The sequence below is a fragment of the Euzebya sp. genome (assembly GCF_964222135.1).
Classification (GTDB): Bacteria; Actinomycetota; Nitriliruptoria; order Euzebyales; family Euzebyaceae; genus Euzebya.
The window spans coordinates 1-110,812 of record NZ_CAXQBR010000038.1 but is presented as its reverse complement, the minus strand read 5'-3'; the positions used below and the strand labels follow the sequence as shown (position 1 = coordinate 110,812).

Genomic DNA, 110,812 nt, shown 5'->3' with positions numbered 1-110,812 from the left:
CGTCTCGGGGATGGAGGGGACGTCGCACGGGGTTCCATCCGCGATGGCGATCACCAGGTCGCAGGCGTCGTCGGTTTCGATCTCCTCGAGGACGATGTCGTTCTTGGCCAAGAACACCCCAGGTGGCGAGCCGTGTGTCACCGGTCAGGGTAGGCGTCCTGGCGAACAGGGACGCGCGCGGCGGTCGGTTGATCGCGGCGTCCAGCAGTCCGAGATCCCGCACCTCGATGGGCCCGCCGACGGCGATCCGTGCGATCTGGAGCGCCTGCTCGGTGGTGAGGTGGCGGACCGTTTCACTCATCCACTCGGGCGAGCAGGTCGGCGAAGCGCGCCGCGCCGTCCTCAGCCAGCCGGAGGGTCAACTCGTCGTCAGCCCGCCGCACCAGGTACTCCTCGACCGCGGCGGTGACGATCTGGTGCGAGGTCGCCCGCCGGCTGGTCCCGCTCTTGCAGCTGCATTGGTGGGTTGTACGCGCGAGCTCGACGAGGCCCAGGTCGGGGCCTGGAATGTCGCTGAGGAGTTCCACGTCGCCGAGCAGCTGGCCGAGCGTGCGATGCGGCTGCGCCTCCAGCGGATCCGCGGCAACATCACCCGCCACCGCGGCTGGTCATCAGACCGGCACTGAGTGGTCGCCGGTCCCAGGCACGTAGAGTGCGTCGCCACGACGCGAGGCGGAGGGCGGGAGTGACTGAGGTCTATGTGCAGGAGCTGCGGGCCGACGATCTTGTGGTTCGTGGCGGCGTCAACACGCTGGACCCTGACGAGCTGTACGTGCAGTGCCTAGATGCCCACGACCGCTATGGCGTGTATGGCTTCTCCGTCTTCGTCGGGCCAGATCTCGACGAGCTTGGCGCGTGCGTCTACAACAAGAAGCTCAGCGTGGCTCGGGTTGGTGACCTGTCGGACATCTACTGCTCGTTCTTTCAGACCGGCGATCCGCCGCACCATACGCTGGTCGTGTCGGACGACCTGCCGTCGGTCGAGCGCTTGACCGAGGTGGCTGCGGTCTTCAAGGTGGCCGTAGACAACCCAAACCCGAAGGAGAGGAGGTGGCGGCCGTGACGCGAGTCAAGGTGGACTTCAACGCGATCGAGAACGACGTCTACCTCTCCATGCTCCTGACGCTGGCTCGCAAGCCCCTCCGGGAGGACCAGCGCGTCACGTTGTTCGACGCTGACGGCCTGCAGTGCCAGGCGGTGGTCGACATGGTCAAGGGTGGTCGGGTCCGGTTCCGTCTGGACCCGTCGACGTTCGTAGATGACCCGTCGGCTCTGGTCAACTCCTAGCTCAGCCCCTCGGCCAGCGTCTCGCGGCCGGCTGCGACGGTGGTGTCGTAGGGCCGGGAGTAGTGGACAGCCAGGACCGCCCGGGATGTGGCGAACCGCAGCCATCATCGCGGGTCTGACTCGTAGGCCTGCCCTCGGTGGCGGATCGCCACCACGCGCACGGTGTGGTCGTCGCGCAGTTGGCAACAGCACCCCGTGGGGGCATGCGCTATTCAGATCGGCGCGACGCCACCGACGACCCGACCTCGTCGAGGGGCACCACGTCGTCGTCGGCGAGGTCGGCGAGACCGTGTTGGATGGCGCGGAGGGTCGCGTCGTCGGAGAGGACGTCCGCGCGTCGAGCAGGTCGGCGAGTCGGCTGCGGAACTCACGGACGGCCACCACCTTGGGTATGGCCGTAGTGTCGCAGCACGGTGCACGCCGGGCTCACTGAGGACCCGTCGAGGCCAGACGCCGGTGGCATGGTGTCGTGGAACTCAGTGGTCAGGTACCGCAGGATCAGCCACGCTGTTCCCGCAGCCAGTCGACAGAGTCCGGCCCGCGGAAGGTGCCGGCCATGCGGGCGACAGAGACCCGCCGGCGCGTTCCCAAGGGCTCGACCTTGGCGCTGGACATGCGCACAGGGCGGCCTTGGTGGTCACGGCGAAGTCGTCCGGTGACCAGGACCTCCTCGCCGATCATCCCGCCTGCCCTGGGGAGGGCGCTGGGCTGGACGTCGCAGCGAACAGTACGGACGAAGACGCCCTCGCGGACGCTGACGTGGGCGCCCTTGGTCAACGTGGCTGTGACGAGCACACCTTCGATGGAGCCGATGGCCTCAGTCTGTTCGTGGAGGATGCGGTCGAGGGTCCGGAAGGTCTGGCGTGTGATCCGTCGGCGGTGGTCGTGCCGCCCCAAGACAAGGCCGTCGATGCTGGAGTCTCCGAAGACCTTGGAGGCCTCGTAGAGATGCCGCGCAGTCGTCTCGGACATCCACTCGGGCAAGTCGCCGTCCTGCTCCAGCTGGTCAACTCCGTCCTCGATCCGCTTCGCGATGTGCTCGAACTCGCGGTCGATGTCGATCGTGGCATCGACGGGCTGCGGGGCCCAGACGATGGTCGGCTCAGAGGCGTGGAGCTCGCCGACGGTGAAGGCGACACCCGTGTCCTTGGAGGCGTCGCGCATCATCCGCACGGCGACGTCGACCATGGTGCTGAACTGCTCGGCCGTCACCAGCCGGGACTCACCTTGGACGATGAACCTGATCACCACAGCACCTCCCTTCCACGCTCGACGATTGCGCCATGGCCAGTGTGCACCATGGGGCCGACATGCGGTGATCCGTCAGGCACGGCTGACGCCCACCCGGATGCGGCAGCTCCACTCGCTGCGTCGGCCCTTCTGACGACTGCCTCCGGACCCCGGCCAACTGGCTCTGAGGAGGCTCAGTCCAGCGGTTGTGCAACCCTGGAGGGGTGGGAGGCGTCGGACGGGGCATGGCCGTGACCCATCTCGTCGGACTTCGTGGTGGTCTGCTGCTGCGCGTGGCGGTGGTGGCGGTGGCGTGTGGGGAGCCCGACGTGGTCCGGACGCCGACGTCATCTCCGCCTCCCGTGGTCGAGGACGCGGGTCCCGGATCGGGGGCCCCCGCAGCGGACGGCGTCGGTGAGCTGAGGATCGGACAGCGGCGGGGCTGTTGCTACATCGAAGGGGCGATCTCCACGATCCAGGTGGGCGGACGCGGAGGGGGAGGTGGTGATCGACCGGACGTTCTGGGCTGGTGGTGAGGGGCTCGTCGTGTCCGAGCAGATGCCGGCCGGCACCTACACGATCACGTCCTGGACCGATCCGTGCTCGGCGTCGTGTGGGACGAGCTTCGACGACGGGTGGTCGGGCGATGGCCGGACCGACGCGTGCACGGATGACGTCGCGGTCACCGAGGGGGAGACGACCAACGTCCTCATCGATGGCCCGGTGGGCGAGGCGTGTGCGATGGACGTGGTCCCGCACACCATCGTGGGGCCGGACCCGACCGCCTTCGCGCTCAGGGAGCCGCTGCCGTTCTGCGGCTACATCCTGACCGCCGACGCGCATCCGGGTGCGGAGGATCCGGCCGTCGCCTGCATGGCGGACCAGATCGCCGCGGCGGCGCGACGGAGGCCGCGCAGCTGGGCGGCGGGTCAGACGTCTGGTTCCGAGCCCTCGGCGAGGCCGGCGGGGCCGAGGTGTTCACCGCGGAGGGGACCGTCGGCGGCGAGGGGGTGGTCTGGACCCTCGAGTCCTGCGACGCGACTCCGGTCGACGGGCTGGTGGTCGTCCCGGCGGGCAGCCAGACGCTCGGCATCGACGCGACGACCGGTGAGGTCCGGTGGACCGCCGCGACTGCCATCGACGAGAACGGATCAGCGGCGGTGTCCGGTGACCAGCTCGTCACCGCCACACCCGAAGGCGGCCTCCTCGGCATGGCCATCGCCGACGGATCGGTCCGATGGCGCCTCGACCCACCAGGCGGCGACCACGTCAGTGGCTACCGCGTACCGACCATGACCGAGTCAGGTCTGTGGACCAGCGTCTTCAGCTCGTAGGCGCGCTGCGGTTACGCGTTCGGTTCATGGCAATGCTTGCCATCCCCCGGTGTACGGTGCAGGTGTGGCCACGATGAACATCTCGCTACCCGAGCCGCTCAAGGCGTTCGTCGACGAGCAGGTCGCCCGTGGCGTGTACGGGTCGACGAGTGAGTACGTGCGCGAGCTCATCCGCCGCGACCACGATCGATCCCGCCTCCGCGACCTGCTGCTCGCCGGGGCAGAGTCGCCCGCCGACGTGGATGTCGATGACTCCTTCATCTCGGCGTTGAGGGACCGCGCCCGCCAGCCGGCGGATGGGTGATCGCCACCGGGTCATCCTGCGTCAGCGTGCACGCGGCGACGTCGAGGCGGCCGTCGACTGGTATCGAGACGACGCCCGTGAGACCACCGCCCTGAGGTTCGTGGACGCTGTCGAGGCGGCGTTGGCGCACGTCGGGCAGTACCCGGGCTCCGGCTCGCCGCGCTACTCCGTGGAGCTCCAGATCCCGGGGTTGCGGTGTTGGCCGCTCGCGAGCTCCCCGTACCTGATCTTCTACGTCGAACGCGACGACCACGTGGATGTGTGGCGCCTGCTGCACGCCCACCGCGACGTCCCTGCATGGATGCGGGACCCCGACGAAGCGACAGCGCAGAGCTGAACTGCTCCGTGCAGGAACGACGTCCGTGGGGCGCGCTCCCACCGGCTGGGAGAGACCAGCCCGCGAAAGCAGTCAGGGCCCCGATCTCTCGGGGCCCTGACGATGTGAGTCTGCGTGGGCGGTACAGGGCTCGAAGCGCCTTCCCCTTGTTCTGACTGGGTTGTGGACCGCTCTGGACCCCCGTTGGACCCCTTTGTGGCGAACGGTAGTCGTCATCGTGGACGCGTGCCCTCGGTGGCGGATCGCCACCACGTGGACGGTGTGGTCGGCGGGTAATCTGGTGGAGGCTGGGCCACTCCGCGTTCCCCAGCCTCTTCCACAGCGTCAGCGCCCGCCCACACCCCGCGCGGCGATTCGGGCAGCTCCAAGCGCAGTGGCCTGTGGTTCGGCGATGAACTCCAGACGCCGCGAGCTGGCCTCTTGCCGCAGCCGCCGCCATGCGGCGGACTTGACAGGTGCGCCGGCGACAAGGATCTGCGTCACGGGATGGCCCGTAGCGGCAGCGAGAAGGTCGGTGACGTCTTCGGCCTGTTCCGCAAGACCTCGCATCAGTGCCGTCATCAGGTCCTCTCTGGTGACATCGACGGGCACGCGGCTCAGGTCGAGGGTCCCGGTGTGCCGGTCGAGGGATGCGGTCATGCTCGCAGGTGCCGTGTCCTGCAGTGCTGCGAGCACGGCATCGTCGTCTGTATCGGCCCTCCACAGGAGGTCGCGCCAGGTCTGGTACAGCCGTCCTGCCGGTGTCGGCAGATGAGCGTAGTAGAGGCCGTCGGTGACGTAGCAGCCGACCTCGACCCCGGTGGATGTGTCTGGCAAGTCGGGTGAGACCACGAGTTGCGCCTCGCTGGTCCCTGCTGAGAGGTATGCGGTCCCTCCCGCCGTCAGGCCGACCCCGTACGCACCGCAGAAGTGGTCGTGCCCACCCGCGACGACAGGGACGCCGGCTGGCAGCCGACCGATCGGTCGTGCCGTGACGTCGATGACGGTGCCGGACTCCTGGAGCAGTGGAATCGGGCATTCGATCCCGAGTGCCCGCAGGGGTCGCAGGTCCCATGTGCGCCTCTGCAGGTCGAGCAGACCGGTCCGCGAGGCGTGTGACGTGTCGACGACCGCGCCGTCCGCGCCACGCCCGACCAACGTCGCTGCGACGAAGCCGGACAGGTCTGTCCATGTCGCGGCAGCACCGAGAGCGTCTGGCCGGTGCCGGGAGTACCAGGCCAGCTTGAACAGCGAGAAGGTCGGGTCGACGTCGGACATGGCCGGCTGTCCGCGCCCGACACCGCGTCGCTGGGCCTCTTCGGGCCCGTGCGGGCCGTACCAGACGGGCACGTCGCTGAGCGGTGCCCCGTGCTCGTCGAGGAGGACGACTTCCTCCCCCACCGATGCCGTGGCGACGGCGATGACCTGAGTCGGGCCCGCGGCTTCGAGGGCCTCATCCATGACGGCGGACACCGCAGCGGCGACGGCTGTGGCGTCACGTAGGGGGCCGCCGGCAACGTCGCTGACTGGAGTCGAGGTGCTCGCCATCGCCACGATCATGTCCACATCGATGTCGAGCACCACAGCCTTGGTGTTGGTGGTGCCGACGTCGAGTCCGATGCAGACCCGCTTCATGGCTTGGCGCCCACGGCGTGGACCGGTCTGGCTGTCACCTCGTCTGTCAGGGCGACGACCCGTGCCGAGTCGATGTCGGGCGCCACCTGCTCGGCATTCGCGGCCCCGGCCGCCACGCCTCTGCGCAGCGCATCCCACGGCGTGAGGCCGGCAGCGAGGGCGTGCACGAACCCGGCGAGGAGCATGTCGCCGGAGCCGGTGGCGTTCCGGACCTGCACGCGTGGGCTGGTGAGATGGACGGCTCCCTCATCGTCGAGGTGGAGCACCCCGGCAGCTCCGAGTGTGACGGCGATCGCGGGCACCCCTCGGCGGCGCAGGGTGGCCATCGCCTCCACCACGCCACCGAGGTCGTCAGCTGACAGCTCGGCGTCGAGCAGACCGCACAGTTCGGCAAGGTTCGGCTTCACCATCCATGGGCTGGCCTCGACGGCTGCGGCGAGGGCGGGCCCATGCGTGTCGACGATCGCCAGTGCACCGCGGTCGCCTGCCAACGCGGCCGCGCGACCGTGGAGGTCGTGTCCCGCGCCGGGGGGGAGGCTGCCGGTGCACACCACGACGTCACCGGGGCCGACCTCGTCGGCGAGGCCGGCCAGGAGCGCCCCCACGTCGTCGTCGCTGACGGTTGGCCCGCGTTCGTTGATGACGGTCGAGGCCCCGCTGGAGGACTCGATCACCACTGCGGTGATCCGCGTATCGCCGCGGATCTCCACGTGCCGGTCGATGGCGCCGATCTCCTCGCAGCCGCGTCGGATCATCTCACCGATGGCACCGCCGGCGAAGCCGTGGATGGTTGCCTGGCCGCCGAGGCGCCGGACGCCGCGGGCGACGATGATTCCCTTGCCACCGGCGAGCGACGTGACGTCGTGCGCACGGTTCACCGCGCCGGTGACCAGGGACTCCACGACCTGGAGTCGGTCGAGTGCGGGGTTCGGGCAGACGATGTGAATCCGCCCGCTCCGGGGCGGACCCGTCGGACGGTCCACGTGCGTCAGTCCTCGACCTGGTACAGGGTGCGGAGCTCGTCGTCGCTCGCGCCGAGCACCTCGTCCTCGCGATCGAAGAAGGTGCTGGCCGTCTGCTTGACCAGGTGCTCGACGTTCTCCGGGTCCGGTGGGAGGTTCATCGCGACGTACGGGTTGCCACCTGCGCCGAGGGGCTCAGGGGTGCACCAGCGGCCCTGGCGCTGGTATCCGATCGCGTACAGCGCCATGATGAGCACGTCGAGGTCGAGCAGCCCATCGCCGATCGCCCGACGGTTGGTGTCCGCCATGTGGAGGTTGACCATGCGCTCGCCGTGGGCGAGGACGACGGCCCCGAGGTGGTCCTCCCCGGACAGCATGTGGTACGTGTCGCCGTTGATGTGGCTGATGGCGGGGTGGTCGACCAGGTCGAGGAGCTCGAGTGCCTGGGCGAAGGTGTGGACGATGCTGGTCTCCTCGGGCCGGATCGGCTCCACCGCACCGATGATGCCGAGCCGGTCGAAGTCATCCGCGACGATCCTCATCGTCTCGGCTGCCCGGTAGACCTCATAGGAGTCGTAGGCGTCCGGACGGCCGACGCACGCTGCGCCGAACAGCAGATACGTGCCGCCGACCTCGGCGCAGAACTCGGCTTGGCGCCGGAAGTAGTCGATGGCGCGCTGCCGGACGTGAGGGTACTTGCTGGCGAACTCCTGCTCGGGTGTCACCATGCCGCAGATCCCCGAGACCTCGAGGCCGTGGTCTCCGAGCACCGTCTTGACGTGGTCAGGGTCGTAGCCGAGGTCGGGGCCGTAGAGGTTCCCGTGCAGCTCGATCCACCGGATGCCGTGGCGTTCGAGGCGCGCGGCGGACTCCTCTAGCGGTTCGGTCCCGAACCCCCAGTTGGACCACCCGAGGCGGAGTCGGGGCTCGTCGTCGCCGAAGTCGTTGCGGGCGTCGATGAAGCGTCGGACGACGTCGGCGTCCTTCACGCGGAACGGTTGGGGCTTCATTGTCTTGGGCTCCTCTTGGTCACTGAGCGCTCGATGTGGCGTGCGTGTGGGTGGTGTCGTCGACGGGGTCCCGGCCGACGGGCGGTGAGTCGTCAGGGCCGGTCCTCCGTCGCCGCAGGAAGCTGCCGAGGTTGCCCTGGCGGAACTGGTCGAGAAGTGCGGCGAGGACGATGACCAGGCCGATCGAGAACTCCTGGAGGAAGGGGGACAGCGCGAGGAGGACGAAGGCGTTGCGCAGGACGCCGAGCAGGCACGCGCCCAGGAACGCTCCGACGATCGAGCCACGACCGCCGGAGAGGCTGGCGCCGCCGATGACCACAGCAGCGATGACGTCCAGCTCGTACCCGCGGCCCGCCTGAGCCTCAGCCACGCCGACCTGCGTGGCGAAGACGACGCCGGCCAGGCCAGCGAGCATGCCGACTAGCACGAAGACGAGGACGCGCGTCCGGTTCACGGGGATGCCGCCGAGACGGGCCGCCTCGGCGTTGTCACCGACGGCGACGACGCGCTGACCGAAGACGGTCCGGGAGAGGACGAGTTGGCCGATGATCGCCAGGGCGACGAACACGACCACGCTGATCGGAGGGCCACCGAGGATGCGTCCTTGGCCGAGCCACTGGATCGACTCGGGCATGGAGATGGGGAGCCCGCCGGTGACCAGCTGGGTGAGGCCTCGGGCGATGGACAGCATGCCGAGCGTCACGATGAAGGAGTTGACCTTCCCAAAGACCACCACGACACCGATGACGAGCCCGCTGGTCGCGCCCACCAGGATTCCCCCGGGGATCGCGGCCCATGCCGGCAGCCCGGCGGTCTGCACGAGCCAGCCCGCGCAGACGGCGGAGAGTGCGAGCACCGAGCCCACCGACAGGTCGATCTCCTTGGAGATCAGCACGAAGGCCTGGCCGACCGCGATGATGCCGATGACGGTGACCGCCTGGACCAGGTTGAACAGGTTCGTGGTCGTGATGAAGCGATCGTTCACCATGTTGAAGGCAATCCCGAGCAGGATGATCACGGCGAGCAGCCCGACCTCCTGTCGCCTCATGATGTGGAGCAGGCGCTCGGTCGTGGTCTGGCGGCCCGTGGCATCACCGGTGGTGGTGCTCATGTGGTGGTCCTCTCTGGATCCGTCGACATCTCGGTGGCTCCCATGGCTGCGCTGACGATCTCCTCGGCGTCTCCGCGGTTGGTGTGGTCGTCCACGAGCCGCCCGTGGCGCATCACGAGGACGCGGTCGGCGAGTTCGAGCACCTCTTCCATCTCGCTGGATATGAACCAGATGGCGAGGTCGCGTTCGTGCGCGAGGTCGCGGAGCATCGCGTATATCTCTGCCTTGGTGCCGACGTCCACGCCGCGTGTGGGCTCATCGAGGATCAGCACATCCGGGTTGCTCGCCAAAGCACGCGCGAGCAGGACCTTCTGCTGGTTCCCGCCTGAGAGGGACGTGATCGGTGCCTCGACGGACGCGGCTTTGACCCCGAACTCGCGAGACAGATCGCGGCTGCGGCGGTGCCTCCGCCGACCAGACAGCAGTCCCATGGGACCGAGGTCCTCGAGGATGCGCGCGGTGAGGTTGTAGCCGACGTCCTGTCCGTGGAACACCTCGGTCCGCCGTTCCTCCGCGACGTAGGAGACGCCTGCCCTCAGCGCGCGTCGAGGGCTGCGGATCCGGACCTCGCGTCCGCCGACCAGTACCTGGCCGCGCCGCATCGGGTCTGCGCCGATGACCGCGCGCGCGACTTCTGTGCGACCGGCCCCCACCAGCCCGGCCATGCCCACGATCTCGCCGGGTTGGATCGCGAAGCTCACGTCGTGGAACCGGTCCCCTCCGCAGCCGCGCAGCTCGAGAGCAGGGGGGGCCTCGCGGCGTCCGCCGACGCGCCGGTCCTCGGCCAGGTCTTCCCCGACGGCGGTCTTCCGGTCACCGGCCATGAGTCGGACGGCCCGTTCCACGCCGATGTCGGCCACATCGCCCTCGGCGACGAGTTGGCCGTCGCGCAGGACGACGATGCGTTCGGCGATCTCGTAGACCTCCGCCAGGCGGTGGCTCACGAACGCGACCGCGACGCCCTCGTCGCGGAGGCGACGGACGACCGCGAAGAGGCGCTCGGTCTCGCTACGGGTGAGGCTCGAGTTCGGCTCGTCCAGAAACAGGACCTTGGGTTGGCGTGAGAGGGCCCGGGCGATGTCGACGAGTTGACGTTCGGCGGCTGACAGGTCGCGGCAGTGCCGATCGGGTGCTGGCAGCTGGTCGGCCATGCCGATGCGGTCCAGCAGGGTCCTGGCACGGGAGACCTGGCTGCTGCGCTGTGCCCGGGCGGCCATCGGCCGTTCCCCGAGCTCGTGGAGGAAGAGGTTCGCAGCTATGGAGAGCTCATCGACGAGTTGCGGCTCTTGGTGGACGACTTGGACTCCGGCGTGGACCGCGTCGAGCGGGCTGGCGAACCGGACGGGGCTGCCGCCCAGGGACAACTGCCCACTGTCGGGCTGATCCTCGCCGGAGCAGATGCGGATCAGCGTGGACTTGCCTGCGCCGTTCTCGCCGAGCAGTGCGGTCACCACGCCGGGGCGGAGGCGGAGCGTGACGTCGCGGAGCGCGCGGACCGCGCCGAAGCGACGGCTCACGCCGACGGCCTCAAGGGCCGCCGGCGTGGCCTGCTCCTCGGTGGAGCGGGGGAGCGACACGGGGATCAGCTGGTCCCGAGCGTTCCGACCGGGTTCTGCTCCGGGTCGTACTGGTCCAGGTTGTCGCGGGTGACGACCGGGCTGAACGCGTCCTGGATGACCTCGTCAGGGCCTTCACCCGTGACGGCGGCGTTGTAGAGCTCGATCGCCACGTTGTAGCCCTGCCCGAACGCGTCCTGCCCGATCAGGGCGTCCATGGAACCGTCACGCAGGACCTCGAGGTTCTCCGGGGTGATGTCGAAGCCGATGACCGTGATGTCCTCCGACAGGCCGGCCTCCTCCACCGCTTGGGCCGCACCGAAGGGCCCGCCGGCGGTGGCGTAGATGCCGACGAGATCGTCGTTGGACTGGATGAAGTTCTGTGCGGCTGAGAAGGTGTCGCTGGCGGAGTCGCGTGCTTCGACGCCCTCATTGACTGGGGTGAGCCCACTCCCCTCGAGGCCGTCGATGAAGCCCGTGCGGCGCTGTTCGGCGCCGGGCGCGGTGAACTGGCTGGTGATGATCCCCACCGTGCCCTCGCCGCCGGTCATCGCGATCATCTCCTCGGCTGCGCGCTGGCCGGCCTCGTACTGGGCCTGGGCGTAGTTGATGATGCCGCCGGCTTCCTCGACGCACTCCAGCTGCGTGTTGTAGGCCCCGAGCACGAGCCCTTCGGCGGTCAGGTCCTCGATGGCCTGGCAGTTGCCCTCACCTGCGATGAAGAACCCGATGCCGTCGTAGCCCTGGGCAGCGGCCGCGCGGATGGCGGAGTCGACTGTGGCCACATCGATGTTGGCGCCGGCGACGATCCACTCGACGGAGCCGTTGCGCTCGGCGAGAACCTCGTTGGCCGCCTCGACGCCGGACTGCACGACGACCCAGTAGGGGTTGTTGGAGAACCCGATCATCGCGATCTGGACCTCCTCTTCGGGGGTCTCGTCGGTCGGGACCGGTCGATCGGCGATGAACTCTCCACCTGCGGCGTCTGCGCTCTCGGTGCCCTCGCCGTCGTCGGTCGGCTCCTCGGTTGCCGGCGCCTCGGTGGCGCCGGTGTCGCTGTCCGCGTCCGGGGTCGCGGTGTCCGCCGCAGTGTCGGCTGTTTCAGTCACCTCGGGGGAGTCGTCCTCAGCGGCGTCGTCGCCGCCACCTCCACAGGCGGCCAGCAGCAGCGCCAGCATGAGAGCTGCGGCGAGTGTCCGCGCGGTGCGGCGGGGGGGGTGTGGTCGGTACATCGGTTCCTCCATGTCGGGAGCGCCCTGGTTGGGACGCGGTCGTTGGTGCGGCGGTGCCGCGGTGGTCAGGCGAGCAGGACCTCGAGGCCCCGATCGCGGATCGACGACAGCGCTCTGGCGTCGATCCCCTCGTCGGTGACGAGGACGTCGATGGCGTCCAGCTCCGCGTACCTGCAGGCGTGGCTGACGCCGACCTTGGAGTGGTCCGCAAGCAGGACGTTCTGTGTGGCCGCGGCGAGCATGGCCCGCTTCACGGCACCTTCAGAAGGGTCGGGCGTGGACAGTCCCCAGCTGGGGTCGATGCCGTTCGTGCCCACGAACGAGGTGTCGACGCGCAAGGAGGCGAGCCTCTCGAGCGCCCACCCGTCGACCTCCGCGTAGGTCGTACCTCTCACCCTCCCGCCGACGGTCTGGACCGTGTGATCTGTGTGGTCTGACAGGTGCATGGCGATCGGCAGGGCGTTGGTGAAGATCGTGAGGTGCCCGGTCGTGGGCAGACCTTCGGCGAAGAGCGCGGTCGTCGACCCGGCGTCGATGAAGATGGCGTCCCCATCGCGGACGAGGCCGACGGCGACGGTGGCGATGCGCTCCTTCTCCGCCCGCATCAGCGTCCCGCGGTTCGCCACGGCGACCTCTCGCATCAGCCGGTCGGTCGCGACGGCTCCTCCGTACACGCGGTGGATGAGACCGCGGTCCTGTAGGACCTGGAGGTCGCGTCGCACGGTCTCCGGGTTGACGTCGTAGCGGACCGAGAGGTCGCCGGAATCAACGCGTCCGTGTTCGCGGACGAGGTCGGCGATGGCGTTCCGGCGTTCTTCGGCGAACACGCGTCGACCTCCCTCGGAGATGCGGCTTCCGTCGTGGGCAAGATGTGGATAGGCCACGCAATCCCACAGGATTCCGCGGTCGATCTGTAGTCACGTTACACGACTGTCGCTTCTCGTCAAATGCCCGTCACCCGATGGACATCCATCCAGGCCATTCCGGGCGACTTGTTGTAGTGTTCCTACAAGATCTGTACCAGACCACCTGTCGCCCGCACGAAGGCACACCCGCAATGCACCACCCGTCTGCAGTTCCACTCGTCACCCGCGTCGACGCGAGCACCGGCGCCCTCGTCGGTCGCACTGGCCGCTACGAGAAGCGACTTCGCGACCTCGGAGGGGTGTACGCCGATCAGGACGCCTTCTCAGCACGCTTGGCCGTCGACCCCGATGAGCTCATCTACGTCGTCGAGGAGCACCGGCCGTCGGAGCAGCCAGGAGACCTCATCCACGGCACCAGCACCCTCTACCCGGGCACGATCGGCGACGAGTACCACATGACCCGTGGCCATCTCCACGCGATCGCGGACCGCGCCGAGACGTACCACTGCCTGTCAGGACACGGCCTGCTCCTCTGTGAGGAGCTGGACGGCACCACCTCGATCGCCGAGTTGCACCCTGGTGAGATCGCCTACGTGGGTCCCCACCGCATCCACCGCAGCGTCAACGTCGGCGACGAACCCTTCACGACGCTGTTCACGTACGCCGCCGACGCGGGCCAAGACTACGAGATCATCGCGACGGCCGGCGGGATGGCCAAGCTCATCGCCCGGGCCGATGACGCTGCCAGCCGCTGGGTCTCCGTGGACAACGAGGCGTACCGTGGACGCTGAGGTCCCGCGCGGCCGCGTCTCCGGGCCGGATGCGGTTGATCGTCCCAGGGGGCGAGTGCTCGCCGGCATGGTCGACATCTCCGCGGTGCAGGCGCCGCACACCGACCAGGACGTCCGCCGCCTCGCGGCCGCCGCCCACGCCGGGAAATTCCTCGCCGCGCACGTCCTGCCCACGTGGGCGCCTCTCCTCGTGGACCTCCTGTCCGACAGCGCCGTCCGCGTCGGTGCCCCGGTCGGCTTCCCGTCGGGCGGCGGCCCGACCCCAGCACGGGCACTCGAAGCGGCCTGGTTGTGCGATGCCGGCGTCGATGAGGTGGACGTGGTCATCCCGATCGGGCGGCTTCGCGCCGGCGATGATGACGCTGTCCTCACGGATCTGGCGGCGATCGTCGCGGCCGTCGCTGGGCGTGTTCCCATCAAGGCGATCCTCGAGACCGCGCACCTCAACCCGCCGCAGATCCGGCGTGGCACCGAGCTCGCACTCGAGGCGGGGGTCGACGCCTTGAAGACTGGCACGGGATGGGCGGGGCACGCCACGTCTGCGCATGAGGTCACAGCCATCCGCGACGCAGGCGGCCCGGGGGTCGAGATCAAGGCGTCGGGCGGCATCCGCTCCTTGGCCGACGTCGACGCCCTGCGGGCAGCAGGTGCGACCCGGTTCGGCATGAACACCGCGGTTGCGCTGCGGCTGACCGCCGAGGACGCAGACCGATGACGGCCAGGGCCATGCAGTTCGTGGGCGTGTCGACCGCCGGCTCGTCCATCCACCCCGTCTTCACCGCCTGGGCGCCAGTCCTCGGGTTGCCTGACGGAGCCCGGCTCGTCGGTGTCGACCTGCCCCTCGATGCCACGCCTGGTGCGTACCGCGAGGTCGTCGCCGCGATGGCCGACGACCCTGAGGTGGCGGGTGCACTGGTGACCACCCACAAGATCGGGCTCTTCAGCGCCTGCGTGGACCTGTTCGAGCACGTCAGCGATGATGCGGCCGCCCTCGGTGAGGTCTCCTGCCTCGTCGTGCGGGGCGGCACGGTGTCGGCGCACGCCCTCGACGTAACGACGTCCAGCCTGGCGCTGGCCGCGATCGAACCAGACATGGCCGGGCGGCAGGTGCTGATCATGGGGGCGGGGGGTGCTGGGAAGGCGTTGATGCGCCACCTGGTGACCCGGCCCGACCCTCCTGCTGGACTGACCATCACCGACACGGACGGCGTTCGCCTCGCCGCAGCCGTCGACGTGGCCGCTGTCGCCGGCGCCACCGGGCTCGTCCGAACCGTGCAGGTGCACGGCCCCCAGGATGACCTCGTCGCAGCTTGCGGACCCGGAGGCCTGATCGTCAACGCGACGGGGATGGGCAAGGACCGCGGTGGGTCACCGATCAGCGACGCGGTCATCTTCCCGGAGAGGGCGATCGCATGGGACTTCAACTACCGGGGGGCGCTGTCGTTCCTGGACCAGGCGCGCGCACAGCGGGAGAGCCGGTCCCTCACGGTGGAAGACGGCTGGACCTATTTCGTCCACGGCTGGACCCGTGCCATCGCCCGCGTGTACGACCTTGACATCCCCACCGATGGGCCGGCCTTCGAGAACCTCTCCGTTGTCGCCCGGGACGCGCGAGGCATCCAGTGATCGCCGTCCGCCCCGCGATCGACTCCGGCGTGCCGGATGCGGCGCCAGTCGCGGCGCGACTGCGAACCACTCCACCGTCGGGTGTGGTGGCGACATGGCTCGGTCAGGCCGGTTTCGCACTACGGTCACCGGGGTCGGCGCCGGTCCTCATCGACCCCTACCTGTCGGACAGCCTGGCTGCCAAGTACGCCGGCGCCCGCTGGCCCCACATCCGGCTGCGTCCGGCCCCCGTGACCCCTGAGGCCCTGCCCGAGGTGGCCGCGGTGCTGTGCACCCACGCGCACACCGACCACATGGATCCCGGCACGCTCACCCCGCTCCTCGCCGCCCAGCCGGCCGTGCCGGTCGTGGTGCCACGGGCAGTGCGTGACCAGGCGATCGAGCGCGGTGTCCCACCCGAGCGCGTCATCGGCCTCGGAGCTGCAGACTCGGCGACGCCGGCCGACGAGCTGCGGGTCGATGCCGTGCCGGCCGCCCACGAGACCCTGGTGGTGGACGAGGCCGGTGACCACCTACACCTCGGCTACGTCATCCAGCTGGCCGGGGTCCGCCTGTACCACTCAGGGGATTGCTGCCCATACCCGGGGCAGGCCGAGTTGCTCGCCGACCTCGACATCGATGTGGCGCTGCTGCCCGTGAACGGACGCGACGCCGAGCGGCTGGAGAGCGGGGTGCCCGGCAACTTCCACTTCGAGGAGGCCGTCGACCTGTGTCGTGATGCGGGCATCCCATGGCTGGTGCCCCATCACTTCGGCATGTTCGACTTCAACACCGCCGATCCGGCGACATTCGACCTCGACGCGGCGGGACGGTCTGGTGTCCAGGTGGTCCTGCCGACCCACGGTGAGGACCTCGAGTTGGTGGAGGTTCGATGAGCAGTGCAACCGACGGGGTGCTGGCGAGGATCGCCGACCGGCTCGATGACCTCCGCCGCTCCGAGCAGAAGGTCGCCCGCACGGTGCTCGACGACCCCGGTGTCGCGATGCGCTCCACGGTCAGCGGACTCGCTGCACTCGCGGGCGTCTCGGAACCGACGATCATCCGGTTCACGAACGCCGTCGGCTGCGACGGCTTCGCCGACCTCAAGCTGCAGCTCGCACAGGAGCTCGCTCTCGGGGTCCCGGCGACGCAGTCGGCCCTCCAGGCGGACGACGACGTCGCATCCATCACTTCCAAGATCTTCGACTTCTCTGTCACCAGCCTCGCCCACACCCGCCGCAACCTTGACGGTCGGCGGATCGAGCAGGCCGTCGATGCCCTCGCCTGCGCCCGCGACATCACGTTCATCGGCCTGGGTGCGTCCGGCATCGTCGCCCAGGACGCCCAACAGAAGTTCCCGCTCTTCGGGGTGCCCTGCGCGGCGCCGGTCGATCACCACCAGCAGTACCTGTCGGCAGCCGTGGCCGACCCCCGCAGCGTCGTGGTCGCCTTCTCGAACGTCGGCCGAACCGGGACGGTCCTCCACGCCGTGCGCACCGCTCGGTCGCGCGGCGCGACCACCATCGGTGTGTCGGGTGGTCCGACACCACTCCTCGACATCTGCGACATCCCGATCGTCGTGGAGGCGCTCGACAACACCGACGTCTACACGCCCACGATCTCACGACTCGCCCAGCTCGTCGTGGTCGATGTGCTGGCCACCGCGGTGTTCCTCCGCCGGGACGAACAGGCGCTCACCGACATCCGCGCCGCCAAGGCAGGGCTCGCGCACCTCCGCCGCACGCCCGTTCCGGAGCTGGTGCACGCGCCACACGACGCCGATGACCCCGACGACCTGGGATGGGCCGATGCCTGAGGCGATCACACTCGGCCTGGATCTGGGCACGGGCGGTTGCAAGGCCGTCGCCGTCGATGCCGACGGGGCGGCACTCGCCAGCGCGTTCGCGGGATACGAGACGACCTTCCCCGCCAACGGTTGGCACGAGCAGCGACCGGACGACTGGTGGGACGCCGTCCGCACGTGCTGTACGGAGCTGTCCACCCGACTGGACGACGGGCTCGCAGCCGTCCGCGCAGTCGGACTCTCGGGCCAGAGCCTCGCGCCTGTGCTCGTCGACGCACAGGGTCAACTCGCTCGTCAGACGGTCCCCATCTGGTCCGACGCTCGCGCCACCGCACAGGCGCGGCGCACTATGGGCGAACTGGAAGAGGATGCCTGGTACCTCCGCACCGGCAACGGCTTCCCCACGGAGCTCTACACGGCCTTCGAGATCGCGTGGCTGGCCGAGCACGAACCAGACGTCCTGGATGCAACCACCGTCGTCCTCGGCAGCAAGGACTGGGTCAACCTGCGGATGACCGGTCGCGTCGCCACCGATCGCTCCTATGCGTCCGGGTCTGGCGTGTACGACCTGGCCGCCCGGCGGTACGACCACGAGCTAGTGGCAGCGATCGGCGTCCCCGAACGTCTGCTCCCCGAGATCGTCGACCCGACGCACGTGCTGGGTGCGGTGACCGCAGACGCGGCCTCGGAGCTGGGACTTCCCCGGGAGGCCGTGGTGGTCGCCGGGGGTGTCGACAACGCCTGCATGGCACTGGGCGCCGGACTCCTGGCAGATGGGGACGCCTACATCGCTCTGGGGTCCTCCAACTGGATCACACTGGCCACCAGGGAACCGGTGCTCGACCCCACGACCCGTCCGTTCGTCTTCGACCACGTGGTCCCGGGTCTGTACATCTCAGCGCTCTCCACCTTCGGTGGGGGATCCAGCCTCGCCTGGCTGGCGGACGTGCTCCATCAGGACGTCGCCGAGCTGCTGCGGGCCGCGGAGGACGTCCCCCCAGGGTCTGCTGGGTTGCTCTGTCTGCCGACGCTGGCCGGCGGTACCGTCCTGGAGGGAGGATCCCACGTGAGGGGCGCCTTCGTCGGCCTCGACCTGGCACACGGAGCCGGCCACCTGACCCGTGCAGTCGTGGAGGGGATCGCCCTCGCACTCGGCCGGGCCGCCGAAGCGCTCACCCGCCACACCGAGCTGCCGCCTGCACTCCCCACTGTCGGGGGCGGGGCCCGGAGCACGCTGCTGCTCCAGGCACTGGCTGACGTGCTGGACCGGACGATCGTGCGACGACAGGGCGACGCCGAATCCGCAGCCATCGGCGCAGCAGCACTCGCCGCGGTCGGTGCCGGTTTGAAGCCGGACCTCGGCGCGGCGGTCGCCCCAGCCGTGACCACCGGCGAGACCGCACCCACCGACGAGGGTCGAGAGCTGCACCGCGAGCTGGCCGCTCGACATGCGCGGGTGCAGTCCGCCATCGCGGCACTCCACGCGCCGACGCAGGACGCCTGACACCGCTTGCCATCGATCACAGGGACCCGACATGACCTTGTACCCGACCACCGAACTGCTCGACGTCGCCGCGCGCGACGGTCATGGCCTCGGCGCGTTCAACGTGACCATGATCGAGCACGCCGAGGCGCTGGCCGCAGCGGCTGAGGAGTCATCGGCACCCGTGGTGCTCCAGATCAGCGAGAACGCCGTCCGCCACCACGGGGCTCTGCGACCACTGCTCCTCGCCACGACTGCCGTCGGCGAGGCCGCATCCGTGCCCGTCGCCATCCACCTCGATCACGCCACCGACACCACGCTGATCGCCGAGGCCATCGACATCGGCGTCCAGTCGGTGATGTACGACGGCTCGGCACTGCCCGATGACGAGAACCGCGCGGCGACGGCCGAGGTCGTGGCCCGCTGCCACTCCGCCGGCGTGGGCGTGGAGGCGGAGCTCGGCGAAGTGGGCGGGAAGGACGGCGTGCACGCCCCGGGCGCCAGGACCGATCCTCATGAAGCCGCCGCCTTCGTGGCCGACACGGGCGTCGACGCCCTCGCCGTCGCGATCGGAACCTCCCACGCCATGCAGACCCGGGACGCGCAGCTGGATCTGCAGCTGTGCCGACGGATCGCCGACACCGTACCGGTGCCCTTGGTCCTGCACGGGTCGTCCGGCGTGTCCGACGACGACCTGGCTGCAGCGGTCGGCCACGGCATGGTGAAGATCAACATCGCCACCCATCTCAACAGCGTCTTCACCTCACGCGTGCGGGCTTACCTGGACGACCACCCCGACGCAGTCGATGCACGGAAGTGGGTGGAACCGGGACGGCGTGCCATGGCCGACGAAGCTGCCCGCCTGCTGCGAGTGCTCGGCGCTGCCGGCACCGCCGCATCGTTCCGCCCCGCTGAGGTGACCCGGTGACCCGCCCGGCCGAGATCCTCACTGGAGCGGGCATCGTCCCCGTCGTCGACATCCGCGACCCAGAGACCGCACCCGATCTGGCGAGAGCCCTGGCTGCCGGGGGGTGCCAGGCCATCGAGATCACCCTGCGCACCGACGCCGCCGTGGATGCCATCCGCCGGGTCGTCGCCGCGGACACCGGCTTGCTGGTGGGTGCCGGCACCGTCCTCACCCCTGCGGCAGCGCGAGACGTAGCAGAAGCAGGGGCCACCTTCAGCGTCGCGCCCGGCTACGACCCGGAGGTGGCTGACGCCTCGCTGTCCGCCGGCGTCCCGCACGTGCCCGGCGTCGCCACCGCCACGGAGGTGCAGCGATGCCTCCGAGCGGGCTTCACGATGCTCAAGGTCTTCCCGGCCGCCACGGTGGGTGGACCGCGTGGCGTCAAGAGCTTGATCGCTCCGTTCGCCCGACAGCACATCACGGTGATGCCCACGGGAGGCATCGATGAGGACAACGTCGCCGCGTACCTGGCGCTGCCGATGGTCACTTGCGTCGGGGGATCGTGGTTGACGCCCACCCACCTCGTCGACGAGCACCGCTGGGATGCCATCACCGATCTGGCGACGCAGGCCTTCAAGGCGCTGCCATGAAGGTCCTCGTCACCCCACGGTCGATGCTGCCCGGCACACCGGCAGTGCAGCGCCTGGTCGCCGCCGGGCTCGACGTCGTCCACGGTCCCGAAGGACGTCAGCCCACCCCGGAGGAGCTGGTCGAGATCCTGCCGGGATGCCAAGGGTGGATCGCCGGGGTCGAACAGGTGCCCGCCGCCGTGATCGACGCCGCCGAGTCGCTGCGCGTCATCAGCCGCAACGGCGCCGGCGCGGATGCCATCGACCATGTGGCTGCGGCGGCTGCGGGCGTGACGATCCGCACAACCCCCGGTGCGAACGCCCAAGGCGTCGCCGAGCTGACGGTGCTGCTGGCCCTCGCGGCCCTTCGCCATCTCGTCCCGTCCAGCACCGCGCTCAAGGACGGTGGGTGGGTGAGACCGAAGGGCTTGGAACTCTCGGAGCGGACTGTCGGCCTCGTGGGTTTCGGAGCCATCGGTCGGCGGGTCGCAAGCATCCTCCATGGGTTCGGGACCACCGTGGTCGCCACCGATCCGGCCATGGACGGGGCTTCGTCCGATGGCATCGAGGTGCTGTCGCTGCCGCAGCTCCTGGGCACCAGCGATGTCGTCTCCCTCCACCTCCCCGCGATCCCGGGCGGGCCCGTCATCGGAGCTCAGGAACTCGATCAGATGGTCCTCGGCGCGGTCTTGATCAACACGTCCAGGGCACAGCTCGTCGACAGGGCAGCCGTCCTCGATGCCCTCGAGTCCGGCCGCCTGGCCGCATACGCCGTCGACGCATTCGAAGTCGAACCCCCGCCGGTGGACGATCTCCTCCGACACCCCAACGTCATCGCCACACCACACATCGGCGCCGCGACCGTCGAGAGCGCATCCCGCGCCGCCGACGTGGCGGTGGAGAACCTCCTCGAGGAGCTCGGGATCTTCTAGTGCGGGGTTCACTCACGCGGGCGGACATGGTCGAGCAGCCGTCACGCGTCGCCGAATGCCTGGGCCATCTCGCCGGCCGACTGACCGGCATCCACGCTGGCCTGGCCGATGCGCCGGCGCTGCTCCTCCTGGGACGAGGCTCCTCGCGCTCCGCGAGTTCCTACGGGTCCATCGCCTTCCAGCATCTCGCTGGCCGGCCCGCGCTGGTCGCGTCACCCGCAGACGTCGCGTGGGGTCGCTCGCTGCCGCTCGACACCGTCACGGCCATCGCGGTCTCCCAGTCAGGCGAGAGCACCGAGATGATCGCCGCTGCCGAACGCGTACGTGACCAGGGCGGCCGCCTCTTCGTCGTCACGAACACGCCCTCTTCCACGCTCGGCGGACTGGTCACCGAGGACCGTCTCATCAACTGCCACGCCGGGCAGGAGCGTGCCATCCCCGCGACCAAAACGTTCTCGACTGCCATGGCCTGCCTGTACGCGATGGCCATCGCCCACGACGCAGCGACGGTGCGCCACGCCGCCGCCGCACTTCCCGTCGCCATCGAAAACGTCCTGCGCGCACGCACAGTACCGACGCTGCCCACCGACATCGATGCGGTCGTCGTCGTCGGCGAGGGCTACGCGGCCCCAACCGCCGAGGAAGCCGCCATCAAGTTCCGTGAGATCCTCAGCATGCCGGCCACGGCGCTCGAGGCGAGCGAGTTCCTCCACGGCAGCATCACGAGTGCCGGACCGCGAGTTGCGGTGATCGCCATCGCCGCCGATGACGTGGGCTCCCACCTCGCAGCCCAGGTCCTGCGAGGGGCCGCCTCGCGCGGCGCACCCACCATCTCGATCGGGCCCTCAACCACAGAGGCCGCCCAGGCACATGTCGTCCCAGAGCTTCGAGCCGAGTGGATGCCGTTCGTCATCGTCCCCGCCATCCAACGCATTGCGGTGGAAGCGGCCCTGATCCGGGGCTGGGATGCCGACACACCGCCTGACCTCTCCAAGATCACCAAGACTGCCGTCCCCACCACAGACGTCGAGGAATGAGGGGCGGCACCTGGTAGAACGGCTTGTTCGACAACCCAGCAGGCAGCCGGACCCTCGGAATCGACGGGGCGACCTTGGCAGGTCCGGTGGACAGCCGCGGCGGCCGACGACGGGAACGGATCGGCGGCGAGTATCCGGTGACCAGTTCACCACCGCCGCTACTCCTTGCCGGCGACACCGTGCCCGCCGGCACCGTGGAGGCCATCGCCCACCTGTGCGCAGTGCCAACCTGCTCACCATCGGCGACGTCACCGCGGACCTCACCAGCCGGGGCGCGAAACCGCTCCCGTGGAGGACCCCCGCGTCTCGGCTGCGGTCATCAACAACAGCCCGATCCGGTCGTCGTGGACCAGGTCGTCCTCAGCCGGGCCACCGCGGACGACCCCTCCCTCCTGTACGCCCGCGTCCCGGTCACCGAGGACGGCGGGGAGGTGGTCGGACCGGGCGAACGTGTGGAGGTGGTTGTCGTCGACCCGCTCGAGGCGGTTCCGCGGTTCGGCGGCGGCACGCTGGCAGGCGTTACGAGGCGGCGGCGGAGACGAGCTCTGGCTGGACGCGCACACCGTTCTACGTCGAGTTCGGCCTCTACTGAGGGACCGAGACCGACTTGGTCGGTCATGGCAATGCTTGCCATCCCGGATGTACGGTGCAGGGGTGGCCACGATGAACATCTCGCTACCTGAACCGCTCAAGGCGTTCGTCGACGAGCAGGTCGCCCGTGGCGTGTACGGCTCCACGAGTGAGTACGTGCGCGAGCTGATCCGCCGCGACCACGAGCGATCCCGCCTGCGCGACCTACTGCTCGCGGGGGCTGCGTCGCCCGCCGACGTGGATGCCGATGACGCCTTCGTCTCGGCGTTGAGGGACCGCGCCCGCCAGGCGGCGGATGGGTGACCGCCGCCGCGTCGTCCTGCGTCAGCGTGCACGCCGCGACGTCGAGGCGGCCATCGACTGGTACCGAGACGACCCCGGCCAGGCCACGGCCCTGCGGTTCGTGGACGCCGTCGAGGCGGCGCTGGCGCACGTCGGGCTGCACCCGGGGTCTGGGTCGCCGCGCTACTCCGTGGAGCTCCAGATCCCGGGGTTGCGGTGTTGGCAGCTCGCGAGCTTCCCGTACCTGATCTTCTACGTCGAACGCGACGACCACGTGGATGTGTGGCGCGTGCTGCACGCCCACCGCGACGTCCCAGCATGGATGCGCGACCCCGACGATGAGACATCTCAGAGCTGAACGCTCCGTGCAGGAGCGACGTCCCTGGGGGCGGCGCGGCCCGCTCCCCCCGGCAGGGGACCAGTTGGTTCGTCCCACGCGGCTGGCCCCTCAAGGGACCACGACAAGGCGGGCGGAGGCTCGGGCTCTCCATCCCGGAGCTAGGCATCCGCTGCGGGGAGGACTTCGCCGTGGAACTCGATCGATCGCTGCTGGTCGGCGTGGTGATGCTGTCGTGATCTACCACGTCATCCGCTTGGCAGTCCGGGCCGGCGTCAGGGAGGGTATGGCCGACCGCGATGGGAACGGCTCTAGGAGTGATAGCAGCCGTTACCAGAAGGTCGGCGCGCCGAAAAGCGACTCCAGTTGACCCTGGGCGGCCGAGGCTTCTTCCTGTGTGCTAAATGCTCCGTCCCTACGCTAGTCCGCCTCGTCGGGCGCTGACGGAGCCGCATCCTCGCCGCCAGCTTGTGGGCGAATGAGGGCGAGGTACAGCACGGCGATGAGAACGAGGCCGGCACCGAGCGCGTCAACGTCGTTTATGAAGCCGTGCAAGGTTTCATTGCGGAAGTTCCAGCCGTTGGGTGCAGACAGGAACGTGCGCAGGAACCGGTACCAGGACTCGTCGAGCCCTCGGTCGCGCAGGAGTGGCAGCAGCGCGCCGAGGCCGGGGTAAGTGCCGGGCTTGCGCTCTCTCTGTACGCGGTATATCGGGGTGTCGACCTTCAGCAGAAGTTCGCGACAGAGCCGTTCCACCAACGGCAGGCCCGTGTAGGCCGCAGCCTCGAAGTCACGATCATTCAACCGTCTCAGGACCCGGCTGATCGCCGCGGCGTCCGTGGCCTCGCATCCGGCACCGGTGAGCGCGGCGGCGACTTCATCGGGCGTGGGTGCGTGGCGCTCTCCCGCGCGGCGCAGCGCCTCTGCGGTGAGGGCACCTTGGACCTGCAGCGCCACCGTCTCCACTTGTGTGAGTTGGTCGTCGGCCTCTTCTTCCTTCGAGGTCGGCCGGTACCGCAGCAGACCGTCACCGCCGAGATGGATGCTCGGGAACAAGCTCTGGAGCGGGTGCTCCCGCGCCAGTTCGACGGCCGTTTCCCGGTTGCGGTCGACGTCCCCGGTGGGCGGGCCGCACGACAGCACCCGTATGACGGAGTCCCACCAGGTGTCGGCGATCAGAGACTGTATGAAGTCTTCGGCCTGCTGCTCCGTGATGGTGAAAGGGACCGTGATGCGCGCCAGCTCCGGGGGATCCGCCGACTGCATGGCGTGCACGGCGCGGTCCGCCAAGTCGCTCAGCCCGGCGGCGCGGGCGAGGCGGGCGGCCTTCTCACGGTGCATGACAGCAACGAGCGGGTCGACCTTGTCGGCTTCTTCAAGCCACCGCTCAACCCGGGCGCGCTGCAGGGCGCCGCGCGCGTCGGCGTCGGGAGCGCGCCGCAGTTGCAGCTTGATGGTGCTTTCGACGTTCCATGCGTCGTGGTACGTCTCGCGGGCCCGCTGGAGGAGTTGGTCCACCGCTGGATCGGAGAAGCGTGCATCGACCAAGACTTGGAGCAGGCGGAGCGCGACGCCGGGCTTCGGTGCGGGATCATCGAGGCTCGCTTCGGAGGTACGCAGCAGCTCTGCAGTCGCGCGATCGGCCATATCACGGCGTTTGGTCATCGTGGCGAGCTCATATGCTCTGGCGAGTCCGTCGACCGTTCGTTGCGACGGTGGGTCGATCGGCGCTACCTCCTCGATGTAGGCGTCGATAGCGCCTGCTGCATGCGCGCCGACGTTGCCCCACCGGCGCTCGAACAGCAGGTCGTGCAAACGCGCGCGTACGCGGGGATGCGTCGCGTGGTCAACGACGCCGGCCCAGACCTCGCAGGTCTCATCGGGGATCTCTGCGAGAGGCGCCGGGACGCTGGTGCCGTCCGTGAAGGTCGCCATGGGCCCGAAGCGCCCACCGCCGTCCTGCTTGTCGACGTGGAACCGGAACGCGTCGGCCAGACGTTGACGATCGACGTCGTCGTTGTCGCCAATGATCGCGCCGACGATGTGGTGCTCATACTCGGCGCCTGTGGCCGCCTCATCGGCGATTCCCGCCAGCGTGATGAACCTGTATTCGTCGGCCACAGCGCCATGGTGTCACCGGTCGGGGGTACCGACAGAGCGCGGCTGACGGCGTCTACCGCGGGAAGGCCTCCCCCACAGGCCAAGGGTCCCCCAGGCCGAACCACTCAGCCTGCGACCGCTCGGGTTCGACGAACGTCATGTCCCCGTCCTCGATAAGGGATCGCCGCCAGATGGGGAGTGGGTCGACTGGGACCTCGGGGTCGGGGTGCTCCCAAATGGTGTGTTGCTGCTTGCCGACGAAGGCGGGGTGCAGGCTCTTGACTATGAGGACCGCCGAGACCCCTCGGTGATCCCAGTGGTCGCCCTTGTACCAGTACCCGTCCGGCTTCCGAGTCGCTGCGGTCGACTGCGTGCCGTCCGCGAACGTGCGGAGCTCGATGACCTCCGTGCCATACAGCGCGTTGAGCACGTCGTCGTCGTCCAGAGACATGCTGCCCGACGCCACCGCGACGACGAACGGCGCGCCGAGCGAGCCGTAGGCCGAGCCCTTGTCCGTCAACGCGGCGCGGATCCCCTCGTCGTCCTGCACCCACTGGGCCTCGACGCCGCCGAAGATTCCGAGCGGGCGGACGCCCTCTGTGCCGCGGGCTTCGCGTGACTTGGGAACTGCGCGGAACTCGATCTTCCATCCCGCGTCCGTATGAGTGAACGCGGGAAGGTCGTCGCGACGTTTGCTCTCAAGGGTGTGTTCGTCAGGATCCAACCCCGCCAGCCACTTCTCGAGGTGGCCTCGCAGTGGCCTGGCGCGAAGCGGATCGTCGCCATGCTCGGCGACATCGATCCAGAGGAAGAAGTTCGGACTGTCCAACCTGTCCAGCGACTCGTACACCGCCTTCACCCTGGCCGACTTCGCAACCGCGACGTCGCTGGACGACGCCGAGCGCGCCTCGACGTAGATCGACCTCCCCTCCTTCACGGCGAGGAAGTCCGGTCGACGACTCGTCCCTTCGAGTTCCGGATGGCACGTCACGGAGTAGCCCATTCGGAACAGGCACTCGTGTATGTATAGCTCGAAGAACGCACCGGCAAATTGCCGATCGTCCTTGGAGCGCAGGCGGCCTCGGACGTCGGCCTGGGCGTCGGTACAGAGCCGGGAGAACCAGTCTTCGATTAGGTCGCGAACTTGGTCCCAGTACGGCCCGGACACGCGGTCTAGGAACTGGAAGTGGCTGTCCCCGTGGGACGCCGGAGACGGGTCCGTCCGTGTGGTCCTCGAGAAGATCGTCACCCGCCGTATCCCACCATAGGCCGAAGAAGGCCGCGAGGGGGACGGCTCGTGCCGGTCGGTCCAAGGAGCATGCGACCTGCCAATCTCTCGGAAAGGCTCCGTCCCCGGTCGCCCGGCGGTGCTTGGACGCCTCAGGTGTCCCCCACTATCACAACGACGGGCCGAGCCCGGGTGAGTCTCGCTGGACTGGCCGACGCGTCGCGGTACCCGGGTCCAAGGCGCGGACCAGGCGCAGGTGGTTCATGGCCGCGCGGACTCGGGCGGCATCGGCACGCTGCAGTTGGTTGGCCGCGTCGCGGCCGAGCGGGTCGGTGGTGGTGATGCGGTAGCGGTCGCGGTAGGCGGCGACGGTGCTCGCCGTGCGGACCCACCGGTCGCGGCCGTGCCAGTTCTGGGGGACGGGTCCGAGGTGGCGGAGCCACGGTTCGTGATGGACCATGGCGGTCTCGACGAGGTCGCGGGCTCTCTGTTCGATGAGCTGGTGACGTTCGTCGAGAGCGGTGCGCATGTCGGGGGTCATGGGTCCGGTGGCGTTGGGGATGAGACCCGCGATCAGGTTCGGTGGCCGGTGCTCGGTCGTCGCGGGGCGGGTGGTGACGGTGGTGACGCGGTGGTGGAGGACAGCGGCGATGTCCTCGGCGTCGTCGAGGTCCCGGGCGGCTACGAGCCTGGGGAGCAGTTCTTCGGGGTTGAGGTGATGGGCCTCGGCTTGCCGCAGCGCGGATGAGAGGGCTCCGAACGCGTCCGAGACGAGCACCTGGTCAGCTTGGTCGTCGGTGAGGCCGCAGACGTGGACGAGGCGGGTCCAGCGGTCGTGTTGAGCGGCGGCGGCGATGGTGTCGTACTCCGCGGCGAGTTGGGCGATGCTGCCCCACCGGTTCTGCTCGTCTCGGAGCGTCTCGTGGGCGGTCCGCTCTGCCCCGGTCCGGGTGAGCACGCCGCCGAGCACCTGCCGGCCGGTGATCTCGTCGCCCCCGTCCTGGTGGGGTTCGACGTCGGCGTTGTCGGTGGTGGTGTAGGCGGTGTTCGAGTGCCGGCCGCGGGTCATGGCGACGTAGAGGGTCTCGCGGGTCATCGCGGTGGTGACGATGGCGTGGGCGGCGTCGACGGTCGCGCCCTGGGCACGATGGGCGGTCACCGCGTACCCAAGTTCGACGTGCTCGGCGACGTACCCGGCCGGGAACTCCACGGTGCCCCCGTTGCCCTGGACGGTGAGGGTACCGTCGGAGTGAATCGACGACACCGTCCAGCGGTCACCGTTGCGCACCCACCGTCCGGATGCGTTCGCGAGCTGGCGGTGGTTGCGGCGGGACACGATCACGTCGCCGACCCCGGCGAGCGTGCGGTCGTGCAAGCGGACGACGGTGGACGGGTCGACGTCGCCGGCGGCGACACGGTCGGTGTGCGCGCGCTGGTTCAGGGCGATGACGTGGTCGCGCGTCGGCGCGATCAGCAGGCTTGTCTTGCCCGCGGCGAGGTCCGCCTGCCAAGCGGTGTAGGCGGCGTCCAGCATCGCCTCGGTGTCACCGTCTCGGAGGCGACCGTGCGCCGCGTAGGTGTCGAGCACCGCGGAGTTGCCGTCACGTAGCTGCATGGAGGCGTGCTTCTCCCAGTCGTGGTGGAAGCGGCGGACGTCGGTGAGCTCGGCGATGTCGTCGCGGTCGGTCGCCAGCAACCTGAACGCGCCGCCGGCGTCGACGGCGGCCAGCTGGGCGGGGTCGCCGACGAGGAGGAGCTTGGCGCCGGCGTCTGCTGTGGCGGTGGCGAGGCGGTGCAGGGTGTGGGTGCCGGCGAGGGAGGCTTCGTCGACGATCAGCAACTGGCCGGCACGGAGCGCGACACGGCCAGCCGCGAACTCGTGGAGCCACTTCGCCGTGGTCTCGGTGTCGATCTCCAGGTCGGCGCCGAGCACCTCTGCGGCCGCGGCGGATGGCGCGAGCCCCACCACCGTGCCGGGACCGTAGAGGTACTCCCACGCCGTCCGGAGGGCGCGCATGGTGGTGGTCTTGCCTGCACCAGCCGGGCCGACGAGCACGTCCACCAACCGGCCGGACGTCCCCACCTTGGCGATCGCGGCAACTTGATCGTGGCCGAGTCCGTTGGCGTGATGGGCGACGGTGACCGCCGGGACCTGCGGTCCGTGCGTCGCCCGCGACAGCCGGAGCAGTTGGTCTTCGACGGCGAGCAGCTCGGCGGAGGTGAACACCGTCGAGTGCCGCGGCCGCAACACGCTGGTGCCGTCCTCGCGCCGCAACTCCTTCGGGACGTGAGCAAGCTCCGGCGGCGTCAGCTGCACCGACGCGGCCTCGGCGGCATGGACGACGGCAGAGACGACCGCCTCGCGGTCGGCGGTGCTGGCGAACCGGACGCCCATCAGCTGACGGGTCGCCTCCGCGTGCAGGTTCCAGCGGCGCCACGTCGACCGGCGCTCACCCACCACCTCCAGCACCGTCGCGGCGATCCCCGCCACAGTCGCAGGCGAAAGGTCCGATGCGTGCATTCGCTGCTGTGCACGTGCTCCGAGCGCAGCGTGCAGCCATGCACCCGACGGCACGGCGTGCGTGCTGGCGGTGGCATGCCAGCGGTCGGTCAGCTCGGCAAGAGAGTGCAACGCCTTGTCCGGCCGGGTCGCCAACGTGGCCTGCTGGCGCAGCTTCAGGACGGTCTTCGTCGAGGGCTGGTGGCCGTGGGTGGCCACATAGTCCGCGATCAGCTGATCCTTGGCCGCGTCGATGTCGCCGGTGCGGGACGAGAAGACGTCGACCAGCTCGTCGGGCACGCCGGCGATCTCCCATCCCGGGTTCCGATCGGCACCACGGTCGCGTTGGATCCAGACGACGCCAAGGGTGTCGGTGAGCCGGTCGGCGAGGACGGCGTTGTAGTGCTCGGACAGCGCCACCATCGCCGCATGCACCGGCCGGCCGTCCAGCGCCCGCCACTTGCCGTCGAGGATCGTCCTGGCCTTGTTCGCGATCACCACGTGGGTGTGCAACTGCGGATCGCCGGCACGGGAGTCGTAGTGATCGAACGCCGCGGCGATCACACCGGCCACAGGGACCTGGGCGACCGCACCGTCCGGTCCCCTCGCGCCCACCCGGGTGGCCGCGACCTCCCGCTCCAGCACGCCGATCACGTCGGCGATCGCCGCGTGGTGCGCAGCCACGACCTGAGCACGGACATCCTCGTCGGCGAGCGCCCACAACACCGACACGGACTTCGGGACGCTGAAGGTCAGGTCGAACCCGGCCACCGCCCGCCGGGAGCGCCGTGCCGACTCCTCACGCTCGATCCGCTCCACGGCGGCCGCGCGGGCGTCGTCGTCCAGGCCGGGGTCGAGCCCGGCGACGCGGTCGGCGATCCGCTCGGTCCGCGACCGGTATTGGGGGTAGGCGCGTCCCAACGGATCTCCGGTGAGCGGGTCGCGGCCTTGGCCGAGCAGGCGTGCCACCTGCTCCTCGGTGACCACATCGCCCGCTCGAAGCTCCCCGCTGGCCAGGGCGGGCAGTCCTGAACCGAGCCACCGGCCCGGCGGGCAACCCTCGACGGAGTAGTAGTCCGCCAGCCCACGGCCTGGCTCACGTGCGGCGTCGCCGACCGCGACGGAGTCCAGCAGGTACCGATAGCCGGCGCCCGCGGACATCACTCGCATCGACACCGTCACCAGCCACACCCGGCGTTCTGAACCCCCGACATCCGACCTGCTGCCTCCCTGCCGTCCGCGTGTGCAAGACGTGTGACCTGGTAGACGGGGGCGGGGAATCGGTTGTGTCAACGATTTCGAGAAACTTCGCGAGCGGCAGCAGTCCGGGTCGCTCGTCGACGATCGAGGAATCCGTTGACACAGAACCGGGGGGTGCCACGTCTGACAGAGGGCGGAGATGAGCCCGGGGACCGAGGAGGCAGCGTTGAGCGCTCGAGGCATGACGGTCGAGACCGCCACCGACTCCCTCGCCCAGGCGATCGGGCTGCAGGTCGCGTCCCGGTTGCTGGCCGACGCTGACCGCATCCTGATCGTGGCCGAGGACGACGTCTTGACCGGCGCCGAGGCCATCGCCGCGCACCTCGGCGTGTCGCGGCGTCATGTCGACCGCTACGCCGGCGTGACCATTCCCGCGCGTCGCATCGGCACCAAGTGGGTCGCCTCCAAGGCAGCACTCGCACGCTGGATGGCGGACGGCGTGGTCAGGTGACCAGGGCGTCCCCGAGCTGGTCGAGCGCCTCGCGCAGGTCGGGGTCGTAGGACCGGGAGTAGTGCACGGACATCGCCGCGGAGGTGTGGCGCAGGACGCTCTGGATGAGGCGCGTCGGGACCCCGGATGCTGCCAGCAGCGATCCCGTGCTGTGCCGCAGGTCGTGGATCCGTCGCCGCTCGATGCCCAGGGCGTCCAGCAGAGCGAGCAGGTGCCGGCTCACGGTCTGGCGGGAGGTGCGACGCGACGCATCGACGGTCGAGGGGAAGACGGGGTCGGTCACGGCTGCGTCGCCCTGCTCACCGATGACCTCCAGCGCCACCCGGGGGAGGGGCAACCTCGCCGCGGAGCTCTGGGTCTTGGTGCCGGGCACGGTCAGGAAGCCCTCGGCGCGATCGATGTGGTGCCAGCGGAGCTCGATGGCCTCGTTCAGCCGCAGGCCCAGCAGGAGGATGGCGGCGATGATCCGGCCGGACGGGGCCGCCGGCGCACGACACGCCCGCAGCAACGCCTTCGCCTCGTCCGGGGTCAACGGGTGCGGATCCTTGGAGGTGTGCCGCGGCGGCTTGGCGTGGGTCGCGGGGGAGTGATCGATCAAGCCCATCCGGACCGCCTCGCCGAGGGCGACCGACAGGACGGAGTGGACGCGGCCGATCGTGGCGGTGCCGACCCCGTCGTCCTTCAACCGCTTGTACAGCTTCTGCAGATCCGGCGTCCGCAGCGCCGAGACGGGCATGTCGAGGTTGGGACCGATGTAGAGCCGCTCCATTCGGTCGTACAGCCGCCAGGAGTTCTGTGCCAGCTCCTCACGGCGGCCGTCGAGGTACTCGCGGACGTACTCGGCGACCGTGGGCTCATCGGTGTCCTGCGGTCCGTACGCCCGCTCCCTGACCTCGGGCAGCGTCGCCACCGCCTCGCGCTTGGTCCGGACCCGTTCGCCGTAGAAGTCCCGTCCGCCGTACCGGATCCGGGCTCGCCACCGCCCGTCCGGCAGCTTCGAGATCGTCCCCTCGCCCTTGCTGCGACCCATCCGCGGACCTCCTGTCGGCCTGGACCCCTTTCGGGACCCCCGCTGGACCCCTTTTGGACCCCCATCGGCGGTGAATGGGGTCCAACGTAGGGCAAAGGGGTCTGCGAAAAGCAGTCAGGGCCCCGATTTCTCGGGGCCCTGACGGTGTGAGTCTGTGTGGGCGGTACAGGGCTCGAACCTGTGGCCTCCTGGTTGTCGACCAGACGCTCTCCCAACTGAGCTAACCGCCCGCGGAGGCGGAAGGGTACCGCTCCCCCGCAGGCATCGCCACCGCGGGCGGGCATGCTGGGCGCATGGCTCAGGCTGATCCCCGCACCGTGCTCGAAGACGCCGACGTCGTGGCCGTGGTCGGGTGCTCGACCAACCCCGCCAAGGCCGCCCACCGCATCCCGGCGTGGTTGCAGGGCATGGGCTACGACGTCCGGCCGGTCCACCCCTCGGCCACCGAGATCCTGGGTGTCCCGGCGATGCCGACCCTCGCCGACCTGGACGTCGCCCCCGATCTCGTCGTCGTCTTCCGCCCTTCCACCGAGGCTCCGGACGTCACCCGACAGGCCGTCGAGGCCGGCGCGGGGGCGGTGTGGCTGCAGCTCGGCATCCGCTCGGCCGAGGCGGAGGCCATCGCGGACCAGGCGGGCATCGCCTTCGTCCAGGACCGCTGCTCCGGTGTGGACGCCCGGACCTTCGGGATCGACAAGACCGCGGGCTGACCGACTGCAGCGACGCCGACGCAGCGACGGTCAGTCCTCTGCGAACGCCATCCCCCGGTCGGCCAGCGCGGCATCGAGCACGCGCATGACGGTCGGCCCGACGCCGTGGAGCGCGGCCACGTCCCGTCGGCGCATGGCCGACAGGTCCCGCAGGTCCGCGACACCCGCTGCCGCGAGCGCCCGCGAGGCAGGTGCGCTCACGGTGGGCAGGTCGTCGTCACTCCCCGCCACGCCGGGGTCCTCTCGTCGGGTGCCGGATCGTCATGCGCATGGGTGCCTCCTCGTCGCGTGCGCCACGTCGTGACGACGGCCCGGGACTGCTGCAGATCATCGCTCGTGATTCGTCATGTCAGCGCTGGGTAGGGCGAGGCCCAGTGGCAGTTCGGGGCCTCCCGGACCGCGCACAGACCGCAACGGAAAGGAACGTGCACACATGTCACGGACCCTGAGATCCTCTCTGATGGGCATCGCAGTCGCGCTGGTCGTGATCGTCGGCTTCGGCTTCACGAGCATCGCCACTGCCGCATCCCAGGAGCCCACGGAGGACCCGACCGACACCGAGTCCCCCACCGAGACCGAGACCCCGGACGAGACCGAGACCCCCGACGGGACCGAGACCCCCGACGACGGGGCGGTCCAGAGCGACCGGTACGGCGGCGAGACCCGCTACGAGACGTCGGTGAGCATCAGCCAGGCCGCCTTCCCCGAGGGCGCCGACGAGGTCTACATCGCTCGCGCCGACGCGTTCCCGGACTCGCTGTCCGCCGGCTCGCTGGACGGTGGCCCGATCATCCTCGTCCCGCAGTGCGACACCATCCCGGACGTCGTCCAGGATGAGCTCGAGCGCCTCGACCCCGAGCGCGTCATCGCCCTCGGTGGCGTGGACGCGGTCTGCGAGCAGGTGCTCGACGACGCCGTCGCCGCCGCCGGCGGCGAGGGTGGCGCGACCGAGTCGCCCATGCCCACCGAGACCCCGACGGATGACCCGACGGCCACCGAGTCGCCGACCGACGACCCGACCGACGACCCCACCGACCCGACCGACACCGAATCCCCCACCGAGGACGAGGTCGACACGACCGGGTAGTACACCCTGCACGAGACGCCCCAGGCCACGCGCCTGGGGCGTCCTGCTGTCCGGACGTCCACCACCACCGGCCAGGACCGGTGGTTGACTCGGATCCATGTCTCTCGCGACCTGGAAGGACCTGTGCATCGACGCCGTCGACGCCCACCGGCTGGCCGACTTCTGGGGCGCCGCCCTGGGCCTGTCGGTCGAGCGGCGGGGCGACGGCCACGCCGTGCTGCGGGGTGACCACCCCACCGAGACGATCTGGGTCAACGCCGTCCCCGAGCCGAAGACCGTCAAGCACCGGGTGCACCTCGACGTCCGCGCCCGCTCGCTCGATCCCCTGCTCGACCTCGGTGCGACCGTCGTGGCGGCCGCCGAGGACACCGGCAAGCCCTGGACGACGCTGGCCGACCCCGATGGCGGGGAGTTCTGCACCTTCCTCCGCGACGACCTCCCCGCGGCCCCGCCGGCCCGGCGCTACGAGATGGTCGTCGACGTCGCCGACGGCGCTGCCTCCGAGGCCCTCGCCACCTGGTGGGCCGACGTGCTCGGCGGCCGGGTGGTCGACGACGGCCGTGGGTTCTGGTGGATCGAGGACATCCCCGGCCTGCCGTTCGAGACCATCGACATGATCCCCGTCCCCGAGCCCAAGGCCGTGAAGAACCGGATCCACTGGGACGTGGACTGTGACGACGTCGACGCGCTGGTGGGCGCCGGTGCGACCGTCCTGGCCGCTCCGACGCCCACCACGCGCTGGACCGTGTGCGCAGACCCGCAGGGCAACGAGTTCTGCGCCTTCACCCCCGGCGGGGACGCGGCTTAGCCGAACTGCTCCACGCAGCTGACCGAGGTGTCCGCCCCACGGTCACCGCAGGTCAGCGCGAACGCCTCGTACTCGCTGCCGATCGGGCTGGCGAAGTACAGGTCGTCGCAGGCGACGAAGTCGCCGTCGGCGCAGGCGGTGTAGAGCACGTCCAGCTCGGGGTCGTCCCCGAAGGCGAACGGCTCGCCGGCGGTCGGATCGATCCCGGTGCCCGTGTCGCCGCCGATGGGCTGGGCGTCGTCGCCACCCGTCGCGCCCTCGACGAGGTCCTCGAACGTGCCCAGCTCGCCGAACTCGAGGGCGGGCAGGTTGGGCTCGGAGACGTCCACGGACTCGACCTCGCCGCCGTAGCTGATCCGCAGGGTGCTGCGGACCACGTCCCCCTCGACGGCGAACCCGCCGACGATCGCATCGAACGCGGCCGCCACGTCGAGCGCCTGCTGCGCCTCGTCGGTCGGCTCGGTGCCGACGGCGAACGGGGCGATGGCGCCGACCACGCCGGGGATGTCGATGTAGACGATCGGGTCGCCGACCAGCCCGTCGACGGCGGCCTGGTAGGCCTCGTCCTCGCCAAGCGTGCCGTCGCCGAACGACCCGGCCTGGATGGACAGGGCCTCGTCGGCCACGCGGATGCTCAGGTCGCCGGCGGTGATCGACCCGGACTCGATGTCGAGGCCGGCCTCCGGCGGCAGCTGCTCAGCGATGGCGTCCACGAGGTCGGTGGCGGCGTCGACGTCGGCGACGGCGGCCTGCACCAGCAGCCCGGCGTTGTCACTCGACGCCGACGGGTCGTAGGCGACGGCGAGGCTGAGGTCCCCGAGCCACCCGGCGATCTCGGACACCGACGTGCCGAGGACCTCCTCCAGACCGGCCTCGATCTGCGCGGACGGCAGCTGGTCGTCGCCGAGGGGCTCGCCGAGCTCCTCGGCGGCCATCGAGGAGGCGGCGTCGGCCGACTCGAGTGCGGAGGTGAGCAGCGGCCCGAGGTTCGGGAACCGGCCGTAGAACAGGCCGCCGGCCGGCAGGTCGGCCAGGTCGGCCGCGGCGATGGACTCAGCGGTCAGGGGGTTGTCGCCGTCGCCGACGGTGGCGACGCTGCTGATGTCGACGCTGCCCTCGGCGAAGCTCACCGACACCGCGGTGGCGCCGAGGCCCTGCAGCAGCTCCTCCTGCCCGGACTCCGCGGCGACCGCCTCGACGAACGCGGCGGTGTCGACGTAGAGGGTGACGACCCGGTCCGGCAGCTGGTCGGTCACGGTGGTGTAGGCGTCGCTGTCGGCCAGCGAGGAGTCGGCGTCGAGCGCCCGCTCGACCCCGGACTCGGTGCCGAACAGCAGCACGCCGTCGTCGATGACCGCGACCGCGTCAGGACCGCCGTCGCCGCCCTCGGCCACGAGCCACCCCTGCCGGCCGTCACCCGCGTCGTACTCACCGGCGGGGTCCTGGTCCTCGATGAACGCCGCGGCTGCGTCCGCGTCGTCGACGGCGAGGAGGATCGCGAAGTCCTCGGGGACCGACTCGGCCATCGAGTCGACGCTCGGGACGTCACCCAGGTACACGGCGATCTGGTCGCCGAGCCACGGGTCGATGTCGTCGGAGAAGCTGGGCGCGTCGTCGGAGGAGGCCTCCAGCTGCCCGACGATCGCGTCGATGCTGATCAGCTCCTCCCCCGCCGCCTCGTTGACCCGGTCGATGAGGGACTGGATGCCGAGCTTGTTGCCCGCGGACGGGTTCAGGTTCAGGTGCGCGTAGAGGGCTGCGCCATCCGGCACGCGGCTCACGAGCCGGTCACCGGAGCCTTGCAGGAACTGCAGGGCGAACACCGCGCCGCCGGCCACCACGACCAGCAGCACCACGAGACCGGCGATCAGCGGGCCCTTGCCCCGCTTCTTGGGCGCCTGCGGCGGGACGCCGCCCGGGGGGCCGTACCCGCCGTACTGGGGGACGCCGGGCGCGCCCGGGGGCGGGGCGCCCGGCTGCCAGGGCGCCTGCGGTGCGCCGGGGGGCGCGCCGGCGGGCAGTCCACCGGGCGCGCCGGCCACCGGCGCGCCGGGCTGCCATGCCTGGGGCCCAGGAGGGGTCGGTGCGGGGCCGGGTGCCGGAGCCGGACCGGGAGCCGGAGCCGGTGACGGGGCGGCCGGGGTCGGCGCAGCCGCGGGAGGCGAGGACGACCCGACCGGGCTGGCCGGCCAGTCGGTCCCGTCGTCGACGTTCCACCCGCCCTGCGAGGTGCCCGTCCCCGACGGCGTCGACGGGGACTCCTCGCCGTCGTTCCAGCCGCCCGACGATCCCCACTGGTCACCCTCGGACGGGGTCGACCCGCGCTTCGAGGTGCTGTCCATCTCGCGTTCTCCTCCCAGGGCGCGGTGACTGCGCCGCACCCGACGAACCATGACGACCGGCACGGTACTCCCCGCGGCGCGGTCGTGAGCCTACGGAACGGTGACGCGTGCGACGGCTGCAACGGGGCTGCAACGCCGGGGGAGGTTGGCCTACAGCCCCCCGCCCAGCCCGCCGATGAGGTCCTCGATCAGGTCGGTGACCGGGTTGGACCCCCCACCCCCGTCGTCGTCGTCCCCGTCGCCGCCTCCCAACCCGCCGACGATGTCCCCGATCAGCGGCACGTCCTCGAGCACGTCGGTCACGGCCTCGGCGTCGCCGCCGGCGAGCGCCTCGACCAGGTCGGCGACCGCGTCCGGGGACACCCCGCCCTCGAGCAGCGCGTCGACGACCTCCTGCAGCTGCTCGGGCAGCAGCCCGGCCTCGGACAGCGCCTCGAGGATGTCCCCGATCAGCGGGATGTCCTCGAGGGGCAGGCCGAGGATGTCGCCGAGGTCGCTCAGCGCCCCGATGGACAGCGCGCCGGCAGCGAGGCACGCCGGCTCGCTGACGAACGGCGCGCAGACGATGGCCGGTCCGCCGTCGAGCAGGTTCTCCGGCACGCCCTGGGCGAGGAAGGCCAGCGTCTCCTGCGGCAGGAGCTCGCCGTCGCTGAGCAGCACCGGGGCGGTGTTCTGGTCGGCGTAGGACGTGGCGGCGAACCCGGGCGCCCAGACGTCGTCGCGGCCGCCGGACTCGGCGAGGACGATCTGGTCGGCGTCGGCCGACGAGGTGAAGCCCCGCTCCTCGGCGATCGCGACCGCGGTGGCGAACCGGTTGTCCCCGGCGATGCGGTCGACGGTCAGGCCCATCCCCTCGAGCTCGTCGGCGACGGACGCGGCGATCGCGCCGGTGCCGCCGATGATCGTCACCTCGTCGAAGGTTGCCAGCTCCTCGGCCACCGCTGGGTGGAGCTCTGCGGAGGTGGTCATCAGCACCGGCCAGCCGCTGTCCGCGGCGTACGGGCCGGCGGCCAGTAGGTCGGCGTAGGCCTGGCTGTCCGGCTCGCCGGGGTCGGGGTACGCGCGGACGAGCACCGCGCGGGTCGCCCCGCCGTTCGTCAGGTCAGCCGCCTCCGTCGAGGTCTCGACGCGCGTGGCCCCGCCGACGCGGACGACCTCGAGCCCGGCGATCTCGAGCTTGTTGACCACGACCGGGTCCAGGGCGTCCTCGCCGCCGAGGATCGTCACGGTGTCCATGCCGAGGCGCTGCAGCTCGTTGCCGGTCCGCGGGTCGAGGTCGCCGGAGTCCGTCAGCAGCAGGGGCGCGTCGAACACGCCCTGGAAGCCGCTCGAGGACATCGAGTCGGCGAACAGGTCCTCGCGGCCGACCACCGCCGCAGCGGCGCCGTCGGGGAAGGTGGCCTGGCTGAAGGCGACCGCGGCGGACACCGCGTCGTCGCCCTCGAGCTGGAAGGCGTTGACCGCGCCGGGCGCGCCGCCCTCGCCGAGCGCCTCCTCGAGGGCGGTGATGATCTCGAACACCGGGTTCAGCACCGGGTCGAGGGGGTCGAGGCCCTCGATGTCGCCGATCTGCTCGATCAGGTCCGACAGGCTCGGGACCTCCTGGGACGACGCGGGCCGGGCCGCCACGAGCGCGAGGGCCAGCGCGAGCGCGGCCACGACCGCGGCGACGGCCACCGGCGCACGTCGAGACGGTCCGGTGGTGGTGGGTGCTGGCACGGGAACTCCGATCGGCGACTGCTCCGGCCGGGCCCGCGGTGCGGCGGGACGGGCCCTGCCGCACCGCATCATCGGGGACCGCCCCGCAGGTGTCCAGCACCGCCGCGCGGGCCGCTGCGGCGGCGCCGCAGCGGCCGAGCGCCGGCTACTGGGCGGCCAGCTGGCGGAGGACGTAGTGGAGGATGCCGCCGTGGCGGTAGTACTCCTGCTCGTTGGGGGTGTCGAGGCGGACGTCGACGGTGAACTCGGTGTCGCCCGCCCGGACCGTGGCCTCGCGCGGCAGGCGGCCGTCATCGCCCGGCGTGATGCCGGTGATGGAGAACTCCTCCTCGCCGGTAAGGCCGAGCTCCTCGTGCCCCTCCCCCGCCTTGAACTGCAGGGGCAGCACGCCCATGCCGATCAGGTTGGAGCGGTGGATGCGCTCGTAGGACTTGGCGATGACCGCCTTCACGCCGAGGAGGATCGTGCCCTTCGCGGCCCAGTCGCGGGACGAGCCGGTGCCGTACTCCTCCCCCGCCAGGACGACCAGCGGGGTCCCCTCGTCGATGTAGGACATCGCGGCGTCGTAGATGGTCGTGACCTCACCGTCCTTCGAGGTGAAGCCACCCTCGGTGCCGGGTGCCATCTGGTTGCGCAGACGGATGTTCCCGAAGGTGCCGCGCATCATCACCTCGTGGTTCCCGCGACGGGAGCCGTAGGAGTTGAAGTCCTTGACCTCGACGCCCTTGTCGAGGAGGTAGGCGCCGGCGGGCGAGTCCTTCTTGATCGCCCCGGCGGGTGAGATGTGGTCGGTGGTGACCGAGTCGCCGACCTTGACGAGGACCTTCGCGCCCTCGATGTCGGAGAGCTCGCCCGGCTCGGGTCCCATCCCGTCGAAGAACGTCGGCTTCTGGATGTAGGTCGACTCGTCGGACCACTCGAAGCGGTCACCGCCGCTGACCGGGACGGACTGCCACTGCTCGTCGCCGGTGAACACGTCGGCGTAGCGCTCGACGAACTGCTCGCGCTGCACGGCGTCCTGCACGACCGCCTGGATCTCGTCGTTCGTCGGCCAGATGTCGGCCAGGAAGACGTCGTTCCCGTCGCCGTCGGTGCCGAGCGGCTCGTCGTAGAGGTCGATGTCCATCGTCCCGGCGAGGGCGTACGCGACGACCAGCGGCGGGCTCGCGAGGTAGTTCAGCTTGACGTCCGGGCCGATCCGCCCCTCGAAGTTCCGGTTCCCGGACAGGACGCTGACCGCCGCGATCCCCTCGTCGTTGATGACCTTCGAGATCTCGGGGGGCAGCGGGCCGGAGTTGCCGATGCAGGTGGTGCAGCCGTAGCCGACCAGGTGGAAGCCGAGCTTCTCGAGGTACGGCGTCAGGCCGGCGCGGTCGTAGTAGTCCATGACGACCTTGGAGCCGGGCGCGAGGGACGTCTTCACCCACGGCTTGCGGCCCAGCCCGCGCTCGACCGCCTTCTTCGCGAGCAGGCCGGCACCGATCATCACGCTCGGGTTGGAGGTGTTGGTGCACGACGTGATCGCGGCGATCACCACGTCACCGTGGTCGAGGTCGAAGGACTCTCCGCTGGCCATCGACACCGGCGAGGGCTTGCGGACCCGGTCGGGCAGGTCCTGCTGGCCGGCGGACGACCCGGACACCTCTGCGGGGGCCTCGCCGTTGACCTGGCCGCTCGGGGTCGGCGCGTCGGAGGCGGGGAAGCTCTCGAGCTCCGCCTCCGAGCCCTTCTCCTCCCCCTCGACGACCTCGCCGGTCCACTTCGGCAGCACCTCGCGCAGGCCGCGCTTGGACTTCGTCAGCGGCACCCGGTCCTGGGGGCGGGTCGGGCCGGCCAGCGACGGCACGACCGTCGACAGGTCCAGGGAGAGGGTGTCGGTGTAGCGCGGCCGGTTCGCCGGGTCGTGCCACAGGCCCTGGTGCTTCGCGTACGCCTCGACCAGGGCGATCTGGTCGTCGTCGCGGCCGGTGAACCGCATGTAATCGAGGGTCCGCTGGTCGATCGGGAAGATCGAGATGGTGGACCCGAACTCTGGGCTCATGTTCCCCAGCGTGGCGCGGTCGGGGATCGGGACGCTGGCGACGCCTTCGCCGAAGAACTCGACGAACTTCCCGACCACGCCCTTCTCGCGCAGCATCTGCGTGACGGTCAGGACCATGTCGGTCGCCGTCGCCCCCTCCGCCAGCGCGCCGGTCAGCTCGAAGCCGACGACCTGGGGGATCAGCATGCTGATGGGCTGGCCCAGCATGGCCGCCTCCGCCTCGATGCCGCCGACGCCCCAGCCGACGACGCCGAGCCCGTTGATCATCGGGGTGTGGCTGTCGGTCCCGACGAGGGAGTCGGGGTAGGCCTGACCGGTCTCGGGGTTGCGGAAGACGACCTGGCCCAGGTACTCGAGGTTGACCTGGTGGACGATCCCGGTGTTCGGCGGGACGACCCGGAAGTTGTCGAACGCGGTCTGGCCCCAGCGGAGGAACTGGTAGCGCTCGTAGTTGCGCTGGAACTCGATCTCGGCGTTCTTCCGGAACGCGTCGGGCACCGCGAAGGAGTCGACCTGGATGGAGTGGTCGATCACGAGGTCGACGGGGACCCGCGGGTTGATCACGCCCGGGTCGCCTCCGAGGTCGGCGACCGCGTCGCGCATGACGGCGAGGTCGACGACGGCGGGGACGCCCGTGAAGTCCTGGAGCAGCACCCGCGCCGGGGTGAAGAGGATCTCCTCGCTCGGCTCGACCGAGGGGTCGTAGGACGCCACCGCGCGGACGTCGTCGGCGGTGATGTTCTCGCCGTCCTCGTTGCGCAGGAGGTTCTCGAGCAGGACCCGGATCGAGTACGGCAGCGCCGCGATGTCGGTGTCGACGGCCTCGAGTCCGAAGATCTCGTGGTCGGTGCCGTCGACGGTCAGCGTCTGCTTCGCGCCGAAGCTGTTGGTGCTCACGATGGGTGCTCCTTCAGTCGAGCGGATCGAGGGGACGATGGGGGCCCGATTCTTACCCGACGGGCCCCTCACGTGCCCACCGCGACGGTGTCGTCTGTCCCCTCCCACTCTGCCCGTGAGGTGCAACCCCCACGTCGGGCACCTGCCGCGGATCCGCGGCGGTCCGCCCCGCCCGCCCTAGGGGTTTCGCCGCACATCGGGGGGCGGAAGGGCCCCCACGACCCCTCCCGGAGGACCGCCCCCGATGTCGACGAGCCCCGATCGCACCCCGTCCGCCCGCCCCGACGTGCCCGTCTGGGCGAGGACCCCCGTCACCGGCCCCCCGGTGGAGGGCCGGGTCGACGCCGACGTCGCGGTCATCGGCGCGGGGATCACCGGGCTGGCGCTCGCCCACGAGCTCGCGGACCGCGGCGCGTCGGTCGCGCTCGTGGCCCGCCACCCCCTCGGCGAGGGCATCACCGGCCGCTCCAACGCGAAGATCACGGTCCTCCACCAGCTGGTCTACGCCGACGTCGCCCGGCGCCACGGGACCGAGGCGGCCCGGACCTACGCCCACGCGAACGGCGCCGCGGTGGACTGGATCCGCGGTCGGGCCGGCGAGGCCTGGCAGGACCGCCCCGTCGCCACCGTCGCGCGGACCCCGGAGGAGGCCCAGCAGGTCGCGGACGAGGCGGAGGCCGCCCGGGCGGCCGGGCTCGACGCGCACGTGGAGTCCGACGTCGCGTTCCCCGACGCGACCCGCGCGGTCGTGATCCGCGGCGGGCAGGGCCAGGTCGACCCGGCGCAGCTCCTCGTGCGGCTGCACGTCGCCCTGCCCGACGGCGTGGCGTACCGCACCGACACCGTGACCGGCGTCGCCGAGCGCCGCGACGGCGCGCGGGTCAGGACCCGGACGGGGACGGTCCGGGCGCGACACGTGGTCGTGGCGACCGGCCTGCCGATCATCGACCGCGGCGGGTTCTTCGCGCTGTGCGAGCCGCAGGCCAGCTACCTGGTCGCCCTGCGCCAGGACGCCGCGGCGGTGCCCGAGGGGGAGCCGATGATGATCACCGCGTCCGAGCCGAAGCGGTCGGTGCGCTGGACCGCCGACGCCGACGGCCCGATCCTGCTGGTCGGCGGCGAGGGGCACCGGACCGGTGCCGGGTCCCCCACGACCCTCCGCTACGAGGCGCTCGAGTCGTGGGCGCGGCAGCGCTACGACGGCGTCGGCCCCGTGGTCGCCCGGTGGAGCGCCGAGGACTTCATGAGCCCCGACCGCCTGCCCTTCGCCGGTCCGCACCTCCGGTTCGGGGGACCGGTCCACGTGGTCACGGGCCTCAGCAAGTGGGGGTTCAGCCTGGGCGTGGCCTGCGCGACCGCGTTGGCAGAGCGGCTCACCGCGGGCCGGACGACCGCGTGGGGCGAGCTGGTCGACACCGCCCGCCGCCCCGACCTCGGGTTCCTCGCCACGACCGCGAAGGCAAACGCCGAGGTCGGTGCGCGCATGGTCCGCGGCTGGGCGCGCGCCGCGGCGACCTCCGGCGGGGCCGCGCCGCGGGAGGGGGAGGGACGGGTCCACCGCTGCGGGCTCCGCCCGTGCGCCACCGCGACGGTCGACGGCGAGGTGCTGGAGCGCTCCGCGGTCTGCACCCACCTCGGCGGCATCGTGACCTGGAACGACGGGGACCGGACCTGGGACTGCCCCCTCCACGGCTCCCGGTTCGAGGCCGACGGGGCGGTCCGCTTCGGCCCGGCGATCCGCGACATCTGAGCACACCCCGTCGCACGTGCGACGGTAGGGGCGACGCCCGACGCCGAGATCCCACCCACGGAAGCGATGCCGATGTCCTCCACCGCCCACCCCACCGACCGCTCCGCCGAGACCGACCAGGCCACGATGGACGGGGTGCTGCGCGCCGCCGGCGCCGCCGCACCCGCCCTGGCCATGATCGAGCCGGCCGGCCGCGCCGACCTGCTGGTGGCGGCAGCCGACGCGCTGGATGCGGCGGTCGACCGGCTGGTCGAGGCAGCGGATGCCGAGACCGGCCTCGGCACCACCCGGCTGTCCGGTGAGGTCGGCCGCACGACCGGGCAGCTGCGCCTGTTCGCGTCGGTCCTCCACGACGGGGCGTGGCTCGAGGCGACCATCGACCACGCGGACGCCGACCTCGGCCGCCCCGACGTCCGCCGGCAGCTCGAGCCCCTCGGCCCGGTCGCGGTGTTCGCGGCCAGCAACTTCCCGTTCGCGTTCAGCGTGGCGGGCGGGGACACCGCGTCCGCGCTGGCCGCCGGCTGCCCGGTCGTCGTCAAGGCCCACCCCGGGCACCCCGAGACGTCGGCGGTGACCGCCGAGGTCCTCGACGATGCGCTGACCCGGGCGGGGGCGCCGCGGGGGACGTTCGCGATGGTCTCCGGCGTCGAGCGCGGCCGTGACCTCGTCGCCCACCCCGCCATCCGCGCGGTCGGGTTCACCGGCTCGGTCGCCGGCGGCCGTGCGCTGTTCGACCTCGCGGTGTCACGCCCGGACCCGATCCCGTTCTACGGCGAGCTGGGCAGCCTGAACCCGGTGGTGGTGACGTCCGGTGCCGCGGCCGCCCGCCCCGAGGAGATCGCGACGGGCCTGGTCGGGTCCTTCACGCTCGGCGTGGGCCAGTTCTGCACCAAGCCCGGTGTGGTGCTGGTCCCCCGCGGGGCGGGGCTCGAGGACGCCGTGGCCGCCGCGGCGGCGGAGGCCGCAGGCGGTCGGATGCTCACCGGTCGGATCGCCGAGGGGTTCCGGGACCGGCTCGGCGCGCTGGTCGACCTCGACGGGGTCGACGTGCTCACCGGTCCCGCGGACCAGGCGGGCGCTGCCGCCACGCCGGTGGTGCTGGTGACCGACGCAGCGCGGCTGGTGGCCGAGGACCTGCTGGCGGAGGAGTGCTTCGGACCGGTCGTCGTGCTGGTCCGCTACGGCGAGGACGAGCTGGCCGACACCGTCGCCGCCCTGCCGAGCAGCCTGACCGCGACGCTCCACCTGGCCGACGACGAGGTCGAGGACGCCGGCGAGCTGCTGGCCGCCCTGCGCGACCGCGCCGGCCGGGTGATCGTGAACGGCTGGCCGACCGGGGTGGCGGTGACCTGGGCGATGCACCACGGCGGCGGCTGGCCGGCGACCACGAACCCCCTCCACACGTCGGTGGGGACCACCGCGATCCGCCGCTTCCTCCGCCCCGTCTGCTACCAGGACGTCCCCGCGGCGCTGCTGCCGCCGGCGCTGCGGGACGACAACCCGCTCGGCATCCCCCGCCGGGTCGACGGGCGCCTCGTGCTGTAGCGGCCGGCGGTCAGCGGCGCTCGCCGTGGGCCAGCGGCTCGGAGTCGGCGTCGGAGTGGTCCGGCTGGCGGCGGAACACGTTCACCAGCCCGCCCTCGAGGAGCATCTCGATCTGGCGCTCGCTCAGCCGGTGGGTCAGGCGCACCTCACGGCCCTCCACCGTGGCGGTCACCTCCCCCGACGGAAGCTGGTCGTGCAGCCCCTCGACGGTGAGCGTCTGGCCCTGCTCGAGCCGGTCGTAGTCCGCGTCGTCGGCGAACTCGAGGGCGAGCACCCCGAAGTTGGCGAGGTTCTGCCAGTGGATCCGCGCGTACCCCTTGGCGATGACCGCGCGCAGGCCCAGGTAGCGGGGGGCGATCGCCGCGTGCTCGCGCGAGGAGCCCTGCCCGTAGTTGTCGCCGCCGACGATCACGTGGTCGCCGGCCTCCTGGGCGCGTGACACGTAGGTGTCGTCGACCTGGTAGTAGACGAACTCGCTGATCTTCGGGATGTTCGAGCGGAACGGCAGGACGCTCTGGCCGGCCGGCATGATCTCGTCCGTGGAGATGTCGTCGCCGACCTTCAGGAGCACCGGCACCTCGAGGCGGTCCGGGATCCCGTCGAAGATCGGCAGGGTCGAGATGTTGGGTCCCTTGTCGAGCTCCTCGGCCAGCGCCTCCTCGGGGTCGAGGGGCGGCACGAGCATGTCGGTGTTGATCGACAGGTCCTCCGGCTCGGCGTACGTCGGGTACTCGATCCCGAGCCGCTCGGGCAGGTCGCGCGGGTCGGTGATCTCCCCCGTCAGCGCCGAGGCGACCGCGGTCTCGGGGCTGCACAGGTAGACCTGGTCCTCCGCCGTGCCGGACCGGCCGGGGAAGTTCCGGGGGAAGGTCCGCAGGCTGATCGTGTCGGTCGCCGGCGCCTGGCCCATGCCGATGCAGCCGAGGCAGCCGGACTGGTGCAGCCGCGCGCCGGCGTGGATCAGCGGCATCAGCAGGTCCATCTCGCCGAGGTTCTCGAGGGTCTGGCGGCTGGAGGGGTTGACGTCGAAGCTGACCCGGTCGTGGGCCTGGCGGCCGCGGGCGACCATCGCCGGGACGGCGTAGTCCCGCAGGCCGGGGTTGGCCGAGGAGCCGATGACGACCTGGGCGATCTCCGCGCCGGCGACCTCGCGGACCGGCACGACGTTGCCGGGGCTGGTCGGCTTGGCGATCAGCGGCTCGAGCTCGGACAGGTCGATGTGCTCGGTGACGTCGTAGTCCGCCCCGGCGTCGGCGACGACCTCCCGGAAGTCGTCGCCGCGCTGCTGGGAGGTGAGGAACCGCCGGATCTCGTCGTCGGCGGGGAACACCGTCGTGGTCGCGCCGAGCTCGGCGCCCATGTTCGCGATCACGTGGCGGTCCATCGCGCTGAGGGTCGCGAGGCCGGGCCCGTGGTACTCGACGATCCGCCCGACGCCGCCGTCGACGTCGTGGCGTCGGAGCATCTCGAGGATCACGTCCTTCGCGCTGACCCACGGCGGCAGCTCGCCGGTCAGCTCGACCCCCCACACCTCGGGCATGCGGATGGTGAGCGGCTCCCCGGCGATCGCCATCGCCACCTCGAGCCCGCCCACGCCGATGGCCAGCATGCCGAGGGACCCGGCGGCCGGGGTGTGGGAGTCCGACCCGAGCATCGTCGCGCCCGGCGTGCCGAAGCGCTGCATGTGGACGGCGTGGCTGATCCCGTTGCCCGCCTTCGAGTACCACAGGCCGAAGCGGCGGCAGGCGCTGCGCAGGAACAGGTGGTCGTCGGGGTTGCGGCTGTCGGTCTGCAGCAGGTTGTGGTCGACGTACTGCACGCTCACGTCGGTCTTGGCGCGATCGAGGTCCATCGCCTCGAGCTCGAGCATCACCATCGTCCCGGTCGCGTCCTGGGTCAGGGTCTGGTCGACGGCGATCGCGATCTCCTCCCCCGCCCGCATCTCGCCGGACACGAGGTGGGCGTCGATCAGCTTCTGGGTCACGTTCCGCGCCATGGGGACCTCCGCGGGTCAGGGGTTGGCCGCTCGTCTGGTGCCTACCCCCAGCCCGCGCTGTCGACCCCTCAGCGGGTGCGGGGGAACCCGAGGTCGACCGCCGACGGCTCGGCCGGCCAGCGGGACGTGATGACCTTCTGGCGGGTGCAGAACCGGATGCCGTCGGGGCCGTAGATCGCGAGGTCGCCGAACAGCGACGCGTCCCACCCCCCGAAGGAGTAGCTGGCGACCGGGACGGGGATGGGGACGTTCACACCCACCATGCCGGCGGTGACGTCGCGGCCGAAGCGGCGCGCCGCGCCGCCGTCGCGGGTGAAGATCGCCGCGCCGTTGCCCCACGGGTTCGCGTTGACGAGGGCGACGGCGTCGGCGTAGGTCGGAGCGCGGAGGACGCACAGCACGGGCCCGAAGATCTCGTCGCGGTAGACCGACATCTCCGGGGTGACGTCGTCCAGGAGGCTCGGGGCGAGGAAGAACCCCTCGGCCGGCACGCCTCCCCGGCCGTCGCGGACGACGGTGGCGCCCTCGGCCTCGCCCGCGGCGACGTAGCCGGCCACGCGGTCGCGGTGCGCGGCGGTGATCAGCGGGCCCATGCCGGTGGCGGGGTCGGTGCCGTCGCCGACGACGATCCCGTCGATCCGCGCGTCGATCCCGGCGACCAAGGGGTCCGCTGCGTCGCCCACGGCCACGACGACGCTGATCGCCATGCACCGCTCGCCCGCCGAGCCGTAGGCGGCGCTGACCGCCGCGTCCGCAGCCACGTCGAGGTCCGCGTCGGGCATGACCACCATGTGGTTCTTCGCCCCGCCGAGGGCCTGCACCCGCTTGCCGGCGGCCGCGGCGGTGGCGTAGACCGACCGGGCCACCGGGGTCGACCCGACGAAGCTGACCGCCGCCACGTCGGGGTGGGCGAGCAACCGGTCGGCAGCGACCCGGTCCCCCTGGACGACGGTCAGCACGCCGTCCGGCAGCCCCGCCTCGGCGAGCAGCCGCGCGAGGAGGAGCGTGACCGACGGGTCCTTCTCCGAGGGCTTCAGGACGAAGGCGTTCCCGCAGGCGATCGCGGTCGGGAACATCCACAGCGGCACCATCGCCGGGAAGTTGAACGGCGTGATCCCGGCCATCACCCCGAGCGGGTGGCGGACCGAGTGCACGTCGACGCCGCCGGAGACCTGCTCGGAGTGCTCCCCCTTCAGCAGGTGCGCGAGCCCGCAGGCGAACTCGATGTTCTCGAGGCCGCGCGCCACCTCGCCGGCGGCGTCGGACAGGACCTTGCCGTGCTCGGCGGTGAGGGTCGCGGCGAGGTCGTCGCGGTGGGCGTCCACCAGGTCGCGGAAGCGGAACATGATCTCGGTGCGGGCGGCGAGGGACGTGTCGCGCCAGCTCGCGGCGGCGACCAGCGCGGATGCGACCGCCGCGTCGACCTCGGCGTCGTCGGCCAGGCCGACCGTGCCGGTCTGGCGACCCGTGGCCGGGTTGTGCACCGGGGCGGTCCGGCCCGACGCGGACACGACCGCGCGGCCGCCGATCCAGTGCGGGATGGTCGTGGTCACGTGCGGGTCCTCCTGTGCCGGTGGTCGGCCGATTGTCACCGATCCCCGCGGCCGTGCGACGCTGTGGCGGATGTTCGGCCTGCCGCCACTCTCCGCCCGGGACGTGACCGCCGGCCTGGCCGGTCTGGCGCGGGCGGGGGTCATCCGCCCGCTGCTGCCCACGCCGTCGCTCGTGGGGCTGCTGCTGGAGCTGCCGCTGGTGCGCCCGAACCTCGGCCTGGCCGTGGCCTACCAGGCCCACACCCAACCGGACGCGGTCGCGATCATCGACGAGGGTGGGATGGTGACCTGGGGGGAGCTCGACCGCCGGGTGACCCGCCTGGCCAACGTGCTCGGCGACCACTCCGAACCGGGCGGCGTCGTCGCGTTCCTGCTGCGCAACGGTCGGGAGGCGGTCGAGTGCTACGCCGCCGGCGGCCGGGCCGGGCTCGCGCCCGCCCCGTTGAACACCTGGTCGACGGCCAGCGAGATCGCGCGGATCCTGCACATGCAGCGCCCCGCGGTGCTGGTCTGCGACGCGGAGTTCCGCGCCGTCGCCGAGCGGGCGCTCCGGCTGCTCGACGACCCGCCGGTCCTGCTGGGCGTGGGACCGGACGGGGAGTACGAGCAGGCGCTCGCGGCGGCGTCGACCAGCGCGCCGTTCGCCCGGGGCACCTCGAAGGTGGTGATCCACACCTCGGGCACGACCGGGGCGCCGAAGGGGGCCGAGCGGACCGTCGGGCTGTCCCAGGCCGGCGCGCTGCTCGGCTTCGTCGCCAAGGTGCCGTTGCGGCGGGGCCACCGGGTCATGGTCCTGCCACCCCTGTTCCACGCGTTCGGGAGCGGCATGGCCGCGGCGGCCTGCCTGATCGGCGCGACCCTCGTCCTGCCCCGGACGGTCGACCCGGCGACGTTCGAGCGCGACGTCCGGGTGCACGACGTCACCGCGGCCGTGATGGTGCCGATCATGGTCCGCCAGGTGCTCGACCACCCCGAGCCGGCCTCGCCGTCGCCCCTGCGGATCGTGCTGACCAGCGGATCGGCGCTCGCGGCGTCCCTGCGCGACGAGGCGCAGCGCCGCTGGGGCGAGATCGTGTACGACCTGTACGGCTCGACCGAGGCCGGGTGGGTGGCGATCTCGACGCCGACGGACTTCCGCGAGCGGCGCGGCACGGTCGGCCGGCCGGGCCCGGGGATGCGGGTGGAGGTGCTCGACGAGCACGGGGAGCGGCTCGGCCCGGGCGAGGTCGGGGCGCTGCACGTGTCGACCGGCATGGAGTTCAGCGGCTACACCGGCGCGGACGGCCACCGTGGCGCGTGGGACATCGGGGACCTCGGCTTCGTCGACGCCGACGGGTACCTCTACGTGACCGGACGGCGCGACGAGATGATCATCTCGGGGGGCGAGAACATCTACCCCTCCGAGGTCGAGGAGGCCATCGCCGGCCACCCGGCGGTCGTCGAGGCGGCGGTCATCGGCATGGACGACGAGACCTACGGCCAGGTCCTGTGGGCCTACGTCGCGGGGGACGTCGAGCCGGAGGAGCTGCGGACCTGGCTGCGCGAGCGCCTCTCCCGGGTCAAGGTCCCCAAGCGGGTCGTCGTGGTCGACGCGCTGCCGCGGACCGCGACGGGGAAGGTGCTGAAGCGCCAGCTGGTCCAGTCCGAGCACCCCTCCCGGGGGTAGCGGGTCGGGGGTCGCGCGTCGCTCAGGCGTCGGTGACGCGGACCAGGTGGTACCGCTTCTTGCCGACCCGCAGGACCAGGGTGGAGGGGGTCGTGCGATCGGCGTCGGCGACCGGCCGGGTCGCGTCGTCCACCACGACGTTGTTGAGCCGCACGCCGCCCTGGCCGACCAGCCGCCGGGCCTCGCTGGACGACTTGGCCGCGCCGGCGGTGGTCATCAGCTCGGCGACGGTCATGCCGTCGGCCAGCGCACCGGCCGGCACGTCGACGCTCGGCGCGCCGGCGAAGGCCTCGGCGAGGACGGCATCGCCCAACCCCGTGAACGGCTCGTCGCCGAACAGCACCTCGGTGGCGCGGACGGCGTCGGCCACCCCCTCCTCCCCGTGGACGATGCGGGTCGCCTCCTCCGCCAGGCGCCGCTGGGCCGTCCGGCGGTGGGGGGCCTCGGCGTGGGCCGCCATGACGTCGGCGATCTCGTCGAGGTCGAGGAACGTGAACAGCTTGAGGAACCGCTCCACGTCGTCGTCCGCCGCGTTGATCCAGTACTGGTAGTACGCGTACGGCGAGGTCATGTCGGCGTCGAGCCACACCGCGTTGCCGGCCGACTTGCCGAACTTCGCCCCGCTCGCGGTGGTGAGCAGCGGCCACACCAGCCCGAACGCCTGGGCGTCGTGGAGGCGGCGGACCAGGTCGGTGCCGGCGGTGATGTTGCCCCACTGGTCGCTGCCGCCGATCTGCAGGGTGCAGCCCTCCGCGGCGTGGAGGTGGGCGAAGTCGTAGGCCTGCAGGAGCTGGTAGCAGAACTCGGTGAAGGTGAGCCCCTGGTCGCGGGACTCGAGGCGCCGGCGGACCGACTCGCGGGCGAGCATCTGGTTGACGCTGATGACCTTGCCGACGTCGCGGAGGAAGCCCATCAGGTCGAGCTGGCCGAGCCAGTCGTGGTTGTCGACCAGCACCCCGCGCTCGAGGTCGACGAACCGCTCGATGTCCCGGCGGATCCCGGCGAGGTTGGCCTCGAGCGTCGCGTCGTCGAGGACCTGCCGCTCGGTGTCCCGACCCGACGGGTCCCCGATGCGCCCGGTCCCCCCGCCGGCCAGGGCGATCGGGCGGTGCCCGGCGCGCTGCAGCCAGCTCATCGCCATGAGGCCGATCAGGTTGCCGGCGTGGAGGGACGCCGCCGTCGGGTCCATGCCGTAGTAGAAGGTGACCTGGCCGGCGTCGAGTGCGGCGCGCAGGCCGTCGGCGTCGGTGACGTCCTGCACGAAGCCGCGGGCGATGAGGGTGTCCAGCGGGTTCGGGGTCGACATGGTGCGCGACGGTACCCGTCGCCCCCCGGGGGGTGCTAGTGTGCGCAGCCGATGACCCGCACGCCGGTTGCCGCCCTCGCGACGCTCGTACGTCGCTGCGCTCCAGCTGCCATCATCGCGGGCGGGCCCTCCTAGCCCCCCGATCGAGACACCGGGCAGGCAGGAGCGGCCCGGTGGCTCCCCCTCGTCACCGGTCGCAGCCACCGCCCACGACCGAGGACGAACACCGTGGACACCCTCCAGGCACAGGCCGTCGCCCCCCGCGACGAGTCCGACCGCCAGGTGCTGACCCTGCACCTCGACGACCGCTGCCGCGCGCTGGCCCGCGTGCTCGCGCTGGTGGAGGGGCGGGGGCTCATCGTCGGCGAGCTCCGCTTCTCCCCCGCCACGACGGCCCGCCCGCACGCGCTCGCCACCGTCGAGGTGTCCGGGCCCGCCGATCGGCTCGACACCGTCATCAGCCGGATCGAGTCCCTCCCCAGCGTCCGCCGGGCCCTCGTCGGCCGCCCTGTGGCCGTGCCGCTGTAGGTCCGGACCGGCCTGTGACCCCTCCCAAGGGGTCTGGTGCGTCGACACACCCGGTCGGGAGTAGGGTCTGGGGCGATGCAGGACCGAGCCGCTGACGCGATCGCCGAGCTGACCAGGACCCTGCCGACGGGCCGCCTGCTCACCGACCCGGACGTCCTGGCGAGCTACCGCCACGACCGGGCGCCGGACCTGCCCGCCGGCACCCCCGCGGCGGTGGTCAGGGCGCGCACCACCGGCGAGGTCCAGACCGTCATGCGCACGGCCCACCGCCACCGCGTCCCGGTCGTGCCCCGCGGCGCCGGCGCCGGCCTGCACGGCGGGTCGAACGCGATCGACGGCGGCATCGTCCTGAGCGTCGAGCACATGACGTCGGTCCTCGACGTCGACCCGGTCGACCGGCTGTGCACCGTCGAGCCGGGGATCATGAACCTCGCGCTCAAGCAGCAACTGGCCGTCGACGGGCTGTGGTACCCGCCGGACCCCGCCTCGATGGCGTTCTGCTCGATCGGCGGGAACGTCGCGACGAACGCCGGCGGGCTGTGCTGCGTCAAGTACGGCGTGACCCGCGACTGGGTCGCCGGGCTCGAGGTCGTCATGGCCGACGGGACGCTCGTGACGACGGGCGCGAAGACGATCAAGTCCGTCGCCGGCTACGACCTGACGTCGCTGTTCGTGGGGTCCGAGGGGACCCTCGGCGTGGTCACCAGGGCCATCCTGCGGGTCCGGCCCCTCCCCCCGCCCGCCTCGACGCTGGTGGCGTTCTTCGACTCCCTGGCCGATGCGGGCACCGCCGTGGCGGCCATCTGCGCCGGCGAGCCGCCTGCCCTGTGCGAGATCATGGACCGGTCGACCATCGGGGCCGTCAACGACTTCCAGCGCATGGACCTCGACACCGACGCGGCGGCGCTGCTCCTGATCCAGAGCGACCTGGCGGGACCCGCCCGCAGCGAGCACGTCACGGCGATCGAGGCCGCGTGCAACGCGAACGGGGCGTCCTACATCGCCCGGACCGACGACCCAGACGAGGGTGAGGCGCTGCTGCAGGCCCGGCGCATGGCGCTGCCGGCCGTCGAGCAGCGCGGGGTGGCCCTGCTCGAGGACGTCGGCGTGCCCCGCTCCCGCGTCCCCGCCCTGATCGAGGCGACCGAGCGCATCGCCGCCGAGCGGGGGATCGAGATCTACTCCTACGGCCACGCCGGTGACGGCAACATGCACCCGACCCTGTGCTGGGCGGCCGACGACGCCGACGAGCACGCCCGCTCGATGCTCGCGTTCGACGACATCCTCACCGCGGCGCTCGAGCTCGGCGGCACCACCACGGGCGAGCACGGCGTCGGCTTGCTGAAGGACGGCTGGCTCGAGCGGGAGGTCGGTCCGGCCTCCCTCGCGGTGCAGCGCCAGATCAAGCAGGCGCTCGACCCCGAGGGGATCCTCAACCCCGGCAAGATGGCGCTCGGCGCGCGTGCGCCGTTCGCCGCCGCCGGTGACCGCACGGCCGCTGTGTAGCCTGGAGCGCCCGAGCCGCCGCACGCAGCCGCCGGGAGAGGGGACGAGCCGCCGATGGCCTACAAGCTTCCGAACCCCGAGCGGGAGCGCACCGAGCGCAACCGCGAGCTGAAGCGCCTCCGCACCAAGACCGACCCCGGTCGCGAGCGCGCCGAGCGGGCCGCCGAGCTGGCCGTGTGGTTCCACGACGAGCGGTCGATCAACCACGTGATGGAGCTCGCCCAGCTCGTCCTCGACGACGTCGACGACGGCGTGGAGGTCCTCCTGGACGCCTACCTCGACGACGTCCGCGGCGTCGAGGACCAGATGGAGCGCCTGGCGATGCTCGCCAACGTCGGACGGTGGATCGACGAGGCGGACCTCGAGGCGGCGGCCCGGGCGCGCGGCGCCGACGCGGCCGCCCGCTGGACCGGTGCGGTCGGCGACGAGATCGAGCGGGCGGAGCGGCTCACCGTGGTCGAGCGCCGCTTCGACGCCGAGCTCAGAGAAGCCGTGCAGCGCCAGCTCGCCTGAGGGATCAGCGCAGCAGGCCCCGCAGCGCGCCCACGGTCCCCTCGACGGCGCTGCGCGCGGCCGCCGACGCGCCGCCCATGCCGAAGAAGCCGTGGATGAGCCCGTCGAAGTGGAGGTTGGCGGCCGACACCCCGGCCTCGCGGAGCCGGGCGCCGTAGCGGAGCCCGTCGTCCGCCAGGGGGTCGTAGCCGGCCGTCGCGATCACCGCCGGCGCCAACCCGGCGAGGTCGTCGAGCTCGATCGGGGAGAACCCCTCCCCCGGCTGGTAGGCGTCGTAGAACCACCGCATCATGTCACCGGTCAGGTAGTAGCCCTCGGCGTTGGCCCGGTGCGACGGGCTGTCCATGGAGGGGTCGAGCGCCGGGTAGATCAGGCACTGGGCGGCGAGGTCCGGCCCGTCGGGCCGCTCGGCGGCGGTGTCGCGCCAGCGCTGGGCCGCGGACGCGGCGAGCAGCCCGCCCGCCGAGTCGCCCGCCAGCACCAGCCGGTCGGTGTGGCTCCAGTCACCCATCCCGGCGACGGCCCAGCCGATCCAGTCCCACGCGTCCTCGTGGGCAGCCGGGAAGGGGTGGTCGGGGGCGAGGCGGTACTCGACGCTGACGACCACGGCCGGCAGGTCCACGAACGCCCGGGCCTGGACGTCGTGGGTGTCGAGGTCCCCGACGACCCAGCCGCCCCCGTGGAAGTAGACGACCAGCGGCATCGGGCCCTCGTGCACCGAGCGGTTCAGCGGCCGGTAGATGCGGGCCCACAGCCCGTCGCGGTTGAACCCCTCCACGGCGCACTCCGGACCTGGCGCGGGCCCGTCTCCGCGGCGGGCGAGGGCCAGCTCGCGGAACGCCGCGCGCGCGTCGGCGGGTGAGGGGTGCTCGTGCAGTGCGGGTCGTCCCGCGGCCTCGGCGGCGGCGAGGAACGCGGCGATCTGGGGGTCCAAGGTCATGGTCGCCCCATCTTGGCGCATGTCGGGCATGATCGTCCCCATGCCCCTCGACCTCGACACGATCCGGTCCGCCCCGAAGGTCCTGCTGCACGACCACCTGGACGGCGGGTTGCGCCCGGCGACCGTCATCGAGCTGGCCGACGCCAAGGGGTACGCCGACCTGCCCACGACGGATCCGGACGAGCTGGCGGCGTGGTTCACCCGCGGCGCGGACCGCAAGAGCCTCGAGCTGTACCTGGAGGGGTTCCGCCACACCGTCGGCGTGATGCAGACCGCCGAGGCGCTCGAGCGGGTGGCCTACGAGGCCGCCGCCGACCTGGCCGCCGACGGGGTGGTCTACGCCGAGATCCGCTTCGCCCCCGAGCTGCACATCGACCGCGGGCTGGCAATGGACGCGGTCGTCGAGGCGGTGCTGGCCGGGTTCGACCGGGGCATGGCCGACCACCCGATCACCATCGGGACGCTGGTGACGGCGATGCGCCACGCGGCGGTGTCCCTCGAGATCGCCGAGCTGGCGATGCGCCACCGCGACGCCGGCGTGGTCGGATTCGACATCGCCGGGGCGGAGGCCGGGCACCCCCCGACGCGCCACCTCGACGCGTTCCAGCTGATCCACCGCGAGAACTCCCACGTCACCATCCACGCGGGGGAGGCGTTCGGGCTGGCCTCGATCTGGGAGGCGCTGCAGTTCTGCGGCGCCGAGCGGCTCGGCCACGGCGTCCGGATCGTCGACGACATCGAGGTCGCGCGCGGTGACGACGGGGAGGCGACGCTCGGGCGGCTGGCGGCGTTCGTGCGCGACCGCCGCATCCCCCTCGAGATGTGCCCGACGTCGAACGTCAACACCGGGGCCGCGCCGTCGCTGGCCGAGCACCCGATCCAGTTGCTGAAGGACCTCCGCTTCAGGGTGACGGTGAACACCGACAACCGGCTGATGTCGGGCGTGTCGATGACGTCGGAGCTGCAGGCGATGGTCGAGACGTTCGGGTGGACGCTCGCCGACCTGCGCTGGGTGACCATCAACGCGATGAAGTCCGCCTTCTGGCCCTTCGACCGGCGCCTCGCCCTGATCAACGACGTCATCAAGCCCGGCTACGCCGCGCTGGGGGCCTGACCCTCAGGCGATGCCGCGCAGGCCGCTGACGCCGGGGAACGGCATCGGCGGGATGCCGAGGCGGCGCATCTGCGCGACGTACTGGCGGTAGTGGCGCTGCGCCTCGCCGTGGCGTCCCGCGGCGGAGCAGATGCCGATCAGCTCGGCGTAGGCGTCCTCGTCGTAGGGGTCCTCGGCCAGCAGGCGGAGGGACGCGCGGACCGCCGCGTCGTGGTCGCCGCGGGCGCCGGCCAGCGCCACCAGGTGGCGGAGCGACTCGAGGTGGGCGGCCCGGGCCTCCTCGCGGGCGGGGATCGCCCAGTCCTCGTACGGCAGGTCGGCGAGGAACTCGCCGGCGTACACGCCGGCCGCCTCCTCGCACCGCTCCTCGGCGTCCGGGCGGCCGGCGGCGACCGCGGCGCGGGCGCGACCCATCGCCTCGTGGAAGCGCTGCAGGTCGACGTCGAGGTGGCGGAGGTCCACCCACACCGCCGAGGGGTCCGCGGCGACGAAGTGGTCCGGTGCGTGGCGCTTGTCGGGGTCGAGCACGCCGCGCAGCGTCGAGAGCGCCACCGACAGGCGGTTGCCGACGCGGTCGGGATCCTCGCCGGGCCACAGCGTCTCGAGCAGCACGCCCCGCGCCACCCGCTGACCGCGGCGTGCGATCAGGATCTGCAGCAGGTCCCGCGGCTTCCGGGACCCCCAGTCGGACGTCGCGACCGGCGCGCCGTCGCGGTGCAGCGCGAAGCCGCCGAAGGTGAAGACCCGCACGGCGGCATCGTCCGCCGCCTCGCCGTCCGCGTCGAGGAGCCCCGCGAGGACCTGGTCGAGCCCGGCGACCTCCACGACCCGGTCGTGCACACCCGCGGCGCGGCGGCCGGTCGCCGCCGCCTGCACGGCCACGAGGTCCCCCGCGATCCGCGCCCGGGCGTGGGCGACGCGGAGCGCGTCGAGCGCGGCGCCGGTCCGGTCGTGCACGGCCGCGGCTGCCGCCAGCCGGTCGTCGCGTTCGCCGGGGTCCTCGGCCAGCGCGGCGAGGGCCTCCTCGGCCTCGGCCTGCGCCCACGTCACGCCGCTGCGGCGGGCTTCGGCGAGCACCCAGCGGGCATCCGCACGAGCCTCTGCGACCTGCCCCAGGCGCAGGGCGGTCCAGGCGCGCGCCAGCCTGGCGGGGAGCCGCAGGGTGCCGGTGGCGGCCACGACCGCCTCGCCGGCGTAGCCGTGGGCCGCTGACGCATCGACGGTGACGCGGGCGGCACCTGAGAGGGCGAGGACGACCGCCTGGGCGTCCCCGGTCGACCGTGCCGCCCGGGCGGCCTCGGCGTAGCGGCCGCAGGCCTGCTCGATGTCGCCGCGGTCGCGGTGCACGTCGGCGAGGACGATGCCGGGGTAGACGCCGAGGCCGATCCCGCCGCGACGACCGATCTCGATCGCCTCGGTGGCGTGGTGCTCGGCGGCGGCGAGATCGCCGCTGCGGCGGTGGGCCTCGGCGAGGTTCGTCATGACGAGCAGCCGGCTGGCGGCGTGGCCGGCGCGGTCGGCGGGGGGCAGGCAGGTCTCGGCCTCCGCGATCGCCTCCGCGTAGCGCCCCTGCTCGACCAGCGCGCTCATGTGGTTGCTCGCGAGCCGGACCTCCATCAGCACGGCGCCGTACCGCTGGGCGTAGTCGCGGGCATCCCGGTGGTGGCGCTCGGCGGTGGTGCGGTCGCCCTCGCTCGAGCAGAGCGCGTGCATCGCGGTGTGGGCAGCGCAGAGCACGTAGGGGTTCTGCGTGCGCGCACCGATGTCGAGGGCGACGGATGCGCAGTCCCGTGCCGCGTCGTGCTGGCCGACCAGGAGGCGGGCGAAGGCCTCCCCGCCGCGCAGGATGCCGGCCTCCCAGTCGTCGGGGTCGATCGGGGCAGCCGCGTCGAAGACGGCCAGGGCCTCCGGGATCTGCCAGCGGAGGTACAGGAGGAGGCCCAGGCGCCACGCCACCGGCGCCGGCAGGGCGTCCGACCCGGCACCGGCCCGCCGGAGGCAGTCGAGGGCCTCGGTCCACTCGTTGCGGATCAGGTGCGCGTCCGCGATCACGACCTCGAGCTCCGGGGTGCGCCGCGAGATGTCGAGCAGCGCCCCGGCCCGCACGATCACGTCCATCTCGGCGGTCCGGGTGAGGTAGCTGACGTGCTGGAGCAGCACGTCGGCGACCAGGTCGGGGTCACCGGAGGCGAGCGCCACCTCCATGGCTGCGACCGGCCGGTCGATCGCCCCCAGCGCGTCGACCACCGCCCGGCGGATGGCGACCTCGTCGCGGACCTGGAGCGTCGAGGCGACGAGGGGGGAGACCAGCGGGCTCCCGTCGTCCTCGCCGGGTTGGACCAGCCCGCGGGCGGCGAGCTGCTCCACCGCACCCGGGGGCGCGCCGAGGGCCTCGCAGAGCGCCGGGTCGAGGCCGGGCGCCACGGTCCCCCAGGTGAGGACGTCGACGAGGGCGGGGTCGAGGCGCGGCAGGACCTCGGTCCGCAGGTGCGCGCTGACGGCGACGAGCCCGCGACCGGAGGCCTCCAGCTCGACCACCCGCCGGTCGGCGGGGATCTCGACCAGGGAGAGGGCGACGAGCCGGACCGCCTCGGGCCACCCGCCGGTGAGTCGGCGCACGGCCGGGCCCAGCGCGGCGCCGGGGTCGTCGAGCACCCCGCGGACCAGGGCGTCGACGCCGGCGGCGTCGAGCCGCAGCGCGTCGGTGTCGATCTCGGTCACCGCCGCGCGGGCTCGCAGGGCGTCGAGGTCGATGCCGGTCGGGTGCTGGCTGGCGATCGCCACCTGCACCCCTCGGGGCAGCTGGCGGAGCAGCGCGTCCACGAGCTGGGCGCCGGGCGAGCCGGCCGCCAGGTGGTCCGCCTCGTCGAGCACGAGGGCGGCGGGGGCGGCCAGGACCCAGCCCATCGCGGCGGCGAGGTCGGCGGCTTGGACCTCGATCGCGCTGTCGTCCGCCCCACCGCCGGCGGCGATGACGTCGAGGGTGAGCCGTTCGCCCTCGGTCAGGTCGGGACGGGCCGATCGGAGCGCGGTGGTGATGGCCCGCACGATGCCGGAGGTGCTCGCCGCCGACGGACCGAGGCGAGCCCACGCCGTGTGGCGTCCCCTCCCCCACACCGCGAGCCCGGTGGTCTTGCCCCAGCCGGAGCCCGCGCACACGGCGATGACAGGGGTGGCCACCGAGCCGAGGCGCGACTCCAGCTCCGGCCGCGGGACGAGGTACGGCGGGAGGGTCGGCGTGCTCGAGTGCGGGGTCATGGCAGGAGAGCCGCACCGGGGTGGCCGGACGGGACCACGCGTCCCGTCCCACCAGCACCCGCGTGGACGGCGATCCTACGCCTCCTGCCGGGCCCGCATCGACCGCCAGTTGCCCATCCCTCGCCCGCTCGTCCACCTGGTGGATCTCGCCCCGGTTCGGGCCACATCCACCATCTGGCCGGGGGAGGGCAGGTGCCGCGCGGGACCACGCGGGTCCCGGGACGACGACGGCCCCGCCGCGGGGTGCGGCGGGGCGTCGGAGGGGCGGGCGTGGGCGGCCCCTCTGGTCGCGGGGTCGCCGGCTAGCCGGTCACCCCGAGGGTGGCGGGGGCGCTGCCGGCCAGCACGCCGTCAGCCAGGCCGCCGGGCAGGCCCACGGCGGTGGCGTCGGCGATCGGCTGCTCGGCCGGGTCCCCCGTCGGGACTCCGCAGACGACCTGGGTGGGCTCGTCCCCGTCGGCGCAGGCGGCCAGGCCGAGCTCGGTCGCGGTGCCGTTCGCGGCGTAGACGATCGGGGGCTGGGCCCCGGTGGTGACGGGCTCGTCGAAGGTGATGACCAGCTCGATGCCGGTGACGCCACCGACGCCGTCGGTCATGTCGCGGCGGACGACGTCCACCGCGTCGGGGCCGGACGTGTAGCCCCCGGCGTACTCCCCGGTGACGCCGACCGAGGCGCGTCGGGCGTTGCCCCCGTCCGCATCGGCGACCGCCGCAGCGCGGACGTGCCCGCCGACGGTGCCCTCGTGGACGGCGTCGCCGCCGAAGGTCACGGTGACCTCGTCGGGGCCGGTCTGCTGGGTGTCGAGGATGAAGGCGGCGTGGCCGTAGGTCATGCCGTCGACGTCGTAGACGAAGAACTCGTCGGGGTTCACGATCGAGATCGGCTCGTCGAAGCGGAACACCACCTCCCGGGTCTCGATGGAGGGGATGACCTCGACGAGGTCGGGCAGGTCGCTCGGCTCGCCGACGTCCACGCTGATGGGCGCGGACGCACGGCCGGCGGCGTCGATGGCGGCACCGGCGCTCGAGGTGGCCCGGACGACGTCGCCCCACGCGTCGTCGCTCAGCTGCCCGAAGCCGAAGGTGGCGCGGACGGTGACGTCGTCGACCACGGCGACCGCCGACGGGTTGTAGGCGATGGCGGGGAGGGTGCCGGGCACGACCTGGAACTCCGCGGGCGCGCCGGTCGAGGCGATCGGGGCGTCGAAGGTGAAGTCGACGGTCTCGTCGCCGTCGCCAGCAGCGGTGGCGCCCGGGTCGAAGGACACCGCGATCAGGTCGGGGCCGTCGGTGCGGTTGCCCTCGAGGACGACGTCCTGGACCGGGGCGGTGCCGGGCGTGCTGAGGTTCCCGTCGACGTCCTGGACGACGCCGTCGGCCGCGTACGCGGTCACCAGGCGCTCGCGGAGCAGCTCGTCGGCGTCGGTCTGGACGACCAGGGTCTCGGGTGCGGCGGGGTCGACGGCGGCGAGGGTGCCGCGGCCGATCTCGTCGAGGTCGAACCACGGGGAGACCGCGAAGAACCTGGTCTCGTCGACCAGCTGGATGGGTTCGTCGAAGGTGGCCGCGAAGGTGGTGGTGGTCGCGTCACCGTCGACGATCTCGACGCTGACGAGCTGCGGGGCGTCGGTCTCGGCCGCCGGCGGCCCATCGGGACCGAGGGGCAGGTCCTCGGCGGTCACGTCGACCACGGTCGCGCCGAGGGTCGCCGCGGCGGCCGCACAGGCGTCGGGGTGCACCGACGGGGTGCAGAGGAGTGTGACGTCCTGGCCCGCGTCCGCGGCGACCTGGACGGCCTCGGCGGTGGGGGCGGGCAGGTCGGCCCCGTTGCTCAGCAGCACCGGCGCGGTGGTGGCACCGGCGTGGGCGGCGGCGGCGAACCCGGCGATCCAGGCGTCACCGGCCTGTCCCTCGGTGAGGACGATCGTCGAGGCCTGCCCGAGGTCGCGGGCGGCGTTGAGCGCGACCGCGGTGTCGAAGCGGGTGTCGCCGGCGATCCGGCTGGTGGTCACGCCGAGGTCCTCGAGCGCGTCGGCGACGTCCTCGGAGACCGCCGCGACGCCGCCGACCAGCGTGACGTCGGTGATGCCGGCGTCGGCGATGTGGGCGGCCGTGGAGGCGGTCAGCACCTCGGTCTGGGTGAGCAGGACCGGGATGCCCCGGTCGGCCGCCAGCGCGCCGGCGCCGAGGCTGTCGGCGAAGGCCTGTGAGGGGTCGGTGGCGCCGTCAGCAGGGAACGCGCGGGCGAGGAGCACCTCGGTGGCGCCCGTCGCCGCCGCGATGTCGATGGCGGTCTCGATGCGGGTCGGGCCCTCGAGGCGGTCGACGGCCAGCCCGAGGGCGGTCAGGTCGTCGACGACGGCGGCCGACACGGCTGCCTCACCGCCGAGCACGGTCGCCGCGGTGGCGCCGAGGCGGGTGATCTCGTCGGCGACGGCATCGTCCAGGCCATCGGGGTCGGTCAGCAGCAGCGGGCGGCCGTCCTGCAGCACGCCGGAGGCGAGGTTGTCTGGGAACGCGGCGACGGTGCCGATCAGGACCTGGTCGGCGCCCTCGGGGAAGGCGTAGGCGCTCAGCAGCGCCGCGGTGCCGACCGGGTCGTCGGCAACGAGTCGGACAGCCGCCGACTCGGCCAGGGCCACGCCGGGGGCGGCGATCAGCGCCACCGCCGCCAGCACGGCGGCGGTCAGCAGGCCGGCGACGCGACGTCGCAGGCGGTGCAGGGGGGATGACATCTCTTCACTCCTCGTGGTCGATGCGGGATGCATGTCCACGACGGTGCCGACCGCCCTTCAGGCCGCCTTCGGAGATCCTTCGGGTCCGCTTCGGAGGCCTTGCGAGCTGATGACGACACCCCTCCACCACGACCTGCGCAGGCGTAGCATGCGCCGCATGCCCCCCGATGGGCCGCAGGTCGCGGCTGACGGTGCCGAGGACCTCGGCATCCCGGGGCTGACCGGCGTGGAGGAGGTCGGTCGCGGCGGGTTCGCCACCGTGTACCGCGCGCACCAGCCGGCGTTCGGCCGCGAGGTCGCGGTCAAGGTGCTCGACCGGCGGCTCGACGACCGGTCGCTCGCCCGGTTCGAGCGCGAGCGCCACGCGCTCGGCCTGCTGAGCACCCACCCCGCGATCGCCACGGTCCACGACGCCGGGACCACGCCGGCGGGACGGCCGTACCTGCTCATGCCCTTCTACGCGGGCGGGTCGCTGCAGGACCGGCTCGACGCCGGCCGGCCGGTCGGCTGGCAGGAGGCCTGCGGCATCGGCATCCGCCTCTGCGGCGCGCTCGGCGCCGCCCACGACGCCGGGGTGCTGCACCGCGACATCAAGCCGGCGAACATCCTGGTCGGCCGCTACGGCGACGTGGTCCTGAGCGACTTCGGCATCGCCCGGGTGGTCGGCGGGCCGGAGACGACCAGCGGGCAGGTGACGGCCAGCCTGGCCCACGCCGCCCCCGAGGTGTTGAACGGGCACCGGCCGAGCGTGGCATCCGACGTCTACGGCCTGGCGTCGACGCTGTACGCGCTGATCGCGGGCGCCTCTGCCTTCGCCGTCGACACCGACGAGTCCGTCCTCCCCCACCTCCACCGCATCCTGACCGCACCCGTGCCGCGGTTGGACACCGACGTCCCCGCCGCGGTCCAGGACGCGATCGTCGAGGCGATGGCGAAGGACCCGGCCGACCGACCGCCGAGCGCTGCGGCGTTCGCCGCACGGCTGATCGCCGCCCTCGACGCCGCGGGGGCGCCCGCGCCCGACCTGCCCCCGGTGCCACCCGCCGCCCGCCCCACCCCCCCCGCGACCCCGGCGGTGCCCGACCTCCTGTCGACGGCGGTCGGGGTGGCGCCGCCCGCACCGCCGGTGGGCGTCGCCGGTCCGGCAGGTGCCGACGGCAGCGCCAGGGGGGGCGGTCGGCGACTCGTCCTCGTCGGCGGGCTCGTGGCGGTCATCGGCGTGGTGGGCGTGGCGCTGGCCCTGCGGTCCGGCGACGGGTCGACGGCCGACGACGGACCGGACGTCGACGAGCTGGCGCCGATCGGCCTGGCCGAGGCCCCCTCGGTCCCCTACGACGAGGTGCAGGTGCTCGAGCCGGGGGCGGTGGCCGCGGGCGAGCTCGAGGCCGGCCGTGCCCAGGCCTTCCGGGTCCCGACCCCGGAGGCGCCGTACGTCTGGCTCCTCGCGCGGGGCTCCGGTGACGTCGACCCGGTGATCAGCCTGCAGGACGCCGACGGGGTCGAGCAGCTGGCCGACGACGACCTCGGCGGCGGCGTGGACGGCCACGACGCCCTGATCGCCCACCCGGTCGACCCGTCCCTCGCCCCCCTCACCCTGCTCCTGGCCGACTTCGCGGGGGACTCCGCGGGCGCCTACGAGGTCGTCGCCGCCCCGGTGGAGGTGCGGGCGCTCGGAGGGGACATGGCGGGCACGTTCTCCGGGGACCTCACCGAGGCGCAGGCGGTCGCGTTCACCGTCGAGGCGGCGGACGGGGACGTCCTCACCGCCGACCTGCGGTCCGACGAGGTCGACAGCTACCTCCAGCTGCTGGCGCCGGACGGGACCGTCGTCGCCGAGGACGACGACAGCGGCCAGGGGGGTGATGCGCACATCGAGGTCGGCGTCCCCCACGCGGGGACCTACACGCTCCTCGCCACCCACCGGGACCCGACCGAGTCAGGGCCGTGGGAGCTGACGGCCTTCCTGTCATGACCGGGTGCCGGATGCCACGGCGGCCGGCCAGCCTGTGGGCTCGTGGGCGACGGGCATCCTGGAGCCCATGACCTCGACCGACACCTCCACCGCCTGGCGCACCCGCGACGACCTGCGCAACATCGCGATCGTCGCCCACGTCGACCACGGCAAGACCACCCTCGTCGACGCGATGCTGCACCAGTCCGGCACGTTCCGGGAGAACCAGGACGTCGCCAACCGGGTCATGGACTCGATGGACCTCGAGCGCGAGAAGGGCATCACCATCCTCGCGAAGCACACGTCGGTCCGGGCGCCGGCGACCGACGAGCGGGACGAGGTGTTGATCACGATCGTCGACACGCCCGGGCATGCCGACTTCGGCGGCGAGGTCGAGCGGGCGCTGACGATGGTCGACGGGATCGTCCTGTTGGTCGACGCGGCGGAGGGGCCGCTCCCCCAGACCCGCTTCGTCCTCCGCAAGGCCATGTCGATGCGCGCCCCGGGCGCGGCGGCCACGCAGGCGGCGGGGGTCGAGGCCACCCACCTCCCGATGATCCTGGTCATCAACAAGATCGACCGACCCGATGCCCGCCCCGCCGAGGTCGTCGACGAGGTCTTCGAGCTGCTGTTCGACCTCGACGTCCCCGAGGACGCGATCGACTTCCCGATCGTGTACACGAACGCGAAGGCGGGCACGGCCAGCCTGGCGGCCGACGAGCCGGGCACGGACCTGGCGCCGCTGTTCGAGACGATCCTCGGGACCATCCCCGCCCCCTCCTACGACGCGGAGGCGCCCCTCCAGGCGCTCGTCACCAACCTCGACGCCTCGCCCTACCTGGGCCGCCTGGCGCTGTGCCGGGTGCACAACGGGACGATCCGCAAGGGCCAGCAGGTCGCCTGGATCGCCGAGGGAGGGGTGACCACCCGCGTGAAGGTGGTCGAGCTGTTCGCGACCGAGGGGCTCGAGCGCGTCGGCGTCGACTCGGTCGGCCCGGGCGGGATCTGCGCCGTCGCGGGCATCGACGAGGTCATGATCGGTGACACGCTCGGGGATCCGGAGGACCCGCGTGCCCTGCCGGCGATCCGCATCGACGAGCCGACCCTGGCCATGACGATCGGCATCAACACCTCGCCGCTGTCGGGCCGGTCGGGCGACAAGGTCACCGCCCGCGTCCTGAAGGACCGCCTGGACCGCGAGCTGGTCGGCAACGTCGCCCTGCGGGTCTCCCCGACCGAGCGCCCGGACGCGTGGGAGGTGAAGGGCCGTGGCGAGCTGCAGCTGGCCATCCTGGTGGAGCAGATGCGGCGTGAGGGCTTCGAGCTGACCGTCGGCAAGCCGCAGGTCATCCCCCAGGAGATCGACGGCGTGCGCCACGAGCCGCTCGAGCGGGTCACCGTCGACGTGCCCGAGGAGCACTCCGGGACCGTCACCCAGCTGGTGGCCGAGCGCCGGGGGATCATGGTGGCCATGACCAACCACGGGACCGGGTGGATCAGGGCGGAGTACCACGCCCCGACCCGCGGACTGATCGGGTTCCGCACCGAGTTCCTCACCGCGACGCGCGGCACCGGGGTGCTCAACCGCAGCTTCGAGGAGTACGTCCCGTGGATGGGCGAGGTCCGCACCCGCGCCAGCGGCTCCCTGGTCGCCGACCGCCTCGGTCCCGCCACCTCCTTCGCCCTGCAGAACCTGTCGGACCGCGGCGTGATGTTCGTCAAGCCCGGCGAGGAGGTCTACGAGGGGATGATCGTCGGCGAGAACGCCCGTGGCGAGGACATGGACATCAACGTCACCAAGGAGAAGAAGCTCAACAACATCCGCTCGGCCACCGGTGAGGAGCTCGTCCGCCTCACGCCCCCCAAGGTCATGGCGCTCGAGCAGTGCCTCGAGTGGATCCGCGGTGACGAGTGCGTCGAGGTCACCCCGGACGCGGTCCGCCTGCGGAAGGTGGAGCTGGACCAGGTCCAGCGCGCTCGGGAGGCGAAGCGCGCGAAGCACGATGGCTGACACCCGGGCGGGCCTGCCACCGGAGCTGGCCGACGCGGGGCGGGCGCCCACGACCACGGCCGCCGGGCTGGGGACCGTCGGGCTGTCCCTGGCCTTCGCGCTGTGGACGTTCCTCACCCTGCAGACCGGGGTGGAGGACGAGACCCTCGTCGCGACCGGGATCGGGCTGGACGCGAGCGGGACCGTGGCGACGATCCTCGCGGTCGTGCAGTGGCTGCTGTGCCTGCCGCACCTCTTCGCCGGCGCGCTGCTCCTCCGCCGCTCGCCGTCGGCGTTCGGTGCCGCGACCTTCATCCTCGGCACCTACGGGGTCGTCGCCCTGCTGCTGGCCGGTGGCCCGACGCTCGGCGGGGACCCGGGACCGAACGCGATCTGGGGGATCGGGGCGGGCCTCGCGAACCTCGTCGTGCTGGGCCTCGTGGTCCACCCCGCCACCCGTCGCGACCTCGAGCTGACCCAGATGCGGCGGGACTGGGTGCGCTCCCGCGGGTGAGGGGGCGTAACGCCACGGCGTCGTCGTCGTTGGGTTGATCGCAGGCCGACGACTGAATGGTGGGACGGACGCGTGGAACGTCGCAGTGCGGATCGAGGGACCTCGCTGAGCGATGAGGACCTGGTGCTCCTGGCACGAGCCGGGGACGACGTGGCCCTGGCGGAGGTCATCGGCCGTCTGCGGCCCCTGGTCCGCAGCAAGGCGCGCAGCTACTTCCTGGCTGGCGGCGATCACCAGGACGTCGTCCAGGAGGGGATGATCGGGCTGTACAAGGCGGTGCGGGACTACGACCACGACAAGCACCCCTGCTTCCGGGCCTTCGCCGACATGTGCGTCACCCGGCAGGTGCTCACCGCGGTGAAGGGGGCGACCCGGCTGAAGCACTCGCCGCTGAACGCCTACGTCCCGCTCGACGGGCCGGAGGAGCCCGGCGACGACCGCCCGGCCGGCGCCGTGGTCGTCCAGGTCGACGACGACCCCGCGACGCACGTGACCTGGCAGGCGGAGGTGGACCAGCTGCGCTCCTACTGCGCGACCGTGCTGACCGACCTCGAGGCCGACGTGCTGACCCGGTACGTGAGCGGCGAGTCCTACGCCGTCATCGCCGAGGACCTGGGCCGCCACGTCAAGGCCGTCGACAACGCGGTGCAGCGCATCCGGCGCAAGCTCGGCGGGTACCTCGACCAGCGGGTGGCCGCGGCGGCCTGAGGGCCGCGCGGGCGCCGGTCAGGTCAGCGCGACCTCGACGGTCCGCTCGTCGACGCCGCGGACCACGTCGAGGGTGACGGCCACGCCGGCCCTGCGGCGCAGGGCGAGGAGGAGGTCGTCGGTCCGGTGGAGGGGCTGGTCGTCGACCGCGACGATCAGGTCACCGCGCGACAGCCCGGCCGTCGCAGCCGGTGACCCCTCCGCCACCCCGGCGACCAGCACGCCGTCGCGCGGGGGGAGCCCGACCGCGTCGCGCAGGTGGGCGGTCATCCGGTCGGGGGTGGCGCTGATGCCGAGCCGCGGGCGGTCGGGGCGGGTCCCCTCCGCGAGGGCCGCCACCGTGGTGCGCAGGTCGTCATCGACGACGACGGCCTGGTAGAGCCCACCGTCGAGGCGGTTGAGATCGAGGGCGACGACCGTGCCATCGGCATCGAGCACCGGGCCACCGGAGGCGCCGCGGACCAACGGGGCGGTGTGCTCGACGAGCCGGTCGACAGGCGAGCCGGTGCGGGTGCGCAGCCGGCTGCCCACCGCGGCGATCGTCCCGATCGTCGTCCGGGTCGTGCCGTCAGGTGCGGCCAGCGCCGCGACCTGGTCCCCGACGGCGAGGCCGGTCCCGTCACCCCAGGCGAGCGGCGTGATCCCCCCGAGGTCGGCGGTGACGACGGCGAGGTCGAGGTCCTCGTCGACGCCCGCCACGTCCCCCGAGACGGTCCGGCCGTCGCCGAGGTGGACGGTCACGCGGGGGGCGCCGCCGGCGGTGTGCGCGGCGGTCACGATCGTGTCGGTGGCGATGACGGTCCCGGTCCCGCCCCTGTGGCGGCCCCGGGCGACGCCCACGACGGCGGGTCCTGCGGTGGCGGCCAGCGCGGCCAGGTCGATGGTCATGCTTACATGATTACACGGCCACGCCTCGTTGTCACCAGGATCACGTTCACCACAGCCCCTCGAGCAGCGCGTCCACCTGGGCGGTGGCGCCGCCGGCCAGCACCGGCACCGCCCGCTCGCGCGCCGTCGGGCCGACCCGCTGCATCGTGTCGCGCACCGGTCCCTGGATGAACCGGCTGACCTGGCCGTAGCTGTGACGGTCGGACCCGCCGAAGCGCTGGTGGTGGTAGCGCAGCGGGACGTACGCGTCGAGGGAGTCGCGCGCCCGGGTGAGCGCGACGTAGAGCAGGCGGCGCTCCTCCTCCACCTCCTCGGGCCGGCCGGTGCTCATGTCCGACGGGATCATCCCGTCGCTCGCGTGGATCAGGTGGACGGCGTCCCACTCGAGCCCCTTCGCCGAGTGGATGGTGGACAGGACGAGGTGGTCCTCGTCGAGCAGCGGCGGGCCGGCCAGGTCGCCGGTCGACGCCGGCGGGTCGAGGACGAGGTCGTCGAGGAACGTCGTCCGGTCGGGCGCACCGGCGGCGAGGGCCTCGAGCTGGGAGAGGTCCGCCAGCCGCGGCGCCGGGTCGTCGAAGGTCTGGGCCAGGACCGGCGCGTACCACTCCGCGAGGCGCTGGACCTGCGCAGACACCTCCCCGATGGCGGAGGCGTCGGCCAGCGCGGTCGCGAGGGCACCGAGGGCGGTACGGCTCGCCGGCGGGAGGTCCGCGCCCACGTCATCGGGGTCCCCCCAGCGGGCGAGCCGGCCGACGGCCTGGTCGGGCGTGCCGCCCGCCAGGTCGGCCATGACCGCCCGGGCGCGGGCCGGTCCGATCCCCTCGACGCGCTGGAGGATCCGGAACCAGGCCAGCTCGTCGGACCCGTTGTCGAGGATCCGCAGCAGCGCGAGGAGGTCCTTGACGTGCGCGGCCTCGAGGTACTTGAGCCCGCCGTACTTCACGAACGGGATGTTGCGGCGGCTGAGCTCGAGCTCCAGGTGGGCGGAGTGGTGCCCGGTCCGGAACAGCACCGCCTGGGCGCTGAGGGCGGTCCCCTCCTCACGACGGGCGAGGACCGCCTCGCAGATCCGGACCGACTGGTCCTCCTCGTCGTGGCAGGTGTGGAGGCGCGGCCGGTCCCCCTCCATCCGGTCGGAGTGGAGGGCCTTGCCGAACGCCGGGTTCGCGATCACCTGCGGCATCTGGGTGACCAGGGCGTTCGCGGTGTCGAGGACCGGCTGGGTCGAGCGGTAGCTCCGCTCGAGCCGCACGATCGTGGTGCCGGAGAAGGCCTCGGGGAATCGGAGGATGTGGTCGACGCTCGCGGCCCGGAAGGCGTAGATGGCCTGGGCGTCGTCGCCGACCACCGTCACGCGGTCGTCGTGGCGGCGCAGCGCCTGGACGATCTCGGCCTGCAGGGCGTTGGTGTCCTGGTACTCGTCGACCAGGACGTGGTCGAAGGCGGCGCCCAGCTCGTCGCCGATGCCGGGGGCCTCGGCCAGGACCTTCCAGTGGAGCAGCAGGTCGTCGTAGTCGAGGAGGTTCCGGTCGCGCTTGCGGGCCGTGTAGGCGCTGAACACCCGGCCGATCGCCTCGCGGTGCTCCGCACACCAGCCGAAGTGCTGTTCGAGGACGGTCTCGAGCGGCGTCCGGGCGTTGACGACCCGCGTGTAGATCGCGGCGAGGGTGCCCTTGCGGGGGAACCGGGAGGCGCCCTGCGCCACGCCGAGGTCGTCACGGACCAGGTCCATCAGGTCCTCGGCGTCGATCGCGTCGAGCAGGCCGAAGTCGCAGGCCAGCCCGATCCGGTCGGCGTAGCGGCGCAGGAGGGAGTTGGCGACGGCGTGGAAGGTGCCGCCCACGACGCGCCCGGTCCGGGCGTCGGTGCCGCTGGCCGCGACCATCCGCGCGGCCCGCGAGCGCATCTCCCCCGCTGCCCGGCGGGTGAAGGTGAGCAGGAGGATCCGCTCGGGGTCCGTCCCGTCCCGCACCAGCCGGGCGACGCGCGCGGCCAGCGTGGTGGTCTTGCCCGTGCCGGCGCCGGCCAGGACCAGCAGCGGCCCGCCGTCGTGATCGACCGCCTCCCGCTGGGCGGCGTTCAGGCGGGCGAACGGATCGGTCTCGGTCTCCGTCGAGGCGAACATGCGTTCAGGCTACGTCGTACGCACGTTCGAGGTCGAGAGGTGGCGTCCTCGCGCGTCAGCGCGTCGGCAGCTCCGGTGGCGGGTACCGCCCGTCGGGGCCGGGGCGGTAGTCGAGCACCGCCTGGACCGCCGTCCGCGGGAGGGGCGCGTACAGGTGCGGGAAGTCCTGGCCGACCTCCTCGCAGTCCTCCCAGACCAGGTCGATCGGCAGGTCGTCGGGGTGCACGACCAGGAGCACGAGGTCGTCGCGGTCCGCGTAGCGCTGGTCGCAGACCCACGCGATCTGGGAGGGGGTGGAGAGGTGGATGAACCCCTCGCTCTCGAGCGACGGCGGCCGCACCGCCTCCCCCGCGGCCGCCCACTCCTCCGCCCCGATCGCGTGGACCACGCGGGGGTCGCCGAGCTGGTCGTCGAGCGGGCCGCCGGGGACGTCTGCGGGTGGGTGCGCCATGTCGCCCAGCTTCGACGGTCCCGCACGGATCGACCACAGGCCGTGCGGTCCGCGAACCGCGCGCGGTCGGTCCCGCCGGGATGGATTCGACACCGTGACCGACCCCCCACGGGATGGATTCGACACCGTCCCACGACCCCACCAGTCCCTCCAGCCCCTCTGGACCATTCGAGCCACCTGAACCCCACCTGCCGGTGGAGTCGATGCCGCAACGGTGTCAAATCCATCCACGGACACCACCCCCGCGGGCCCAGAGGATGTCGATTGCATCCGGCGGGTCGCGGGGACCGGCGCACGGATCGACCACCACGGAGGGCCATCTGGACCTCTGTTGTGGTTGATCCGTGGTGCTGGGGTGGGCCGTGGTGCGGGGGCGGGGACGGGGTGCGCCGGGGCCGGGGGTACGCTCGCGGGATGCGTCCGCCCACCGCGCCCGTCCCGTGCCGGATGGTCCTGGCGCTGGTGCTCGCACTCGTCCTGGCGGGCTGTTCGCCTGGGGTGGAGGGGCTGGACCCGCACGCGACCGCGCGGCCTGCGCCGGTTGCCGCGTCGACGACGGCGGCCGCCCCGTCCACCCCTCCGACCCCTCCGGCGACCCCTTCAACACCCGCGACACCCGCGACGCCGGGCGAGCCCGGGGCCCCCGAGCTGCTCGGCAGCTTCGACGTCGGCCTCGCGCCCGAGGTCAGCGGGATCGCCGCCAGCCGGCGCGAGCCCGACCTGCTGTGGCTGGTCGACGACGCCACCGGGACGTCGCAGGTGATCGGGGTGCGCCACGACGGCACGACGGCCGCCGAGGTCACCGTCGACGGCCTGGACGCGGTGAACCTGGAGGACCTCGCCGCCGGTCCGTGCGGGGCCGGCGATCCCTCCCCCTGCCTCTACCTGGCCGACATCGGCGACAACGTCGCGGGCCGGGAGGCGATCGCGATCCACCGGATCGGCGAGCCCGCGCCGGGCGACACGACCGCCGTCGCGACGACCGCCCGCTACACCTACCCCTCCGGCCCGGTCGACGCCGAGGCGCTGGTCGTGGGCGCGGACGGCCTGCCGATCGTGCTGACGAAGGAGGAGGGGACGACGCGGGTCATGGCCGCCACCGCCTTCGCCGACGGCGCGCTGGTCCAGACCGGGCAGATGCCGGTCCCCCAGCCGTCGAGTCCGCTGCTGACCGGGTTCGTCGGCCTGTCCGTCACCGGCGCCGACGCGAGCCACGACGGCTCCCGCGTCCTGCTGCGCACCTACGACAGCGTCGTCGAGCTGACCGCCCCCTCCCCCGGCGCACCCCTCAGCGACCTGGCCGCCTGGACCGCCGCAGAGCTCCCCGCCGCACCCGAGGGGCAGGGCGAGGCCGTCGCCTACCTCCCCGACGGCCGCTCCTACGTGACCGCCAGCGAGGGCAGCGGCTCGCTCTGGGCCGTCAGCCGGTCCTGACCGGGCGGTCTACAGGCCGTAGGCCTCGAGGAAGCGCAGCCACATCTCGCTGACGGTCGGGAAGGCGGGGACGGCGTGCCACAGCCGGTCGAGCGTGACCTCGCCGACCACGGCGATCGTCGCGGCGTGGATCATCTCCCCCGCCCCCTGCCCGACGAACGTCGCGCCGACGACGACCCGGCGTGACTCGTCGATGACCAGGCAGGAGGTGCCGCCGAGCCCCTCCCCCATCGCCGCCGCCCCGGCCGTGCCGCCCGTGGGGGGGGTGACGACGCGGACGTCGAGGCCCTGCGCGCGGGCCTGCGCCTCGGTCAGCCCCACCGCGGCGACCTGCGGGTCGGTGAAGACCACCCGCGGCACGGCGGCGTGGTCGGCGAACGCGCCCCGCTCGACGGCCTCGCCCGACAGCGTCCCGGCGATGTGGTCACCCGCGATGCGCGCCTGGTACTTGCCCTGGTGGGTCAGCAGCGACCGGCCGTTGGCATCGCCGACGACGTACAGCCACCCCCCCTCCACCCCGGTGGCGCGCAGGTGGTCGTCGACCTCGATCGACCCGCCCGGCTCGAGCCCGACCGTGTCGAGGCCGAGGTCGTCGGTCAGCGGCCGCCGGCCCACCGCGACCAGGATCTCGTCAGCCTCGACCTCGGTCCCGTCCGACAGCCGGGCGGTGACCGGCGCGTCGTCGGCCGACCGGCTGACCGACTCGAGCGCGGTGCCGGTGCGGACGTCGATGCCCATCTCCCGGAGGGAGTCGGCCAGCTCCTCTCCGGCGAAGGGCTCCTCGCGCGGGAGCAGGCGGTCGGCCATCTCGACCAGGGTGACCTCGTGGGCGCCGAGCCAGCGCCACGCCTGGGCCATCTCACACCCGACCGGGCCGCCGCCGAGCACGATCAGCCGGTGTGGGACGGCCGTGGCCTGGGTGACGTCGCGGTTGTCCCAGACCCGGATGTCGCGCAGCCCCTCCACCGGCGGCACGGCAGCGACCGTGCCGACGCCGATGACGACGGCGCGGCGTGCGGTGAGGGTCCGGACCGCGCCGTCGTCCGCGGTCACCTGGACCGTGCGGTCACCGGCCAGCCGGCCGTGCCCGCGGACCAGGTCGATCCCGGCGGAGGAGAGCCACTCGACCTGCCCGCCGTCGTCGGTGGCGCCGTCACCGCTCAGCGCGTCGCGGAAGCCGAGGGCCGCCTCGACGTCGAGGGCCCCCATCGCGGCCTCGCGGGCGCCGGGGACTCGGAGGATCTCCGTCAGGGCCTGGCCAGGTCGCAGCAGGGCCTTCGAGGGCATGCACGCCCAGTACGAGCACTCCCCGCCGACGAGCTCGCGCTCCACGACGGCGACGGACAGGCCGCCCTTGACGGCGCGGTCGGCGGCGTTCTCGCCCGCGGGTCCCGCTCCGATGACGACGACGTCGTACTCCTCGGCCATGGCGCTCTCCTCCTGTGCTGGGCGGTCCTGGCGGCAGTGTGTCGGAACACCCGTCATCGCGACAGGTGTCCCGACACACCAGGGAGGTGCCTAGCCGTCGACCATGTCGGTGAGGCGCTGGACCTGCTCGTCGCTCAGCTCGACGGCGGCGGCCGCGACGTTCTCGCGGAGGTGCTCGACCGACCCCGTGCCGGGGATCGGGACCTGGACCGGCGAGGACGCGAGCAGCCAGGCGAGGCTCACCTGCGCCGGCGTGGCGCCGACCTCCTCGGCGACCTGGGCGAGGGCGGTCTCCCCCTGGGTGTGCTCGCCGTCGGCCAGCTGCGCGGCGGCGATCGGGAACCACGGGATGAAGGCGATGCCCTCGGCCTCGCAGTAGCTGACCACGTCCGCGCTCGACCGGTCCGCCAGGTTGTAGAGGTTCTGGACCGAGGCGATCTCGACCACCTCGCGGGCGGCGGACAGCTGGTCGACGTCGACCTGGGAGAGGCCGACGGCCTTCACCTTGCCCTGCTGGACCATCTCGGCCATGAACCCGAACTGCTCCTCGGCGGGGACCTTCCGGTCGATGCGGTGGAGCTGCCACAGGTCGATGGCCTCGACGTCGAGGCGGCGCAGGCTCATCTCCACGCACTGGCGCAGGTACTCGGGCCGGCCGACCGGCCGCCACTCGTCCGGTCCGCTCCGGGTCAACCCGCCCTTGGTGGCGATCGTCACGCCGTCGTAGGGGTGCAGCGCCTCGCGGATCAGGTCCTCTGAGACCTCCGGCCCGTAGCTGTCGGCGGTGTCGATGAAGTCGACGCCCAGCTCGACGGCGGTGCGGAGGACGGTGATGGCCGTGTCGTGATCGGGCGGCGGGCCCCAGATGCCCTTGCCGGTGATGCGCATGGCGCCGTAGCCCATGCGGTGCACCGTGGCGTCGCCGATCTGGATCGTGCCGCTCGCGGCGGCGGGGGTGTCGGTGTCGGTCATGTCCTGAACCTGCCCGGGGTGGCCGGCCGGCGACACCGCCCCCCTCGGACCAGCGCGACGACGCCCGACCTGGCAGCCTCAGGGCGATGCGCGCCCGTCCGCTCCGCCACGCCGCGACCGCACTGCTCGCCGTCGCGGCCCTCGCCCTCCCCACCGTCCCCGCCGTCGGCCGGACGGCGGCGCCCACGGGCGGGTACCACCAGGCCGTGGCGGTCCGCTCCCCCCACCCGCCACCCCACGCGGTGGTGGAGGCGGGGCCCACCGCGGTGTCCGCCGACGTGCGAGGCGGCCAGACGTCCTCGGTGCAGGTGGACGGCGTCGACGTGGGCCCGCTGGGGACCCCGGTCGACCTGGCGCCCGGTCCGCACACCCTGGCGGTCGTCGTCGACGGCGTGGTCGCGCGCAGCTGGCCGGTCCACGCCGCGGGGGTCCGGGTGGCGCCGGTCGGCGACGACCCCCTCGTGGTCGCGCGGCAGGCGTCCGGTTCTGGCGGGCCGGCCCGTCCGGTCCTGCTGGTGAACCCCGGACGACCCGAGCTGGCGCTGTCTGCCGGCCCGCTCGGCGCCGCCCTCGGCGCGCTCGTGCTGCCGACCGGCCAGGCCGACATGCCCGAGGCGACCGTCGCGGCGATCGCCGAGGTCCGCGGGCCCGGCGACCCCGTGGTCGTCCTGGGCGGCCTGGACGCCGTCGGACCGGACGTGACCACGGCGCTGGCCGACGCGGGGTGGGTCGTCGAGCGGGTCGGCAGCGGGACCGCCGCAGAGGGGGCAGCCGCCGCCGCGGACCGGGTCCGGGCCGCGCGGGTCTACAGCCGCGACGGCAGGGCCGTCCCGGCACCAGCCGTGGTCGCGCCGGCCGAGCCGCTGACCGGGGCCCTGCGCGCGGCGGTCGCCGCGACCGCGCGGGGCGCCGCGCTGGTCCTCGCCGACGCCGACGGCCTGCCGCCGCAGGCCCGGGACGCCCTGGCGGGGCGGGCCGAGGTGCTGCTGGGTCCCGGCCTGACCGCCGACGTCGTCGACGCGGTCCGCGCGGCCGCGGTCGACGCGACGGTCGGCGACCTCCCGGCCGGGGGCCTGGATGGCGCTCCGACCGCCGTCCGCCCGCTCTGGGTGGTCGACGGCGACGTCGCACCGGGCCTCGCCGCCCTCGTCGCCCGTGCCGCGGTGCACGCCGACGTCGCCGTCACCGCCGGGGACGCCGCCGACCGGGTGGCCCGGTCGCGGCCGGCAGCGGTCAGCGCGGTCGGGCAGGTCGCCCCCGAGGTGGTGCGGGCGTGGTGGGTCGACGGGCCCGACGCACCTGCGGTGACCGCGTCGGTCGACCCGGCGGACCCCACGGTCGTGCTGCAGGCCGACCGGCCGGTGGACGGCGCCGCGGTCCACGTCACGGTCCACGGGGTGGAGTGGGACGGTCGGACCGCCATCGAGGGGGACCGCGTGGTCTGGACCGCCGGTCCGCGGCCCAGCCTCCCCCCGGGTCTCGAGCCGTCGGCCCCGACGTCCGCCCCGCTGGCGATCACCGCGGCCGTGGCCGCCCGGGGACACCTGCGCCACGTCGCCGCCGACGGGACCGCGGCCATCGCGCCGCTGACCTCCACCTCACCCGAGGGGTTCACGGTCGCCGGCGGCCAGAGCGCGGTGGTGGGGTCCGGACCGCTGCGCACCTTCAGCGTCGAGCTCGCGCCGGGCACCGGGCTCGACCTGTCGGCGGTCACCGCGGAGGTCGAGTCGATCCTGCTCGACCCCACCCGCGGGTGGACGGCCAGGGGGGCCCGGTCCCTCCAGCGGGTCGGGACGTCGGGGCAGGCGGGCATCCGCGTCGTCATCGCCCCGCCGAGCACGGTCGACGCCTACTGCCGCCGGGTCGGCCTCGACACCGGCGGTCGGCTGTCCTGCTGGGACGGCCGTCGCACCATGCTCAACCTCACGCGCTGGAACACCGGCGTCGCGCCGTTCCACACCGACCTGACCGTCTACCGCCAGTACCTCGTCAGCCACGAGGTCGGCCACGGCCTCGGCTTCGGCCACGTCTCCTGCCCGGGACGGGGCCAGATCGCCCCGGTGATGATGCAGCAGTCCAAGGGCCTCGGCGGCTGCGTCGCCAACGGCTGGCCGTACCCGCACGGCTGAGCTCCGGCGCAGAGCAGGGGCGGCGGCCAGGCCCGCCCCGCCGATGTGCACGTGCGCCACTCCCCTGGCCGATCTGCACATCCGCGCGACGGAACCGGGCCCCAGATCCACCCTCCAGGACTCGGGCTGACCGACCCGATCGTCGACAACCCGCGGGAATCGGGCGGCGGTGGTCCATGATGTGGGGGTGTCGACCGCTCTTCCCCGCCGTCGCCGCGCCCGGTTGGCGCTCGCCTGCGCCCTGGCGTGCCTGTCCGTCGCCATGCTGCTGCCGCCAGCCCGGGCCGGTCAGCGCGTCGAGATCGCGGACCCGCCGGCGGTGTCCGACCCGCTGCCGGCACCCGGCGCGGTCGTCGAGGCCGGCCCGGTGGTGATCGCCGCCCGGGTGGACGGTGCGGACCCGGCCGAGCTCGCTTTCCTCGTGGACGGCGAGCCTGCGGTCGGCCGCCCGGTCGACCCCGACGGTGACCTGAGCGGCCTGGTTGGCGTCGAGGTCACCCTCCCGCCCGGCATCCACCGGATCGAGGCCGTGGTCGGCGACCACGGACCGCTGCGGAGCTGGCAGGTCGTGGTGTCCGGCCTCGAGGTCGCCGAGGCGTCCGAGCCCGCCACCGCCCTGGCCGTCCGCGTCGACCCGCTCGGGCCGCGCACCGGCCCGGCGCTGCTGGTGGACCTCGGCCGCCCCGAGCTCGGCCTGGCCGCGCCCGTCCTCGCCGCCCGCCTCGACGCGGTCGTGGTCGGGGTCGGCCAGGACGTCCTCACACCCGCGGAGTGGGCGCGCATCGACGCCACCACCGGCACGCCGCTGGTGCTCGGCGGCCCCGAGGGCGTCGCGGACGCCGTCATGGCCGACCTCACGGCCGCCGGCCGCCCGGCCGAGCGCATCGGCGGCGGCAGCGCCGCGGCGACCGTCGCCGCGGCCATGTCCCACGTCGACGCCGCGGTCGGCGCCAAGCCCACCCTGGTCGTCGCACCAGCCGAACCCTTCGACCGGGCCCTCGCCGGTGCGGTCGCCGCCGCCGAGCTCGGTGCGGACCTGACCCTGGTGGATCTGGCCCCGGTGGATGCAGACCGGGACATCCCGCTCCCCGAGGACGTGGCCGCGCAGGTCGCCGCGCACCCCCAGCTGCTGCTGTCCGCGGACCTGCCGGCTGCCAGCCGCGACCGGGTCGTCGCCGCGATGGCGGAGGGCGCGGTGGCGAGCGACGACGACCTGGCACCCCCGGCCGCCCAGGAGGCGGTCGTGGTGGCCGACACCGCCGACCGCGGTCGAGCGGTCGTGGGGGCCGCCGCCGCGGACGCCGACCGGCCGGTCCTCATCGGCGCCGCGGCCGCCGCGGAGTGGGTGGCCCGGACGCGGCCGGAGCGGGTGACCGTGGTGACGCCGACCGCCCCGCCGGAGGTCGCCGGCCCGGTCGACGACCCGCTGCTGCCGTCGCTCGCGACGACGCCGGCTCTCGACGTCGACGCGGTCGCCGCCGACCCCGTCGTCCCGCTGATCGACCCCGCGGGCCGGGCCATCACCGGGCACGTCGACGACCTGGCGACGGACCTGCGGCGCGCGTGGTTCGACGGCCAGGGCGCACCGGCGGTCGAGGCCCTGCTCGACGCGCGTGAGGGCCTGTCGGCGACCGTCACCGCCGCCGAGGCCGTCACCGACGCGGTGGTCCACGTCTCGCTGCACGGCTACGAGTGGCCGGGCACGACCCGCGTCGACGGACGTCGCGTGACCTGGCGGGGCGGGGACCGTCCACCCCTCCCCCTCCCCCTCGAACCCGGCGGGCGCGACGCCCCGGTCCCGGTGGTCATCACCACCGCGATCACGACCGGGACCGGTGAGCGGGCCGCGACCCGCCACCAGCGGTTCGAGTCCGTCGTCGGGCTCGACCCCTCCGACACGGTCTCGCCCGAGGGCTGGGTGGTCGCCGGCGGCAGCGACGCGCAGGTCGGCGAGGGGCGGGTGGTGACCTACTCCGTGGAGGTCGAGCCGGAGACCGGTCTCGACGTGGCGGCCGTGGAGGCGGAGGTGACCGCCATCCTCACCGACCCGCGGTCGTGGACCGCCGACGGGATGACCACACCCGGCGGGGCGGAGGGCGGGATCGCGTGGCGCCGGGTCGGCCTGTCCCAGCTCGCCCGCATCCGCGTGGTGGTGGCCCGCCCGGCCACCGTCGACGACCTCTGCGGCCGGGTGGGCCTGCGGACCGGCGGGCGGGTGTCGTGCTGGGACGGGTACCGGGCGATGCTGAACCTCGACCGCTGGACCGTCGGGGTGCCGCCGTTCCACGCCGACCTGGGCGTCTACCGCGAGTACCTCGTCAACCACGAGGTGGGCCACGGGCTCGGGCACGGCCACGAGTACTGCACCACCGCCGGCGCGCTCGCGCCGGTCATGATGCAGCAGACCGGCGGGCTGGGGGCCTGTCGGGCCAACGGCTGGCCGTTCCCGGAGGTCACCGCCGCCGGCTGACGCCGGTCAGCCGGCCAGCACCGCCCGGCCGAGCGCCAGCTCCGCGTCGCGGCTGCCGCCGAGCCACGCGTCGTCCCCCATCGCCCGCCTGAGGAAGAGGTGCGGGTCGGCCTCCCAGGTGATGCCGATGCCGCCGTGGACCTGCATGGCCCGCTCCGCGGCGAAGATCGCCGCGTTGCCCGCCTTGGCGACCGCCGCGTCGACGGCCTGCGCCGCGTCGGGGCGGGATCCCGCGACCGCCCAGCAGGCGTACAGCGCGAGGGACCACGACAGCTCGACGGCGGTCCACGCCTCGGCGAGCTGGTGGCTGACGCCCTGGAAGATCGCGATGGGCTTGCCGAACTGCTCGCGCTCGAGGGCGTAGGCCGCGGCCCGCTCGACCGCGCCGAGCCCGGTGCCGGCGAGGGAGGCTGCGATGACCGCACGGGCGCGGGCCAGCGCGTCGCGCCCCCCGACGTCACGTCGCGCGATGACCGGGCCGAGGGACACCTCGGCGACGGGGCGGGAGGCGTCCATGGCGCGGCGCGGCTCCGCGTCGCCGACGGGCCGCAGCTCGACGCCGTCGCCGTCGACGACCACGACGACCTCCGCCCCCACGCCGTGGCGGACGAGCCCGAGGTCACCGTCGGCCACGGACCAGCGGGCGTCCGCGCGCATCCCGTCGGTGACGTCCAGGCCGGCCCCGGCCGCCACCTGCAGGGCCAGCTGGTGGGCCAGCCACGCCGTCGGGGTGACGGTCCGCCCGAGCTCGCGGGCGACCAGGCCCCGCTCGACGAGCGTGCCGCCGGCGCCACCCGCGGCCTCGTCGACGCCGAGGCCGTTGAACCCCTCGAAGAGGGCGCGGTCCGGCTGGGCGGGCAGGTCACCGCCGTCGAGGGCGGGGCGGGCGCCGGCCAGGCCGTCGGCGGCGAGGTCGCGGGCGGCGTCGGCGATGGCGGTCTGCTCGTCGGTGAGCACAGCGTGCACGGGGGCTCCTCGGGTGGGGTCGGTCAGCGGGACCGGGGCAGGCCGAGGACGCGCTCGGCGATGATCGACTTCTGGATCTCGTCGGTGCCGCCCTCGACGGAGTTGCCGCGGGCCCGCAGGAACCCGCTGATCCACGCGGCGTCGTCGCGGTCGTCGGCGGTGACGCCGACGTCCCCGCCGATGCGCACGGCCAGGCGGGTCATGGCCTGCATCGTCTGCGCCCAGGCGAGCTTCACCGCCGATCCGTCCCCGCCGGGGGTCTGGCCCTGCAGCAGCGCGGACATCTGCCGGGTGGTGGTGAGGGACAGCGACCGGACGTCCGCCGCGAGCCGCCCGCCCTCGCGCGCGAGGTCGGGCTCGTCGGCCAGGCCCGCGCTGCGGATCCGCGCCACCAGGCGATCGAGGGCCGCGTCCGCCTCGGCGGACAGCGCGAAGGCGAGCGAGCCGCGCTCGAAGCCCAGCGTGGTCAGCGCGACCTTCCAGCCGCCGCCGAGCTCGCCGAGCACCCGGTCGCCGGGGACGTGGACGTCGGAGAGGAACATCTCGTTGAAGTCGGCGTCCCCGTTGATCATCACGAGGGGCCGGATCTCGAAGTCGTCGGTGTCCGCCAGGAAGTACGTGATGCCGCGGTGCGCCGATCCGGTCTCAGACACCGAGGCGGTCCGGGCCAGCAGCATGCAGCGGTTCGCGGCGTGGGCGAAGGACGTCCAGACCTTCTGGCCGTTGACGACCCACCCGCCGTCGACCGCCTCGGCCCGGCTGCGCAGGCCGGCGAGGTCGCTGCCCGCGCCTGGTTCGGAGAAGCCCTGGCACCAGATGTCGTCGCCGTTGAGGATCCGCGGCAGGTAGTGGGCCTTCTGCTCCTCGGTGCCGTGGACCAGGATCGTCGGTCCGGCGAGGATCACGCCGAGCATGTTGATGCCCACCGGCGCGTGCTGGCGCGCGGACTCGGCGTTGAAGATGGCCTCGTAGGCGATCGGCAGGCCCTTGCCGCCGTACGCCTCGGGCCAGGTCAGGCCGAGGTAGCCGCCGTCGGCGAGCTGGGACTGCCACCAGCGGGCGTTGTCGGTCTTCTCGCCGTGGTCCGCCGGGTGGGGGTGGGGGATGCCGCCCAACCGGTCGGCGATCCACCCGGCTGCCTCCTCGCGGAACGCGGCCTCCTCGGCGGTGTCGCGGAAGTCCACTGCGGTGCCCTCTCACCTCGCGCGTCGCCGGACCGTCCGGTGACCCGGGTCAGTGTAGGTGGGTCGGCGATGAGACCCGAGCTCGCGATGTCAGGCGGGTGCGGCATCCGGATCGGTGGCGGACACGGCCTGCCAGCGCCGCAGCCACTCACCCGCCGTGCGGGCCTGGGCGGGGCCCAGGCTGTGCCCGTCGTCGTGCCAGGCCACCTCGACGGCGGCGCCCGCATCGGCCAACGCCCGGGCCAACGCCTCCGCGGAGTCCGCCGGGGCGTAGGGGTCCACGCGTCCCTGGACCATCAGCACGGCGGCGTGGGCGAGGTCGGGCACCGGATCGGGCGTGAGGGGCAGCATGCTCGAGACGAGGACCCCGCCGCGGAGCAGGGCGGGGTGCCGCAGCATCGTGGCGGCGCCGACGTTCGCGCCGTTCGAGAACCCGACGGCCAGCAGCCCGGTGGGATCGAGGTCGTAGGCGTCGACGGCGGCGGTGAGGAAGCGCGCCAGCTCGTCGGTGCGGCGGGCGACGTCCTCGGCGTCGAACACGCCCTCGGCGACCCGGCGGAAGAACCGGTTGGTGGTGCCGCCCTCGCGCACGTTGCCGCGCACGCCGAGCAGCCCGGCACCGGGCGCGATGGCGCGCGCGAGGTCGACGAGCGGGTGCTCGTCGCCGCCGGTGCCGTGCAGCAGGACGAGGGTGGTGGTCACCCCGCCGTCCGCCGGGTGGTGGACGTGGTGGTGGAGGTCGAGGTCGGTCACGCGTCCGCTCCACCCCCGGTCGGCCCGGCCGTGGCCCGGTCGGGGAGGACCGCCTCGGTGTCGAGGCCGGGGTAGTTGACCGCGGGGATCTTGAGCTGCGGGAGGGTGGCGGCGATCTGCTCGCGGCTGGGCTCGAGCCACGGCGGCAGCTTGAGGTGGCGGCCCAGCTCGAGCAGGGGCTCGTCGGCGGTGAAGCCCGGCTCGTCGGTCGCGATCTCGAACAGGACCCCGCCGGGCTCGCGGAAGTAGATCGACTTGAAGTACTGCCGGTCACGCATCTCGGTCACGTTGACGCCCTGGTCGAGCAGCTCGCCGCGCCAGTCCATCTCGGTGGCGAGGTCCGGGGCCCGGAAGGCCACGTGGTGGACGGTGCCGGCCGCGGTCAGGCCCCGCGGACCGCCGGGCTGGCCGACGACGTCCACGATGGTGCCGATGCCCGTGGCGCCGGCGTCGTAGCGGACCCGACCCCCGTCCTCTGCGACCACCTGGAAGCTCAGGCGCTCGGCCATCATCTGGTGGGTGGGGTCGAGGTCCTGCTCGGTCAGGGTCACCGAGTGGAACCCGCGGACGGCGGCGTCGGCACCGATCGGGCCCCGCTCCCACGGCGGGGCGTCCGCCGAGCCGGCGTGGGCGACCAGCTCGAGGACCATGCCGTCGGGGTCGCGCAGGCTCACGACCTCCTCCTCGAGGCGCCGCGCGGGGCCGGAGTGGTCGATGCCGAGCCGCGTCAGGTGGTCGTCCCACCAGCCGAGCGCGCCCTCCGGCACGCTGAACGCCACGGTGGTGGCCTGGCCCGTGCCGACGCGCCCGCGCGGCGCACCCGGCCAGGGGAAGAACGTCAGGACGGTCCCCGGCGACCCCGCCTCGTCGCCGTAGTACAGGTGGTAGGTCCCCGGGTCGTCGAAGTTGACCGTGGTCTTGACCAGCCGCAGCCCGAGCACGGAGATGTAGAAGTCCACGTTGGCCTGCGGGTCGGTCGCGATCGCCGTGACGTGGTGGATGCCGTGGGGGTGTGCCATCAGGGGTGCTCCTGCGCCGGGGTTCTAGTTTCAATTGTAACTACATTGACGCCGGCAGCATTCCCGACGGGGCGTCCCGGAAACGGTCGATGCCCGGGGCCAGAGGCCCCGGGCATCGTGGACTGCGTCTCAGCCGGTCAGGCGACGTCGGCGGCGCCGACACCGGCCATGTCGCGGCGCAGGCTCTCGAGGGCACGGCCCTCGATCTTGCGCACGGACTCGCGGCTGATGTCGAGCTCCTTGCCGAGCGCGTCGAGCGTCAGCGGGTCGCGGCCGTCCAGGCCGAAGCGACGGGTCAGCACGTAGGCGGACCGGTCGTCGAGGTGGCTGACGGCGCTGCGCAGCTCGCCGCGGACCTCGTTGTCGGCGACCTCGTCGGTGAAGCTGTCGGGCTCGGTGGCGACGAAGTCACCCAGCTCGCTCGAGTCGCTGTCGTCGCCGACCTGGCGGTCCAGGGACGCGACGCTGCGCATGTGCTCGAGGGCATCCTCGACCTTGGCGGGCGTCAGGCGGGTCGCCTCGGCCAGCTCCTCGATCGTGGGCTCCTCGCCGTTCTCGGCTTCGAGCCGCGACCGGGCGGCGCGGATCTTGACGACCGCGTCGTGCATGGCGACGGGCAGGCGGATGGTCCGCTCGTTCGCCGCGATGCCGCGCTGGATCGCCTGGCGGATCCACCAGGTGGCGTAGGTGGAGAACTTGAACCCCTTCGTCCAGTCGAACTTCTCGACTGCACGGATGAGGCCCAGGTTCCCCTCCTGGATCAGCTCGTCGAGCCCGAGCTTGGTCCGGTTGGAGAACTTCGCCGCGATGTTGACGACGAGGCGCAGGTTGGCGGACACGAAGTGGTTGAAGGCGTTCTGGCCCTCGCGCACGCGCCGTTCGAGCATGCGCCGGTCGGCCTCGTCGAACTCACCGGACTCGAGGGTCGCGGCGGCCTCGTTCCCCGCCTCGATGGCCTTGGCGAGGCGCACCTCGTCCGCGGCCGTGAGGAGGTTCACGGTGCCGAGCTCGTTGAAGTAGAGATCCAGAAGGTCTTCGGGAACAGTTCTGATCAAGGGTTGTCAGACTCCCTCTGGGCTATCGGTGGACACGTCTGCAGGTGGGGGGGACACGGGGGTGAACGCGCGACTGCCGATGGTTCTTCCCCGCGGAAGGTGTTCAACACTCCCCATCGGCCAGGGTCAGTCGCATACGAGTCATTCGGACCCTGCGGACCGGGAGGAGCCTGCTACTGTGCCCGTTCTCGGTCGGGAGCGCAATTCCGCGCGCGGACAGGGTGTGGACCCGCGGGTGGACGGCTTCGCCGTCGGCGTGGCCGAGCGGGCCTTGGGTACGGTGTTCCCCGTGGGCGCGAACCTCAACCCTGCGCGCGGGCGGCTGGTGGTCGCCACGCCCGATCTCGAAGACCCGAACTTCGAGGGCACCGTCGTGCTGCTCCTCGAGCACGACGACGACGGGACCCTCGGCGTGGTCCTGAACCGGCCCAGCGAGCTCCCGGTGGGCGAGGCGATGAGCGGCCCGCCCGACGGCCTGCTCGGCTCCTGGGACACCGTGGTCGACGACCCGCCGGTGATCTTCGTGGGCGGTCCGGTCCGCCCCAACGCGGTGATCGCCCTGGCGCGGGTCCCGTCGGTGGCCGACGCGGAGCGCTGGCAGGAGGTCGTCGGGGAGCTCGGGGTGATCAGCTTGGGCGACGGCCCGCTGAGCGACGTCGGCGCGATCGCAGACCTGCGCGTCTTCGCCGGCTACGCCGGGTGGGGGCCGACCCAGCTGGACGCGGAGATCGAGGGCGGGTCGTGGTTCGTGGTCGAGTCCCGCCCGGCCGACCCCTTCACCGCCGAGCCCGAGGGCCTGTGGCACGACGTGCTCCGCCGCCAGGGCGGGGTCTTCACGACCGTGACGCCCAACCCCGCCCTCAACTGACCCTCCCCTCACCCGACCCCTCCCCTCACCCGATCCCGCACGCCCCGGGGATCGGTGGGAGGCGCCACGGCGCCGCGAGGTGCTCCAGCCCGGCAGCGACCCGGTCGAGTCCGCCCGACGCCGGCGGGTCCCCCGCAGCGGCCCCCCGCAACGCCGTCCGGCTGGCCTCGACCCGCAGGGTGAGCGCGTGGGCGCTCGGCAGGTGACCGGTGCGGACGTCGGGCGGCGCGGCGGGCACCTCCGCGACGCTGTCGGTGATCGAGCGGAACCGCACCTCCGCCAGCCCCGTCGGCGCGGTCGGGGACGGCAGGCGGCACCCGGCCAGCTCACGGGGCAGCGCGCCGGCGGGATCGACCTGCAGGGGGCTGACGAGCTCGACCAGCCACGCCGTCGCCGCGAGGGCGGCGCCGGTCACCGCGTCACCGCCCGGCCGGTCCGCGGGGGCGAGGTAGCCGACGCCCGCCGGCAGGTCCACCAGGACGAGCCGATCGACGAGTCCGTCGAGCCGCCCCTCCGCCGCCGCGGTCCGCGCGAGGAGGGCGCCCTGGCTGATGCCCACGACGGTGACCCGGTCGCGGTGCGCCGCCGCCAGCGTCCGGACCTGCGCCACGAGGTCGGGGACCACCGCACGGACCCCCCTGGCGGTGTCGGCGGGCAGGTCGGGCTGCGGCAGCCCGTCGGCTCCCGCTCCCGCGTAGGAGAACGCCCACACCGGCCGGGACCCGCCGAGCGGCGGGCGGGCCCGCCACATCGTGCCGAAGCCGTCGACGACGAGGATCGGGGGCCCCTCCCCGCCCCCGTCGGCGGCGCGGACCGGTGCGGCGGTGATGCCGGGGATGCGCGACGGCGCGCCCTCCAGCAGGGCGTACCCGCCGGCGGCGACTAGGGCGGGCACGACGAGCAGGACCACCAGCCGACGGCCGGCCTGGCGCCACGTCCCGAGCGGGGCTGACACCCCCGGAAGGTGGTGGGCCGCGGTGAGGGCCGCCGCCCCGATGCCGGCGGCGGCCCCGCCGGCGACGGGCGGCCCGGCGTGGACGAGCGCGCCGACGGCGGTCACCCCGACGACGACGCCGACGACCCGGGCGGCGCTCGAGCCGACCACCCCGCTCAGGGCGACCGCGACCGCCAGGGCCAGCACGAGCACGCCCCAGGTCAGGGCGGCCACCCCGATGACCCCGGCGGTGACGGCGAGCGCGGCGGGCAGCGCCATGGCCGCCGTCGCGCCCGCGCTGACCCCGATGGCGCGACCGACCCCGGCCGCTCCCCCGCCCGGCGGTCCGCCGGTGAGGACCCGCCACCACAGGCCGCGGGCGACCACGCCGACGGCGAGGGTGGCGAGCGCGGCCTCGGTCGGGAGGGGCAGCGCAGCCACCAGGGCGAGGTCGTGGACCGCCCCGAGCGGCAGCGGGGCCGCGCCCAGCACCGCGACGGCCGGGGACGCCCCGACGGCGACCAGCGCCCCTCCCTCGACCACGGCGACCACGCCGGCGAGGGCCACGGCCCGTCGATGCCGGCGGCGGTCAGGCGCGGCGGCCCGGGTGCGCAGGGGTGCGACCCGGCCGAGCAGCGCGGTGGAGGTGGCGGTCATGGCCGTGCCCGACGAACTGTAGAGCCCGAACCCCCCGCACCCGGTCCCGCGACGCGATGCACTACGGTGCACCGACCCCGACCCCCTGAGGGAGCACCCATGTCCCCGACGCTCGCCGTCTCACCCGCCTTCGCCGGCTGCTCGGCAGAGGAGTCGCTCGCCATCGCCGAGGAGGCCGCCGGCTGGGGCTACACCGCCGCCTGGGTCGACGAGGTCGTCGGCCACGACTGCTTCGCGCTGCTCGGGGCGTTGGCCGTCCGCACCGACCTCGACCTCGGCGTCGCCGTCGTGCCGGTCCAGACCCGCTCGGCGTTCGTGCTCGGCCGGGCGGCGCTGACGCTCGCCGAGCTGACCGGCGGGCGGTTCAGCCTGGGCATCGGCGCGTCGTCGGAGGTGCTGGTCACCCGCTTCGCGGGACAGCCCTGGGAGCGGCCCCTGACCCACGTCCGCGAGATGGCGGAAGCGCTCAAGCCGATCCTCGCCGGTGAGCGGTCGACCCTCGACGGCGAGCTGGTGCGGGTCGGCGGGTTCAAGTACGGCCTGCCCGCCCCGACCCCCGTCCCGCTGCTGCTCGGGTCGCTGAACCCCAAGTCGCTGCAGCTGGCCGGCGAGGTCGCCGACGGCGTGTGCCTCAACCAGATGGCGCCCGAGCACGTCCCCACGATGCTGGCAGAGGTCCGCGCCGGCGCCGAGCGGGCCGGTCGGACCCTCGACGGCTACCCCGTCGTCGCCCGCCTGATGACCGTCGTCACCGACGACGTGCCGGCCGCAACCGCGATGCTCAAGCACGTCTTCGCGCCGTACGCGGCGACGACCGGCTACAACCGCTTCTTCCGCTGGCTCGGGTACGTCGACGAGGCCGACGGGATCCTGGCCGCCTCCGAGCGGGGGGACTCCGCCGGCATGGTCGCGGCCTACTCCGACCGGATGGCGCACGACCTGCTCATCATCGGCGACGAGGACCACGTGGCGGCGCGCGTCCGCGAGCACCTCGACGCGGGGGTGACCGTGGCGGCCATCGAACCCCTCGCCCCCGGCCCGGCTGAGGTGCGCCGCACCCTCCGCGCCGCCGCCGCTGCGCTCAGCTGATCGGCGCTCCCGTGGACATCGGCCTCGTCTACTTCCCCACCGACACCTCCCTCGACCCCGTCGAGCTCGGGCAGCTCGCGGAGGACCGCGGCTTCGAGTCGCTGTTCGTCACCGAGCACACCCACATCCCCACCAGCCGGCGCACCCCCTACCCCGCCGGCGGGGAGCTGCCGGCCGAGTACGCCCGGACCTGGGATCCGTTCGTGGCGTTGAGCGCGGTGGCGGCGACCACCGAGCGCCTGCGGCTCGGCACCGGCATCTGCCTGGTCAACCAGCACCACCCGATCACGCTCGCGAAGGCCGTCGCCAGCCTGCAGCTGCTGAGCGGCGGCCGGTTCCTCTTCGGCGTCGGCCCCGGCTGGAACGTCGAGGAGATGGAGGACCACGGCGTCGCCGGCGACGACCGGTTCGCCCAGATGCGCGAGCGGATCGAGGCGATGCGCGTCCTGTGGACCGCCGAGGAAGCGGAGTACCACGGCACCCACATCGACTTCGCACCCACCTGGCAGTGGCCCAAGCCCGGGCACCACGTGCCCGTCCTGCTCGCCGGCTGGGGCCCCACGGTCATCGACCGGGTCCTCGACCACGCCGACGGCTGGATCCCGATCGGCGGGCGGGGCCCGGCCCTGGCCGCGCGGCTCGAGGAGCTGCGCGCGAAGGCGGAGGCAGCCGGTCGTGAGCCGGTGCCGGTGACGATCTACCAGCCCGGTCCGCGTCCGGAGCTCGTGGCGGAGTACCGGGACCTCGGCGTCACCCGGATCCTCTGCGCCCTGCCGGCCGAGGCGCCCGCGGAGACCCGCGCCAGGGTGGAGAGGTACGCGCGGACCCTCCTCTGACGGCGTCTGGACCCGCGGCCCTCAGCTGCCGAGGACGAGGGGGAGCAGCAGCTCGACCATGCGCTCGGCGGCGGCCGGCGGGATGTCATGGCCCATGCCACCGATCTCCTCGAGCCGAGCACCGGGGATCGCCGCGGCGGTGGCCCGGCCGGCGGCCACGGGGATGAGCGGGTCGTCGGCGCCGTGGACCACCAGCGCGGGGACGTCGAGGCCGGCGAGGTCGGCGGTGCGGTCGCCGTCGGACAGGATCGCGTGGTACTGGCGCAGGAACCCGGCCGGGTTCACCCCGCGGTCGTAGCTGGTGCCGATCGCCTCGACGACCCACTCGTCGTCCCACGCGAGCCCGGGGCTGCCGAGCACCTTGCGCTTCTCGAGGCTGACCGCCACATAGGTCTCGCGGTCGTCGGTCGGGGTCGGTGACAGCAGCGCCTCGGTCGCCGCCGGCGTCGGTCCGGGCAGCGACGGGTCGCCCGGCGTCGACATCACCGAGGTCAGCGACAGGACCCGTCCGGGGTGCTCGACGGCCATGCGCTGCACGATCATCCCGCCCATCGACGCGCCGGCCACGTGGGCGGCGGGGATGTCCAGGTGGTCGAGCAGCGCGATGCCGTCGGCGGCCATGTCGCTGAGGGTGTACGGCGGCGGGAGCGGCCTGCCGGCGCGGAAGCTGCCGAACAGCTCGGCCAGGCCGACGGGCGGGGCGTGGTCGAGCCAGGTGGACTCGCCGACGTCGCGGTTGTCGTAGGCGACCACCCGCACGCCGGCGTCGGCCAGCGGCTCGATCAGGTACGGCGGCCAACCGACCCGCTGGGCGCCCAGGCCCATGACCAGGAGCAGGGCCGGCCCGTCCGCCGGACCGGCCTCCTCGTAGCTGAGCTGGATCCCGTTGACGTCAGCGATCGGCATGGCCGCACACGCTACCCGGGGGCCCGGACGTCAGTTGAGGACCGAGACGCGGTCCACGAACGCACCCTCCAGGCTCAGCACGTCGCGGCCGCACACCAGCTCGGTGCCGGTCGAGCAGATCTCGTCCGAGGTCAGGCGGAAGCGGACCTGGATGGTCCCGGCCTCCGGGGTGAACGTGACCTGCTGGGCGGTGAAGGCCGGGAAGTCCGCGGTCTCGCCGTAGCTCGCGACCTCGGTCCACGCGTCGCCGTCGGCGGACCACTCCACCGACAGCTCGTCGAACCCTCCCCCCTCGAGCGACAGCGCCTGCCACCACTCGATGCCGACGGGGGAGCCGTCGACCTCCACCTCGGGCGAGGTGAGGGTGGCGTCGGCCAGGTCGGTGTACGGCGACACCTGGAACGAGGTGTCCGAATCGTGGCCGGGACCAGCCATCCGCCACATCGACAGCGGGTGGCCGGCCACACCGGTCGTCCACCCCTCGGCGTCGCCCTCGAAGCCGAAGGGACCGGCCACCACGTCGGTCGGCGGCGGCCCGTCGTCCCCGTCCGGATCCGCGTCGCCGGGCTGGATGTCCTGCTCGGGCACGGGCGGCACGCCGAGGGGGCAGTCGCCGAGCAGGCCGGCGACCTCGTCCTCGACGGCCTGGCTGATCGCCGCGGTGCCGCCGGCGATCCGCGCCAGCCTGACCGAGCAGATCTGCTCGACCAGGTAGTCGCCGCTCTCGAGGGACTCCTCGACGCCGCGGGAGTCCGTCAGCAGCAGCACCCCGCCGGTCGCGGCCACGGACGGTCCGGACGACAGGGCGTCGGCGAAGTCGTCGGCACGCGCCAGCCAGGTGCTGACGAGCGACAGACCGACCGCGCGCCCCTCCTCGGCGGCGGCGACGGAGGTGGCGAACCGGTTGGGACCGGCGACCCGGTCGCCGACGTCGACTACGTCGGCCAGCTGGTCGGCGATCGCGTCGGGCACCGCGGCGGTGCCGCCGACGATGCGGACCCGCTCGATGCCGGCCGCGGACAGCGCGTCGAGGGTCTCGGCGGGCAGCCGGTCGGTCTCGATCAGGAGGATCGGCTGGCCCTGGGCGGCCGCGACGGGGCCGATGCTCATCGCGTCCGGCCAGCCGCGGGTCGGGTCGACGTCGTTGCCCTTGACGACCCACGCGGTGGTCGCGTCACCCAGCTCCGCGGCGACCAGCCCCGCGGTGCCGAACCGGTCTGCGCCGCCGTACCGCTGCACGTCGGTGACGCCCACGTCGGCGAGCTGTCCCTCGATGGCCGGGGCGAGGGCGGTCGCGCCGCCGAGCAGGACCGCGCGGGTCGCGCCGAGCCGCTGGATCTCCGCGGCGACGAGCGGGTCGAGCGCCGCCGAGCCGGTCAGCAGCATCGGGGCCCCGAGCGCCGCGGCGAGCGGCGTGCCGGCCAGCGCATCGGCGTAGTCGTCGGCGCGGGCCAGGACCACGGTGTCGGTCGAGGCGAAGACGTCGGCGCTGATCGCCACCGCCGTCGCGACGCGCTGGTCACCAGCCAGGCGGCGGACCTCGCCGGGGCTGTCGGGCGGGAAGTCGTAGCGCATGATCCCGCGGCCGTAGAGGGCGAGGAAGGCCACGCCGGGGTCGTCGGCCTTCATCTGGACGTCGGTCACCGGCACCGACGGGAACGCGTCACCGCCGAGCGGCGCCCACACCGACCCCTCGAGGTCGGCGGAGATGAACGGGCCGAGCTCGGTCCCGACGATCAGCTGGGTGCCCCGCTGCGCGAGGGACAGGACCGGGGTGTCGGGCAGGTTCCCGGTGATGTCGGTGAACGTCGCGCCGGCATCGGAGGAGACGAACACGTGCCCCTCCCCCACGGCCTCGGCCTCATCCGCCCCGGTGCCCGGCGGCACCCACTGGCGGGTGTAGCCGCCGAGCGTCGCGAAGACCGTCCGGCCGCTCGGGTCGTAGGGGTCGACGGCGACGTCGGTGACGTAGCGCTCCGGCAGTCCCTCGGCGGCGGCGACGTGCCAGCCGGCGTCGGTGCCCGGTTCGGGCAGGTCGGGGGCGCCGACGTTCGTCGCGATGCCCGAGTCGTAGGGGTACGGGGTCTGCAGGATGTGGCAGGGCGCGCACCACCCGACGTACGCGGCGTCGCCGTAGGCGGTGACGGCGGAGGTCTGCCGCGGCGGTGGCGGCACGTCGGTCTCGAACAGCGGCTCGCGGTCGGTCGTGCCGAGGTCGATCGCCTGGGTCCACGTGGACGACGTCGCCTCGCGGCCGGCGAGGTTCTCGACGACCTGGGTGCCGCCGGTGATCACGTGGTCGGTGTCGAGCGGGTTCATCGCGAACGGGGGGACGAACAGGATGTTGTCGCTCGGCACCGGGGACAGGCTCGTCGTGGTGGCGAACCGGTCCGAGGTGACGCTCAGCAAGCTGTGGCCCTGGCTCGAGGCGTAGGCGTAGTCGGAGTCCTCGGGGTCGATCGCCCCGATGGTCCCGTCGGCGCCGAGCACCTCGAACTGGCGGAGGTCGGCCTCGGGCCTGACCAGCATCGTCCCGTTGTCCTGCAGCCCGGCGACGGCGGTGCCGTCGTTCGCCACCCCGAGCGCGTACGGGAGGATCGTCGACAGGCCGTTGTCGTCCTGGTCGAGGCGCCAGGTCGACTGGCTGGCCTCGTCACCCGGGCCGAGCAGCTGGCTCGAGATGCCGCCGTCGTGGCCGACCAGCAGGCGGACGCCGCCGTCGGGCTGGCCGTCCTCGCCCACCGTCGGGATCCAGATCCCGTCGTGCTGGTCGGGGTGGGTGGTGGTGATCCCGAGGTTCGACGAGACCGTGCAGTCGGTGACGACCAGCAGGCAGTCCACCCCGCCGTAGTAGGCCCCGATCACCTGGAAGCTGACCGCCGGCGTGTTGGCCGGGACGGACGTCAGGCGGTTCTGGAAGACCTCCTCGAGGCCCATGACCAGACGGGTGGGGACCCCGCCGACCTGTCGGGTCGGGTCGGGCTCGATCCACATGTTGTACCAGGACTGCACACCGGGCTCGATGGCGCCGGGGATGCAGAACACCGACTGGTTGAGGGTGCACAGCGTGCTCATCTCGGTGTCCTCGGCGAGCTGGGTCCAGGTGGCCCCGAAGTCGTCGGAGACGTACACCCCGTTCAGGTAGGTGGGCGTGTCGCTGAGCAGACCCGTCGGGTCGACCCCGTCGGGGATCGGCACGTACTGCGGCCCGCCGTTGAAGAGCACCGCGTCCTCGACGACGGCGTAGAGGTAGTCGTGGTCCTGCTCGGGTCCGACGGCGTGGCCGTACTCGATGCGGCCCAGCCGGTCCTGGCCGCCGGCGGCGTCGGCGAGGCCGGTCAGGCGCTCGAAGGTGCCCGGCTCGCCGGTGTCGGACCGGTACACGCCGTTGCCCTCGGAGTGGATGAACTCGCCCGAGATGTCCTCGAGCGTCCCGGCCCGGTAGCCGACCGCGGCGACGACCGTGCCGCCGGCGGTGTCCGCCCCGACCCCCCCGGGCTCCTTGACGACGACGTCGGTGACGAAGTGCGCGTAGTTGCAGGTCTCGATGTTGTAGTCGCCTTCGCAGGTGCCGACCGGCAGCACCACGTCGGCGTAGGTGCGGCCGGCGTCGGCGGAGCGCCACAGACCCCGACCGGTGGCGGCGTAGATGACGTCCGGGTTCGACGGGTCGACCTCGATGGCGAAGCCGAGGGTGCCGCCCGGGGGCCCCTCCGCCCGGGTCCAGGTGGCACCGAGGTCGTCGGACCAGAACACCCCGAGGCCGGTGTAGGCGGACCCGCCGAAGGTGTGCTCGCCGGTGACGACCACGAGCGTGCCGTCGGGGCCGCCCGACGGGGTCCAGCTGACCGCCGACGTGACGTTGGTGGGGAGTGCGTCGCCGACCGAGCGCCAGGTCTCGCCGAGGTCCTCGCTCAGCCACACCCCCGCCGTGCCGATGGCGGCGAAGAGCCGGCCGTTGACCTCGTCGTAGAAGAAGTCGTCGATGCGACCGGTCGAGTCGACGATGCCCTGGCCGGAGTCGTAGGGCTCCTCGTCGAAGTTGACCGGGCCCTGCCCGTGGAGGCTGACCTCCCCGTCGCTGCCGTTGACGGCGATCCCCTCGCGGATCATCGCGGCGCGCTGCTCCGCCGCCGCCCACTGGGCCCCCTCCGCCACCTGCATGAAGGGCGCGCTGGCCCGTGCGTCCTGCTGGGCGTTGCGGGCGGCGAGCTCGGCGAAGGACTCGAGGCGCGCCGGCTTGCAGTCGCCGTTCAGCTCGAGCAGCTCCGCCGGCCCGCGGTACTCGGGCGGCAGCTGGTCGAACTGGTCCGGCGGGACGATCCGCGGCTCGACCGCGTCGACCGGGACGGTGCCGGGCGGGCAGTCGACGGCGGCCTCGCCCAGCCCGGTGGCGGCGTAGGTGCCGGCCGCCAGGACCGCGAGGACCGCGGCCACGGCGATCCCCCTGCGATGGCGCGACGGCGTGGACGGGGGTGGCGTGAGCGCTGACTGCATGGCTGCTCCTCGGTGAAGGCCGTCAGTGTGCCCCACCCGGGGCGGCGGCTGCGCTACGATCCGCGCAGCGGAAGTGGAGGTGGCGTCCAAGTCCGGGGCCGGCAGTCCCCCGGGTCGACGCCGAGCCCGAGGTCGAGGAGCAGCCATGCGTGCACGTCCGTCCACCGCAGCCCTGGTCGCGGCGCTGCTCGTCGCGCTCGTGGCGGGACCGACCGCCCCGGCCGCCGCGGTCGAGGGGCCGCCGCCCAGCTCCGCGGTGCGCCAGGTCATGTTCGTGGGGAACAACTGGGAGGGCACCGCCACGGTCATCGACGCGCGGACCTACGAGACCCTCGGCACGCTCGACACGATCCCCGACCGCGAGGAGCGGATGGCCGAGATCGCCCTCGACCCCGCCCGCCTGGCGTTCTTCCTCGCGATCCGCCTGGCGATCGGCGAGGGCAACGACCAGTTCACCGACGACATGTTCACCAGCCACGACGGGCGGTACGTGTTCGTGTCGCGCCCGAGCTTCGCCGACGTGGTCAGCATCGACCTCCTGACGGGCCTGGTCGCGTGGCGCTTCCCCCTGCCGGGGTACCGCGCCGACCACATGGCCATCTCGCCCGACGGGACGCGCCTGCTGGTGAGCGACTCGCTCGAGAACGTCGTCCACGAGCTCGACACCGCCACCGGTGAGAAGACCGGCGAGTTCGGATCGGGCGACTCACCCCACGAGAACGTCTACGTCGACGACGGGCAGCGGGTGCTGCACGCCAGCATCGGCCGGGTCTACACCCCGACCGACGCGAACGAGCTCGGCATCGTCAAGGACACCTCGAAGGGCGAGCGGTACTTCCAGGTCGTCGATGCCGAGTCCCTCGAGGTGCTGGAGCGGTGGGACATCGGGGAGCGCCTGGCGGCCGCGGGGTACGAGGACATGAGCGCGGCCGTCCGGCCGATGGCGCCCGCGCCGGACGGCCGGACCGTCTACTTCCAGGTGTCGTTCCACTTCGGCTACGTGGTCTTCGACCGGGTGGCCGGCGAGGTCCTCGACGTCGTCGACCTGCCCCTCGGCGCGGCGGAGGGGGTGCCGCGCGAGCAGTACGTGCTCGACTCCGCCCACCACGGCCTGGCGCTCGACCCGACCGGCGAGACCCTGTGCGTGGCCGGGACGATGTCGGACTACGCGGCCCTGGTGGACGTCGAGAGCGGCGAGCACCGCATCGTCACCGAGGGTCCCAAGCCCTACTGGTCCACCAACGGCCCGGACGGGCGCAGCTGCTGGATCAGCTTCTCGGGCGACGACACCGTCGGCGTGGTCGACTACGCCACCGGGACCGAGATCGCCCGCATCGACGTCGGTGACCACCCCCAGCGCGTCCGCCCGGGTGTGGTGCGCCACGACATCCTGTCCGACCCCGACGGGGTGCTCGGCCCGGACGGCGACGCGACGGGCGTCACGCGCCTGGCCGGCCCCGACCGCTACGCGACGGCGGCTGCCGTCGCCGCCGAGACCTTCCCGCACGGCGCGGCCACGGTGTTCCTCGCCACCGGTGAGGTGCCTGCCGACGCGCTGGCCCTCGGCCCCGTCGCCGGTCGGCACGCCGGTCCGGTGCTGCTGACCGGGCCCGACGCCCTGCCGTCGGCGACGGCGGAGGCGCTCGAGGTGCTCGCGCCGGTCCGCGTGGTGGTGGCCGGCGGCACCGCAGCGGTGTCCGACGGGGTGCTCGAGGAGGTCGCTGCCCTGACCGGCGCGGACGTCGAGCGGGTCGCCGGCGCCGACCGGGTGCAGTCCGCGGCGGCCATCGCCGAGCGCTTCGCACCCGACCCGGTCCCGGTGGTCTACCTCGCCGGCGGGTCGGCGACGACCGACGCGCTGGCCGCCGGTCCGGCCGCCGGTGCCCACGGCGGCGTCGTGCTGCTCGTCGAGGGGGACGCGGTGCCGGCAGCGGTCGACTCCCAGCTGCGTCGCCTCGCCCCCGAGCGGATCGTCGTGGTCGGCGGTGAGTCGGCCGTGTCGCCCGGGCTGGAGACGGCGCTGGCCGACTACGGCACCCCCGTCGAGCGGCTGGCCGGCGCGGACCGCGCGGGCACCGCCGCCGCGGTGGCCGGCGAGCTGCCGGACGCCGCGTCCGCCTACGTGGCCTCGGGCACCGCCACCGCTGACGCGCTCGTCGGGGCGCCGGCCGCGGTGGCCGACGGCGCGCCGATCCTGCTGGTGGACCGCGACGCGGTGCCTGCGGCGACCCGGCAGGCGCTCGCCGACCTCTCCCCGACCGCGATCACCGTCCTCGGCGGCGACGCGGTCGTCGCCGCGGGCGTTGTCGAGGAGCTCGCCGCGCTGGCTGGCTGACGGGCTGGTGACCTGGCGGGGCAGCCGGGCGACCGTGGCCGCGGCGGCCGCTACGCTGCGCGCCACCAGGTGAACCTGATCCACCCCCCTGCCCGTCGCGGGTCCGCCCGCGGTGGCCGTGCTGCTCAGGTGGGCGCGGCACCCGCCGAGGTGAGTACGAGGTGAGTACCCCGTGAGCACCCAGGAGGATCCCCGACACGCGTCCCGCGCGGACCTCGACGACGACTTCGTGGCGCGCGCGGTGTTCACCGAGCCGAGCGCGGCGGAGCGGACCCGCCCGTTCCCGGTGCTCCCTCCCCCGCCACCGCGCCTGGACGTCCGGCGGCGCTGGTACCGCCGCCCCGTCCCGCTCGTGCTCCTGGTCGCGCTCGCCCTGGCCCTGGTCGCCGCGGCGTGGCGCCCCTGGGACGTGCCGACCGGCCCGCCCGACCACCTGGTGCTGATCATCGCGGTGCCCGACGGCGCGGACGTCCACCCGGACTTCGTGGACGCGGTCGCGCACGAGGCCGAGCTGTCGACGCTGTGGCTGGAGACCCAGACCGGACGTGCGGTGCGGGGGGACCTCTCGTCCCCGCGGGTGGTCACCCTGTCGATGACGGCCGAGGAGCTGCGCGGGGGGACGGTCAGGGCGTACGAGCGGATCATGGCCGACCTCGACCTGCGCGACGACGCGTTCGGCGTGGTCGTGTCGCCGCTGCGGACCGAGACGACCTGGTCCGGTCAGCAGACCTGCGGTCGCGGCGGGCGGGCCGGCGTCGTGCTGTTCCTCGGCAACTGCAACCACACGCCGTCGACCACGTCGGCGTGGGGCTCTCCGCTCAGCCGGACGATCACCCACGAGATCCTCCACGGCATGGGCGCGGTGGCCGACTGCGCCCCCCACGGCACCTCCGACGGCCACGTCGACGACGACCGGGCGGACGTGATGTACCAGGGGGCGGACCGCGTCGACCCCGCCACCACGCCCCTCGCCCTCGACGCGGGTCGCGACGACTACTACGGCCACAACAACATCGGCTGTCCCGACATCGTCCAGAGCCCCCTCTGGGTGGACTAGGGAGGGGTGGACAGGCCGGGGGTGGACCGGTTCAGCTGGTCGCCGGCGGGCTCGGGAAGCCGGTCAGGTCGGTGGGCAACCCGTACCAGGTCGAGTGGTGGCGTCGCAGGCCGAGGTGGTCGTAGAACGCGTCGACGTCCGGGGCGGCGGTGACGACGAGCAGGGTGCGCTCGCAGGCGTCGCGGGTCACCTCGACGAGCTCGCGGGCGATGCCCTGGCCCTGGTAGGCCTCGACGACCGCGAGGTCGCACAGGAACGTCATGAACCCGCCGTCGCTGATCGACCGGGCGACGCCGATCAGCTCGCCCTCGGCGGTGCGGGCCCCGACGACGGGCGCGCTGCGGGCGAGGAGGGCGCCGACCCGGCCGTCGTCGCCGTACGGCCGCCGGTCGGCCAGGCCCGAACCGGCCATCACCGTCAGGTAGGCGTCCACGTCCACGCGGTCCTCGACCGCGACGGTGATGTCGTCCACGGCGGCGGCGCTAGTAGCTGGTCCCGGTGACGTACTGCTGCAGCGACGCCCGTTCGGTCTCGAGCTCGTCCATGCGGTTCTTCACCACGTCGCCGATGGAGATGATGCCGACCAGCCGTCCGCCGTCCACGACGGGGACGTGGCGGATGCGGCGGTTGGTCATGGTCTCCATCAGCTCGTCCACGGTCGCGGTGGGCTCGACGGAGTGGACGTCCGCGGTCATGGCGCTCGAGACCGCCACGGAGGAGGTCGCCACCCCGTCGTCGGCGGCGAAGCGGCGGACGATGTCCCGCTCGCTCAGGATCCCGTCCACCCGGTCACCGTCGGCGCTCACGACCAGGGCGCCGATGTTGTGCTCGGCCAGGAGCGCGGCGGCCCTCCCCAGCGTCGCCGCGGGGGGGACGGTCACCACCGCCCCTCCCTTGCGGGCGATGATCGTCTCCACGGTCTGTGCCATGCGGGACCTCCAGTGGCGTTCGGCTCGTCCCCACCGATCCTCCCACCGATCGCGGCCGCCGTCGATCCCCCTCCCGGAGGGGGACGCCCCTCGCGCGGGCGGGTCCGGAACCGACGAAGCCCGCCACGTGGGCGGGCTCCGCGGACGAGTCTGATGATCGCTTCCCCACAACCACCTGACCCGGTCCGGACAGTATGCCCGACGCCGGGCGTCCTGCCCCAGCCGTCGGGGTGGACAGGTCGGCCAGGTGGCCCCGCGGGATCGCGACGCGGGTCAGAGCGTGGCGAGGGCGGCGTCGTAGTCCGGTTCGGTGCCGATCTCGGGCACGAGCTGGGAGTGCACCACCGTCCCCTCGGCGTCGACGACCACGACGGCGCGGGCGGCGAGGCCGGCGAACTTGCCGTCCGCGAGCCGGACGCCGTAGTCGCTCAGGACCTCGGGGTTGCGGAAGACCGAGCCCATGACGACGTCGTTGAGGTCCTCGCCGCCGCAGAAGCGCGCCTGGGCGAAGGGCAGGTCGGCGGAGATGCACAGCACCGTCGTCCCCTCGAGGTCCGCGGCGCGGCTGTTGAACTCGCGGACGCTGGCCGCGCAGACGCCGGTGTCGACGCTCGGGAAGATGTTGAGGACCAGCCGCTGGCCCGCCAGGTCGTCGCTCGTGACCGTCGTCATGTCGCTCCGGGTCAGGGTGAAGGCGGGGGCCTTCTCGCCGACGGCGGGCAGGTCGCCCTCGGTGTGGACGGGGTTGCCGCCCATCGTGATCTCAGCCATGTCCGGTGATGTCCTCTTCGTCGTGGGTGCCCCGGCACCCTGCCGGGGTCGGGCGGCGCCCATGGTGCCCCGGTCGGGGGTCAGGCCACCATCGTCGCGGGGTCGACGCCCTGCTCGAGGCACCACTCGCGGTAGCGGATCGGGCTGATCTCGCTCGGCTTGATCTCGCTGCGGCCGCCCCAGAACACGTTGGTGTAGGTGACGGGGATGCCGATGGACTCGAGGTGCTCGTCGATCGCGGCCTTGTGCGCGAGGACCCGATCCTTGTCGGTGCCGTGGGACACGCCCATGATGTTCACGTCGGCGAACTCCGGGCCGCCCTCGCGCCAGTAGGCGTGGGTCATGCAGTGGAAGCGCCCGACCTCGCGGCCGGCGCGCATCTCCTCCCCCTCCGGCACCCGCCAGTGGAACAGCGCGTTGTAGCGGGTGACGCGCGTGCCGTCGCGGTGTGCCTTGACGTGCTCGAGGAACGTCGAGAACCGGCCGATGACCCGCTTGGCGTTCAGGTCCTCGGCGATCGCGCAGAAGTCCTCCACGGTCTCGCCCGCCTCCGCGGCGCGCGGCACCCACAGGTCGGGTTGCAGCTCCTCTGGTTCGAACTCCCGCTTCATCGCCATCAGGACCCGCCACTCCCGCTCGGTCAGGTCGATGATCGTCGTGTCGAGCACCCGCCCCGGCTCGGGGGTCTTGTCCCCCGGCTCGACGTCGCGCCGGCGGACGTGGCCGACGCCGAGGGCGAACAGCTTCTTCGCCGGCAGCAGCCGGTAGCCGGTCGCGCCGGTGCGGTCCATGAGGAGCCGGCAGTGGGCGTCCATGTCGTAGGGCCGCGGGACCTTGAGGGTGGTCCACAGCTTGTACTGGCTGCCGGGGGTCTCGCGGTCCGTCGTGCGCAGCACGACGTGCCCGCTGAAGGGGTCCTCGGCGAACATGTGCTCGAAGGCGTCCTTCAGCCGCTCCGACGGCACCGTCCAGGCGACCAGCGCGCCGGGGGCCAGGCTCGTCGTCATCAGCGTCTGGCGGACCCGGCGGATCGTGCCGGCCCGCAGCATCGCCGCGATGCGCTCCACGACGGTGTCGACGTCGACGCCGGACTCCTCGGCGATCCGGCGGAGGGGCTGGCGGTGGAACCCCTGGATCCGGTCCTCCGAGACGCGGAGGATCTGGGCGTTGACGGGATCGTCGACGGTCGCGGGGATCGTGGGGGCGTCCATGGCGGCCGAGTGTAGGGAGGGGTGCAGGATCCGACCCGTCAAGTCCCAGCCGGCACTGCCGATCGGACGTCGATGGGTCTCCACGGCGGAACGGACGGGCGGACGCCGGTGGGCGCCGCGCTGCGGCCTGCCGCGGGTCTGTGGTCGACCGCGGGCCTGTGGGCAGCCGTGGCCGTGGCGGTCGCGGTGGCCCTCGCGACGACGGCGCTGCCCGAGCCCCTCCACCGTGCGGTCGTCGTCCTCCTGGCCACCGCCGCAGGCGTCGTGGGGCTGGTCGCCACCGCGGCCGGTCGGCGGCGGGCCGTCCAGCCCCCGCGGTGGCCGGTCTTCGGAGTCGGCATGTCCGCGGCGGCGCTGGCGCTCGCCTACGACGTGCTGGCCGTCGGCGACACCGACGTGGTGGTCCTGACCGCGGTCCTCGCCGGGGCCGTCGGCGTCGGGTTCGGGCTGGTCCCCGCCATGGCGCTGCACCGGGCGGAGCCCGAGGACTGGATGGACGTCGGCCTGATCGCGACCTCCGTGACCTACGTGACCGCGTGGCACGGCCTCCCGCGCACCGCGAGCGGCGGGATCGTCAGCGCCGCCCTCGTCCTCGTGGTCCTCCTCGCCGCCGGTGTGGTCGCGATGATCCTGGTCGGCGCCCGCGCACGGGGCGTCGGAGCCGACCGCGCGGTGGTGGCGGCGGGACTCGGGTCCCACCTGGTGGCCACGGCCCTCCACCTGGGTGCCGGCCGGGACGCCGACCGCCTGACGACGGCGCTGCTGCTGCTCGGCTCCCTGCTGATCGCCATCGCGTTGGTGCGCGTCGGCCGGGCTGGGCTGGCCGTGGGCGCGGGCCACGGCCGCCGCGACGCCGCCTGGTGGATCCCCATGACCTCCCCGGTCGGGGTCTTCGCCGGGTACGTCGGCATGGTCGGCCACCCCGAGGACGCCGTCGACGTCAGCCGGGTGCTGATCGCCCTGGCGGGCAGCCTCCTGTGCGCGCGGATCGTCCTGACCATCCGCCGGCTGACCCGCGTCGTCGACGAGGTGCGCCGCGACCGCGAGGCGCTGGCCCTGATCGCCCGGACCGACAGCCTGACCGGGCTCGCGAACCGCGGGTGGCTCGCCGACCGGCTGGAGGGGTGGCTCGCGCCGGGCACCGCGGGCGACGACGACGAGGTGTGCCTGCTGTTCTGCGACCTCGACCGCCTGAAGGTCGTGAACGACGGGCTGGGATACGGCATCGGGGACGCGCTCATCCGCCAGGTCGCCCGCCGCTGGCAGCAGCTCATCGGTCCCGAGGTGCTGTCGGCACGGGTCGGCGGGGACGAGTTCGCGTTCGCGCTCCGCGGTCCTGCGGAACAGGCCGAGGCGCTGGCGCAGCGGCTGCACGCCTCCCTCGAGCGACCCATCGGCGCCCGCCACCACCGCCTGTCGGTGTCGACCAGCATCGGGATCACCGTCGGTCGACCCGGTCGGGCGAGCCCCGACTCGTTGCTGCGCGACGCCGACGTCGCGATGTACCGCGCCAAGGCCGTCGGCGGCGGCACCACCCGGTGGTTCGACGAGGCGATGCACCACCAGGCCCTGCGACGGCTCCAGCTCGAGCGCGAGCTCCGCCAGGCCCTGGTCGACGGCTCCGTCGAGGTGCACCTGCAGCCGATCGTGGCGCTGGCCGACCAGCGGGTGGCCGGGGTGGAGGCGCTCCTGCGCTGGACCCACCCCGACATGGGGCGTGTCGCCCCCGACGAGGTCATCGACCTGGCTGAGGAGACGGGCCTGATCGTCCCCCTCGGACGCCACATCCTGTTCGAGGCGTGCGCGGCCCTCACCCGCGTCCGCGCCGCGGGTCACGACGTGCCGAGCGTGGCCGTGAACACCTCAGCGTCCCAGCTCGTGACGGCCACGTTCACCCAGGACGTCGCGGACGCGCTGGCGACCCACGGCCTGGACGCGGGTGCCCTCACCATCGAGGTGACCGAGGGGGTGCTGCTCGACGACGGGACCGCGGCGGAGACCCTCGACGCCCTCCGCGCGATGGGCGTCAAGGTCAGCCTCGACGACTTCGGGACGGGGTACTCGTCGCTGTCCTACCTGGCCACCTTCGCGCTGGACCAGCTGAAGCTCGACCGGTCGTTCCTGTCGAGCGACGAGCGCGGTGTGGTCGTCGGCGGGATCCTGCGGATCGCCCACGACCTCGGACTGCCCGTCGTGGCCGAGGGCGTGGAGACCCGCGACCAGGCCGACCGCCTCCACGCCATGGGCTGCGCGCTCGTGCAGGGCTGGGCGTACACCGCGGCCCTCGCCGTCCCGGCGCTGCTCGAGTGGCTGGAGGCGAGGCAGGCGGCCGTGGCCGAGGAGCCGGTCGTCCTGGGGTGAGCCGGTCGTCGTGGGTGGAGGCCGCTGAGACGCCGGCTCACCCTCCCCCGCGCGGTCGCGCGGTGACTACCCTCGGGGGACGCGACCGCTGGAGGGACCCCATGACGACGTCGACGGCCGAGCAGCTGTGGGCCGAGATGCCCACCATCAAGACCGGGCAGGACTACGTCGACAGCCTGCGGGGGCGGGGGACCCGGCTGTTCCTGATGGGTGAGCGGGTCGACGAGCCCGCCGACCACCCGATCATCCTCCCGTCGATCAACGCGATGCGGGCCACCTACGACCTGGCGGTGGAGCACCCGGAGCTGGCGACCGTCCACTCCCCCCTGATCGACGCGCCCGTCAACCGCTTCCTGCACGTGACGGCGTCACCGGAGGAGCTGGTCGCCAAGCACCGCATGCAGCGCGCCCTCGGCCAGCGGACGGGCACGTGCTTCCAGCGCTGCGTCGGCATGGACGCCGTGGCGACGCTGCACTCGGTCACCTATGACGTCGACGAGGCGGAGGGGACGGGCTACCACCGCCGGTTCCTCGACTTCCTGACCCGGCTGCAGCGCCACAACCTGGTCCTGGCCGGCGGCATGACCGACCCCAAGGGCGACCGGTCGAAGCGGCCGCACGAGCAGGCGGACCCCGACGTGTTCCTCCGGGTCGTCCGGCGCAGCGAGGACGGGGTCTGGGTCCGCGGGGCGAAGGCCCACATGACCGGTGGCTGGAACAGCCACTGGATCGTGCTGATGCCGACCCAGCACCTGACGCCGGAGGACCGCGACTTCGCGATCATCGGCGCGGTCCCGGTCACCGCCCCGGGGATCACGTTCGTCTACGGCCGGCAGGCCTCGGACACCCGTGCGCTCGAACCGGGGACGATGGACCAGGGCAACGCGCGCTTCGGCGGGCAGGAGGTGCTGGTCCACTTCGACGACGTGTTCATCCCGAACGAGCACGTGTTCCTCGACGGCGAGGTCGACACCGTCCGGACGTTGGTGCAGCGCTTCACGCGGTACCACCGGTCCAGCTACATGTGCAAGACCGGACTGGGTGACGTGCTGATCGGCGCGGCGGCGGAGGTCGCGGACGCCAACGGGGTCCCCGGTGCCAGCCACATCGCCGACAAGCTGGTGGAGATGACCCACCTGAACGAGACGATCTGGGCGGCGGGTCTGGCCGGGGCGGGCGAGGCGGAGACCCTCCCGAGCGGCGCGGTGATCAACGACGCGATGCTGTCGAACGTCGCCAAGCACAACGTGACCAGGTTCCCCTACGAGATCGCCCGGCTGGCCCAGGACATCGCCGGCGGGCTGATGGTGACCATGCCGTCGGAGTCCGACCTGCGGTCGGAGGAGATCGGCCCGCTGGTCGAGCGCCTGCTCGCCGGACGGGCGGACGTCCCGACCGAGGACCGGCTGCGGATCATGCGGCTGATCGAGAACATGACGATCGGCCGCAACGCCGTGGGCTACCTGACCGAGTCGCTGCACGGCGCCGGGTCGCCCCAGGCCCAGCGCATCGAGATCGCCCGCGCGATGGACCGCGACGCCAAGCGCGCGTACGCCCGGGACCTGGCAGGGATCCCCTCGGCGTCGGAGTAGGTCGCTTGGGGTCGGTCGCTTGACCACCAGGTGGGTGCACCGCCCGCCGCTGCGAGCGGGAACCGCACCCACGCAGTCGCCGCACCTCGCAGTGGGTGCACCGCCCGCCGGTGCGAGCGGGAACCGCACCCACGCAGTCGCCGCGCCTCGCAGCGGGTGCACCGCCCGCCGCCGCGAGCGGGAACCGCACCCACTGGGAGGGGATCACGTCCCCAGGCCGGTCAGCTGGCGCGGGACTCCGCGCGCAGGGCGAACTCGGGGCCGACGAAGGTGTGGCCGAGCATGCAGCGGGTGCGGAGGTACCGCTCGGGGCCGTCTAGGCCCGGCAGCTGGAAGCAGCCCGTGACCTCGGTCAGGTGGCCGCAGGCCATGCAGGACTCGAGGTCGAGCGTGGTGGTGGCCGACCGTGCGGTTCCGAGCGGGTTCTCGTGCATGACGTCCTTCTGCGCGTCCGTCGGTGCGTTAGGGCCCCCTAACCTAACAGCCCCGGCCGTCCCGGGCCCAATCGGGTGACGGCATTTGTGCGGCGGCGGGTCGGACGGGGATGATGCGCATCGATCTCCCGCGTCCCGAAGGAGCCCCGGTGTCCACGACCAGCCTGCCCCTCGTCCCCGCCGCGCGTCCGGCCTGGACCGCGTCGATCCCCCGCCAGGTGGTGCTGGCGGTGGCCGGGAGCGCCGCGCTCGCCGTGTCCGCGCACATCGCGGTGCCGATGTGGCCGGTGCCCATCACGGCCCAGACGCTGGTCGTGCTGGCCCTCGGCTTCGCGTTCGGCCCCACCCTGGCCGCCAGCACCGTCGTGCTCTACCTGATCGAGGGCGTCGCCGGCCTGCCAGTGTTCACCGTCCCGCCGGGTCCCGGCGCACTCGCCGGTCCGACTGCGGGCTACCTGTTCGGGTTCGTGGCCGCCGCCGCCCTGACCGGCGTCCTGGCGCAGCGGGGCTGGCAGCGGAACCCGGCGACCGTCGCGGCAGGCATGGTGCTGGGGAACCTCACCATCTACCTCGGCGGGGTGGGCTACCTCACGACCCTCATCGGGTTCGACGCGGCCCTGAGCGGCGGCCTCTACCCCTTCCTGATCGGTGACGCGGTCAAGATCGCGCTCGCCGTCGCCGCCCTGCCGATCCTCACCCGCCGCATCGAGCGCTGATCGCCGGGCCCGATCACCACGGGGCGTTCCGGGTAGGGCCTCGGCATGGACGCACACAAGCAGTTCACCGAGACCGTGACCGTCGACCGCCCCGTGCGGACCGTCTACAACCAGTGGACGCAGTTCGAGGAGTTCCCGGAGTTCATGGAGGGTGTGGAGCGCGTCGAGCAGCTCGACGACACCCACCTGCGCTGGACCACCGAGATCGGGCTGGTCTCCAAGAGCTTCGAGACCGAGATCTCCGAGCAGATCCCGGACGAGATCATCATGTGGCGCGCGACCGGGGGTGACGTCGCGCACGCCGGCAAGGTGACGTTCGCAGCCGCCGGGCCGCAGCAGACCGAGGTCACCGTGAACATGGCCTGGCAGCCGGAGTCCTTCGCCGAGAAGGTCGCCGACTGGACGAACGTGACCGAGCGCCGCGTCAAGGGCGACCTCGAGCGGTTCAAGGCCTTCATCGAGAGCCGCGACGCCGAGACCGGCGCCCACCGCGAGACCCACGTGTAGCGAGGGCGATCATCGGCACGATCACCCTGCTCCGCCACGGCCAGGCCTCCTTCGGGGCGGCGGACTACGACGCCCTCAGCGACCTCGGGCGGGAGCAGGCGGCCGTCGCCGGTGCCGAGCTGGCCCGCCGGGGCCTCCGCGACCCGCTGATCGCCAGCGGGTCGCTGTCACGCCAGCGCGAGACCGCCGCGATCGCGATGACGGCGATGCGCCTGTCCGGCGAGCCGCGCACCGACAGCCGGTTCGACGAGTACGACCACGTCGGCATGGTCGCCGCCGAGGTGGGTGACGACCCCGCGGTGATGGGTGATCCGACGCGGTTCCAGGCCGTGCTCGACGAGTCGCTCGGGGCCTGGGTGACCGCCGACGCCGCGGGTGGCTGGCGGGACTTCTCGGCTGGTGCCACCGCGGCGCTCGCCGAGCTCGCAGACGACCTCGGGTCGGGTCGTGACGCGGTCGTCAGCACCTCCGGCGGGGTGATCGCCGCGATCGTCGCACACCTCCTCGGCCTCGGCGCCGACGGTGTGGTCGCCCTCAACAGGGTCGTCGTGAACGCCGGCCTGACCACCCTGATCGTGGGCCGGTCGGGCACGCACCTGCTGACCTTCAACGACCACGCCCACCTGACCGGCGACGCCGCGCACCTCCGCACCTACCGCTGAGCGCGCCCTACCGCTGAGCGGCCAGCGGCGGCTCGAACGCCGCCGGGTCGGCGCAGTAGGCCCGCAGGTCGCGGGCCAGCCGGGCGGCGTGGAACCCGTCGAGGTAGCGGTGGTCCATCGTGGCCGACACCGTCAGCATCGGCCGGGCCACCACCACCCCGTCCTCGACGACCGCTCGGTCGGCCACCTCCCCCACCAGCACCAGGAACGGGACCCGGTAGAACGGCGACAGCGGCGCGTAGGCGTGGCCGATGCCGAACATGCCGACGCTCGACACGAGCGCGCTCCCGAAGGTCTGGCGGCGGACGCCCACGGCCGGCAGGTCGAGGTCGAGGTCGATCGACAGGACCGCGAGCAGCCCCATCAGCCACCGCAGCACCCGGGTGGGCAACCGGTCGAGCAGGCCCTTGGCCTGACCGAGGTCGTCCTCCTCACCGCTGCGGAGCCGAGCCGCGCGGCCCGCGACCTCGTCGGCGATCGCCGTCACGGCCTTCTCGTCGGTCCGGGCGACCTTCACGCCCGAGAGCTCGTCGCCGTCCGCCGTCGAGGCGATGAAGAAGATGTCGACGGTCGGCCGCCGCACGAACCGCCCGAGGCGGATCCGCCCGTTCAGGTCCGGGTTCCGCGCCAGGGCGTGGGCGACGGCCTTGCCGACCAGGTGGGTGACCGTCACCGGGTGCCCGTCCGCCCGGGCGGCCTCGACGTAGGCCAGCAGCGGGCGGGCGTCGAGCTCCACATCGCCGTACATCTGCGGGTCGCTCGGCGCGCGCCACGTCGCCGCGGAGATCTTCCGCCACCCGCTGAGTCTCACGGCCATCCCGGCATTCAACCCCATGCACCCCCCTGCCGAGGGGGCCTGAGACGCCATCTCGGGACCGGCGTCCGTAGACTCCGCCGGTCAGCCAGCAGGAGGGAGCCGCTGTGGTGTTCTCGATCGACGTGCCGACCGAGCTCGAGGTGCAGGGCGACGTGGCCGAGGGCTACGGCCCGGTGGCCGACGCGTTCCGCCGCAACGTCCGCGACCGCGGTGAGGTGGGGGCCGCGTGCGCGGTCGTCCGCGACGGCGAGGTCGTCGTCGACCTGTGGGGCGGCTACCGCGACGGCCACCGCCGGCTGCCGTGGGCCGAGGACACCCTCGTCACGATGTTCTCGACGACCAAGGGCGTCGCGTCGATGGCCGTCGCGCTGGCCCACGCCCGCGGGCTGGTCGACTACGACGCCCCCGTGGCCCGGTACTGGCCGGAGTTCGCCGCGGCGGGCAAGGACGCGGTGACCGTGCGCCAGCTCCTCAGCCACCAGGCGGGCCTCGCCGTCATCGACAGCCCCCTCGACGTGGACGACCTGCTCGACCTCGACCGCATGGCCGCCGTCATCGCGGCCCAGGCCCCCGCCTGGCAGCCGGGGACCCGCCACGGGTACCACGGCATCACCCTCGGCTGGTACGAGGGCGAGCTGATCCGACGCGTGGACCCCGACGGCCGGTCCCTCGGCCGGTTCTTCGCCGAGGAGATCGCCCGCCCTCTGGACCTCGACGTCCACATCGGCCTGCCCGACGACGTCGATGTGGGCCGGCTCGCGTTCATCCACGGCTACAAGCCGGCGGAGATGGTCCTGCACGTCCACGAGCTGCCCTGGCGGTTCGTGGCCGCGTTCCTCAACCCGCGCAGCGCGACCGCACGGTCCTTCGCGAACCCGGCGGTGCTGGCGGAGCTCGCCAGCTACAACCGCATCGACATCCTCCGCGCCGAGATCCCCGCCGCGAACGGCACCGGACGGGTCCGCGACGTCGCCCGGGCGTACGGGGAGTTCGCGACCGGCGACCAGTGCCTCGGCCTCGACGAGGCGACCCTGTCCGCCCTCCGCGATCCCGCCACCCCACCCGCGGAGGGGCTCGAGGACGAGATCCTGAAGGTCGAGACCACGTTCAGCCTCGGCTACATCAAGCCGTTCCCCCGCTTCCGCTTCGGCACCGCCGCGGACGCGGCCTTCGGCACGCCCGGTGCGGGCGGCTCGTTCGGCTTCGCCGACCCGGACGTCGGCATCGGGTTCTGCTACGCGCCGAACCGCTCGGGCTTCCACCTGTGGGACGACCCGCGGGAGCTCGCCCTGCGGGATGCCCTGTACGTCGACTGCCTGGCCGAGCGTCCCCAGCACCCCGACCGCTGACGGTCAGGCGGGCGGCACCCGCAGCACGACGACCGCCACGTCGTCCACCAGCGGACCGTCCTGGTGGGCGCGGGTGGCCGCGATGACCCGGTCGGTCAGCTCCGCGGCGGTCTCGTCGGGATGGCGGGCGTCGGCGAAGACGGCGGCGACGACCCCCTCCTCCCCCATCAGCCGTCCCTCTGCGTCGCGTGCCTCGGTCGCGCCGTCGGTGACGAGCACCAGGGCGTCGCCCGGTCGGAGGGTGAGGGTCTCCACGGTCAGGGCGGCGTCGTCGAACATGCCGAGGGGCCGGCCGGCGGGGTACAGCTGCTCGAGCGCGCCGTCCGCCCGCCGGATCACCGGCGGCGGGTGCCCCGCGGTGGTCAGCGCCACCTCGAGTGGTGCGGTCGGGTCGTCGGCCCGAGCCGTCGCGTCGAGGGACAGCAGCACGGCGGTCAGGTGCGGTGCCTCGTCCTCGGGCCGGCGGGCCATCTGCCGGTTGAGGGACTCGAGGACCGATGATGGGTGGTGGGTCCGCGCGGCGGCGGCGCGGATGGTCCAGCGGGCGGACACCGCGGTCTCCGCTGCCGTCGGCCCGTGGCCGCAGACGCCGCCGAGGGTGACGAACCAGCGGTTCGGCACGGTCTCGAAGACGTCGTAGAAGTCGCCGAGGACACCGAACCCGTCGCGCGCGGGCCGGTGTGCGGCGGCGACGTCGAGCCCCTCCACCTCCGGCACCGCGGGGGGCAGCAGGCTCTGCTGCAGCGTGCGGGCGAACAGCGACGCCCGGTCGAGTGCGTCGCGCAGGGCGATCTCGCCGGTCGCCGCCTCGGCCAGCGCGGACAGGACCTCGAGGTCGTCGGACGTCCACTCGCGCACGCGCTGGTCGACCACGCAGAAGGTGCCGAGCACCTGCCCGTCGGGGCTGTGCACCGGCATGCCGGCCCAGGCCGCGATGCCCATCGAGGCGATCGACGGGTTGTCGCGGGTGATCGGGTCGGTGGCGGCGTCCCCGGTGATCAGGGGGGCGCCGCTCGCGATCACGTACTGGCAGAACGAGTCCGCCAACGGGTTCTCCGTCGCATCGCCGTCGACGCCGGTCCGGCTCTTCCAGAACGACCGCGTCTCGTCGACCAAGGTGATGAACGCAGCGGATGCGCCGAGCACCCTGGCCGCGAGGCGGGTCAGGCGGTCGAAGGCCTCCTCGGGCGCGGTGTCGAGCAGGTGGGTGGCGTGGACCGCCGCCAGGCGGCGCCGGTCCGACACCGGGGACTGGGCGGTCTCAGGCATGCGGCGTCCCAGGGTACGGCGTCGCCGCCGGCTCACGCCTCCACCCGGGAACAGGTATGCGTACGCCGCGGGGCACGCGCCACCTGACCCAGGAGGAGGATCTTCGCAGCGCGGGCGTGCAGACCGTGACCAGACCCTCAGCTGATCCTGGGGGACGCCGATCGAGTGCGGGACCGGGGGCCCACACCCACGAGCCGGAGCCGAAGATGTTGACGTCGATGACCCTGAAGAAGCAGCTGCTGTCCGCGTTCGCCGTCGTGCTGGTCGCCTTCGGCGCGCTGACGGTGTTCCAGATCTCCGCCACCTCGTCGGTGACGCAGAACATGGAGTCGTTGTACACCGACGCCTACGACCCCACCCGTCTCGCGGGGGAGATCCGCAGCGACCTCGCGCGGTTGAACATCTTCACGCGGCGCGCGGCCGAGACCGACGTCACCGCCGAGGCCCGCCAGGCCAACGACGCGGAGATCACGGACGCGATCGGCGACATCGACGTGGCCCTCCCCGAGCTGGGTGAGGGTCTGCACGACGCCGAGGAGGAGGCGACGTTCGCGACGGTGGAGGAGTCGTGGCGGTACCTCTCGCCGCTGTGGACCAGCGTGCTGGAGGCGGGTGACGAGCAACAGGCCGCCGCCGACGGGGTGCTCGCCACGGACGGGTACGCCGCGACCTACCAGACCGCCGACGACGCCATCGGCGAGGTCCTCGACCTCCAGGCCGCCATCGCCACAGAGTCCTTCGAGACCGCCGATGCCCAGGCGACGCGCAGCCGGACGATCTCGATCGTCGTCGCCCTCGTGGTGGTCGCCGGCGGGCTCGCGCTGGCGTGGTCGGTGGCGCGGACGGTGACCCGCAAGGTGCAGGGCTCGGCGACGGGCGTGTCGACCAACGTCGACTCCCTGGCCGCGGTGTCCGCGCAGCTGTCGAGCTCGGCTGAGGAGACCTCCGCGCAGGCCAACGTGGCCGCCGCGGCCGCTGAGCAGGTGTCCGCGAGCGTGCAGACGGTGTCGGCTGCGGTGGAGGAGATGGGCGCCAGCGTCCGCGAGATCGCCCAGAACACCACCACCGCGTCCACCGTCGCCTCCCGCGCGGTCGACGTGGCCGACCAGACCTCGGCGACCGTCGCCAAGCTGTCGGCCTCGTCGGTGGAGATC

Annotated in this window: 90 protein-coding genes and 1 tRNA gene; 47 read left to right on the top strand and 44 right to left on the bottom strand. The window is 72.9% G+C overall.

Annotated features, from left to right (window positions below):
• Positions 1-293: 293 nt before the first annotated feature.
• Entirely contained in the window at positions 294-599 is a 306-nt protein-coding gene (locus tag ACEQ2X_RS09425) for a hypothetical protein (RefSeq protein ID WP_370325552.1), read from the bottom strand.
• Between the two features lie 86 nt (positions 600-685).
• Here ACEQ2X_RS09425 and ACEQ2X_RS09420 point away from each other — a divergent pair, with 86 nt between their 5' ends.
• Complete coding sequence (locus ACEQ2X_RS09420) at positions 686-1,063, top strand: hypothetical protein (RefSeq protein ID WP_370325551.1); 378 nt, start codon at positions 686-688, stop codon at positions 1,061-1,063.
• Positions 1,060-1,287 carry a hypothetical protein gene (locus ACEQ2X_RS09415; RefSeq protein WP_370325550.1) on the top strand — a complete coding sequence of 76 codons (228 nt, stop codon included), beginning with the start codon at positions 1,060-1,062 and terminating at the stop codon, positions 1,285-1,287. The genes ACEQ2X_RS09420 and ACEQ2X_RS09415 overlap by 4 nt, the downstream gene beginning before the upstream one ends.
• Positions 1,288-1,785: 498 nt before the next feature.
• Here ACEQ2X_RS09415 and ACEQ2X_RS09410 read toward each other — a convergent pair whose 3' ends face one another.
• A complete protein-coding gene (locus ACEQ2X_RS09410; protein ID WP_370325548.1) occupies positions 1,786-2,535 on the bottom strand; it encodes a hypothetical protein in 750 nt (249 codons plus the stop codon).
• Between the two features lie 956 nt (positions 2,536-3,491).
• Here ACEQ2X_RS09410 and ACEQ2X_RS09405 point away from each other — a divergent pair.
• The 3 genes from ACEQ2X_RS09405 to ACEQ2X_RS09395 all read left to right on the top strand — a co-directional run bounded on the left by ACEQ2X_RS09405 (position 3,492) and on the right by ACEQ2X_RS09395 (position 4,492).
• Positions 3,492-3,851 (top strand): PQQ-binding-like beta-propeller repeat protein, encoded by a 360-nt coding sequence (locus ACEQ2X_RS09405; RefSeq protein WP_370325547.1) that lies wholly within the window; start codon positions 3,492-3,494, stop codon positions 3,849-3,851.
• Positions 3,852-3,915: 64 nt separating this feature from the next.
• Positions 3,916-4,155: a type II toxin-antitoxin system ParD family antitoxin gene (locus ACEQ2X_RS09400; RefSeq protein ID WP_370325545.1), complete on the top strand. Its 240-nt coding sequence runs from the start codon at positions 3,916-3,918 to the stop codon at positions 4,153-4,155.
• Positions 4,148-4,492, top strand: a complete 345-nt coding sequence (locus tag ACEQ2X_RS09395; protein ID WP_370325544.1) for a type II toxin-antitoxin system RelE/ParE family toxin — start codon at positions 4,148-4,150, stop codon at positions 4,490-4,492. Before ACEQ2X_RS09400 ends, ACEQ2X_RS09395 begins: the two co-directional genes overlap by 8 nt.
• A 324-nt stretch (positions 4,493-4,816) precedes the next feature.
• On the opposite strand, the gene ACEQ2X_RS09390 is transcribed toward ACEQ2X_RS09395, so the two are convergent.
• The 7 genes from ACEQ2X_RS09390 to ACEQ2X_RS09360 form a co-directional block, all read right to left on the bottom strand.
• Complete coding sequence (locus tag ACEQ2X_RS09390; RefSeq protein ID WP_370325543.1) at positions 4,817-6,106, bottom strand: L-fuculokinase; 1,290 nt, start codon at positions 6,104-6,106, stop codon at positions 4,817-4,819.
• Positions 6,103-7,089, bottom strand: coding sequence for a 1-phosphofructokinase family hexose kinase (locus ACEQ2X_RS09385; protein WP_370325542.1), 987 nt, complete (start codon positions 7,087-7,089; stop codon positions 6,103-6,105). The genes ACEQ2X_RS09390 and ACEQ2X_RS09385 overlap by 4 nt, the downstream gene beginning before the upstream one ends.
• 5 nt (positions 7,090-7,094) lie before the next feature.
• The gene (locus ACEQ2X_RS09380) at positions 7,095-8,078 is read right to left on the bottom strand and encodes a sugar phosphate isomerase/epimerase family protein (protein ID WP_370325541.1); all 984 of its coding nucleotides are present in this window, start codon (positions 8,076-8,078) and stop codon (positions 7,095-7,097) included.
• Between the two features lie 19 nt (positions 8,079-8,097).
• On the bottom strand, positions 8,098-9,189 hold the full coding sequence (locus tag ACEQ2X_RS09375) for an ABC transporter permease (protein WP_370325540.1): 1,092 nt from the start codon (positions 9,187-9,189) through the stop codon (positions 8,098-8,100).
• Positions 9,186-10,766, bottom strand: a complete 1,581-nt coding sequence (locus tag ACEQ2X_RS09370) for a sugar ABC transporter ATP-binding protein (protein ID WP_370325539.1) — start codon at positions 10,764-10,766, stop codon at positions 9,186-9,188. Before ACEQ2X_RS09370 ends, ACEQ2X_RS09375 begins: the two co-directional genes overlap by 4 nt.
• Before the next feature lie 5 nt (positions 10,767-10,771).
• A complete protein-coding gene (locus tag ACEQ2X_RS09365; protein ID WP_370325538.1) occupies positions 10,772-11,977 on the bottom strand; it encodes a sugar ABC transporter substrate-binding protein in 1,206 nt (401 codons plus the stop codon).
• A gap of 65 nt (positions 11,978-12,042) precedes the next feature.
• A complete protein-coding gene (locus ACEQ2X_RS09360) occupies positions 12,043-12,804 on the bottom strand; it encodes a DeoR/GlpR family DNA-binding transcription regulator (RefSeq protein WP_370325537.1) in 762 nt (253 codons plus the stop codon).
• Positions 12,805-12,938: 134 nt separating this feature from the next.
• Between ACEQ2X_RS09360 and ACEQ2X_RS09355 the strand changes: the two genes are divergently transcribed.
• From ACEQ2X_RS09355 to ACEQ2X_RS09300, 12 genes are all read left to right on the top strand, one after another.
• Positions 12,939-13,634 (top strand): glucose-6-phosphate isomerase family protein, encoded by a 696-nt coding sequence (locus tag ACEQ2X_RS09355; RefSeq protein ID WP_370325556.1) that lies wholly within the window; start codon positions 12,939-12,941, stop codon positions 13,632-13,634.
• Positions 13,624-14,349, top strand: coding sequence for a deoxyribose-phosphate aldolase (deoC, locus tag ACEQ2X_RS09350; RefSeq protein WP_370325536.1), 726 nt, complete (start codon positions 13,624-13,626; stop codon positions 14,347-14,349). The genes ACEQ2X_RS09355 and deoC overlap by 11 nt, the downstream gene beginning before the upstream one ends.
• Positions 14,346-15,260 carry a shikimate dehydrogenase gene (locus ACEQ2X_RS09345; RefSeq protein ID WP_370325535.1) on the top strand — a complete coding sequence of 305 codons (915 nt, stop codon included), beginning with the start codon at positions 14,346-14,348 and terminating at the stop codon, positions 15,258-15,260. The genes deoC and ACEQ2X_RS09345 overlap by 4 nt, the downstream gene beginning before the upstream one ends.
• An 86-nt stretch (positions 15,261-15,346) precedes the next feature.
• Positions 15,347-16,135: an MBL fold metallo-hydrolase gene (locus tag ACEQ2X_RS09340; protein ID WP_370325534.1), complete on the top strand. Its 789-nt coding sequence runs from the start codon at positions 15,347-15,349 to the stop codon at positions 16,133-16,135.
• Positions 16,132-17,055: an SIS domain-containing protein gene (locus tag ACEQ2X_RS09335; RefSeq protein WP_370325533.1), complete on the top strand. Its 924-nt coding sequence runs from the start codon at positions 16,132-16,134 to the stop codon at positions 17,053-17,055. Before ACEQ2X_RS09340 ends, ACEQ2X_RS09335 begins: the two co-directional genes overlap by 4 nt.
• Complete coding sequence (locus tag ACEQ2X_RS09330; RefSeq protein ID WP_372530556.1) at positions 17,048-18,547, top strand: FGGY-family carbohydrate kinase; 1,500 nt, start codon at positions 17,048-17,050, stop codon at positions 18,545-18,547. The genes ACEQ2X_RS09335 and ACEQ2X_RS09330 overlap by 8 nt, the downstream gene beginning before the upstream one ends.
• Positions 18,548-18,578: 31 nt before the next feature.
• Positions 18,579-19,454, top strand: a complete 876-nt coding sequence (locus ACEQ2X_RS09325) for a ketose-bisphosphate aldolase (protein WP_370325531.1) — start codon at positions 18,579-18,581, stop codon at positions 19,452-19,454.
• Positions 19,451-20,083, top strand: coding sequence for a bifunctional 4-hydroxy-2-oxoglutarate aldolase/2-dehydro-3-deoxy-phosphogluconate aldolase (locus ACEQ2X_RS09320; RefSeq protein ID WP_370325530.1), 633 nt, complete (start codon positions 19,451-19,453; stop codon positions 20,081-20,083). Before ACEQ2X_RS09325 ends, ACEQ2X_RS09320 begins: the two co-directional genes overlap by 4 nt.
• Entirely contained in the window at positions 20,080-20,994 is a 915-nt protein-coding gene (locus ACEQ2X_RS09315; RefSeq protein ID WP_370325529.1) for an NAD(P)-dependent oxidoreductase, read from the top strand. Before ACEQ2X_RS09320 ends, ACEQ2X_RS09315 begins: the two co-directional genes overlap by 4 nt.
• Positions 20,995-21,020: 26 nt before the next feature.
• On the top strand, positions 21,021-22,031 hold the full coding sequence (locus tag ACEQ2X_RS09310) for an SIS domain-containing protein (protein ID WP_370325528.1): 1,011 nt from the start codon (positions 21,021-21,023) through the stop codon (positions 22,029-22,031).
• A 654-nt stretch (positions 22,032-22,685) separates the two neighbouring features.
• Positions 22,686-22,925: a type II toxin-antitoxin system ParD family antitoxin gene (locus ACEQ2X_RS09305; protein WP_370325527.1), complete on the top strand. Its 240-nt coding sequence runs from the start codon at positions 22,686-22,688 to the stop codon at positions 22,923-22,925.
• Positions 22,918-23,262 carry a type II toxin-antitoxin system RelE/ParE family toxin gene (locus tag ACEQ2X_RS09300; protein WP_370325526.1) on the top strand — a complete coding sequence of 115 codons (345 nt, stop codon included), beginning with the start codon at positions 22,918-22,920 and terminating at the stop codon, positions 23,260-23,262. The genes ACEQ2X_RS09305 and ACEQ2X_RS09300 overlap by 8 nt, the downstream gene beginning before the upstream one ends.
• A gap of 399 nt (positions 23,263-23,661) precedes the next feature.
• On the opposite strand, the gene ACEQ2X_RS09295 is transcribed toward ACEQ2X_RS09300, so the two are convergent.
• From ACEQ2X_RS09295 to mobF, 3 genes are all read right to left on the bottom strand, one after another.
• Positions 23,662-25,362: a DUF4209 domain-containing protein gene (locus ACEQ2X_RS09295; RefSeq protein WP_370325525.1), complete on the bottom strand. Its 1,701-nt coding sequence runs from the start codon at positions 25,360-25,362 to the stop codon at positions 23,662-23,664.
• Positions 25,363-25,414: 52 nt separating this feature from the next.
• Positions 25,415-26,590 carry a hypothetical protein gene (locus ACEQ2X_RS09290; RefSeq protein ID WP_370325524.1) on the bottom strand — a complete coding sequence of 392 codons (1,176 nt, stop codon included), beginning with the start codon at positions 26,588-26,590 and terminating at the stop codon, positions 25,415-25,417.
• 148 nt (positions 26,591-26,738) lie between these two features.
• Complete coding sequence (mobF, locus tag ACEQ2X_RS09285; RefSeq protein ID WP_370325523.1) at positions 26,739-30,230, bottom strand: MobF family relaxase; 3,492 nt, start codon at positions 30,228-30,230, stop codon at positions 26,739-26,741.
• Positions 30,231-30,495: 265 nt separating this feature from the next.
• On the opposite strand from mobF, the gene ACEQ2X_RS09280 reads away from it, so the two are divergent.
• Entirely contained in the window at positions 30,496-30,780 is a 285-nt protein-coding gene (locus ACEQ2X_RS09280; RefSeq protein WP_370325522.1) for a hypothetical protein, read from the top strand.
• On the opposite strand, the gene ACEQ2X_RS09275 is transcribed toward ACEQ2X_RS09280, so the two are convergent.
• Both ACEQ2X_RS09275 and ACEQ2X_RS09270 read right to left on the bottom strand, forming a co-directional pair.
• A complete protein-coding gene (locus ACEQ2X_RS09275; RefSeq protein WP_370325521.1) occupies positions 30,773-31,810 on the bottom strand; it encodes a tyrosine-type recombinase/integrase in 1,038 nt (345 codons plus the stop codon). The two genes, ACEQ2X_RS09280 and ACEQ2X_RS09275, sit on opposite strands and share 8 nt — an antisense overlap.
• A gap of 157 nt (positions 31,811-31,967) precedes the next feature.
• Positions 31,968-32,040, bottom strand: a tRNA-Val gene (locus tag ACEQ2X_RS09270).
• A gap of 63 nt (positions 32,041-32,103) precedes the next feature.
• Here ACEQ2X_RS09270 and ACEQ2X_RS09265 point away from each other — a divergent pair.
• Positions 32,104-32,520, top strand: coding sequence for a CoA-binding protein (locus ACEQ2X_RS09265; RefSeq protein ID WP_370325520.1), 417 nt, complete (start codon positions 32,104-32,106; stop codon positions 32,518-32,520).
• Positions 32,521-32,550: 30 nt separating this feature from the next.
• Here ACEQ2X_RS09265 and ACEQ2X_RS09260 read toward each other — a convergent pair whose 3' ends face one another.
• Positions 32,551-32,721, bottom strand: a complete 171-nt coding sequence (locus tag ACEQ2X_RS09260; RefSeq protein WP_372530555.1) for a DNA-binding protein — start codon at positions 32,719-32,721, stop codon at positions 32,551-32,553.
• A 259-nt stretch (positions 32,722-32,980) separates the two neighbouring features.
• Here ACEQ2X_RS09260 and ACEQ2X_RS09255 point away from each other — a divergent pair, with 259 nt between their 5' ends.
• Together ACEQ2X_RS09255 and ACEQ2X_RS09250 are read left to right on the top strand one after the other, a co-directional pair.
• On the top strand, positions 32,981-33,607 hold the full coding sequence (locus tag ACEQ2X_RS09255; protein WP_370325518.1) for a cell wall-binding repeat-containing protein: 627 nt from the start codon (positions 32,981-32,983) through the stop codon (positions 33,605-33,607).
• A 97-nt stretch (positions 33,608-33,704) separates the two neighbouring features.
• Positions 33,705-34,415: a VOC family protein gene (locus ACEQ2X_RS09250; protein WP_370325517.1), complete on the top strand. Its 711-nt coding sequence runs from the start codon at positions 33,705-33,707 to the stop codon at positions 34,413-34,415.
• On the opposite strand, the gene ACEQ2X_RS09245 is transcribed toward ACEQ2X_RS09250, so the two are convergent.
• The 3 genes from ACEQ2X_RS09245 to ACEQ2X_RS09235 form a co-directional block, all read right to left on the bottom strand.
• Positions 34,412-36,757 carry a DUF3352 domain-containing protein gene (locus ACEQ2X_RS09245; protein ID WP_370325516.1) on the bottom strand — a complete coding sequence of 782 codons (2,346 nt, stop codon included), beginning with the start codon at positions 36,755-36,757 and terminating at the stop codon, positions 34,412-34,414. The two genes, ACEQ2X_RS09250 and ACEQ2X_RS09245, sit on opposite strands and share 4 nt — an antisense overlap.
• A 150-nt stretch (positions 36,758-36,907) precedes the next feature.
• A complete protein-coding gene (locus ACEQ2X_RS09240; protein WP_370325515.1) occupies positions 36,908-38,476 on the bottom strand; it encodes a cell wall-binding repeat-containing protein in 1,569 nt (522 codons plus the stop codon).
• Between the two features lie 145 nt (positions 38,477-38,621).
• Positions 38,622-41,414 carry an aconitate hydratase gene (locus ACEQ2X_RS09235; protein ID WP_370325514.1) on the bottom strand — a complete coding sequence of 931 codons (2,793 nt, stop codon included), beginning with the start codon at positions 41,412-41,414 and terminating at the stop codon, positions 38,622-38,624.
• 244 nt (positions 41,415-41,658) lie between these two features.
• Here ACEQ2X_RS09235 and ACEQ2X_RS09230 point away from each other — a divergent pair, with 244 nt between their 5' ends.
• The gene (locus ACEQ2X_RS09230; protein WP_370325513.1) at positions 41,659-43,164 is read left to right on the top strand and encodes an FAD-dependent oxidoreductase; all 1,506 of its coding nucleotides are present in this window, start codon (positions 41,659-41,661) and stop codon (positions 43,162-43,164) included.
• Positions 43,165-43,236: 72 nt separating this feature from the next.
• The gene (locus ACEQ2X_RS09225) at positions 43,237-44,709 is read left to right on the top strand and encodes an aldehyde dehydrogenase (NADP(+)) (RefSeq protein WP_370325555.1); all 1,473 of its coding nucleotides are present in this window, start codon (positions 43,237-43,239) and stop codon (positions 44,707-44,709) included.
• A gap of 10 nt (positions 44,710-44,719) precedes the next feature.
• On the opposite strand, the gene ACEQ2X_RS09220 is transcribed toward ACEQ2X_RS09225, so the two are convergent.
• Entirely contained in the window at positions 44,720-46,705 is a 1,986-nt protein-coding gene (locus ACEQ2X_RS09220; protein WP_370325512.1) for an aconitate hydratase, read from the bottom strand.
• 68 nt (positions 46,706-46,773) lie between these two features.
• Positions 46,774-48,258 (bottom strand): CoA-acylating methylmalonate-semialdehyde dehydrogenase, encoded by a 1,485-nt coding sequence (locus ACEQ2X_RS09215; RefSeq protein WP_370325511.1) that lies wholly within the window; start codon positions 48,256-48,258, stop codon positions 46,774-46,776.
• A 70-nt stretch (positions 48,259-48,328) separates the two neighbouring features.
• On the opposite strand from ACEQ2X_RS09215, the gene ACEQ2X_RS09210 reads away from it, so the two are divergent.
• Positions 48,329-49,924, top strand: a complete 1,596-nt coding sequence (locus ACEQ2X_RS09210) for an AMP-binding protein (RefSeq protein ID WP_370325510.1) — start codon at positions 48,329-48,331, stop codon at positions 49,922-49,924.
• A gap of 22 nt (positions 49,925-49,946) precedes the next feature.
• Here ACEQ2X_RS09210 and tyrS read toward each other — a convergent pair whose 3' ends face one another.
• Positions 49,947-51,230 (bottom strand): tyrosine--tRNA ligase, encoded by a 1,284-nt coding sequence (tyrS, locus tag ACEQ2X_RS09205; protein WP_370325509.1) that lies wholly within the window; start codon positions 51,228-51,230, stop codon positions 49,947-49,949.
• A gap of 228 nt (positions 51,231-51,458) precedes the next feature.
• Between tyrS and ACEQ2X_RS09200 the strand changes: the two genes are divergently transcribed.
• From ACEQ2X_RS09200 to ACEQ2X_RS09190, 3 genes are all read left to right on the top strand, one after another.
• Positions 51,459-51,758, top strand: a complete 300-nt coding sequence (locus ACEQ2X_RS09200; RefSeq protein ID WP_370325508.1) for a hypothetical protein — start codon at positions 51,459-51,461, stop codon at positions 51,756-51,758.
• A gap of 75 nt (positions 51,759-51,833) precedes the next feature.
• On the top strand, positions 51,834-53,264 hold the full coding sequence (locus tag ACEQ2X_RS09195; protein WP_370325507.1) for an FAD-binding oxidoreductase: 1,431 nt from the start codon (positions 51,834-51,836) through the stop codon (positions 53,262-53,264).
• Positions 53,265-53,318: 54 nt separating this feature from the next.
• On the top strand, positions 53,319-53,777 hold the full coding sequence (locus tag ACEQ2X_RS09190) for a hypothetical protein (protein WP_370325506.1): 459 nt from the start codon (positions 53,319-53,321) through the stop codon (positions 53,775-53,777).
• A gap of 4 nt (positions 53,778-53,781) precedes the next feature.
• Here ACEQ2X_RS09190 and ACEQ2X_RS09185 read toward each other — a convergent pair whose 3' ends face one another.
• Positions 53,782-54,759, bottom strand: a complete 978-nt coding sequence (locus tag ACEQ2X_RS09185; protein WP_370325505.1) for an alpha/beta hydrolase — start codon at positions 54,757-54,759, stop codon at positions 53,782-53,784.
• Between ACEQ2X_RS09185 and ACEQ2X_RS09180 the strand changes: the two genes are divergently transcribed.
• Complete coding sequence (locus ACEQ2X_RS09180) at positions 54,737-55,831, top strand: adenosine deaminase (RefSeq protein ID WP_370325504.1); 1,095 nt, start codon at positions 54,737-54,739, stop codon at positions 55,829-55,831. The two genes, ACEQ2X_RS09185 and ACEQ2X_RS09180, sit on opposite strands and share 23 nt — an antisense overlap.
• Positions 55,832-55,834: 3 nt before the next feature.
• On the opposite strand, the gene ACEQ2X_RS09175 is transcribed toward ACEQ2X_RS09180, so the two are convergent.
• Together ACEQ2X_RS09175 and ACEQ2X_RS09170 are read right to left on the bottom strand one after the other, a co-directional pair.
• Positions 55,835-59,089 (bottom strand): BTAD domain-containing putative transcriptional regulator, encoded by a 3,255-nt coding sequence (locus ACEQ2X_RS09175; RefSeq protein ID WP_370325503.1) that lies wholly within the window; start codon positions 59,087-59,089, stop codon positions 55,835-55,837.
• A gap of 302 nt (positions 59,090-59,391) precedes the next feature.
• The gene (locus ACEQ2X_RS09170; protein ID WP_370325502.1) at positions 59,392-61,824 is read right to left on the bottom strand and encodes a cell wall-binding repeat-containing protein; all 2,433 of its coding nucleotides are present in this window, start codon (positions 61,822-61,824) and stop codon (positions 59,392-59,394) included.
• 157 nt (positions 61,825-61,981) lie between these two features.
• On the opposite strand from ACEQ2X_RS09170, the gene ACEQ2X_RS09165 reads away from it, so the two are divergent.
• From ACEQ2X_RS09165 to sigH, 4 genes are all read left to right on the top strand, one after another.
• Complete coding sequence (locus ACEQ2X_RS09165; protein ID WP_370325501.1) at positions 61,982-63,796, top strand: protein kinase; 1,815 nt, start codon at positions 61,982-61,984, stop codon at positions 63,794-63,796.
• 67 nt (positions 63,797-63,863) lie between these two features.
• On the top strand, positions 63,864-65,786 hold the full coding sequence (gene typA, locus ACEQ2X_RS09160) for a translational GTPase TypA (protein ID WP_370325500.1): 1,923 nt from the start codon (positions 63,864-63,866) through the stop codon (positions 65,784-65,786).
• Positions 65,779-66,279, top strand: a complete 501-nt coding sequence (locus ACEQ2X_RS09155; RefSeq protein WP_370325499.1) for a hypothetical protein — start codon at positions 65,779-65,781, stop codon at positions 66,277-66,279. The genes typA and ACEQ2X_RS09155 overlap by 8 nt, the downstream gene beginning before the upstream one ends.
• Before the next feature lie 123 nt (positions 66,280-66,402).
• Positions 66,403-66,987 carry an RNA polymerase sporulation sigma factor SigH gene (sigH, locus tag ACEQ2X_RS09150; RefSeq protein WP_370325498.1) on the top strand — a complete coding sequence of 195 codons (585 nt, stop codon included), beginning with the start codon at positions 66,403-66,405 and terminating at the stop codon, positions 66,985-66,987.
• A gap of 18 nt (positions 66,988-67,005) precedes the next feature.
• Here the strand turns inward: sigH and ACEQ2X_RS09145 are convergent, their stop codons facing one another.
• The 3 genes from ACEQ2X_RS09145 to ACEQ2X_RS09135 are packed head-to-tail and all read right to left on the bottom strand — an operon-like array spanning position 67,006 to position 70,451.
• Entirely contained in the window at positions 67,006-67,875 is an 870-nt protein-coding gene (locus tag ACEQ2X_RS09145) for a S1C family serine protease (RefSeq protein ID WP_370325497.1), read from the bottom strand.
• A gap of 46 nt (positions 67,876-67,921) precedes the next feature.
• Positions 67,922-70,000, bottom strand: coding sequence for an ATP-dependent helicase (locus ACEQ2X_RS09140; protein WP_370325496.1), 2,079 nt, complete (start codon positions 69,998-70,000; stop codon positions 67,922-67,924).
• Between the two features lie 55 nt (positions 70,001-70,055).
• Complete coding sequence (locus tag ACEQ2X_RS09135) at positions 70,056-70,451, bottom strand: DUF952 domain-containing protein (protein WP_370325495.1); 396 nt, start codon at positions 70,449-70,451, stop codon at positions 70,056-70,058.
• Between the two features lie 414 nt (positions 70,452-70,865).
• Here ACEQ2X_RS09135 and ACEQ2X_RS09130 point away from each other — a divergent pair, with 414 nt between their 5' ends.
• Entirely contained in the window at positions 70,866-71,885 is a 1,020-nt protein-coding gene (locus tag ACEQ2X_RS09130) for a hypothetical protein (RefSeq protein ID WP_370325494.1), read from the top strand.
• Between the two features lie 9 nt (positions 71,886-71,894).
• Here the strand turns inward: ACEQ2X_RS09130 and ACEQ2X_RS09125 are convergent, their stop codons facing one another.
• Together ACEQ2X_RS09125 and ACEQ2X_RS09120 are read right to left on the bottom strand one after the other, a co-directional pair.
• Positions 71,895-73,313 (bottom strand): NAD(P)/FAD-dependent oxidoreductase, encoded by a 1,419-nt coding sequence (locus ACEQ2X_RS09125; protein WP_370325493.1) that lies wholly within the window; start codon positions 73,311-73,313, stop codon positions 71,895-71,897.
• 90 nt (positions 73,314-73,403) lie between these two features.
• Positions 73,404-74,285 (bottom strand): aldo/keto reductase, encoded by an 882-nt coding sequence (locus ACEQ2X_RS09120; RefSeq protein ID WP_370325492.1) that lies wholly within the window; start codon positions 74,283-74,285, stop codon positions 73,404-73,406.
• Positions 74,286-74,371: 86 nt separating this feature from the next.
• On the opposite strand from ACEQ2X_RS09120, the gene ACEQ2X_RS09115 reads away from it, so the two are divergent.
• Together ACEQ2X_RS09115 and ACEQ2X_RS09110 are read left to right on the top strand one after the other, a co-directional pair.
• Complete coding sequence (locus ACEQ2X_RS09115) at positions 74,372-76,414, top strand: DUF3152 domain-containing protein (RefSeq protein ID WP_370325491.1); 2,043 nt, start codon at positions 74,372-74,374, stop codon at positions 76,412-76,414.
• A 187-nt stretch (positions 76,415-76,601) separates the two neighbouring features.
• Positions 76,602-78,884: a DUF3152 domain-containing protein gene (locus ACEQ2X_RS09110; RefSeq protein WP_370325490.1), complete on the top strand. Its 2,283-nt coding sequence runs from the start codon at positions 76,602-76,604 to the stop codon at positions 78,882-78,884.
• 6 nt (positions 78,885-78,890) lie between these two features.
• Here the strand turns inward: ACEQ2X_RS09110 and ACEQ2X_RS09105 are convergent, their stop codons facing one another.
• The 5 genes from ACEQ2X_RS09105 to ACEQ2X_RS09085 all read right to left on the bottom strand — a co-directional run bounded on the left by ACEQ2X_RS09105 (position 78,891) and on the right by ACEQ2X_RS09085 (position 83,861).
• Positions 78,891-79,850, bottom strand: a complete 960-nt coding sequence (locus ACEQ2X_RS09105) for an acyl-CoA dehydrogenase family protein (protein ID WP_370325489.1) — start codon at positions 79,848-79,850, stop codon at positions 78,891-78,893.
• A 23-nt stretch (positions 79,851-79,873) separates the two neighbouring features.
• Positions 79,874-81,034 carry an acyl-CoA dehydrogenase family protein gene (locus ACEQ2X_RS09100; protein ID WP_370325488.1) on the bottom strand — a complete coding sequence of 387 codons (1,161 nt, stop codon included), beginning with the start codon at positions 81,032-81,034 and terminating at the stop codon, positions 79,874-79,876.
• Positions 81,035-81,124: 90 nt separating this feature from the next.
• Positions 81,125-81,787, bottom strand: a complete 663-nt coding sequence (locus tag ACEQ2X_RS09095) for an alpha/beta hydrolase (protein ID WP_370325487.1) — start codon at positions 81,785-81,787, stop codon at positions 81,125-81,127.
• Positions 81,784-82,806 carry a ring-cleaving dioxygenase gene (locus tag ACEQ2X_RS09090; protein WP_370325486.1) on the bottom strand — a complete coding sequence of 341 codons (1,023 nt, stop codon included), beginning with the start codon at positions 82,804-82,806 and terminating at the stop codon, positions 81,784-81,786. The genes ACEQ2X_RS09095 and ACEQ2X_RS09090 overlap by 4 nt, the downstream gene beginning before the upstream one ends.
• A 137-nt stretch (positions 82,807-82,943) precedes the next feature.
• A complete protein-coding gene (locus ACEQ2X_RS09085) occupies positions 82,944-83,861 on the bottom strand; it encodes an RNA polymerase sigma factor RpoD/SigA (protein WP_370325485.1) in 918 nt (305 codons plus the stop codon).
• A 289-nt stretch (positions 83,862-84,150) separates the two neighbouring features.
• Between ACEQ2X_RS09085 and ACEQ2X_RS09080 the strand changes: the two genes are divergently transcribed.
• Positions 84,151-84,729: a YqgE/AlgH family protein gene (locus ACEQ2X_RS09080; protein WP_370325554.1), complete on the top strand. Its 579-nt coding sequence runs from the start codon at positions 84,151-84,153 to the stop codon at positions 84,727-84,729.
• A gap of 25 nt (positions 84,730-84,754) precedes the next feature.
• Here the strand turns inward: ACEQ2X_RS09080 and ACEQ2X_RS09075 are convergent, their stop codons facing one another.
• Entirely contained in the window at positions 84,755-86,320 is a 1,566-nt protein-coding gene (locus ACEQ2X_RS09075) for a hypothetical protein (RefSeq protein ID WP_370325484.1), read from the bottom strand.
• 99 nt (positions 86,321-86,419) lie between these two features.
• Here ACEQ2X_RS09075 and ACEQ2X_RS09070 point away from each other — a divergent pair, with 99 nt between their 5' ends.
• Positions 86,420-87,409 carry an LLM class flavin-dependent oxidoreductase gene (locus ACEQ2X_RS09070; RefSeq protein ID WP_370325483.1) on the top strand — a complete coding sequence of 330 codons (990 nt, stop codon included), beginning with the start codon at positions 86,420-86,422 and terminating at the stop codon, positions 87,407-87,409.
• An 11-nt stretch (positions 87,410-87,420) separates the two neighbouring features.
• Positions 87,421-88,245, top strand: a complete 825-nt coding sequence (locus tag ACEQ2X_RS09065) for an LLM class F420-dependent oxidoreductase (protein WP_370325482.1) — start codon at positions 87,421-87,423, stop codon at positions 88,243-88,245.
• A 21-nt stretch (positions 88,246-88,266) separates the two neighbouring features.
• On the opposite strand, the gene ACEQ2X_RS09060 is transcribed toward ACEQ2X_RS09065, so the two are convergent.
• Both ACEQ2X_RS09060 and ACEQ2X_RS09055 read right to left on the bottom strand, forming a co-directional pair.
• Positions 88,267-89,151 carry an alpha/beta fold hydrolase gene (locus tag ACEQ2X_RS09060; protein ID WP_370325481.1) on the bottom strand — a complete coding sequence of 295 codons (885 nt, stop codon included), beginning with the start codon at positions 89,149-89,151 and terminating at the stop codon, positions 88,267-88,269.
• Between the two features lie 30 nt (positions 89,152-89,181).
• A complete protein-coding gene (locus ACEQ2X_RS09055; RefSeq protein ID WP_370325480.1) occupies positions 89,182-93,648 on the bottom strand; it encodes a cell wall-binding repeat-containing protein in 4,467 nt (1,488 codons plus the stop codon).
• Positions 93,649-93,793: 145 nt separating this feature from the next.
• Between ACEQ2X_RS09055 and ACEQ2X_RS09050 the strand changes: the two genes are divergently transcribed.
• Together ACEQ2X_RS09050 and ACEQ2X_RS09045 are read left to right on the top strand one after the other, a co-directional pair.
• Entirely contained in the window at positions 93,794-95,983 is a 2,190-nt protein-coding gene (locus ACEQ2X_RS09050; protein WP_370325479.1) for a cell wall-binding repeat-containing protein, read from the top strand.
• Positions 95,984-96,155: 172 nt separating this feature from the next.
• Positions 96,156-97,040 (top strand): hypothetical protein, encoded by an 885-nt coding sequence (locus ACEQ2X_RS09045; RefSeq protein WP_370325478.1) that lies wholly within the window; start codon positions 96,156-96,158, stop codon positions 97,038-97,040.
• A gap of 31 nt (positions 97,041-97,071) precedes the next feature.
• Here the strand turns inward: ACEQ2X_RS09045 and ACEQ2X_RS09040 are convergent, their stop codons facing one another.
• The 4 genes from ACEQ2X_RS09040 to ACEQ2X_RS09025 all read right to left on the bottom strand — a co-directional run bounded on the left by ACEQ2X_RS09040 (position 97,072) and on the right by ACEQ2X_RS09025 (position 99,951).
• Positions 97,072-97,512, bottom strand: coding sequence for a GNAT family N-acetyltransferase (locus tag ACEQ2X_RS09040; RefSeq protein ID WP_370325477.1), 441 nt, complete (start codon positions 97,510-97,512; stop codon positions 97,072-97,074).
• A gap of 10 nt (positions 97,513-97,522) precedes the next feature.
• Positions 97,523-97,969 (bottom strand): CBS domain-containing protein, encoded by a 447-nt coding sequence (locus ACEQ2X_RS09035; RefSeq protein WP_370325476.1) that lies wholly within the window; start codon positions 97,967-97,969, stop codon positions 97,523-97,525.
• 273 nt (positions 97,970-98,242) lie between these two features.
• Entirely contained in the window at positions 98,243-98,740 is a 498-nt protein-coding gene (gene tpx, locus ACEQ2X_RS09030) for a thiol peroxidase (protein WP_370325475.1), read from the bottom strand.
• 80 nt (positions 98,741-98,820) lie between these two features.
• Positions 98,821-99,951: an Lrp/AsnC family transcriptional regulator gene (locus ACEQ2X_RS09025; RefSeq protein ID WP_370325474.1), complete on the bottom strand. Its 1,131-nt coding sequence runs from the start codon at positions 99,949-99,951 to the stop codon at positions 98,821-98,823.
• A 108-nt stretch (positions 99,952-100,059) separates the two neighbouring features.
• Between ACEQ2X_RS09025 and ACEQ2X_RS09020 the strand changes: the two genes are divergently transcribed.
• Complete coding sequence (locus tag ACEQ2X_RS09020) at positions 100,060-102,312, top strand: putative bifunctional diguanylate cyclase/phosphodiesterase (protein WP_370325473.1); 2,253 nt, start codon at positions 100,060-100,062, stop codon at positions 102,310-102,312.
• A 101-nt stretch (positions 102,313-102,413) separates the two neighbouring features.
• Positions 102,414-103,904 (top strand): 4-hydroxyphenylacetate 3-hydroxylase family protein, encoded by a 1,491-nt coding sequence (locus ACEQ2X_RS09015; RefSeq protein WP_370325472.1) that lies wholly within the window; start codon positions 102,414-102,416, stop codon positions 103,902-103,904.
• Positions 103,905-104,125: 221 nt separating this feature from the next.
• On the opposite strand, the gene ACEQ2X_RS09010 is transcribed toward ACEQ2X_RS09015, so the two are convergent.
• Positions 104,126-104,338 (bottom strand): hypothetical protein, encoded by a 213-nt coding sequence (locus ACEQ2X_RS09010; protein WP_370325471.1) that lies wholly within the window; start codon positions 104,336-104,338, stop codon positions 104,126-104,128.
• Positions 104,339-104,487: 149 nt separating this feature from the next.
• Between ACEQ2X_RS09010 and ACEQ2X_RS09005 the strand changes: the two genes are divergently transcribed.
• The 3 genes from ACEQ2X_RS09005 to ACEQ2X_RS08995 are packed head-to-tail and all read left to right on the top strand — an operon-like array spanning position 104,488 to position 106,223.
• Positions 104,488-105,054: a biotin transporter BioY gene (locus tag ACEQ2X_RS09005; RefSeq protein ID WP_370325470.1), complete on the top strand. Its 567-nt coding sequence runs from the start codon at positions 104,488-104,490 to the stop codon at positions 105,052-105,054.
• Between the two features lie 45 nt (positions 105,055-105,099).
• The gene (locus ACEQ2X_RS09000; protein ID WP_370325469.1) at positions 105,100-105,561 is read left to right on the top strand and encodes an SRPBCC family protein; all 462 of its coding nucleotides are present in this window, start codon (positions 105,100-105,102) and stop codon (positions 105,559-105,561) included.
• Positions 105,453-106,223: a histidine phosphatase family protein gene (locus ACEQ2X_RS08995; RefSeq protein WP_370325553.1), complete on the top strand. Its 771-nt coding sequence runs from the start codon at positions 105,453-105,455 to the stop codon at positions 106,221-106,223. The genes ACEQ2X_RS09000 and ACEQ2X_RS08995 overlap by 109 nt, the downstream gene beginning before the upstream one ends.
• A 7-nt stretch (positions 106,224-106,230) precedes the next feature.
• Here ACEQ2X_RS08995 and ACEQ2X_RS08990 read toward each other — a convergent pair whose 3' ends face one another.
• The gene (locus ACEQ2X_RS08990; RefSeq protein WP_370325468.1) at positions 106,231-107,040 is read right to left on the bottom strand and encodes a 2-oxo acid dehydrogenase subunit E2; all 810 of its coding nucleotides are present in this window, start codon (positions 107,038-107,040) and stop codon (positions 106,231-106,233) included.
• A 104-nt stretch (positions 107,041-107,144) separates the two neighbouring features.
• Here ACEQ2X_RS08990 and ACEQ2X_RS08985 point away from each other — a divergent pair, with 104 nt between their 5' ends.
• Complete coding sequence (locus ACEQ2X_RS08985; RefSeq protein ID WP_370325467.1) at positions 107,145-108,389, top strand: serine hydrolase domain-containing protein; 1,245 nt, start codon at positions 107,145-107,147, stop codon at positions 108,387-108,389.
• A gap of 3 nt (positions 108,390-108,392) precedes the next feature.
• Here the strand turns inward: ACEQ2X_RS08985 and ACEQ2X_RS08980 are convergent, their stop codons facing one another.
• Complete coding sequence (locus tag ACEQ2X_RS08980) at positions 108,393-109,658, bottom strand: PP2C family protein-serine/threonine phosphatase (RefSeq protein WP_370325466.1); 1,266 nt, start codon at positions 109,656-109,658, stop codon at positions 108,393-108,395.
• A gap of 218 nt (positions 109,659-109,876) precedes the next feature.
• Between ACEQ2X_RS08980 and ACEQ2X_RS08975 the strand changes: the two genes are divergently transcribed.
• Positions 109,877-110,812 (top strand): MCP four helix bundle domain-containing protein (locus tag ACEQ2X_RS08975; protein WP_370325465.1); only part of this gene is annotated, 936 nt, incomplete at its 3' end.

Excerpts from the sequence above, each read along its gene's own strand:
- ACEQ2X_RS09395 (WP_370325544.1), top strand. The coding sequence starts at position 4,148 with ATGGGTGATCGCCACCGGGTCATCCTGCGTCAGCGTGCACGCGGCGAC.
- ACEQ2X_RS09390 (WP_370325543.1), bottom strand. The coding sequence starts at position 6,106 with ATGAAGCGGGTCTGCATCGGACTCGACGTCGGCACCACCAACACCAAG.
- ACEQ2X_RS09380 (WP_370325541.1), bottom strand. The coding sequence starts at position 8,078 with ATGAAGCCCCAACCGTTCCGCGTGAAGGACGCCGACGTCGTCCGACGC.
- ACEQ2X_RS09375 (WP_370325540.1), bottom strand. The coding sequence starts at position 9,189 with ATGAGCACCACCACCGGTGATGCCACGGGCCGCCAGACCACGACCGAG.
- ACEQ2X_RS09365 (WP_370325538.1), bottom strand. The coding sequence starts at position 11,977 with ATGTACCGACCACACCCCCCCCGCCGCACCGCGCGGACACTCGCCGCA.
- ACEQ2X_RS09355 (WP_370325556.1), top strand. The coding sequence starts at position 12,939 with ATGGACATCCATCCAGGCCATTCCGGGCGACTTGTTGTAGTGTTCCTA.
- ACEQ2X_RS09345 (WP_370325535.1), top strand. The coding sequence starts at position 14,346 with ATGACGGCCAGGGCCATGCAGTTCGTGGGCGTGTCGACCGCCGGCTCG.
- ACEQ2X_RS09335 (WP_370325533.1), top strand. The coding sequence starts at position 16,132 with ATGAGCAGTGCAACCGACGGGGTGCTGGCGAGGATCGCCGACCGGCTC.
- ACEQ2X_RS09330 (WP_372530556.1), top strand. The coding sequence starts at position 17,048 with ATGCCTGAGGCGATCACACTCGGCCTGGATCTGGGCACGGGCGGTTGC.
- ACEQ2X_RS09325 (WP_370325531.1), top strand. The coding sequence starts at position 18,579 with ATGACCTTGTACCCGACCACCGAACTGCTCGACGTCGCCGCGCGCGAC.
- ACEQ2X_RS09315 (WP_370325529.1), top strand. The coding sequence starts at position 20,080 with ATGAAGGTCCTCGTCACCCCACGGTCGATGCTGCCCGGCACACCGGCA.
- ACEQ2X_RS09310 (WP_370325528.1), top strand. The coding sequence starts at position 21,021 with ATGGTCGAGCAGCCGTCACGCGTCGCCGAATGCCTGGGCCATCTCGCC.
- ACEQ2X_RS09300 (WP_370325526.1), top strand. The coding sequence starts at position 22,918 with ATGGGTGACCGCCGCCGCGTCGTCCTGCGTCAGCGTGCACGCCGCGAC.
- mobF (WP_370325523.1), bottom strand. The coding sequence starts at position 30,230 with ATGTCCGCGGGCGCCGGCTATCGGTACCTGCTGGACTCCGTCGCGGTC.
- ACEQ2X_RS09275 (WP_370325521.1), bottom strand. The coding sequence starts at position 31,810 with ATGGGTCGCAGCAAGGGCGAGGGGACGATCTCGAAGCTGCCGGACGGG.
- ACEQ2X_RS09265 (WP_370325520.1), top strand. The coding sequence starts at position 32,104 with ATGGCTCAGGCTGATCCCCGCACCGTGCTCGAAGACGCCGACGTCGTG.
- ACEQ2X_RS09255 (WP_370325518.1), top strand. The coding sequence starts at position 32,981 with ATGGGCATCGCAGTCGCGCTGGTCGTGATCGTCGGCTTCGGCTTCACG.
- ACEQ2X_RS09250 (WP_370325517.1), top strand. The coding sequence starts at position 33,705 with ATGTCTCTCGCGACCTGGAAGGACCTGTGCATCGACGCCGTCGACGCC.
- ACEQ2X_RS09245 (WP_370325516.1), bottom strand. The coding sequence starts at position 36,757 with ATGGACAGCACCTCGAAGCGCGGGTCGACCCCGTCCGAGGGTGACCAG.
- ACEQ2X_RS09230 (WP_370325513.1), top strand. The coding sequence starts at position 41,659 with ATGTCGACGAGCCCCGATCGCACCCCGTCCGCCCGCCCCGACGTGCCC.
- ACEQ2X_RS09225 (WP_370325555.1), top strand. The coding sequence starts at position 43,237 with ATGTCCTCCACCGCCCACCCCACCGACCGCTCCGCCGAGACCGACCAG.
- ACEQ2X_RS09220 (WP_370325512.1), bottom strand. The coding sequence starts at position 46,705 with ATGGCGCGGAACGTGACCCAGAAGCTGATCGACGCCCACCTCGTGTCC.
- ACEQ2X_RS09210 (WP_370325510.1), top strand. The coding sequence starts at position 48,329 with ATGTTCGGCCTGCCGCCACTCTCCGCCCGGGACGTGACCGCCGGCCTG.
- tyrS (WP_370325509.1), bottom strand. The coding sequence starts at position 51,230 with ATGTCGACCCCGAACCCGCTGGACACCCTCATCGCCCGCGGCTTCGTG.
- ACEQ2X_RS09195 (WP_370325507.1), top strand. The coding sequence starts at position 51,834 with ATGCAGGACCGAGCCGCTGACGCGATCGCCGAGCTGACCAGGACCCTG.
- ACEQ2X_RS09190 (WP_370325506.1), top strand. The coding sequence starts at position 53,319 with ATGGCCTACAAGCTTCCGAACCCCGAGCGGGAGCGCACCGAGCGCAAC.
- ACEQ2X_RS09180 (WP_370325504.1), top strand. The coding sequence starts at position 54,737 with ATGTCGGGCATGATCGTCCCCATGCCCCTCGACCTCGACACGATCCGG.
- ACEQ2X_RS09185 (WP_370325505.1), bottom strand. The coding sequence starts at position 54,759 with ATGGGGACGATCATGCCCGACATGCGCCAAGATGGGGCGACCATGACC.
- ACEQ2X_RS09175 (WP_370325503.1), bottom strand. The coding sequence starts at position 59,089 with ATGACCCCGCACTCGAGCACGCCGACCCTCCCGCCGTACCTCGTCCCG.
- ACEQ2X_RS09170 (WP_370325502.1), bottom strand. The coding sequence starts at position 61,824 with ATGTCATCCCCCCTGCACCGCCTGCGACGTCGCGTCGCCGGCCTGCTG.
- ACEQ2X_RS09165 (WP_370325501.1), top strand. The coding sequence starts at position 61,982 with ATGCCCCCCGATGGGCCGCAGGTCGCGGCTGACGGTGCCGAGGACCTC.
- typA (WP_370325500.1), top strand. The coding sequence starts at position 63,864 with ATGACCTCGACCGACACCTCCACCGCCTGGCGCACCCGCGACGACCTG.
- ACEQ2X_RS09155 (WP_370325499.1), top strand. The coding sequence starts at position 65,779 with ATGGCTGACACCCGGGCGGGCCTGCCACCGGAGCTGGCCGACGCGGGG.
- ACEQ2X_RS09145 (WP_370325497.1), bottom strand. The coding sequence starts at position 67,875 with ATGACCATCGACCTGGCCGCGCTGGCCGCCACCGCAGGACCCGCCGTC.
- ACEQ2X_RS09140 (WP_370325496.1), bottom strand. The coding sequence starts at position 70,000 with ATGTTCGCCTCGACGGAGACCGAGACCGATCCGTTCGCCCGCCTGAAC.
- ACEQ2X_RS09135 (WP_370325495.1), bottom strand. The coding sequence starts at position 70,451 with ATGGCGCACCCACCCGCAGACGTCCCCGGCGGCCCGCTCGACGACCAG.
- ACEQ2X_RS09130 (WP_370325494.1), top strand. The coding sequence starts at position 70,866 with ATGCGTCCGCCCACCGCGCCCGTCCCGTGCCGGATGGTCCTGGCGCTG.
- ACEQ2X_RS09125 (WP_370325493.1), bottom strand. The coding sequence starts at position 73,313 with ATGGCCGAGGAGTACGACGTCGTCGTCATCGGAGCGGGACCCGCGGGC.
- ACEQ2X_RS09120 (WP_370325492.1), bottom strand. The coding sequence starts at position 74,285 with ATGACCGACACCGACACCCCCGCCGCCGCGAGCGGCACGATCCAGATC.
- ACEQ2X_RS09115 (WP_370325491.1), top strand. The coding sequence starts at position 74,372 with ATGCGCGCCCGTCCGCTCCGCCACGCCGCGACCGCACTGCTCGCCGTC.
- ACEQ2X_RS09090 (WP_370325486.1), bottom strand. The coding sequence starts at position 82,806 with ATGGCACACCCCCACGGCATCCACCACGTCACGGCGATCGCGACCGAC.
- ACEQ2X_RS09075 (WP_370325484.1), bottom strand. The coding sequence starts at position 86,320 with ATGACCGCCACCTCCACCGCGCTGCTCGGCCGGGTCGCACCCCTGCGC.
- ACEQ2X_RS09070 (WP_370325483.1), top strand. The coding sequence starts at position 86,420 with ATGTCCCCGACGCTCGCCGTCTCACCCGCCTTCGCCGGCTGCTCGGCA.
- ACEQ2X_RS09060 (WP_370325481.1), bottom strand. The coding sequence starts at position 89,151 with ATGCCGATCGCTGACGTCAACGGGATCCAGCTCAGCTACGAGGAGGCC.
- ACEQ2X_RS09055 (WP_370325480.1), bottom strand. The coding sequence starts at position 93,648 with ATGCAGTCAGCGCTCACGCCACCCCCGTCCACGCCGTCGCGCCATCGC.
- ACEQ2X_RS09050 (WP_370325479.1), top strand. The coding sequence starts at position 93,794 with ATGCGTGCACGTCCGTCCACCGCAGCCCTGGTCGCGGCGCTGCTCGTC.
- ACEQ2X_RS09035 (WP_370325476.1), bottom strand. The coding sequence starts at position 97,969 with ATGGCACAGACCGTGGAGACGATCATCGCCCGCAAGGGAGGGGCGGTG.
- tpx (WP_370325475.1), bottom strand. The coding sequence starts at position 98,740 with ATGGCTGAGATCACGATGGGCGGCAACCCCGTCCACACCGAGGGCGAC.
- ACEQ2X_RS09025 (WP_370325474.1), bottom strand. The coding sequence starts at position 99,951 with ATGGACGCCCCCACGATCCCCGCGACCGTCGACGATCCCGTCAACGCC.
- ACEQ2X_RS09015 (WP_370325472.1), top strand. The coding sequence starts at position 102,414 with ATGACGACGTCGACGGCCGAGCAGCTGTGGGCCGAGATGCCCACCATC.
- ACEQ2X_RS09010 (WP_370325471.1), bottom strand. The coding sequence starts at position 104,338 with ATGCACGAGAACCCGCTCGGAACCGCACGGTCGGCCACCACCACGCTC.
- ACEQ2X_RS09000 (WP_370325469.1), top strand. The coding sequence starts at position 105,100 with ATGGACGCACACAAGCAGTTCACCGAGACCGTGACCGTCGACCGCCCC.
- ACEQ2X_RS08990 (WP_370325468.1), bottom strand. The coding sequence starts at position 107,040 with ATGGCCGTGAGACTCAGCGGGTGGCGGAAGATCTCCGCGGCGACGTGG.
- ACEQ2X_RS08980 (WP_370325466.1), bottom strand. The coding sequence starts at position 109,658 with ATGCCTGAGACCGCCCAGTCCCCGGTGTCGGACCGGCGCCGCCTGGCG.